The 115,343-nt window shown below is 63.6% G+C and carries 87 protein-coding genes, 1 tRNA gene and 2 pseudogenes (1 of these 90 running past the window's edge); 36 read left to right on the plus strand and 54 right to left on the minus strand.

Going from position 1 to position 115,343, the window contains the following annotated elements; all coding sequences use genetic code 11:
* Window positions 1–4,496, minus strand: a 4,496-nt coding sequence (locus ACFX5Q_RS20735; protein ID WP_404281070.1) for a beta strand repeat-containing protein, incomplete at its 3' end; no start/stop codon positions are given.
* 423 nt (window positions 4,497–4,919) lie between these two features.
* Between ACFX5Q_RS20735 and ACFX5Q_RS20740 the strand changes: the two genes are divergently transcribed.
* The gene (locus ACFX5Q_RS20740) at window positions 4,920–5,810 is read left to right on the plus strand and encodes a transglutaminase-like cysteine peptidase (RefSeq protein ID WP_404281072.1); all 891 of its coding nucleotides are present in this window, start codon (window positions 4,920–4,922) and stop codon (window positions 5,808–5,810) included.
* Window positions 5,811–5,835: 25 nt separating this feature from the next.
* Here the strand turns inward: ACFX5Q_RS20740 and ACFX5Q_RS20745 are convergent, their stop codons facing one another.
* From ACFX5Q_RS20745 to ACFX5Q_RS20765, 5 genes are all read right to left on the minus strand, one after another.
* Entirely contained in the window at window positions 5,836–6,432 is a 597-nt protein-coding gene (locus ACFX5Q_RS20745) for a ribbon-helix-helix domain-containing protein (RefSeq protein ID WP_404281248.1), read from the minus strand.
* Window positions 6,433–6,466: 34 nt separating this feature from the next.
* On the minus strand, window positions 6,467–7,756 hold the full coding sequence (locus ACFX5Q_RS20750) for an HlyD family type I secretion periplasmic adaptor subunit (protein ID WP_404281075.1): 1,290 nt from the start codon (window positions 7,754–7,756) through the stop codon (window positions 6,467–6,469).
* A gap of 46 nt (window positions 7,757–7,802) precedes the next feature.
* Window positions 7,803–9,935, minus strand: a complete 2,133-nt coding sequence (locus ACFX5Q_RS20755; RefSeq protein ID WP_404281078.1) for a type I secretion system permease/ATPase — start codon at window positions 9,933–9,935, stop codon at window positions 7,803–7,805.
* Between the two features lie 30 nt (window positions 9,936–9,965).
* Window positions 9,966–11,423 (minus strand): TolC family protein, encoded by a 1,458-nt coding sequence (locus tag ACFX5Q_RS20760; RefSeq protein ID WP_404281080.1) that lies wholly within the window; start codon window positions 11,421–11,423, stop codon window positions 9,966–9,968.
* Window positions 11,424–11,832: 409 nt separating this feature from the next.
* A complete protein-coding gene (locus tag ACFX5Q_RS20765) occupies window positions 11,833–12,606 on the minus strand; it encodes an SDR family NAD(P)-dependent oxidoreductase (protein WP_192181805.1) in 774 nt (257 codons plus the stop codon).
* A gap of 199 nt (window positions 12,607–12,805) precedes the next feature.
* Here ACFX5Q_RS20765 and ACFX5Q_RS20770 point away from each other — a divergent pair, with 199 nt between their 5' ends.
* Window positions 12,806–14,122, plus strand: coding sequence for an NAD(P)H-dependent oxidoreductase (locus ACFX5Q_RS20770; RefSeq protein ID WP_404281083.1), 1,317 nt, complete (start codon window positions 12,806–12,808; stop codon window positions 14,120–14,122).
* 3 nt (window positions 14,123–14,125) lie between these two features.
* Here the strand turns inward: ACFX5Q_RS20770 and proC are convergent, their stop codons facing one another.
* The 3 genes from proC to ACFX5Q_RS20785 all read right to left on the minus strand — a co-directional run bounded on the left by proC (window position 14,126) and on the right by ACFX5Q_RS20785 (window position 17,298).
* The gene (proC, locus tag ACFX5Q_RS20775; RefSeq protein ID WP_404281085.1) at window positions 14,126–14,941 is read right to left on the minus strand and encodes a pyrroline-5-carboxylate reductase; all 816 of its coding nucleotides are present in this window, start codon (window positions 14,939–14,941) and stop codon (window positions 14,126–14,128) included.
* A gap of 73 nt (window positions 14,942–15,014) precedes the next feature.
* Window positions 15,015–16,331 carry an O-antigen ligase family protein gene (locus tag ACFX5Q_RS20780; protein WP_404281086.1) on the minus strand — a complete coding sequence of 439 codons (1,317 nt, stop codon included), beginning with the start codon at window positions 16,329–16,331 and terminating at the stop codon, window positions 15,015–15,017.
* Window positions 16,300–17,298 carry a glycosyltransferase family 2 protein gene (locus tag ACFX5Q_RS20785; protein WP_404281088.1) on the minus strand — a complete coding sequence of 333 codons (999 nt, stop codon included), beginning with the start codon at window positions 17,296–17,298 and terminating at the stop codon, window positions 16,300–16,302. Before ACFX5Q_RS20785 ends, ACFX5Q_RS20780 begins: the two co-directional genes overlap by 32 nt.
* 170 nt (window positions 17,299–17,468) lie before the next feature.
* Here ACFX5Q_RS20785 and ACFX5Q_RS20790 point away from each other — a divergent pair, with 170 nt between their 5' ends.
* The 3 genes from ACFX5Q_RS20790 to ACFX5Q_RS20800 are packed head-to-tail and all read left to right on the plus strand — an operon-like array spanning window position 17,469 to window position 20,358.
* Window positions 17,469–18,641, plus strand: a complete 1,173-nt coding sequence (locus ACFX5Q_RS20790; RefSeq protein WP_404281089.1) for a glycosyltransferase family 4 protein — start codon at window positions 17,469–17,471, stop codon at window positions 18,639–18,641.
* A complete protein-coding gene (locus ACFX5Q_RS20795) occupies window positions 18,638–19,432 on the plus strand; it encodes a WecB/TagA/CpsF family glycosyltransferase (RefSeq protein WP_404281091.1) in 795 nt (264 codons plus the stop codon). The genes ACFX5Q_RS20790 and ACFX5Q_RS20795 overlap by 4 nt, the downstream gene beginning before the upstream one ends.
* Window positions 19,429–20,358 carry a DUF6492 family protein gene (locus ACFX5Q_RS20800; protein WP_404281092.1) on the plus strand — a complete coding sequence of 310 codons (930 nt, stop codon included), beginning with the start codon at window positions 19,429–19,431 and terminating at the stop codon, window positions 20,356–20,358. The genes ACFX5Q_RS20795 and ACFX5Q_RS20800 overlap by 4 nt, the downstream gene beginning before the upstream one ends.
* On the opposite strand, the gene ACFX5Q_RS20805 is transcribed toward ACFX5Q_RS20800, so the two are convergent.
* A complete protein-coding gene (locus ACFX5Q_RS20805; RefSeq protein WP_404281094.1) occupies window positions 20,355–21,650 on the minus strand; it encodes a lipopolysaccharide biosynthesis protein in 1,296 nt (431 codons plus the stop codon). The genes ACFX5Q_RS20800 and ACFX5Q_RS20805 overlap by 4 nt on opposite strands.
* A gap of 200 nt (window positions 21,651–21,850) precedes the next feature.
* Between ACFX5Q_RS20805 and ACFX5Q_RS20810 the strand changes: the two genes are divergently transcribed.
* The 4 genes from ACFX5Q_RS20810 to ACFX5Q_RS20825 all read left to right on the plus strand — a co-directional run bounded on the left by ACFX5Q_RS20810 (window position 21,851) and on the right by ACFX5Q_RS20825 (window position 28,117).
* Window positions 21,851–24,238, plus strand: a complete 2,388-nt coding sequence (locus ACFX5Q_RS20810) for a Wzz/FepE/Etk N-terminal domain-containing protein (RefSeq protein ID WP_404281096.1) — start codon at window positions 21,851–21,853, stop codon at window positions 24,236–24,238.
* Between the two features lie 208 nt (window positions 24,239–24,446).
* Window positions 24,447–25,346, plus strand: a complete 900-nt coding sequence (gene folD, locus ACFX5Q_RS20815; protein WP_404281098.1) for a bifunctional methylenetetrahydrofolate dehydrogenase/methenyltetrahydrofolate cyclohydrolase FolD — start codon at window positions 24,447–24,449, stop codon at window positions 25,344–25,346.
* 17 nt (window positions 25,347–25,363) lie between these two features.
* Entirely contained in the window at window positions 25,364–26,362 is a 999-nt protein-coding gene (locus ACFX5Q_RS20820; RefSeq protein ID WP_404281100.1) for a GlxA family transcriptional regulator, read from the plus strand.
* A gap of 90 nt (window positions 26,363–26,452) precedes the next feature.
* The gene (locus ACFX5Q_RS20825; RefSeq protein ID WP_404281101.1) at window positions 26,453–28,117 is read left to right on the plus strand and encodes a VWA domain-containing protein; all 1,665 of its coding nucleotides are present in this window, start codon (window positions 26,453–26,455) and stop codon (window positions 28,115–28,117) included.
* Between the two features lie 68 nt (window positions 28,118–28,185).
* On the opposite strand, the gene edd is transcribed toward ACFX5Q_RS20825, so the two are convergent.
* From edd to zwf, 3 genes are all read right to left on the minus strand, one after another.
* Entirely contained in the window at window positions 28,186–30,009 is a 1,824-nt protein-coding gene (edd, locus tag ACFX5Q_RS20830) for a phosphogluconate dehydratase (protein WP_404281103.1), read from the minus strand.
* A gap of 70 nt (window positions 30,010–30,079) precedes the next feature.
* On the minus strand, window positions 30,080–30,796 hold the full coding sequence (gene pgl, locus ACFX5Q_RS20835) for a 6-phosphogluconolactonase (RefSeq protein ID WP_404281105.1): 717 nt from the start codon (window positions 30,794–30,796) through the stop codon (window positions 30,080–30,082).
* Entirely contained in the window at window positions 30,778–32,247 is a 1,470-nt protein-coding gene (gene zwf / locus ACFX5Q_RS20840) for a glucose-6-phosphate dehydrogenase (RefSeq protein ID WP_006202754.1), read from the minus strand. Before zwf ends, pgl begins: the two co-directional genes overlap by 19 nt.
* A gap of 279 nt (window positions 32,248–32,526) precedes the next feature.
* On the opposite strand from zwf, the gene ACFX5Q_RS20845 reads away from it, so the two are divergent.
* Complete coding sequence (locus ACFX5Q_RS20845) at window positions 32,527–33,273, plus strand: SDR family oxidoreductase (RefSeq protein WP_404281107.1); 747 nt, start codon at window positions 32,527–32,529, stop codon at window positions 33,271–33,273.
* 72 nt (window positions 33,274–33,345) lie between these two features.
* On the opposite strand, the gene ACFX5Q_RS20850 is transcribed toward ACFX5Q_RS20845, so the two are convergent.
* From ACFX5Q_RS20850 to ACFX5Q_RS20860, 3 genes are all read right to left on the minus strand, one after another.
* A complete protein-coding gene (locus ACFX5Q_RS20850; protein WP_404281109.1) occupies window positions 33,346–34,209 on the minus strand; it encodes an SH3 domain-containing protein in 864 nt (287 codons plus the stop codon).
* 264 nt (window positions 34,210–34,473) lie between these two features.
* Window positions 34,474–35,760: an NAD(P)/FAD-dependent oxidoreductase gene (locus ACFX5Q_RS20855; protein WP_404281111.1), complete on the minus strand. Its 1,287-nt coding sequence runs from the start codon at window positions 35,758–35,760 to the stop codon at window positions 34,474–34,476.
* Window positions 35,761–35,766: 6 nt separating this feature from the next.
* A complete protein-coding gene (locus ACFX5Q_RS20860) occupies window positions 35,767–37,203 on the minus strand; it encodes a glutamine synthetase family protein (protein ID WP_404281113.1) in 1,437 nt (478 codons plus the stop codon).
* A gap of 157 nt (window positions 37,204–37,360) precedes the next feature.
* Between ACFX5Q_RS20860 and ACFX5Q_RS20865 the strand changes: the two genes are divergently transcribed.
* On the plus strand, window positions 37,361–38,077 hold the full coding sequence (locus ACFX5Q_RS20865) for an HAD family hydrolase (RefSeq protein ID WP_404281114.1): 717 nt from the start codon (window positions 37,361–37,363) through the stop codon (window positions 38,075–38,077).
* 42 nt (window positions 38,078–38,119) lie between these two features.
* Here ACFX5Q_RS20865 and ACFX5Q_RS20870 read toward each other — a convergent pair whose 3' ends face one another.
* The 3 genes from ACFX5Q_RS20870 to aceA all read right to left on the minus strand — a co-directional run bounded on the left by ACFX5Q_RS20870 (window position 38,120) and on the right by aceA (window position 40,413).
* Window positions 38,120–38,581: a response regulator gene (locus ACFX5Q_RS20870; protein WP_404281250.1), complete on the minus strand. Its 462-nt coding sequence runs from the start codon at window positions 38,579–38,581 to the stop codon at window positions 38,120–38,122.
* A gap of 243 nt (window positions 38,582–38,824) precedes the next feature.
* Window positions 38,825–39,067: a hypothetical protein gene (locus ACFX5Q_RS20875; RefSeq protein WP_006202762.1), complete on the minus strand. Its 243-nt coding sequence runs from the start codon at window positions 39,065–39,067 to the stop codon at window positions 38,825–38,827.
* 56 nt (window positions 39,068–39,123) lie between these two features.
* On the minus strand, window positions 39,124–40,413 hold the full coding sequence (gene aceA, locus ACFX5Q_RS20880) for an isocitrate lyase (protein ID WP_404281115.1): 1,290 nt from the start codon (window positions 40,411–40,413) through the stop codon (window positions 39,124–39,126).
* A 248-nt stretch (window positions 40,414–40,661) separates the two neighbouring features.
* Here aceA and ACFX5Q_RS20885 point away from each other — a divergent pair, with 248 nt between their 5' ends.
* The 6 genes from ACFX5Q_RS20885 to ACFX5Q_RS20910 all read left to right on the plus strand — a co-directional run bounded on the left by ACFX5Q_RS20885 (window position 40,662) and on the right by ACFX5Q_RS20910 (window position 47,676).
* Window positions 40,662–42,110, plus strand: a complete 1,449-nt coding sequence (locus ACFX5Q_RS20885; RefSeq protein ID WP_404281116.1) for a short-chain fatty acyl-CoA regulator family protein — start codon at window positions 40,662–40,664, stop codon at window positions 42,108–42,110.
* A 145-nt stretch (window positions 42,111–42,255) separates the two neighbouring features.
* Complete coding sequence (locus ACFX5Q_RS20890) at window positions 42,256–43,206, plus strand: DMT family transporter (protein ID WP_404281251.1); 951 nt, start codon at window positions 42,256–42,258, stop codon at window positions 43,204–43,206.
* Between the two features lie 360 nt (window positions 43,207–43,566).
* The gene (locus ACFX5Q_RS20895; protein ID WP_404281117.1) at window positions 43,567–44,664 is read left to right on the plus strand and encodes a polyamine ABC transporter substrate-binding protein; all 1,098 of its coding nucleotides are present in this window, start codon (window positions 43,567–43,569) and stop codon (window positions 44,662–44,664) included.
* Window positions 44,665–44,740: 76 nt separating this feature from the next.
* Window positions 44,741–45,880 (plus strand): ABC transporter ATP-binding protein, encoded by a 1,140-nt coding sequence (locus tag ACFX5Q_RS20900; RefSeq protein WP_404281118.1) that lies wholly within the window; start codon window positions 44,741–44,743, stop codon window positions 45,878–45,880.
* A gap of 9 nt (window positions 45,881–45,889) precedes the next feature.
* Window positions 45,890–46,861, plus strand: coding sequence for an ABC transporter permease subunit (locus ACFX5Q_RS20905; RefSeq protein ID WP_404281119.1), 972 nt, complete (start codon window positions 45,890–45,892; stop codon window positions 46,859–46,861).
* A complete protein-coding gene (locus ACFX5Q_RS20910; protein WP_192181830.1) occupies window positions 46,858–47,676 on the plus strand; it encodes an ABC transporter permease in 819 nt (272 codons plus the stop codon). Before ACFX5Q_RS20905 ends, ACFX5Q_RS20910 begins: the two co-directional genes overlap by 4 nt.
* Before the next feature lie 45 nt (window positions 47,677–47,721).
* On the opposite strand, the gene ACFX5Q_RS20915 is transcribed toward ACFX5Q_RS20910, so the two are convergent.
* Entirely contained in the window at window positions 47,722–49,575 is a 1,854-nt protein-coding gene (locus tag ACFX5Q_RS20915; protein ID WP_404281120.1) for an AsmA-like C-terminal region-containing protein, read from the minus strand.
* 223 nt (window positions 49,576–49,798) lie between these two features.
* Between ACFX5Q_RS20915 and ACFX5Q_RS20920 the strand changes: the two genes are divergently transcribed.
* Complete coding sequence (locus tag ACFX5Q_RS20920) at window positions 49,799–51,757, plus strand: acetoacetate--CoA ligase (RefSeq protein WP_404281122.1); 1,959 nt, start codon at window positions 49,799–49,801, stop codon at window positions 51,755–51,757.
* A gap of 314 nt (window positions 51,758–52,071) precedes the next feature.
* Here ACFX5Q_RS20920 and ACFX5Q_RS20925 read toward each other — a convergent pair whose 3' ends face one another.
* Window positions 52,072–55,959, minus strand: coding sequence for a PAS domain S-box protein (locus ACFX5Q_RS20925; RefSeq protein WP_404281124.1), 3,888 nt, complete (start codon window positions 55,957–55,959; stop codon window positions 52,072–52,074).
* Between the two features lie 246 nt (window positions 55,960–56,205).
* On the opposite strand from ACFX5Q_RS20925, the gene ACFX5Q_RS20930 reads away from it, so the two are divergent.
* From ACFX5Q_RS20930 to ACFX5Q_RS20940, 3 genes are all read left to right on the plus strand, one after another.
* Window positions 56,206–56,664: a phasin gene (locus tag ACFX5Q_RS20930; RefSeq protein ID WP_404281126.1), complete on the plus strand. Its 459-nt coding sequence runs from the start codon at window positions 56,206–56,208 to the stop codon at window positions 56,662–56,664.
* A gap of 343 nt (window positions 56,665–57,007) precedes the next feature.
* A tRNA-His gene (locus tag ACFX5Q_RS20935) sits at window positions 57,008–57,084 on the plus strand.
* A gap of 728 nt (window positions 57,085–57,812) precedes the next feature.
* Window positions 57,813–58,853, plus strand: a complete 1,041-nt coding sequence (locus ACFX5Q_RS20940) for a proline racemase family protein (protein ID WP_404281128.1) — start codon at window positions 57,813–57,815, stop codon at window positions 58,851–58,853.
* A gap of 213 nt (window positions 58,854–59,066) precedes the next feature.
* Here the strand turns inward: ACFX5Q_RS20940 and nadC are convergent, their stop codons facing one another.
* From nadC to ACFX5Q_RS20965, 5 genes are all read right to left on the minus strand, one after another.
* Window positions 59,067–59,921, minus strand: coding sequence for a carboxylating nicotinate-nucleotide diphosphorylase (gene nadC, locus ACFX5Q_RS20945; RefSeq protein WP_404281130.1), 855 nt, complete (start codon window positions 59,919–59,921; stop codon window positions 59,067–59,069).
* The gene (locus tag ACFX5Q_RS20950; RefSeq protein ID WP_404281132.1) at window positions 59,921–61,462 is read right to left on the minus strand and encodes an L-aspartate oxidase; all 1,542 of its coding nucleotides are present in this window, start codon (window positions 61,460–61,462) and stop codon (window positions 59,921–59,923) included. Before ACFX5Q_RS20950 ends, nadC begins: the two co-directional genes overlap by 1 nt.
* On the minus strand, window positions 61,459–62,433 hold the full coding sequence (nadA, locus tag ACFX5Q_RS20955) for a quinolinate synthase NadA (RefSeq protein ID WP_404281134.1): 975 nt from the start codon (window positions 62,431–62,433) through the stop codon (window positions 61,459–61,461). The genes ACFX5Q_RS20950 and nadA overlap by 4 nt, the downstream gene beginning before the upstream one ends.
* A 59-nt stretch (window positions 62,434–62,492) precedes the next feature.
* A complete protein-coding gene (locus ACFX5Q_RS20960; protein ID WP_404281135.1) occupies window positions 62,493–63,458 on the minus strand; it encodes an NrtR DNA-binding winged helix domain-containing protein in 966 nt (321 codons plus the stop codon).
* A 204-nt stretch (window positions 63,459–63,662) separates the two neighbouring features.
* Window positions 63,663–64,598 (minus strand): LysR substrate-binding domain-containing protein, encoded by a 936-nt coding sequence (locus tag ACFX5Q_RS20965; protein ID WP_006206220.1) that lies wholly within the window; start codon window positions 64,596–64,598, stop codon window positions 63,663–63,665.
* A 92-nt stretch (window positions 64,599–64,690) separates the two neighbouring features.
* Between ACFX5Q_RS20965 and ACFX5Q_RS20970 the strand changes: the two genes are divergently transcribed.
* Window positions 64,691–67,129 (plus strand): FAD-dependent oxidoreductase, encoded by a 2,439-nt coding sequence (locus ACFX5Q_RS20970; protein WP_404281136.1) that lies wholly within the window; start codon window positions 64,691–64,693, stop codon window positions 67,127–67,129.
* A gap of 438 nt (window positions 67,130–67,567) precedes the next feature.
* Window positions 67,568–67,711 (plus strand): annotated as a pseudogene (locus ACFX5Q_RS20975) (SDR family NAD(P)-dependent oxidoreductase); the annotation flags it as partial.
* A gap of 56 nt (window positions 67,712–67,767) precedes the next feature.
* Here ACFX5Q_RS20975 and ACFX5Q_RS20980 read toward each other — a convergent pair.
* Window positions 67,768–69,015, minus strand: a complete 1,248-nt coding sequence (locus tag ACFX5Q_RS20980) for a diguanylate cyclase (RefSeq protein WP_404281252.1) — start codon at window positions 69,013–69,015, stop codon at window positions 67,768–67,770.
* A 412-nt stretch (window positions 69,016–69,427) separates the two neighbouring features.
* Between ACFX5Q_RS20980 and ACFX5Q_RS20985 the strand changes: the two genes are divergently transcribed.
* Window positions 69,428–70,102 carry a protein-L-isoaspartate(D-aspartate) O-methyltransferase gene (locus ACFX5Q_RS20985; RefSeq protein WP_404281137.1) on the plus strand — a complete coding sequence of 225 codons (675 nt, stop codon included), beginning with the start codon at window positions 69,428–69,430 and terminating at the stop codon, window positions 70,100–70,102.
* Between the two features lie 123 nt (window positions 70,103–70,225).
* Here the strand turns inward: ACFX5Q_RS20985 and ACFX5Q_RS20990 are convergent, their stop codons facing one another.
* The 7 genes from ACFX5Q_RS20990 to oiaX form a co-directional block, all read right to left on the minus strand.
* Window positions 70,226–70,603 (minus strand): VOC family protein, encoded by a 378-nt coding sequence (locus tag ACFX5Q_RS20990; protein ID WP_404281138.1) that lies wholly within the window; start codon window positions 70,601–70,603, stop codon window positions 70,226–70,228.
* Window positions 70,604–70,921: 318 nt separating this feature from the next.
* Window positions 70,922–71,167, minus strand: a complete 246-nt coding sequence (locus tag ACFX5Q_RS20995; RefSeq protein WP_404281139.1) for a MoaD/ThiS family protein — start codon at window positions 71,165–71,167, stop codon at window positions 70,922–70,924.
* Window positions 71,167–73,425 (minus strand): xanthine dehydrogenase family protein molybdopterin-binding subunit, encoded by a 2,259-nt coding sequence (locus ACFX5Q_RS21000; protein WP_404281140.1) that lies wholly within the window; start codon window positions 73,423–73,425, stop codon window positions 71,167–71,169. Before ACFX5Q_RS21000 ends, ACFX5Q_RS20995 begins: the two co-directional genes overlap by 1 nt.
* Before the next feature lies 1 nt (window position 73,426).
* Window positions 73,427–73,903 carry a (2Fe-2S)-binding protein gene (locus ACFX5Q_RS21005; RefSeq protein ID WP_404281141.1) on the minus strand — a complete coding sequence of 159 codons (477 nt, stop codon included), beginning with the start codon at window positions 73,901–73,903 and terminating at the stop codon, window positions 73,427–73,429.
* Window positions 73,903–74,763, minus strand: a complete 861-nt coding sequence (locus ACFX5Q_RS21010; RefSeq protein WP_404281142.1) for an FAD binding domain-containing protein — start codon at window positions 74,761–74,763, stop codon at window positions 73,903–73,905. The genes ACFX5Q_RS21005 and ACFX5Q_RS21010 overlap by 1 nt, the downstream gene beginning before the upstream one ends.
* A 759-nt stretch (window positions 74,764–75,522) precedes the next feature.
* Complete coding sequence (locus ACFX5Q_RS21015; protein WP_404281144.1) at window positions 75,523–76,857, minus strand: four-carbon acid sugar kinase family protein; 1,335 nt, start codon at window positions 76,855–76,857, stop codon at window positions 75,523–75,525.
* 3 nt (window positions 76,858–76,860) lie between these two features.
* Window positions 76,861–78,111: a 3-oxo-isoapionate-4-phosphate decarboxylase OiaX gene (gene oiaX, locus ACFX5Q_RS21020; RefSeq protein ID WP_404281146.1), complete on the minus strand. Its 1,251-nt coding sequence runs from the start codon at window positions 78,109–78,111 to the stop codon at window positions 76,861–76,863.
* A gap of 185 nt (window positions 78,112–78,296) precedes the next feature.
* On the opposite strand from oiaX, the gene ACFX5Q_RS21025 reads away from it, so the two are divergent.
* Window positions 78,297–79,010, plus strand: coding sequence for a transcriptional regulator NanR (locus ACFX5Q_RS21025; protein ID WP_404281148.1), 714 nt, complete (start codon window positions 78,297–78,299; stop codon window positions 79,008–79,010).
* Here the strand turns inward: ACFX5Q_RS21025 and ACFX5Q_RS21030 are convergent.
* From ACFX5Q_RS21030 to ACFX5Q_RS21075, 10 genes are all read right to left on the minus strand, one after another.
* Complete coding sequence (locus ACFX5Q_RS21030) at window positions 79,007–80,845, minus strand: hypothetical protein (protein ID WP_404281150.1); 1,839 nt, start codon at window positions 80,843–80,845, stop codon at window positions 79,007–79,009. The two genes, ACFX5Q_RS21025 and ACFX5Q_RS21030, sit on opposite strands and share 4 nt — an antisense overlap.
* On the minus strand, window positions 80,842–81,876 hold the full coding sequence (locus tag ACFX5Q_RS21035) for a Gfo/Idh/MocA family protein (protein WP_404281152.1): 1,035 nt from the start codon (window positions 81,874–81,876) through the stop codon (window positions 80,842–80,844). The genes ACFX5Q_RS21030 and ACFX5Q_RS21035 overlap by 4 nt, the downstream gene beginning before the upstream one ends.
* A 2-nt stretch (window positions 81,877–81,878) precedes the next feature.
* Window positions 81,879–82,943 (minus strand): ABC transporter permease, encoded by a 1,065-nt coding sequence (locus ACFX5Q_RS21040; protein WP_404281154.1) that lies wholly within the window; start codon window positions 82,941–82,943, stop codon window positions 81,879–81,881.
* Window positions 82,936–84,492 (minus strand): sugar ABC transporter ATP-binding protein, encoded by a 1,557-nt coding sequence (locus ACFX5Q_RS21045; RefSeq protein ID WP_404281156.1) that lies wholly within the window; start codon window positions 84,490–84,492, stop codon window positions 82,936–82,938. Before ACFX5Q_RS21045 ends, ACFX5Q_RS21040 begins: the two co-directional genes overlap by 8 nt.
* A complete protein-coding gene (locus tag ACFX5Q_RS21050; RefSeq protein WP_404281158.1) occupies window positions 84,489–85,148 on the minus strand; it encodes a DUF2291 family protein in 660 nt (219 codons plus the stop codon). Before ACFX5Q_RS21050 ends, ACFX5Q_RS21045 begins: the two co-directional genes overlap by 4 nt.
* Before the next feature lie 79 nt (window positions 85,149–85,227).
* A complete protein-coding gene (locus ACFX5Q_RS21055) occupies window positions 85,228–86,169 on the minus strand; it encodes a D-ribose ABC transporter substrate-binding protein (protein WP_404281160.1) in 942 nt (313 codons plus the stop codon).
* Between the two features lie 308 nt (window positions 86,170–86,477).
* Window positions 86,478–87,305: a phosphogluconate dehydrogenase C-terminal domain-containing protein gene (locus ACFX5Q_RS21060; RefSeq protein WP_404281162.1), complete on the minus strand. Its 828-nt coding sequence runs from the start codon at window positions 87,303–87,305 to the stop codon at window positions 86,478–86,480.
* A gap of 115 nt (window positions 87,306–87,420) precedes the next feature.
* On the minus strand, window positions 87,421–88,446 hold the full coding sequence (locus ACFX5Q_RS21065; RefSeq protein ID WP_404281164.1) for an ABC transporter permease: 1,026 nt from the start codon (window positions 88,444–88,446) through the stop codon (window positions 87,421–87,423).
* On the minus strand, window positions 88,443–90,926 hold the full coding sequence (locus ACFX5Q_RS21070) for an ATP-binding cassette domain-containing protein (protein ID WP_404281165.1): 2,484 nt from the start codon (window positions 90,924–90,926) through the stop codon (window positions 88,443–88,445). The genes ACFX5Q_RS21065 and ACFX5Q_RS21070 overlap by 4 nt, the downstream gene beginning before the upstream one ends.
* A 168-nt stretch (window positions 90,927–91,094) precedes the next feature.
* On the minus strand, window positions 91,095–92,117 hold the full coding sequence (locus tag ACFX5Q_RS21075; RefSeq protein ID WP_404281167.1) for an ABC transporter substrate-binding protein: 1,023 nt from the start codon (window positions 92,115–92,117) through the stop codon (window positions 91,095–91,097).
* Between the two features lie 376 nt (window positions 92,118–92,493).
* On the opposite strand from ACFX5Q_RS21075, the gene nanR reads away from it, so the two are divergent.
* The 3 genes from nanR (at window position 92,494) to ACFX5Q_RS21090 (ending at window position 95,065) form a co-directional block, all read left to right on the plus strand.
* Window positions 92,494–93,204: a transcriptional regulator NanR gene (nanR, locus tag ACFX5Q_RS21080; protein ID WP_404281169.1), complete on the plus strand. Its 711-nt coding sequence runs from the start codon at window positions 92,494–92,496 to the stop codon at window positions 93,202–93,204.
* Between the two features lie 154 nt (window positions 93,205–93,358).
* Window positions 93,359–94,204: a phosphogluconate dehydrogenase C-terminal domain-containing protein gene (locus ACFX5Q_RS21085; RefSeq protein ID WP_404281171.1), complete on the plus strand. Its 846-nt coding sequence runs from the start codon at window positions 93,359–93,361 to the stop codon at window positions 94,202–94,204.
* A gap of 60 nt (window positions 94,205–94,264) precedes the next feature.
* Window positions 94,265–95,065 (plus strand): sugar phosphate isomerase/epimerase family protein, encoded by an 801-nt coding sequence (locus ACFX5Q_RS21090; RefSeq protein WP_404281173.1) that lies wholly within the window; start codon window positions 94,265–94,267, stop codon window positions 95,063–95,065.
* Between the two features lie 318 nt (window positions 95,066–95,383).
* Here the strand turns inward: ACFX5Q_RS21090 and ACFX5Q_RS21095 are convergent, their stop codons facing one another.
* From ACFX5Q_RS21095 to ACFX5Q_RS21105, 3 genes are all read right to left on the minus strand, one after another.
* Window positions 95,384–95,917: a response regulator transcription factor gene (locus ACFX5Q_RS21095; protein ID WP_404281175.1), complete on the minus strand. Its 534-nt coding sequence runs from the start codon at window positions 95,915–95,917 to the stop codon at window positions 95,384–95,386.
* Entirely contained in the window at window positions 95,907–97,187 is a 1,281-nt protein-coding gene (locus ACFX5Q_RS21100; RefSeq protein WP_404281177.1) for an ATP-binding protein, read from the minus strand. The genes ACFX5Q_RS21095 and ACFX5Q_RS21100 overlap by 11 nt, the downstream gene beginning before the upstream one ends.
* Window positions 97,188–97,319: 132 nt before the next feature.
* Window positions 97,320–98,633 carry an MFS transporter gene (locus tag ACFX5Q_RS21105; RefSeq protein WP_404281179.1) on the minus strand — a complete coding sequence of 438 codons (1,314 nt, stop codon included), beginning with the start codon at window positions 98,631–98,633 and terminating at the stop codon, window positions 97,320–97,322.
* Between the two features lie 181 nt (window positions 98,634–98,814).
* Between ACFX5Q_RS21105 and cyoA the strand changes: the two genes are divergently transcribed.
* The 6 genes from cyoA to ACFX5Q_RS21135 all read left to right on the plus strand — a co-directional run bounded on the left by cyoA (window position 98,815) and on the right by ACFX5Q_RS21135 (window position 104,787).
* Window positions 98,815–99,987, plus strand: a complete 1,173-nt coding sequence (cyoA, locus tag ACFX5Q_RS21110; RefSeq protein ID WP_404281181.1) for a ubiquinol oxidase subunit II — start codon at window positions 98,815–98,817, stop codon at window positions 99,985–99,987.
* A gap of 15 nt (window positions 99,988–100,002) precedes the next feature.
* On the plus strand, window positions 100,003–102,015 hold the full coding sequence (gene cyoB, locus ACFX5Q_RS21115; RefSeq protein WP_404281183.1) for a cytochrome o ubiquinol oxidase subunit I: 2,013 nt from the start codon (window positions 100,003–100,005) through the stop codon (window positions 102,013–102,015).
* 5 nt (window positions 102,016–102,020) lie between these two features.
* On the plus strand, window positions 102,021–102,647 hold the full coding sequence (gene cyoC / locus ACFX5Q_RS21120; RefSeq protein ID WP_404281185.1) for a cytochrome o ubiquinol oxidase subunit III: 627 nt from the start codon (window positions 102,021–102,023) through the stop codon (window positions 102,645–102,647).
* Window positions 102,644–103,024 (plus strand): cytochrome o ubiquinol oxidase subunit IV, encoded by a 381-nt coding sequence (gene cyoD, locus ACFX5Q_RS21125; RefSeq protein WP_404281186.1) that lies wholly within the window; start codon window positions 102,644–102,646, stop codon window positions 103,022–103,024. The genes cyoC and cyoD overlap by 4 nt, the downstream gene beginning before the upstream one ends.
* Before the next feature lie 116 nt (window positions 103,025–103,140).
* Window positions 103,141–103,806 carry an SURF1 family protein gene (locus tag ACFX5Q_RS21130; RefSeq protein ID WP_404281188.1) on the plus strand — a complete coding sequence of 222 codons (666 nt, stop codon included), beginning with the start codon at window positions 103,141–103,143 and terminating at the stop codon, window positions 103,804–103,806.
* Between the two features lie 732 nt (window positions 103,807–104,538).
* Entirely contained in the window at window positions 104,539–104,787 is a 249-nt protein-coding gene (locus ACFX5Q_RS21135; RefSeq protein ID WP_192179824.1) for a DUF768 domain-containing protein, read from the plus strand.
* A 46-nt stretch (window positions 104,788–104,833) separates the two neighbouring features.
* Here ACFX5Q_RS21135 and ACFX5Q_RS21140 read toward each other — a convergent pair.
* Window positions 104,834–105,938: pseudogene (locus ACFX5Q_RS21140) on the minus strand (P1 family peptidase).
* An 8-nt stretch (window positions 105,939–105,946) separates the two neighbouring features.
* The gene (gene xseA, locus ACFX5Q_RS21145; protein WP_404281191.1) at window positions 105,947–107,524 is read right to left on the minus strand and encodes an exodeoxyribonuclease VII large subunit; all 1,578 of its coding nucleotides are present in this window, start codon (window positions 107,522–107,524) and stop codon (window positions 105,947–105,949) included.
* A gap of 122 nt (window positions 107,525–107,646) precedes the next feature.
* Between xseA and ACFX5Q_RS21150 the strand changes: the two genes are divergently transcribed.
* Window positions 107,647–109,860, plus strand: a complete 2,214-nt coding sequence (locus tag ACFX5Q_RS21150) for an EAL domain-containing protein (protein WP_404281192.1) — start codon at window positions 107,647–107,649, stop codon at window positions 109,858–109,860.
* 6 nt (window positions 109,861–109,866) lie between these two features.
* Here the strand turns inward: ACFX5Q_RS21150 and ACFX5Q_RS21155 are convergent, their stop codons facing one another.
* A complete protein-coding gene (locus ACFX5Q_RS21155; RefSeq protein ID WP_065518175.1) occupies window positions 109,867–110,823 on the minus strand; it encodes a LysR substrate-binding domain-containing protein in 957 nt (318 codons plus the stop codon).
* 177 nt (window positions 110,824–111,000) lie between these two features.
* Between ACFX5Q_RS21155 and ACFX5Q_RS21160 the strand changes: the two genes are divergently transcribed.
* Window positions 111,001–111,291, plus strand: a complete 291-nt coding sequence (locus ACFX5Q_RS21160; RefSeq protein WP_404281194.1) for a DUF1127 domain-containing protein — start codon at window positions 111,001–111,003, stop codon at window positions 111,289–111,291.
* A 216-nt stretch (window positions 111,292–111,507) separates the two neighbouring features.
* Here ACFX5Q_RS21160 and ACFX5Q_RS21165 read toward each other — a convergent pair whose 3' ends face one another.
* From ACFX5Q_RS21165 to ACFX5Q_RS21180, 4 genes are all read right to left on the minus strand, one after another.
* Window positions 111,508–112,431 (minus strand): DUF937 domain-containing protein, encoded by a 924-nt coding sequence (locus ACFX5Q_RS21165; protein ID WP_404281196.1) that lies wholly within the window; start codon window positions 112,429–112,431, stop codon window positions 111,508–111,510.
* A 195-nt stretch (window positions 112,432–112,626) separates the two neighbouring features.
* The gene (locus ACFX5Q_RS21170) at window positions 112,627–114,000 is read right to left on the minus strand and encodes a glutamate--cysteine ligase (RefSeq protein WP_404281198.1); all 1,374 of its coding nucleotides are present in this window, start codon (window positions 113,998–114,000) and stop codon (window positions 112,627–112,629) included.
* A gap of 105 nt (window positions 114,001–114,105) precedes the next feature.
* The gene (locus tag ACFX5Q_RS21175; RefSeq protein ID WP_404281200.1) at window positions 114,106–114,840 is read right to left on the minus strand and encodes a 16S rRNA (uracil(1498)-N(3))-methyltransferase; all 735 of its coding nucleotides are present in this window, start codon (window positions 114,838–114,840) and stop codon (window positions 114,106–114,108) included.
* Window positions 114,841–114,871: 31 nt separating this feature from the next.
* Window positions 114,872–115,343: the 3' portion of a hypothetical protein gene (locus tag ACFX5Q_RS21180; protein WP_404281202.1), read on the minus strand. It continues 176 nt past the right edge of the window; the window shows 472 of its 648 coding nt (coding positions 177–648); the start codon falls outside the window, past its right edge; its stop codon occupies window positions 114,872–114,874.

Below are 115,343 nucleotides of genomic sequence, written 5' to 3' on the forward strand. Positions count from 1 at the left end.
TTGCCGCCGAGATCGGCACTCACGGTGCTGGTCGCCGTGTCGTGGTCGCCGTCCGTCACCGTCGCTGTCGCCGACAGCGTCACCTTGCCGGCGGCAAGGTCGATATGGGCGTTGTCGTTGGTCGCATCGACGTCCTCGGGCAGATGGTCGATCTGCTGGGACTGCGTCAGCGTCACCGTGCCGGCCGCATCGACGGCGATCCTGAAGATCTCGCCATGCGACACCGTCGAGCCGACCACGTCATTGCCCACCTTGGTCAGCGTGATCGCCTCACCCTGGCTGGTCAGGCCCGAAGCCGCATCGGCGACCGTCAGCGTGTAGCCGCTGATCACCGTCGTGCCGGCGCCGTCAGCGCCATAGCTCGGCGTCACCGCCGCCAGGAAGGCGGCCGCGAAGCTCGCATTCGCCGTGTCGGAGGCGGCCCCGATCGTCTGGGCATCCTGCGTCACCAGCGTCAGGCCACCATCCGCAACCGTGCCGACCGTCAGCGACGGAATGTGGTCGTCGAAGCCGATGTTGCCGCCGAGATCGGCACTCACGGTGCTGGTCGCCGTGTCGTGGTCGCCGTCCGTCACCGTCGCTGTCGCCGACAGCGTCACCTTGCCGGCGGCAAGGTCGATATGGGCGTTGTCGTTGGTCGCATCGACGTCCTCGGGCAGATGGTCGATCTGCTGGGACTGCGTCAGCGTCACCGTGCCGGCCGCATCGACGGCGATCCTGAAGATCTCGCCATGCGACACCGTCGAGCCGACCACGTCATTGCCCACCTTGGTCAGCGTGATCGCCTCACCCTGGCTGGTCAGGCCCGAAGCCGCATCGGCGACCGTCAGCGTGTAGCCGCTGATCACCGTCGTGCCGGCGCCGTCAGCGCCATAGCTCGGCGTCACCGCCGCCAGGAAGGCGGCCGCGAAGCTCGCATTCGCCGTGTCGGAGGCGGCCCCGATCGTCTGGGCATCCTGCGTCACCAGCGTCAGGCCACCATCCGCAACCGTGCCGACCGTCAGCGACGGCGCATCGTCATTGAAAGTGATCGTCAGTGTGCCCGGTGCCGTCGAGCCGTCGGCGTCGGTGATCACATAGCCGAGATCGACCGTTGCATTGTCTTCATTGTTCGGACCGCCCGTATGCAACACGTTGTCGATCAGCGTCACCGTGTAGGCGCCGGTCGCCGGATCGGTGACATGGACCGAGAACAGGTCACCGCGTGGGCCAGTCGCAGTCAATGTGTTGGTGCCCGCGTTCCAGCTGTAGGTGACGTTCTCCTGGCCGACCGTGCCGCCGGTGCCGTTGAGCGTCGCGAACGAGAAGCCGTTGGCGCCGGCGCCGTCGCCGCCGAGGCTGCCGCCGAGCGTACCCGAGAACGTCGCTTCGTTGTTGTCGCCATCTGTGTTTGGAACCGCGATATCGCCCGTCGTGCTCGCCGGATTGCCGCCGGTAAGCGCGTCATCGTCGACAGAGGCGGCCGCTGAGCCGCTCGTTGGCGTATTGGCGTCGGTCACCACAAAGCTGATGCCGGCCGTCGCGATATCGCCGTCGCCGTCCGTCACCGTGTAGGTCGCCGATGCCGCGCCCGTGCCGGCAACCGGACTGTTAGCCGTGAACGAGTAGCTGCCGTCGGCCTTGACCTTGATGAAGCCATCGCCGATGTCGATCGCCTGGGAGTAGTTGCTGTCAGCCGGATTGAACACCAGCGCCGTGCCGTCGATATGCGTCACCGTGGCGCCGTCGGCGCCGGCGACGAAATCCAGCGTGCCGGTCAGCGTCGTGCCTTCGGCAACGTTCTGCGAAGCTTCCGCGCTTGCGGTGGGAGCATCGTCATTGAAGGTAACCGTCAACGTGCCCGATGCGGTCGAGCCGTCGGCATCGGTGATGACGTAGCCCAGGTCGGCCGTCGCGTTGTTTTCGTCATTGGGACCCTGTGCCTGCAGCACGTCGTCAAGCAGCGTCACCGTGTAGGCGCCGGTCGCCGGATCGGTCACATGAACCGAGAACAGGTCGCCGCGCGGGCCTGTCGCCGTCAGCGTATTGTTGAGGGAGTTCCAGCTGTAGGTGACGTTCTCCTGGCCAACCGTGCCATTGGTGCCGTCCAGCGCTGCAAATGAGAAGCCGCCGGCGCCGTCGCCGCCGAGACTGCCGCCGAGCGTGCCGGAGAAAGTTGCTTCGCTGTTGTCGCCATCGGTGTTCGGAACCGCGATGTCGCCCGTCGTGCTTGCCGCATTGCCGCCGGCAAGCGCGTCGTCGTCGACAGAGGCCGCCGCCGTCCCGGTTGTCGGATGGTTGGCATCCGTCACCGCAAAGCTGATGCCAGCCGTCGCCGTGTCGCCGTCGCCGTCGGTCACCGTGTAGGTCGCCGATGCGGCACCCGTGCCGATGACCGGATTGTCGGCGGTGAACGAGTAGCTGCCGTCGGCCTTGACCTTGATCGAACCATCGCCGATGTCGATCACCTGGGAGTAGCCGTCGCCCCCGAAGATAAGTGCCGTGCCGTCGATATGCGTCACCGTGGCGCCGTCGGCGCCGGCGACGAAGTCCAGTGTGCCGGTGATCGTCGCGCCCTCGGCGACGTTCTGCGAGGCTTCCGCACTTGCCGTCGGCACATCGTCGACGATGTTGACGACGAGCGTGCCGTTGACGCTCTGGCCGTCCTGGTCGGTCAGCGTTACGGTTAAGTTTTCGAACAGGCTGTTCTGGTCGAGGGCGTGGGCATGCGCCTCATTGTCGTTGAGCGTGTAGGTGTAGCTCACTTCGCCTGTAGCTTGATTGTAGGCCGTCACCGACAGCGTGTTGCCGAGCGCGGTCGTGAACGAGCCGGCGGTGAACGCCCCATTGGTGATGAAGTTGTGGCCCTCGATTGCCAGCGCGGCGATGCCGTCCGGCGAGGAGATCGTGAAGGTGCCCGCACCGGTCTCGGCCGTGCTTGCCGGATTGGAGCCGGGTCCGCCCGGCGTGCCGACATTCAATGCCTCTTCATCCACCGTCACGTCGCCGCCACCGGCTTCCGGCGTCAGGTCGGTGATCACAGGCGGTGAGTTGCCGATCGAGATGGTCAGCGTGGTGTGCGAGGTGTCGCCGTCGCCGTCCTTGATCGTATAGGTGAAGACGTCATTGACGCCGCCGGCGGTGCCGGCGTCGCGGACATAGGAGTAGGTGCCGTCGGCATTGAGCGTCAGCTTGCCGTAAGTGCCCTGGATCTGCACGCCGAGCGTGGCGGCATTGTCGACATCGGTATCGGTGTTGCCGGCGGCAACGCCAACCACGGCCGCGCCATCGGCGCCCTCGGTATCGGCATTGCCGTCCGTTGCGTTGGCGTCGGCGCCATCGGTTCCGCCGGCCAGCACATTGCCGGTCGCCGGGCCGAACTGGCCGGCCGCGATGCTGTCGATGTCGGCGACCGCTGTCGGCACGTCGTCGATGATGGCGACGGCAAAAGTGGTGCTGGCCGAATCGCCGTCGACATCCGTAACCGTGATGCTGAAATTGTCCGGAACCGTATCGTTCGGATCGAATCCGTTTGTCTGCTCGGGATGGGTGACTGACTCGGTGACCGTGTAATTGTATTCGATGGCACCGGTGCCCGGATTGAAGGAGACGATCGTGATGTAGCCGAACTGCCCCTGGATCTGCTGCCCGACGCCGCTCACGGTGACGCCGTTGATGACGATCGAGCCGATACCGTCCGGTGCGTCGATGTTGATCGTTCCGATGCTGGAGGTTTCCGCGTCGCTCGGCGCGTCGCTACCTGGCGATTGGGCCGGGCCTCCGTCCAGGCCGGTTTCGCTGGCCGCCTCGTCCGGGGCGAGCAATGACGTGGCCACCACGGAAACTTGCCTGTCCACAATAGACGGGAAGAGCTCGCGCCGGTCCAATTGCCCAAACTGCAAGGCAGTCGGAGGCAGCAATGCCGAGAGGTCGAACCCGTCGCCGATGCCGCCCGGAGGAACCGCGAAGTTTCCACCGGCGCTGTCCGGGCCGTTGCCAGGTCCCGCCGAGATCGAGCCATCGGCGCCGAAGGCGACATCGACATGGCTTGCTTCCAGCGCTGCTATCAAGGCAACGCGCGGCACCTCGACGTCGCCGAGGATGAAGGTAGGCACGTTCAGGGCGCCGTCCTTGATGACGATCACCGAACCGTCAGGCTGTTCGAGCACCAGATTGTGGCCGTCGACACGGATGTTGTCGATCGAGACATTGGCCGGAAGCCTCACGACGTTGCTGGCGTCGGCGACATAGTCATGCGGCGCTGGCGCGTTTGCCGCAGCTGCAGGTGCGCCCGCCGCTGGTGGGTTTGCCGCCGCTGCCGCGGGCACTTGCGGCTGCACTGGTGCGCCGCTGCCAACATCGACGGGAACCGGATCGGCCGCTGCCGGGGCTGGCTCCCCCGTCGCAACCTGGGCGACCTGCATCTCTGCCGGTGCCGTCGCGGCGTTGTGTTCGCTGGAAGCCGAATGCTCGTTCCAAGAACCCGAAAAATTGCCCAACTCGATATTGGTGGTCATCTCTGAAACCCCTCCGGTATTTCCCGGAAAGAGACAGGGACGGCCTCTGCTTTGCAACAGTCCTTCAATCTATTTCATATATTAGAATATACAGGCATGAGCATTTTTTACGCATGGTAAACCGCTGCCATATAGCCATCTATATCTGACCTCTCGCAGGCCCTTTTCCGCGGCCGGCGGGCTACGGCCGCCTGTTCAATACAAGTATAAATTAAATTTGAATTTTAGATAAAGTAGACAAAACCAATTGCTGGAAACTTATCCACCTTCTTTTCCAATAATTTGAGACGAGGCTGGTAGCGTCCACAGTCAAAGGTGGGCACTATGACAATAAAAAAAGCTTCTCCGGCATCAACCACGTTCCGGATTCTCCTGCTGGCAATCGGCCTTGCGGGCGTGCCGCATTCGTCGTTGGCGAGCGCGATGTCGGGTGATTCGGTGCCCGCCGGTGCGCTGCTCGAAAGGCTCCAGGCGCCGTCCAGCCTGGGCGGCGTTTCGTTGGCGAGGCCTCAGCCCTGGCAGCCTGCCGCGCCCTACCGCGTCGGCTCCGTCTCCGGCAGTTACGCTCCTGCCGAGGCGGATGGCGCAAACACCTCTTCGATGGCGGAAGCCAATACCGGCATCGACCCGATGCAGACGGCGGCGATCATCCCGGGCGTGTTCGGGTCGGTTGCCCTTTCGATGCGCAACTTCCCGGTCGCGGCCCGCTGGGCGCCCGTCTACAAGGCGATCGTCGGCTGTTCGGCGGGCAGTGCGTGCGAGCGGAAGAACGCAGCTTTCGTCGCGATGGTCGACGCGGCCAAGGCCAAAGGGTTCAGCGACAAGCTGGCCTTCGTCAACACCAGCATCAACCGCCTGATCGCTTACCGGAAAGACAGCGCCGTCTACGGCAAGCTGGACTATTGGGCGAAACCTTCGGAAATCCTCGAGCGGCGCGCCGGCGACTGCGAGGATTTCGCCATCCTCAAGATGACGGCGCTGCTGCAGGCGGGCATTCCGGCGCAGAGCATGTCGCTCGTTGTCCTTCAGGATCGCAAGAGGAAGTTCTTTCACGCTGTGCTGTCGGTGAGCACGGCCAGCGGCGCCTTCATTCTCGACAGTCTTGGCAATGCCGTCCGGCGCGACAGCGATCTCCCCGACTATGTTCCGCTCTATTCCTTCAGCATGGATCGGGCCTGGATCCATGGCTCCAGAACCGGTGGCGCCGAGATGGCCGACATCAAGGGTGGTTTCACGACGATCGCCCCTGGCGAAGGCTTGCAGCCGGACATGGTTCTTGCGGACACGATTTCGGACCGCCTCGGCCCGCAGTGAGCGGCGCACTTTTCCTGGAATTGCTTTAGCCGTTGAAGACGAACGCCATCAGCAATTCAGGTTCGGCCACCGGCGCGCGCACCGCGCTCAGCTGACCCCGGTAGCGGCGCTCGCCGGCGCCGATGACGAAGCCGGTCGCGACCGGCGTCTCGCCATTGGTATCGAGCCGCGCGAATATGTCGGCAACATTGAGGTCGAGCGCCAGCTTGAGGTCGTGGCGCGCATCGTCGTTTGGTGCTGTCGGCAGCTGCCGCTTGACCAACTGCTGGAACGGCGCGTTGAACGTCAGGATCTTCTTCGACGATGACAGCGCGAAGGCAGGCGACGGACAGGCGACCAGAATGGCGTTGATCGTCCTGATCGAGGCGAGCTTTCGCAGCATCAGATTTTCTTCCGCCATGCCGCGCATGCAGGCGACCCGGATCGCCGACGTCAGGTTCCCCTGATCGGCATGGCTTTCGGCGATCTCGTCGACCAGCATGCCGATCGTGCATTTCCGCGCTTCGGCCATCTGCTTGAGCGACGCCCAGAACGCGCGTTCCAGGCGAATGCCGCGGCGTATGCCACCTCGTGCGACGACCCGGAACTCCGGGCCGAAATCATCGGCCGCAAGCGGCAGCATCAGCCGCTCGCCTTGGGTGGCGGGAAGGGCGGAGCTATCGTTCACTCATGGCCTCCTGGCGCGCTTTGTTGATCGGCTTCAGCAGGTAGTTCAGGATCGTCTTGCGCCCGGTCTTGATGTCGACCGAGCAGATCATGCCCGGGATGATCGAATAGGCCTTGCCGTCCCTTTCCAGCGTCGACGTGTCCGTCGCGACGCGCACCTGGTAGTAGGGTTCGCCCGTTTTCTGGTCGACCAGGCTGTCGGCGGTGATGTTCGAGACCTTGCCTTCGATGCCGCCGAAGATCGAGAAATCGTAGGCGGTGACCTTGATCAGCGCATCCTGGTTCTCACGAATGAAGGCGACATCGCGTGGCGAAACCCGCGCTTCGACCAAAAGGGTCTCGGAGGTGGGCACGATGCCGGCCACGACGGCGCCGGGCTGCACGAAGGCGCCGACCGTGTTCAGCTCCATCGTGTTGACGATGCCGTCCACCGGCGAACGGATGTCGGTGCGCGCGACCTTGTCGGTGGCACCGCGAATGGTCTCGTCCACCACCGAAAGCTCGGCCAGCGCCTGGGTCAGGTCGTCCAGCGCTTCCTGCTGAAGCTGGAGACCGAGCTCGTCGACCTGCAGCTGCGCTTCGGTGATGGCACCCTTGGCCTTCTTTATGGTCTCGCCGGCCAGGTTCAGCTGGCCATTGAGCTCAGCCTGCTGCCCATCGACGCGGATCTGCTCGGTCCTGGCCATCAGGCCTTTTTTGACCATCGCTTCGACCAGCTTTGCCTCCTGGTCGCTGATCACCAGGTTCTTGGTCAGGCGGTCGGCATTGGCGGTTGCTTCGTCCAGTTCCTTCTCGCGCTGGTCGAGACGCGATTTGAGCACCGACAGCTTGATGTCGAAATTCTGGCGCCGGGCGATGAGCAGTTTCTGCTCGTTGTCGCAGATCTCCGGTGCGACCGACTGGATTTCCTCCGGGCACGGAAAGGGGCCGGAAAGGCTGCCGGCCTGCTCGAATTTGAGCCTCGCGATGCGCACCTGCAATGCGCGCGCCTTGGCCTGCTGTTCGCCGAGGCTGGAGGTGTTGACCGTGTTGTCGAGCCGGATGATGAGGTCGTTCTTCTTGACCACCTGGCCGATCCTCACCGCGATTTCCTGAACCACGCCGGCCTCGCTGGCCTGGATGATCTGGGTCTTGGATGCGGGTATGACCTTGCCGTCGCCGCGCGCGATTTCATCGACTTCGGCGAACGACGCCCAGCCTACGAACGAGACGAACAGCGCCCCGATGATGAATATGGACGCCGACGCAAACAGCGGTGGGCGGTCTTCCCTTGCAAGCATTTCCCACGTCCCATTATATTGAAATGGTTCAATATAATCCGTTTTGTCAGGCGCTGTTCTTCTGCAGCGCCTGTATGACTTGTTCCTTCGGCCCGTCGGCGACGATCCGGCCTTGATCGATGACGATGAGGCGATCGGCGAGTTCGAGCATGCTGAAGCGGTGGGTCGAGACGATCAGCGTCGTGTTCCGCTCGAAAGCCACCTTGAGCTGCCTGATCAACTGCCGTTCCGAGGCAAGGTCCATCGACCCCGACGGCTCATCCAGAAAAACGATCTTCGGCTTGGTCAAAAGCAGCCGCGCGATCGCCACCGCCTGTCTCTGGCCGCCCGAGAGATTGGTGCCGCGCTCGCCGACATTCATGTCGTAGCCACGTGGGTGACGGGAGACGAATTCGTCGACGCCGGCAGCCTTCGCGGCGTCGATGATCTCCTCGTCGGAGGCTTCCGGGGCCGCCATCAGGAGGTTCTCCTTGATGGTGCCTGAAAACAGATCGCCGGCCTGGGCAACGATCCCGACTGCGGCGCGAACCTCCGAAGGGTGATATTGGCGAATGTCGATGCCGTCGAGCAGCAGTTCTCCCGAGGTCGGCAGGAAAAGCCTGCCGATCAGCCGCCCCATCGTTGTCTTGCCGGATCCGATGCGACCGATGATGCCCACCCGCTCGCCCGGTTTGACGGAGATGTTCAGCCCGCTCAGAACCTCGTTCTCCGAACCCGGATAGACAAAGCCGACATTCTTGAAGACCATCGCGCCGTTGCGGATCGGACGGTTGACGAAGCCGACCGTATCCGGCCGGTCCTCCGGTTGAGACATGATCGCGTTGACTATTCGCAGCGACAGCATGGCCTGGCGGAACCTGGACAGCGTGATGGCGATCTGGCCAAGCGGCGCCACCGCCCGGCTGGCCAGCATGACAGTGCCGATGATCGCGCCCGTCGACACATAGCCCGCGGAAAAGGCGTAGGCGCCGGCCACGACCAGCGCGACGGTCACCAACTGCTGGATGGATCCGGTGATGTTGCCGGCGGCGGCCGAAAGCTGCTTGATCTTTTCCGACGTGTTGGCAGCATTCTTGGAGTGCTCGCCCCATTTGCGCAGCAGATAGGCCTCGGCGCGCAGCGACTTGATCGTCTCGAGGGTCGAAATGGATTCGACCAACAGGGCTTGGCGCTGCGCGGCTTCGTTCATCGAGGCGGCGACACGCTTGCCGATACGGCGCTGCGTGATCAGGCCGACGATGACTGAAATCACAAAGGCCAGCGCCGGTATGATCACCAGCCAGCCACCTATCGCATAGATGACCAGCAGGAAGACGAAGACGAAGACCGTATCGATGAAGACGCTGATGGTGTTGGAGGTGAAGAACTCTCGCACGAACTCATATTGGGTCACCCGGTTTGCGTATTCACCAGTCGAACTGGGCCGCGCCGACAGTGACGAATTGAGCACTTTTTCAAACAGCAGATACGAAATCCGCAGATCCGCCTTGCGCCCGGCATAGTCGATGAGCGAGGCGCGGGCCGTCTTCAAAAGCAGATCGAACACAATGACGGCGCCGATCCCGAGCGCCAGGACCCAGAGCGTCGCGACCGCTTTGTTCGGCAGGATCCGGTCATAGACGTTCATGGTGAAGATCGGCGAGGCGATGGCGAGCAGGTTGATGAAGACCGCCGACAGCACGACCTTCGAATAGGTGCGCCAGAACGCGCCCATGGTTCCGGTCAGCCAGTGCCGTCTTTCGATCTTCGCCGCCGAGCCGACCTTCATTGCCTCGGTGGTGTTGCCATAGGTGATCGAGAAAGAGGCGCCGCCGCTGATGTAGCTTTCGACCAGCTCGGATTTACCGATAGTGGTGCGGCCGTTTTCCTGCGGAGCGGTCAGATAGTCGCCGCCTTCGATTTCCGCGAGCAGGGCGACTGGCAGCTGGCTGGCGCGAAAGACGATGGCCGGAAGGTCGAAGCGACCGCGCACGAAATCGCGGTGGTTGAATTCCGCGACCTCCAGTCCGATGCGCTCGGCCAGATGCCTGATGTCGCCGGCCTCGATGCGCGTCTCCGCGATCGGAACGCCGGCGAACAGCACGGTCTCCGCGCTCGGCCTGCCGAGATAGGCGGCAACGGCCGAAAAGCAGGCCTTGAAGGCCTCTTTGGGCGACAGGATATTGGGCTGCTGGTTCACGATCCGCTCCCGAAGGACCCGCGATCGATCTTACATCGGCTGCTTTTTCCGGACTGGAGCGAGGATGTCGAAGGGCAGATCGTTCTTCTGTTCCGACGGCGTCCGCGCATAGGTTTCAGTGTCGGCGGTTGCTGGCACGGCGAATTCGGACCGCGCATAGGCCGCGGCCTGTTTGGCCGGCTGGATGTTCATCGTCTTCAGCAACTGTCCCGTTGCCGCCAGCAGCCGATACTGGGCGAAAAGCGACGCGTAGGATGCGGTATCCGCCAGCGTCGCCGTGTTGAACCGCGTGTTCTGCGCGTCCAGCACGTCGAGCAGCGATCGCTGGCCAACCTTGAACTGTTCGCGATAGGACGCGACCAGCCGTTCGTTGGCGGCAGCCTGTTGCCGCAGCGTCTTGGCCAAGTCGGCTTGCCGGAAGCGGCGATCCCATGAGATGCGGACAGCTTCCTCGATCTCGCGCAGGACCTGATGCAGCGCTAGGCGTTGTTCGCTGGAGCGGCGGATCTGTTCCTGTTCGTTGGCCTTGTCGATGCCGCCGCGGTAGAGGTTCCAGCGCAGCACCAGCCGCGCTTGCAGGTCGTTGGTGTCGCCATCGTCGCCATCGATGTCAGTCCCCGCCCGGGCGCGACCTTCGGCGATGATGGAGGGTCCGAATTTCGCCCGTGCTGCGTCCACAAGGGAGGCCGCCGCGTCGATATCGCTGTTGGCCATGTGCACGCGCGGATTGCTTTCCCGCGCCAGCCCGATTGCTTCATCGAGCGACCTTGGCAGTGCTGCGGAGACATCGCCCGGCCTTGAAGCGTTGGTCAGCGGCTTTCCGACGGTCTTGAAGAAGCGTATCTTGGCTGCTTCCAGTTCCTCGGTGGCTTCCTGCATGCGCGCCTTGGCGGCGAACAGCCGCTCCTCGGCCTGTTGCCGGTCGGCGTCGTTCAGCGCCCCGCCGTCGATGCCCTGCCGGATGTCGCCGAGTATAGCCTGGTGGAAGCCGAGGTTTTTCTTGGCCTCGGCAACGATCGACGCCTGCAGCATGTATTCCAGATAGTCCTGGACAACGGAGAGCCCGATGAATTCGGACCGTTCCAGAACCCGGAACGAAGCGCCGTCGACGCGCGACGCCTGGCGGGTCAATTCGGCCCGTCTTGCGCCGCTGTCATAGAGCGTCTGCGAAATCGTAAGATCGGTTTCAACGGGATAGAGCGCGTCGTCCTCGATGGAAAGCGCGCGCCGGGATGGATTGTCGAGGCGCCGGGCGCTCGCCGACCCTTCCAGATCGACGCTGGGAAGGTAAAGACCTTTCGCCTGGCGCAGCTCGAATTCGATTGCTTCGCGGTTTTCAATCGCCTGGCCGATTTCCGGATTGGATTCGACGGCGACTGCCATTGCTTCTTTGAGAGTGAGTGCGCCGGCGCTTCCGCAAGCCAGCATCGACACCGTCACGGCAAGCGCAATGCGCCAGCCGACGGTCACTTTACCCGTCCTGTTCATGTCTACCCCGTGACTTTCCCCGCGCCTTGTTATTTTTTTGGCGCTTAATTGCCCAAGCCTGCCACCGGAGCTTGCGGCGAGTATCTATCAGATTTTCAAAGGATGTGAGTACTTAATGATTTAGAGGCCTCTAAAACCGGGCGTTCGCGCCATTAGACCCAATAGATGTAGCAAAAATGGCACATAGGCCTTGCGTCGCCGCACTGCTATTCAGCGCGAATCGGGCCAGAAGCACGAGTCTCCTGGAAAACTGCAGGCCCGCACCCGCGAAGCCGCCCGGTCGCCGTTACTGACCCTGCTGCAGCATTTCAGCAGTAATGCGCCCCGTTGGTAAATAAGTCGGGAGTGCAATGATTTCTCTCAGCGTCAGCTCAATCCTTTGAGACGATTGGCCTGCAAGCCTGGTCGCTCACGCCACCGACCACCCGCCATCGACCAATATATTGGCGCCGGTGATCATCGACGCCGCGGGCGAGGCCAGGAACACCACTGTTCCCGCGACATCGATCGGGTCGCCGATGCGGCCAAGCGGAATGTGCCCCAGCACATGCGCGTGAAAGTCGGGCTCGGCCAGCGATGGCCGTGTTCCGTCAGTCCAGATGAAGGTTGGCGCGACGCTGTTGACGTTGATCCGGTGTTGCGCCCATTCGGCGGCTAGGCAGCGCGTCAGGTGGTTGATCGCGGCCTTGCTCATGCAATAGATCGCCTCGCCCTTCAGCGTCACGGTGCCGGCCTGCGAGCTGATGTTGATGATGCGCCCGGATTTCTGCGCGATCATCAGTTTTGCAACTGCTTGCGTGGTGAAGAACGTGCCCTTGAGGTTGACGTTGACGGTGAGGTCGAAATCTTCCTCGGTGACGTTCTCGGCCAGGTTTTCCGGCCCGAGCCCGACATTGTTGACCAGCACATCGATGCGGCCGAAGGCGGCGTGCGCCTCGGCGACAGATTTTCGCACCGTAGCGAGATCGGTGAGATCCATCCGCACGGCCAGCGCCCGGCGGCCGATGCGCTCGATTTCGGCGACAAGCTCCGCGCCGTCGGCAGCGCTGCGCACACCGACGATCATGTCGGCGCCGGAGCCGGCGCAGGCCAGCGCGCAGGCGCGCCCGATGCCGCGCGAGGCGCCGGTGACCAGCACCACCTTGCCGGCCAGATCGAATTTCGGCGTGAATTCCGCTGTCATCTCGTCCTCCCTGGAAGTCTCCCTTCCCGAACATTAGCCGGTCGCGCTACGAAAGCCAGAAGCCTGCAAATCGCTGCGCAAAATCTATTCGGGTTCTGCACAGCGTGCGCAACAAATTGCCACGAGCGGCTGGTTTTGTTGGCAAACGGGGATCGTTCCCTGTATTGCGGGCCAAAGGCAAAAGCGTGGACGTTCTTGTATGACAAATGTCGCCCTGACCGGGCTTGCCCGCGACCTCGCCAGGCGCGCCACCGAGGGTAAGCCGGTGCGCATCGGCGTCATCGGCTCCGGCGAGATGGGCACCGATCTGGTGACACAGGGCATGCTGATGCCGGGCATTTCGGTCTGCGCGGTGTCGACCAGGCGTCCGCATACCGCCCGTGACGCCATCCGCATCGCCTATGGCGACGAGGCGATGGCGGTGGAAGCGGACACGGCCTCGAAAGTCACCGCCGCGATCGAGAATGGAAAAATCGCCATCACCTCGAACGAGATGCTGGTGACCAGTCCACTGATCGACGTCGTCATCGACGCCACCGGCAAGCCCGGTGTCGCCGCCGATTTCGACCTGAAGGCGATGGAGCACGGCAAGCACCTGGTGATGATGAATGTCGAGGCCGACGTCACCATCGGCTGCTACCTCAAGCAGCAGGCCGACCGGCTCGGCGTCGTCTATTCGGTCGGCGCGGGTGACGAGCCGTCGAGCTGCATGGAACTGATCGAGTTCGCCGCCGCTCTCGGCTACACCATCGTCTCGGCCGGCAAGGGCAAGAACAACCCGCTCAACCACGACGCCGTGCCTGACGACTATCGCGAGGAAGCGATCCGCCGCAACATGAACCCGCGCATGCTGGTCGAGTTCGTCGACGGCTCGAAGACCATGGTCGAGATGTGCGCCATCGCCAACGCCACCGGCCTGGTGCCCGATGTTCCGGGCATGCACGGCCCGAAGGCCGACCGCGATGAACTGGCCAAGGTGCTGATCCCGAAGGCTGATGGCGGCATTCTCTCCAAAAAGGGTGTCGTCGACTACACGGTCGGCAAGGGCGTCGCGCCCGGTGTCTTCGTCATCGTCGAGGCGACGCATCCGCGCGTCATCGAGCGCATGGACGATCTCCATGTCGGCCACGGCCCCTATTACAGCTTCTTCCGACCCTATCACCTGACCTCGCTGGAGGTGCCGCTGACCGCCGCCCGCATCGTGCTCTACGGCCGGCCCGATATGGTGCCGCTGCCGAAGCCGGTGGCCGAGGTCTGCGCGGTCGCCAAGCGCGATCTTGCCGCCGGCGAGAGTTTCGACGCCATCGGCGAGACCTGCTACCGATCCTGGACCATGACCGTCGGCGAGGCCCGCGCCAATCGCGCCGTGCCCGTCGGACTGCTCGAGGGCGGCAAGGTGCTGAAGCCTGTCAAAAAGGGCGAGTTGCTCACCGCCGACAACGCCGCTCCCGACCAGACGACCAGGCTGTTCGCCCTGCGCCGGCTGCAGGACGAAATGTTGTACGGGTCAAATTAAGGGTTACTTCCCCAACTCTATCGACCTCAGCCGCGCCGCTTCCACCGCCTCGGTGAGGAGTTTGGTCAACCGCTCCTCGCCCATCAGCACGGCAAGGGCGGCGGCCGTGGTGCCGTTGGGGCTGGTCACCTGCTGGCGCAGCAGGCCCGGTTCCTCACCGCTTTCGGCGGCCAGCGATGCGGCGCCATAGACGGTCTGCATGGCGAGCAGCTTGGCGGTTTGGGTCGGCAGCCCGGCCTTCACTGCCGCCACGGTCAGCGCCTCGATGAAATGGAAGATATAGGCCGGCCCTGAGCCGGACACTGCCGTCACCGCGTCCATCAGGCTCTCGTCGTCGATGGTGGCCACTTCCCCGCTCGCCGACAGCAGGTCGGCGACGAAACGCCTGGCGTCGTCGGAAACCAGCGGGTTGGAAAACACCACCATCATGCCCTTGCCGATGGCCGCCGGCGTGTTCGGCATGCAGCGCACGATCGGCGCGCGATGGCCGAGGATCGCCTCGAAGGTGGCGACAGGTGTGCCGGCGGCGATGCTGACGAAGGTGGTGCGGCCGTCGCCAAAGCGCTTGTAGGCGGCGGTCACGTCGCGGATCACCTGCGGCTTGACGGCGATGACGACAAGCGCTGGCACCGCATCCGCCGGAATTGCAGCGGCATCGGTCGCCGCGCCGCATCCCAGTGCTTCGGCACGCTTGCGCAGATCGTCATTGGGCTCGACAACGAAGACTGCTGCCGGGGGAAGCTTGCCGGATTTCAGCCAGCCCCAAAGCATGGCGTAACCCATATTGCCGCAGCCGGCGAGAACGAGCCTGATCGTCATTGAAGAACCTCCGCGAAGATGGCTCTCAATAGACGCTCGCGGCGGGACGGGAAAGCCCTCGCCGGAGGAGCAATCAGGAAGGCCGCACCGCAATCGGCCGCAGCGACACTTGCCTCAAACCAAGAACGCCGAGCACGAAGAACAGCCAGACCGGGTCGCCGCGGTGGAAGAAGAAGCTTTCCAGGAAGGCGTTCAGTGCCGCGAACAGCACTACCATCATGAAGAAGTCGCCGAGGTAGATGTTCTCCTTGCGCAGCGGGATGCGCATGTAGTCGCGCAGCGGCGCAATGAGGAAGGTGTAGACCGCAACGCAGAGCGCCGGGATGCCCATCAGCACGGCAATGTCGAGATAGCCGTCATGGCCGTGCACAATGGTTCTGATATCCCAGGGCCGGTCGAAAGGCTGGTCCTGGTTGAGCAGCAGCGGCGTGCCCCAGAAGCTCTCATAGCCGTAGCCGGTCCAGGGCTTCTTCGCCAGCATGTCGCCGGCGAACTCCCACAGCGTGGTGCGCCCGGTATAGGTCAGGTCGGGAAAATAGATCGCCGCCAGATGCTTCACCGGCGGCAGGAAGACGATGCCCAGCGTGCCGACCGCCGTGGCGATGATTGCCGCCGCAAACAGGATCGGCGTGCCGAGCCGCATGCCGATCAAGCTCGGCAGCACCACGATCAGGATCGAGAACGGCACCAGGCCCGCCGTCGTCTTGGAGCCGGTATGCAGCATGAAGATCATCGCCGCGCAGAAGATTATCGCGCCCCACCAGCGTTGCTCGCGCCGATAGAGATAGAGGCCGGCAAAGCTGAAGCAGGCCATGATCGGCCCGGCGATGTTCTTGTGGGTGAACACACCGCGCCACAGGCCGGCATGCTCCGGCTCCTGCGAGTCGGCCGTGTGCATGGCCTCGTGCGGAAAGACGATGAGGCCGAGGTAGGAGAGGCCCATGACGACGATGGCGGTGAAGATAATGACTTTCGAGAAAGCCTCGCCGTCGCGCGGCAGCACCAGGATCGTCGCCATCGTCAGGATGCCGATCAGCGTGAAGGATGCCGCGCGCATCGCCGACGGCGGATCGGTCGCCAGTATGACCGACAGCATGAAGCAGCCCAGCATCAGCATCCAGGACGGGCTGAGCAGCGAGCGCACTACACGCGGGTCGGCGAAGGCCATCAGCGAGAAGATCGAGATTGCGCCGAGCGACGAGAAGCCGAGCTGGTTGACGATGTCGCCGCCTTCGCCGGTGAGCTGGGCGCCGGCCGGCTGAAAGGGGCGGAAGGACACCAGGATCATGGTGAACAGCAGCGCCGCGATCGCCGTCGCCACGCCCTCGCGCGTGAACGCCGCGCTGAGCGGTGCCCGCTCAGTTCTTCTCAGGCTGCCGGTATTGCTCATTGGCATATCCGAATTCGGCGAGCACGCGGCCGAGCGCGACATGGATGGGGTAAAGTGCCGTCGCCAGCGATCCGGTCCGCACCAGCCGGACCGCGCCGCGCAGCGGCGAGGCGGCAAGCAGTGCCAGGCTCTTCGCAAACACTTTGGCGCCGGCAAGCGGCGTGCCGGCACGTTTCTTCTTTTCGACCAGGGTCGAGATCACGCCGTTGCGCAGGCTGCGGGCGCGGATCCAGTCGACCGCGACACGACGGGCCGGAACGGTCTCCTGTACCTTCGCCTCGGCGCACCAGCCGAGCACGAAGCCCCTCTGCGCCGCCCGGCTGAGGAAATCGGAATCGCCGCCGCCCATGAAATTGAATCTGAGATCGAGGAAGGGCGGCCCCATGGCGGTCAGCACGTTGCGCCCGACCAGCAAATTGCCGGAGGAATAGAGCGCCGCAACAAGCCCGGTTTTCCGGTAGGGTGGCGCGAAGACCGGGTGTTCCGCCCATCTCGCATGCGCCGGTTCGGCAAACACGGGCACTTGCGGGCCGCCGACAATGTCGGCGCCGAGCGTCTCGGCCGCCTTGCACATGTTCTCCAGCCAGAACGGGTCGGCGATCTCGTCGTCGTCGATGACCAGCAGATGCCTGAAGTCGGGGAAATGCACGATCGCGGTCTGCCAGCCGGCATTGTAGGCGCTGCAATTGCCGCGCTCATGCGCGATGATCACCATACCGGCGATCTCGCCGCGCGAGAACAGCGGCAGCGCCGCCTTGGCGCCGTCGCGCGCCTCAGCCTCGTTTTCCATGACGATGACGGCGAAGCGCCTGGCGGTCTGTTGCGCCTTGAGCGACGCCAGCGTCGCGAGCACCTGTTCGGGCCGTTTGAAAGTCGGCAGCGTGACGACGGCTTCGATGGTCTCGGCGGCGAGCCCCGGAGACCGTCCCGCGATCGATACCGAACCGTCCGATGGCAATGGGATCATCCGTGTCCAGCCGCCTGGTGATTTTGGTTTTCGATAGCACCCCGGTGATAACGTTTCGTTAATCACCTTTCGCGGCGAAGCCCGCAAAACCGAGACTCCCGGCCTCGATTGCGTTCACTTAATCAAGGGTTCACCCCGCTTTGCTATCTGGGCTGCACTGGATAGGTGAGATGCATCTGCTGTTCGCCACATCGATCGTACCCGACGGCGCTCTCGCTTCGGGTTACGAAATCGCCAACGCTGCGATCATCGCTGCTTTGCGGCGCGCCGGCGCGCGAGTCACCGTGATCGGCTTCACCTGGCCGGGAAAGCCTGCCGCCGATCCGGAAAACACAATCGTGCTTGGCGCCGTCGACGTGCGCACCGAGAGCGCCTCGCCGCTGCAGAAGCTCGCCTGGGTTGCCAGGGCGGTGCTGTCAGGTCTCACCTTCGCATCGGTCAAGCTGCGCGTGGTCTCCGACGCGGAAGTCCGCGCCGCCGTCGAGCGCGCCGGGCCTTTCGACGGCTATGTACTCAATTCCGTGCAGTTCGCCGGCGCCTTCGAAAAGCTGTTCGGCGACCGTCCCTCGATCTTCGTCGCCCACAATGTCGAACATCGCTCGGCGCAAGAAAATGCGGCCGCCGCGGGCAGCATTCTCCAGCGCCTGCTGTTTCGCCGCGAGGCACGGCTGCTCAAGAGCGTGGAAGAGCGGCTTTGCCGCCGGGCTCGCTTCGTTTTCACTCTGGCCGATGAAGACCGCGTAGCGCTCGGCGTCGCCTCAGATGATCGCTCGGTGGTGCTGCCCTTGGTGACCCGCGCCGATGCGCCGGCAAGAACGGGCCAGCGCCGCATCGAATGCGACGCAGCACTGATCGGCACCTGGACCTGGCAGCCGAACCGCATCGGGCTCGACTGGTTCCTGGGCAAGGTGGTGCCGCATCTGAGGCCTGGCTTCCGCATCAGGATCGCCGGCGGTATGCCGTCCGGCATCACGTCCACGCATCCCGGTGTCCAATTCGTCGGCCGCGTGCCTGACGCGCAAGCCTTCGTGCGCGCTGCGGCCGTCATTCCGCTGATCAGCACGGCCGGCAGCGGCGTGCAGTTGAAGACCATCGAGACCTTCGAGCTCGGCCTGCCTTCAGTCGCCACCAGCCGCTCGTTGCGCGGCATCGATCACCGGCCGGACAATTGCGTCGTCACCGACGATCCCGTTGCCTTCGCCGCGGCACTCGAAACTGCTGCTTCCGCTGTCAGGGATGTCGATGGCGGCGCTTTCCATCGCCGCCAGGTGAGGGCGCTCGACGCCGCGATCAGGCTCGGCCTGAACAAGCTTGGTCCGGTCAGGCAGGAGGTGTTTGCATGAATATGCACACCGCCCGCGCCGCCATCGGGCGCGACACGTTGAAGACGATCCTCGGCATTCCGGTTCTCGCCATCCGTTGGGACGACGCCATCACCATGCTTGCCCGGCTGATCGCCGAGCGTCGCTTCACCAAGGTCAGCTTCCTCAACGCGCACAACGCCAACATCGCCTATACCGACCCGACCTTTGCCGAAGCGCTCGATGACTTTCTCATCCTGCCTGACGGCGTCGGTGTCGACATGGCGGCAAAACTTCTCTACGGCGCGCCGTTCCCGGACAATCTCAACGGCACCGATTTCATCCCGGCCTTCCTGAAGGCGTCGTCCCGGCCATTAACCGTCGGCTTGCTCGGCGCGACGCGCGTCAACGCCGAGGCGGCGTCGTCGAAGCTTTCGGCGCTCGCCGTGCAGCACAAATTCGTCGTCATCCATGACGGCTATTTCTCCGCCGCCGAGGAGCCGACGATCGTCGACAAGATCGAAATGCTGCGGCCCGACGTGCTGCTCGTCGCCATGGGCGTGCCGCGCCAGGAACTGTGGATCGCGCGCCACATCGACCAGCGCCATTGCACGCTGCCGATCGCCGTCGGAGCGCTGCTCGATTTCCTCAGCGGCACCGTACCGCGGGCGCCGCTGTGGATGCGTCGTCTGCGGCTCGAATGGCTGTTTCGCCTGTGGATCGAGCCCGGCCGCCTCTGGCGTCGCTACGTGGTCGGCAACCCGTTGTTCCTGTGGCGCGTCGTCGGGCAGAAATTCTCGGGCGCCGGAGCAGGCCCCGGAGCAAACCATTGAACAGGCGGTTCGTGCCTGACGCCGCCGCAGGGTCCGATCCGCTGCGGCAGGCGCCGACGGCCGCGGTCGTGACCGCCAGCTATGCGCCGGATTTCGAGCGCTGCCGTCTGTTGTGCGAAACGATGGACCGCCAGGTCTCGCGTGTCGCGCATCACTACGTCCTGGTCGAGCACCGCGACGTGGCGCTGTTTCGCCAATTGGAGACCGGCAGCCGCACCGTCGTCGACGAGCGGGACCTCTTGCCGCGTTGGCTGCGTGTCGTCGACGATCCGGCGAGCCTGTTTCGCCGCCGCGTCTGGCTCAGCCTGAAGACCCAGCCGCTGCGCGGCTGGCATGTGCAGCAGCTTCGCCGCATCGCCATCGCGGCGCATGCGAAGGAGGACGTGCTGGTCTTCTGCGATTCCGATGTTGCCTTCGTCAGGCCGTTCGACCTGAGCGCCTTCTGTCGCGACGGCAAGGTGCGGCTGTTCCGGCGTGACGGCGTCTTGTCCGGCGAAGGGCATGAGGAGCATCGCATCTGGTCGCGCAACGCCGGTTCGGCGCTAGGCATCGATAGATCCAAGGTTTCGACGCACGACTACATCTCGACGCTGATCGCCTGGCGCCGGCAAACCGTGACGGCGATGTGCGCCCGGATCGAGAAAGCCCATGGCCGCAGTTGGGTCGAGGTCGTTGGCTCGAAAAGAAAATTCTCCGAATGCATGATCTACGGCCGCTATGTCGACGAGGTGCTGGAGCGCGCCGGCCATTTCCACGGTTCGGAAGAGTTCTGCCGCGTCCACTGGACCGGCGAGGCGCTGTCGGACGACGAGTTCCGCCGCTTCGTCGCCGCCATGGCGCCGCAACAGGTGGCGATCGGCATGCAGTCCTTCATCGGCACCGATATCGGCCGTATCCGCCGCCTGATCGGGCTGGGCAAGTCTTAGATTGCCTTCGCCGGCCTGCGCATCGCCGAATAGGTGAGCAGCGCCGACGCGAGATAGAGCAGCAGGAACACGATGTTGAGCGACAGCACCAGATTGGGCGTGTCGGCGATCGCGGTCAGCACATAGGTCAAAAGCACCGCCTTCAGCCCGGCCAGCAGGCCGAGGTTGAGCGCCCTGACCGCCGTCTGGCCGCGCGCGAACAAGAGCTCGGCCTGGTATTCGACCAGGTTGCGCAGTCCTGGAACGCAGATCGCCAGCGCCACCAGCGGCGCCGCCTCCGCGACATTCCTGCCCAGCGCATTGGGGAAGAAATGCAGCACGATGCCGAGCGCTGCGAGCGCCAGCGTCGAGACCAGGAACACGCCGCCTTCGATGCCGCTCTTGACCGCCAGCCGCGACAGCAGTTCCGGCGCCCGCATGATCCGCTGCACCAGCATCATCGAGAAGGTGCGGATCGGGATCGCCGTCAGGTCGACCAGCCGCATGATGATGGCGTAGATGCCGGCAAGATGCGGCCCGCCGATCGCCAGCACCAGGAGCTTGTCGAACTCCATCTGCAAATAGAACAGCACCTCGGCGCCGGCGACGTAGATCGAATCGGCAAGCCGCCTGAGATAAAGCTCGGTGCGCAGTCTCAGCCGCTGGCGCGGATAGAAGAAGCCGAAGGCAATGATCAGCGAAACGGCATTGGCGCCGATGTAGTACCAAGACCAGACACCGACCGTGTGCTTCGCCGCAAACATCAACAGCACGGCGCCGGCGGCCCGCAACGCTGTCGCCAGGATCGTCAGCACGGCGGCGCGGCCGAATTTGCCGAGGCCGTTGTTGACGATCAGCACTACCTCGACCGGCCGCCACAAAAGCGCCTCGGCAAAGACGATGGCCGCGAAGACCGAAAGCGGCACGGTGCTGGCAAAGAAGACCATGTAGACGCCGTATGAGGCGGCGGCCAGCAACGGCAGCGACACGACGCCAAGCAGCAGGAAGCCGGCGGTGAAGGTGCCGATCAGATTGGGGCGGATGGTGGCGGTGCGGTACAGCGCCGAGATGAAGCCGAAGGCGAGGATGCGCGACAGCATGACGCCAGCCGCCGATGCGGTGGCGAACATGCCGAACTCGGCGATGGACAGCGTGTTGGCCAAGGCGATGAAATAGGCGAGCGAGAACACCAGCCGCCCGCCGGCGCCGCTGATGGCGGAGAAATAGTCGATGACAAGCTTCCGCCGTGCGGCCACGAAGGTGCCGATCCGGGCGAAGGTCCGCCTTTGCGGTATGTCACTGGCTTGGGTCATGTGTCCGGCAGAACATAGGCCGGAAAGCTTAACGTGCGGTTCTGGACGCCTCGATCGCACCTGAAAACGATGCAATCAAAGCGCGAAAACTCTCCCTTCCTCATCCGAAAATTAACCATTTGTTTCCTATGCCTGTTTAGCGTGGCTTAACGATTGGCCGACGCCTTTCCCAAGCCGCCGAACAGTAAAGTTCCAAGAAAATGGTCGACAGGGAAAACCGAGACGACTGGAGGCGTGAGCGCTCTCTGCTGGCGCTCGGTCAGGCCATGCGTGGCGAGGACGAGGCCGACGCGTCGCTGGTGTCGATCGGCGACCGGGCAGACCCGGCATGGCGCGAGGATGCCGCCGCACGCCACCGTCTCGCCCGCTCACAACGCGAGGCGCGGTCGAACCCGCCTGCGGCCACGGCAGAGCCCGACCAGTATCAGCCCGGTGGCGGCCCCGTTTTGGAAGAGGCCTCGCCCGAGGACGGTTGGGCGGCTCGAAACAGCTACGCGCAGGCCGGGCCGCGCGAAGAGCCAGTTGTCCGCCCCTCCCAGGACTACCGCGCCAAAGCCGCCTTCGAGCCTCGATACGCCAGCGAAGAGCGGCGGCCCGCAGGGGCTGATGACGACGGGCAGGAATGGAAGCCGCTGATCGATCCGGCGCATGTCGTTCGCGGCATTGCCCGTTCGAAGCTGCTGATCCTGTCGACGACAATACTGGGTGCGGCGCTCGGCATCGCCATCGCCCTGTCGACGCCGAAGAAATACGAAGCCACCACCCAAGTGGTCATCGAGCCGGGCGACCTGAAGCTTTCCGACAACGATCTCACTCAACCGGTCGGGCAGCCCGATGCCGCGCTGGCCGTCGTCGAAACCCGGATCAAGATGGTGTCGTCCGGCAAGGTCCTCGACCAGGTCGTCAAGGATCTCAATCTTGTCAACGATCCGGAGTTCAACGGGCAAGGTTCCGGCGGCCTTGGCGTCATATCGCTCATCCGCTCGATACTGTCACGCCAGGATGGACCTGGCGGCGCCGATGACATTCGCCGCCAGGCGCTGGCGGTTGGCAATCTGGCCGAGAGCCTGTCGGTCGAGCGCAGCGGCAAGACTTTTGTCGTTTCCATCAGCGCCACCACCCAAAGTGCCGAGAAGTCGGCGAACATCGCCAACACGACGAGAACCGTCTTCCAGGAGGAGGCGGCCAACTACCAGTTCGACATGGCCGGACGCGCGACGAACCAACTGACGTCCAAGCTCGATGACTTGCGCAAGGGTGTCGAGGCGGCCGAGCGCAAAGTCGAGGATTTCAGGGCCACGCATGGTCTTATCGACGCGCAGGGCCATTTGATCAGCGACGATCAGATGCTGAAGCTCAACGAGCAACTCTCCGTTGCCCGCGCCCGCACGCTGGAGCTCAATGCGCGAGCGGCGTCGACGCGTTCGATCAACGTGAATTCGGTTCTCAACGGCACCTTGCCAGAAGAAATCAACTCCAACATGATGAGCGAACTGCGCTCGCAATATGCGACGCTGAAGCAGGAGGCCGACCGCGCCGCGGTACGGCTTGGGCCGCGCCATCCCGAATTCCAGGCGCTCAGTGCCCAGCTCGATGGCGCGCGCGAGCGCATCGCCGGCGAACTGCGTCGTATCTCCTCTTCACTGCAGGTCGACCTCAAGCGCGCGGTCCAGGTCGAGCAGGACCTGGCTTCGCGCCTGGCGCAGGCAAAGGTCCAAAGCGGCGACGTCAACAACGACCTGGTCAGCTTGCGCGAACTGGAGCGTGACGCCGCGGCCAAGCGTTCCGTCTATGAGCGCTATCTTCTGCGCGCCAAGGAGACCGGCGAACAGGAAAACATCAACACCACCAACATCAATCTGATGACCGAGGCTCGACCCCCACTCGAACCAAACGGGCCGTCGCGCGCCGTGATTGCGCTTGCCGGACTGCTGCTCGGGCTGGCCGCCGGCATCGGCCTCGGCGGCATGCGCGGCGCCTATGAGAGCGTGCGCGAAACTGCGGCGTTCCGGTCCCGGAGCAAGACCGACAAAAGCAGGCCGGCTTTCGACGACAAGGCCTATCGCGCTGCACCGCCGCCGGCCGCACCGGCCGCGCGGCCACCGGCTGCACCGCAAGTTTCGAGGCCCCAGGCCGTCGACGTTGGGACCGAACAGTCCGGACCGATTGGCGCAGTGCTTTCAGCCATAGGCGGGCTTCTTCCAGGCAAACAGCAGAAGCCTGCCACGATGCGCGCCGACAAGCCCGTCTCGCCCCCCGTCGCCCAGGCGACAAAGCCGGTACGGAACGCAGATCCGCAACTGAAGTACCAGCAGGAGACTCCGCGCCAGTCGATGTATCCGGCTCCTCGGGCGGAGGCCTACTCCCATGCCAGCCAGCCCGAATACCCTCAGGATCGGTATGCACAGACACCGCCGAGCCCCACTCAACAGCCAGTGATGCCTCCGCTTGGGCAGGGACCGAATCCTCCTCAGGAACCGGACGCCGATCAGCAGACCCAGATCGATGAAATCCGCGACAGCCTGCGCGAGTTCCGCGATGCGGTGCGCGAACTGACCGAAAGCCGTTCAAACCGCCGCTATTTCTAGAACTCCCGGCAACCGATAAAAGCGGCCGGTTTCGAGTTTACGGCATGTGACGGCGTTTTGACGGGATTGCCCGCTGGAATTTTCGTGAAAATGCCGCGCTGCATGGTGCCCGAAACCGCAAGGCGTTTTCGGGTGCATCGATGTGCAACCAGAGATCGAGCGTGCACGGACAGGCGCGCTCCAGGCAGAACAGTGTTGAAGGTGGTCCATGGCCGAATTGATTGACGGAAAAAGCGTCGCCGAAGACGTGGTTCAGAAGGTCAAGGCCCTGACCGCGGAACTGGTGGGCAAGGGTGCGGAGAAGCCCGGCCTGGCGGTGGTGATCGTCGGCGAGGATCCGGCAAGCCAGGTCTATGTCGCCTCCAAATCCCGCACCGCAAAGGAATGCGGCTTTCATTCGCTCCAGCACACGCTACCGGCCGACACCTCCGAACAGGCGCTGCTCAAGATCATCGGCGATCTCAATGCCGATCCGGCCGTCAACGGCATTTTGGTGCAGCTGCCGCTTCCCGCCCATATCGATTCCGGCAAGATCATCCAGGCCATCGCACCGGAAAAGGACGTCGACGGTTTCCATTTCATCAATGTCGGCAAGCTCGGCACCGGCGAACTCGATACGGCCTTCGTACCGTGCACGCCGGCCGGCTCGATGCTTTTGATCGAGCGCGTGCGCGGCAAGGACCTGTCCGGCCTCAACGCGGTCGTCGTCGGCCGCTCCAACATCGTCGGCAAGCCGATGGCCAACCTTCTGCTTGCCGCCAACTGCACGGTCACCATCGCGCACAGCCGCACCAGGGACCTGCCGGCGCTCGCCCGCACCGCCGACATTCTGGTGGCTGCCGTCGGCCGACCCGAAATGGTCAAGGGCGACTGGGTCAAGCCGGGCGCTACCGTCATCGATGTCGGCATCAATCGCATCGCCGCGCCCGAAAAGGGCGAAGGCAAGACCCGACTCGTCGGCGACGTCGCCTATGCTGAGGCGGCGCAAGCGGCCGGCGCCATCACCCCGGTTCCCGGCGGTGTCGGACCGATGACCATTGCCATGCTGATGGCCAACACTGTAGCTTCCGCCTACCTCGCGGCCGGGATGAAGCGGCCGTCCTTCTGACCCGGAAAGCTTGAGCGTTGCCAAACCTTACTGCTTCCGTCGAACGGCCGCTCACGAACGATCCCGTTCAAGGCGGCCGGCAGTTCGCCTTCCTGCTGGTCGACAAGTTTTCGATGTTTTCGCTGGCTGCGGCGATCGACACCTTCCGTTCGGCCAACCGCCTGCTTGGCCGCGATTTCTATGGCTGGACGACGGTCTCGGCCGACGGCGACGCCGTCATGGCCTCCAACGGCTTGCCGCTCAAGATCGACTATTCTGTCGCCGACTTGCCTCCTGTCGACATCCTGTTCGTCTCGGTCGGGCTTACCACCGAATTCCCCGGCAAGAGCAAGGTGCTGGCGGCGCTGCGCAACTGGGGCCGGCGCGGCAACGCGCTCGGCGCGCTCTCGGTCGGCTCCTATCTGCTCGCCGAAGCAGGGCAACTCGAAGGCTATCGCTGCACTATCCATTGGGAGAACCGCGCCGGCTTCATGGAGCGCTTCCCCGACATCAACTGCACCGGCAACGTCTTCGAAATCGACCGCAAGCGCTATACCTGCGCCGGCGGCACCACCTCGATCGACCTGATGCTGGAGATCGTGCGCGGCGATTTCGGCTCCAACCTCGCCAACGGCGTCGCCAATCAGTTCCAGCACGAGCGCATCCGCTCCGCCGGCGACCGCCAGCGGGTCGGGCCGGAGCGCGACCTGACCGGCAAGTCGGAGAAGCTCAGGCGCATCGTCGAACTGATGGCCGATCACCTCGACGAGCCGCTGTCGGCGGTGCAGCTCGCCAAATCGGCGGGCCTGTCGGTACGCCAGGTCGAGCGCCTGTTCCTGCGCCATCTCAGCGTCACGCCCGGCCGCTACTATATGCGGCTGCGGCTCGAGCGGGCGCGCGAATTGCTGCGCCAGACCAATATGCCGATCCTCGACGTGGCGATCGCCACCGGCTTCACCTCGCACTCCTATTTTGCCCAGAGCTATCGGCTGCAATTCGGTCGCCCGCCTTCCGAAGAGCGCCGCACGACCTATTGACCTGCGGTTCTCGCAGTCTCGGACTTGTGTCCTGACGCCGGGTCAAATACCTTTCCGGCGCGGACCAGAGGGCGATCTCGGGAGATTTTGATGGCGGGACTTTTGCGGAGCGTCGCTGCGGCGATCCTCCTTTTGTTAATGACTTCGGTTGGCTTTGCCGCCGGCAAGGTCGTCATCGTTCTCGATGCGTCAGGCTCCATGTGGGCTCAGATCGACGGCAGGCCGAAGCTCGAAATCGCGCGTGAATCGCTGCGCAACGTGCTGCAGTCGGTGCCGGCCGACGCGGAAATCGGCTTCATGGCCTATGGCCATCGCCAGAAGGGCAGCTGCGACGACATCGAACTCATCGTGCCGCCGCAGGCCGGCTCGGCCAGCGCGATCTCGGCCGCCGCCGACAGCATGAAATTCCTCGGCAAGACGCCGCTCACCGCCGCCGTCAAGCAGGCGGCCGAGGCGCTGAAATACACCGAGGACAAGGCAACAGTCGTTCTCATCACCGACGGGCTTGAAACCTGCGGCGGCGACCCTTGCGCGCTCGGCAAGGAACTGGAAGCGTCCGGCATCGACTTCACCGCCGACGTCGTCGGCTTCGGGCTGACCGCCGATGAGGGCAAGCAGATCGCCTGCCTCGCGGAAAACACCGGCGGCAAATACATCCAGGCTTCGGACGAGAAAGCGCTGCAGGACGCGCTGGTCGAGACTGTGGCGGCGCCGGCACCGGCGCCCGAACCCGCACCGGCTCCCGAACCGGCCCCGGCGCCGGAGCCCGCCAAGCCGGAGTTCAATTTCATCCCGAGCGTCGTTATGGCCGAAGGCGGCGAGCCGCTCACCGACGGCAATGCCTGGGAGATCTACAAGGCTGGGTCCGACGGCACGCGCGGCGAATCCGTCTCCACCCAATATGGCGCCTACAAGGGCAATCTGGAGGCGGGCGACTACGTCGTCGTCGCCCAGGACGGCGAGGCCAGGGTCGAGCAGAAGATCAAGATCGAGGCGGGCCAGGTCTACACGCCGCTCTTCACCTTGAATGCCGGCACGCTCATAATTCATCCGCGGCCGAGCCCGGGGGCGGACGTCGTCGATGGCGCGGCCGTCGTCATCGACTATCCGGGCGCCGATCATCCTGCGACCTACTATGGGACAACGAAAGTCGTGTTGCCGGCCGGTGACGAGAAAGTGACCGTCACGATCGGGCAGGGCGAGGTCACAGAGACGATTGCGCTGGCTGCCGGCAAGACCGTGGAAAAGGACATGATCGCCGGTGTCGGCCATGTCGTCGCCAATGCCTATTATACCGCCGGCGGCGACAAGGCCGACGCCTCAGGCATCGGCTTCAAGGTGCTCAAGGCAAAAAAGAAGATCGACGGAACCAGGGACGAGGTCACCTATTCCTACGGGCCCGACAGCAAGTTCGATCTGCCGCCGAATGACTACGTGCTGATTGCGACGGTCGATCTCGCCGTGGTCGAGCAGCCGTTCACCGTCAAGGTCGGCGAGTTTCAGGACGTAAAGGTTGCGTTGGATGCCGGCGTGCTGGCGATCACCGCGCCCGGAGCCTCGAAGATCGAGATTTTCGAGATGGAGAAGGACATCAACGGCAACCGCAAGTCGCTCGGCTATGCCTACGACCAGAAGTATCAGGCGGCGATACCGGCGGGCGACTACACCGTCGTGTCGGAGAAATCGGACAACAGCTCGAAGGAAGGCACCGTAACGGTCAAGGCCGGCGAGCGATCCGAACTGACGGTGCAATAGGATCCTATGGGCGAACGCAAAAGGGCGGCCGCAAGCCGCCCTTTTTCATGAGGAGGACAAGGCGTCCTTCAAGCTGCTCCGAAGGCGCTGGCGCCGTGGTCGGCGCGGCCGACCAGTTGCCGGAACCCGGCGAACAGCTCGCGGCCGAAACCGAATTCATTGCCGATGAGGTCGGCATCCGCCGTGCGGCGCAAGGCAAATTCCGTCCCCGGCACCAGCACTTCCAGCGTTCCGGCATCGGCATCGAGCCGGATGATGTCGCCCTCGTGGATCCTGGCGATAGGGCCGTCCTCGACCGCTTCCGGCGTCACATGGATGGCCGCCGGCACCTTGCCGGAAGCCCCCGACATGCGACCGTCGGTCACCAGCGCCACGCGCTGGCCGCGATCCTGCAGGATGCCGAGCACGGTGGTCAATTTGTGCAGTTCCGGCATGCCGTTGGCCTTCGGCCCCTGGAAGCGGATGACGGCGATGAAGTCGCCGGTCAAAGTCCCGGCCTTGAACGCCTCGTTCAACCCTTGCTGGCTATCGAAAACCTTGGCCGGCGCCTCGATGACGCGCCGTTCCGGCTTCACGGCGGACGTCTTGATGACGGCGTGGCCGAGATTGCCTGAAAGCACTTTCAGCCCGCCGGTCGGCTGGAATGCCTTTGCGAACGGCGCCAGCACCTTCTCGTCGCCGCTCTCCAGCGGCGAGGCCTCGCGCACCACGCTGCCGTCTTCGCCGAGCCTGGCCTCGACCGCATAGGGCCTCAAGCCTTCGCCCCACACCGTCTGCACGTCCTCGTGCAGTATGCCTTCGTCGAGCAGCTCGCGGATCAGGAAGCCTAACCCGCCGGCGGCGTGGAAATGGTTCACGTCGGCAAGGCCGTTCGGATAGACCCGTGCCAAGAGCGGCACGGCTTCCGACAGGTCGGAAATATCCTGCCAGGTAATGGCGATGCCGGCCGCGGCAGCCATGGCGATCAAATGGATGGTGTGGTTGGTCGAACCGCCGGTGGCGTGCAGGCCGACGACGCCGTTGACGATCGAGCGCTCGTCGATCATGCGGCCGACCGGCGTATAGGCATTGCCGAGCGCGGTGATCGCCAGCGCCCGCTTCGTCGCCTCGCGAGTCAGCGCATCGCGCAGCGGCGTGCCGGGATTGACGAACGAGGCGCCCGGCGTATGCAGGCCCATGATCTCCATCAGCATCTGGTTGGAGTTGGCGGTGCCGTAGAAGGTGCAGGTGCCCGGCCCGTGATAGGATTTGGACTCGGCCTCGAGCAGTTCGGCCCGCCCGGCCTTGCCCTCGGCATAGAGCTGGCGGACCTTGGCCTTTTCGTCGTTGGGCAGACCTGTCGTCATCGGTCCGGCCGGCACGAACACCGCCGGCAGGTGGCCGAAGGTCAGTGCGGCGATTACCAGCCCCGGCACGATCTTGTCGCAGACGCCGAGATAGACGGCGGCGTCGAACATGTTGTGCGACAAGCCGACCGCGGCGGCCATGGCGATCACGTCGCGCGAAAACAGCGACAGCTCCATGCCGGGCTGTCCCTGGGTGACGCCGTCGCACATCGCCGGCACGCCGCCGGCCACCTGGGCGATACCGCCGGCCTCGCGCGCCGCTTCCTTGATCAGCGCCGGAAACGTCTCGAACGGCTGATGCGCCGACAGCATGTCGTTGTAGGAGGTGATGATGCCGAGGTTCGGTACCTGGTCGCCGCCAAGCGCCACCTTTTCCGATGGGCTGCAGACGGCAAAGCCATGCGCGAGGTTGCCGCAGGACAGCACCGCCCGGTTGGCGGTGCGGTTCGACGCCTCGGCGATGCGGCCGAGATAGCGTTCGCGGCCTGGCTTGGAGCGCTGGCGGATCCGTTCGGTGATGGCTTCGATGTCGCGTCTGGCTGTCATGGCGGTCGGTCCTTTCAAGTCCCGGAAAACATCCTCCCACCGTCTGCCGGGACCATTGGCGAGTTGAAAATCAGGGTGCCCAGAAAACCTCAACGGCCCTGGGCGCCGCCTCGAGCACGGCACGGATCGGCTTTTGCGGTCCCGGCGCCATGGCGTTCTCGAAGGCGCTGCGTTTTTCCTGGCCTTCTATATGGAGCGCGATGAAGCCGGCGGCGACGATACGCGCCAGCGACAGCGTCAGCCGCGGCTCGCCGGCGCTGGCCGCGTGGACCGGCAGAACGATCCTTGGCGAGGATGGGTCGAGCAATGTCGCCAGGTCGTCCGCGTCGGGAAAGAACGAGGCGGTGTGGCCGTCGCCTCCCATGCCGAGCACGACGACGTCGAGCGGCCAGGGCAGCGACTGCAATGCCGCATCGTCGGACGCCGCGGCGGTCTCGATGCTTGTCGCCTCATGGTAGAGCGGCACGAAACGTGCGGCCGCGGCCGCGTTCTGCAGCAGGTTGGCGGCCACCAGTCCCGCATTCGAGCGCGGCGAGGAGGCCGGCACGAAGCGCTCGTCGACCAGCGTCACCGTGACCTTGTCCCAGGCGATCGGAATATGAGAGAGCGCGGCGAAGAACTTCGCCGGCGTCGTGCCGCCGGAGACGGCGAGCAACCCGGTGCCGCGCTCGGCGATCGCCTTGGTCAGGCGGCCCGCGACATGGCCGGCGAGTGCGGCCGCCAGCTCCGGGCGATCGGCAAAGCCGTTCCAGCTAAAGCCGGCGTTGCTCAATTGCTCTCGTGCCATGTCCGTCCGTCGCGTTCGATCAGCGCAATCGAGGCCGATGGCCCCCATGTGCCGGCCGTATAGCCTTGCGCTTCCTGCCTGGCGCTCTCCCAGGCATTTTGGATCGGGTCGATCCACTTCCACGCCGCCTCGACCTCGTCGCGGCGCATGAACAGCGTCTGGTTGCCGCGCACGACATCCATGATCAGCCGCTCATAGGCGTCCGGCGCCCGGCCGTCGAAGGATTGCGCGAAGCTCATGTCGAGCGGAATCTGGCGCAGCCGCATGCCGCCCGGACCGGGATCCTTGATCATGATGAACTGCTTGACGCCTTCGTCGGGCTGCAGCCTGATGACCAGCTGGTTGGCGAAGATCGGCCCGGCGCTATCGCCGAAGATCGAGTGCGGGATCGGCTTGAACTCGATGACGATTTCCGAAACCCGGGTCGCCAGCCTTTTGCCGGTCCTGAGGTAGAACGGAACGCCCGACCAGCGCCAGTTGCCGATCTCGGCCTTGATGGCGACGAAGGTCTCGGTGTTGCTGTCCTTGCCGAGTTCCTCGACATAGCCTTTCACCGGCCCGCCGGCCGAGGCACCGGCGCGATACTGGCCGCGCACCGTGTGCTTCGGCGCCTCGTTGCCATTGACGCGCTTCAGTGCCCTGAGCACCTTCAGCTTTTCGTCGCGCACCGCGTCGGCGTCCATCGACGACGGCGCCTCCATGGCGACGAGGCAGAGCAGCTGCAGCATGTGGTTCTGCACCATGTCGCGCAGCGCGCCAGCCTTGTCGTAATAGGTGACGCGGTCTTCCAGGCCGACCGTTTCGGCGACCGTGATCTGCACATGGTCGACATTGGCCGAGTTCCACAGCGGCTCGTAGAGCGCGTTGGCGAAACGCAGCGCCATCAGGTTCTGCACCGTCTCCTTGCCGAGATAGTGGTCGATGCGGAAGATCTGGCTTTCGTGGAAGTCGTCGCCGACCAAATCGTTGAGCGCCCGTGCCGAGGCGAGATCGCGCCCGATCGGCTTCTCCAGCACGATGCGCGAATTCGGCGTGATCAGATTGTGCTCTTTGAGCTTGTGCGAGATGTCGCCGAACAGTGCCGGCGCCACCGCCAGGTAGAAGGCGCGGATGCGGTCGCTGTCGCCGATCGCCTTCTTCAACTTGTCGAAGCCGGCGCCCGTGGTCGCGTCGGCCGAGACATAGGAGAGCCGCGCCAGAAAGGTTTTCAGCTCCTTGGCGTCGATATCGGCTGGTTTCACATGATCCGATATCGCTTGCTTGGCGAAGGCCTGGAATTCCTCGTCGGTCATCTTCGAGCGCGAGGTGCCGATGATCCGCGTCGGTTCGGAAAACTGGTGGTCGCGCTGGCGATGGTAGAGCGAGGGCAGGAGCTTGCGTTCCGACAGGTCGCCGGTGCCGCCGAAAATGATGAAGTCGAAAGGATCGACGGGTATGATCTGGCTGGTCATGGTCTGTCCGCTTTGACGCCGGTCGCATTGACGGGGCTGATATAATCTAATCGATTTAAATTTTCCAGTGCCATGGTGTCACATCTAAGTCTGGAGTGTGCCCCTTGACACTGGCACAAGCCGGAGGTCTGTCGACGGACGATGGTTCCGGGAAGCCTTCGCACCTGCAACATAGAGCGGGATTGTGACGAAAGCCAAAGGAGAAATTGGCGTTTGCCGCACAACTTTCGAGGGTTGTGGCCGGCGCAATGGGTTGTCTTCATCATGGGTGAGAAAAGCATGCGCCTGGAAAACAAGGTCGCCATCATCACAGGTGCGGCGTCGGGCTTCGGCGAAGGCATGGCCAGGCGCTTTGCCGAGGAGGGCGCCAAAATCGTTGTCGCCGACCTCAATGCCAGGGGCGCGGAACGCGTCGCCGCCGAGATCGGCAAGGCCGCGATCTGGACCCAGACCGACGTTTCGCTACGTTCCGAGTTCGATGAGATGGTCTATGCCGCAAAGAGCGCCTTCGGCCGCATCGACATCATGGTCAACAATGCCGGCTACACCCACTGCAACGGCGACATGCTCGATGTCAGCGAAGAGACTTTCGACCTGATCACCGCCGTCAACATGAAGGCGATCTACCACGCGGCGCTTGCCGTGGTGCCGATCATGGAGCGGCAAGGCGGTGGCGTCATCCTGACCACCGCCTCCACGGCCGGTCTCAGGCCCCGGCCCGGCCTCACCTGGTACAACGCCTCGAAAGGCTGGGCGATCACAGCGACCAAATCGATGGCGGTCGAACTGGCGCCGAAGAACATCCGCGTCAACTGCCTCTGTCCCGTCGCCGGCGAGACCGGCATGCTGGAGAAATTCATGGGCGCCGACACGCCCGAGATCCGCGAGAAGTTCCGCGCCTCGATCCCGCTCGGCCGGCTCTCAACGCCGCTCGATATCGCCAACGCTGCACTCTGGCTTGCCTCGGACGAGGCTGCCTTCATCACCGGCGTGGCGCTGGAGGTCGATGGCGGGCGCTGCATCTGAGCTGCGACCGCCGGGAGACTGATCGCCCGGCTGTCCGGCTGCTATCCGGCGCTTAACCGCCACTGCCGATCGTCAGGCGCCAGTCTTGATGTAGGTCTTGTAGACCCAGCCGCGCTTGCCGTTATAGACGATCTGGCACCATTTCTTGCAGCTTATGACTTGCACCGAAGTCTTGGCTGGCACGGTGAGCATCGCGGCCGCTTTCTGTTTCGGGCCGGCCCGCATCGTGACGGCCTTGAGGATGCGTCCGGTAGCGGCGCTCGCTTTCTGTGGCTTGGCCTGGCTGTCGTCAGCTTGGCTCGCGGCCGCTGCCGCAACCTGCGGCTTTGGCGTGGGAATTGCGGCGGTCTGTGCGCCGTCCATGCTGTCGTCGGTCGCTCCATCCTCTGGTGCGGCGACGTTGGACAGCGCAGTCGTTGCGTCGTTTTTCGCTGCCGGCTCGGCGAAGGCCGCTGCCGACGGTTTGGCGTTATCGTCAGCAGGCTTGCTTGCCGCCCGCTCGGAGGTGGCGGTCGCCGTGCTGGCGGACGCGGCTTCCGTGTCCGCACCGGACCAGCGCGGGTCATTGGCCGCCAGCGCCGGGATGCTGGCCTCCTTGGCCGCCACCGCGGGTGAAACCGCGTCGGCCTTGCGCGCTGCCTGCGGTGCAGCCGCAGCCACCGTCGCGTTCGCGGTCGGGGGCGCAATCTTCGTTGTTTTCACCGGAACGGCTGGAACGGTCTGCGCGGGGCTCGCGATTGCTTGCCGGTCGTTGGCCGGCAATGCCAGCCACAGCGCCACACCCGCGACGCCAAGCAGCGCGGCAGTGCCGACCGCTGCAATCACCAGATGTGCGTTCGAGCGGACTCCCTGCCAGAACGAGGGCCGCATCTCATAACCGAACTGCATGGCGAAGCGCCGCCGTTCCGGCGCACCGAAACTGAAGGGCTCGTTCACTCCACTACCTCCAACATACGGGCCGACGTTCTTTCGATCGGCGCCAGAAATACGGCTTTCGATCGGCATCGGTCCCAAAACCTAAGCGGGCAAGCCCGCGGAAGTCCCCGTTTGATAGCCCAGAACCGCTACCTTTTGCCGGCGATTGTGGCATCAGTGCGCCCTAACCGGGAATTTTGCACACTTGTTAAGGATTCTGCAACGTGTCGCTGGGGCAAGCCAACAGCAGACTTAACAGTCTGATTCCGCGCGGAGATGCCTTTTCTAGATCCTGTCCCGCAGCGCAAACCAGTTGAGCGCCAGGAACAGCAGCGGCGTGCGAAAACGTCGACCGCCGGGGAAGGGCGGTATCTTCAGGTCCTCGATCAGCTTCAGCCGGTCGCGATTGCCGGCGATCGTCTCGGCATAGAGCTTGCCGAAGAAGTTGGACAGCATGACGCCGTGGCCGGAATAGCCACCGGCCGAGATGACGTTCGGCATCACCTCGCGCACGAACGGTTTGCGCGGCACCGTGATGCCGACATAGCCGCCCCAGCCATGGGTGATCTCGACATCCTTCAACTCGGGATAGAGCTCCGATATCTGCCGGCGGATGTGGATATGGATGTCCCTCGGATCGTTGACGGCATAGATCTCGCGCCCGCCGAACAGCAGACGGCCGTCCCTGGTCTTGCGGAAATAGCGCACGACGAAGCGGGAATCGTCGACGGCTTCGCCGCCCGGCAGCACTTGTGTGTCAGTCCCGAGCGGCACTGTAGCGCCGATGAAGGAGCCGATTGGCATGATGTGCGCGGCGCTCACTGGCTCGAGCGTGCCGCCATAGGCGTTGACGCCGATCAGGCATTTTTCGGCAGTGATCGTGCCTTTCGGTGTCGTGACCCTTACCTTGCCGCCACTGGAGCTGATGCCGGTTGACGGCGTTTGCTCGAACAGCTGGGCGCCCGCTTCCGCCGCCACCATTGCCGTGCCGATCACCAGCTTCAGCGGGTGGATATGCCCCGTGCCGGTGTCGCGCGTGCCGCCGAAATAGGCGGTCGAACCCAGCCGCTCCGCCGTCTCACGGGCGTCCATGAACGTCATGTGCGGATAATTGAAGCGGTTCGCCATGATCTCGGCATGCGCCTTGTAGTCGTCGACGTAACGCTGCTTGTGCGCCACCGACATCTGGCCCGGCATGTAGTCGATTTCGATCTTGTTGACGGCAGCGAATTCAAGGAGGTGCGCCTTGGCCTCTTCGGCAAGGTCGAACAGCGCCTTGGCGCGGGCAAAGCCGTATTCGGCCTCCAGTTCCTCGGCCCAGGCGCGCTGGCCGGTACCAAGCTGGCCGCCATTGCGGCCGGATGCGCCGTCGCCAAAGCGGTGCGCTTCGATGAGCACGACATTGCTGCCTGCCTTGGCCAGATGCGCCGCCGCCGACAGCCCGGTGAAGCCGCCACCGATAATGACGACGTCGCATGTCCGGTCGCCGTCCAGCGCCGGATATTCCGGCCGCGGTCCAGCCGTATCCTCGTACCAGGATCGCCCTGGCGAAATCGGAGATTGATAATTCATGATCGGTCAGACGTTGAGGAGCAAATACTCCCGCTCCCACGGGCTGATCACTTCCATGAAGGTCTCGAATTCTGCCCGCTTGATCGCCGCATAGGTTGCGGTGAACGACTTGCCGAGGAGCGCGCCGAGCTCTTCGTCCGCCTCGAACAGGTCGACGGCTTCGAGCAGGCCGCGTGGCAGGTCGATCTCGTCTTCATTGGCGGTCGTCAGCACCGGCGGCTCGGCCTTGATCTTGTTGGTCATGCCGATCAGCCCGCAGGCCAGCGACGCGGCCATCGCCAGATAGGGATTGGCGTCCGAGGAGGGGATGCGGTTTTCGACGCGCCGCGCCGCCGGATCGGAGCGCGGTACACGGAAAGCCGTGGTGCGGTTGTCATAGCCCCATTTGTTGTTGACCGGCGCCGAGGCCGCCTGCGTCAGCCGGCGGTAGGAATTGACATAGGGCGCGAACATCACCAGCGCGTTCGGCACATGCTTCTGCATGCCGCCGATGAAGTGGAAGAAGGCGTCCGTTTCCGAACCGTCCTCGGCCGAGAAGACGTTGCGGCCGGTCTTCTTGTCGATGATCGACTGGTGGATGTGCATGGCCGAGCCGGGCTGGCCCTGGATCGGCTTGGCCATGAAGGTGGCATAAATCTCATGCTTCAGCGCCGCCTCGCGGATGGTGCGCTTGAACATGAACACCTGGTCGGCGAGTTCGATCGGGTCGCCATGGCGCAAATTGATCTCGAGCTGACCGGCGCCCTCCTCATGGATCAGCGTGTCGATCTCCAGGCCCTGGCTCTCAGAGAAATGGTAGATGTCGTCGATCAGCTCGTCGAACTCGTTGACGCCTGCGATCGAATAGCCAGCGCCACCGCCGATAGGCCGCCCTGAGCGCCCGACCGGCGGCGTCAGTGGATAATCCGGATCGGGGTTCTTGCGCACCAGGTAGAATTCGATCTCGGGCGCCACCACCGGCTTCAGGCCGCGTTTGTCATAGGCTGCAAGCACGCGCTTCAGCACATTGCGCGGTGTGAACTCGACCGAGCGGCCGTCCTGGTGGACGAGGTCGCAGATCACCGCGGCCGTCGGATCCTCTTCCCACGGCACCACGGTCAGTGTCGAAAGGTCGGGCATCAGCTTGAGGTCGCCGTCGTCCTCCGGATAGTGGAAGCCGTTGCCGTCCTCCGGGTAACCGCCGGAAATCGTCGTCATGAACACCGCCGAAGGCAGCGCCAGCGAGGTGTTGGAGGTAAACTTCTTCGACGGCATCATCTTGCCGCGGGCGACGCCGGCCTGGTCCGGGGTGATGCATTCGATGTCTTCGATGCCGCGCCATTCCAGCCAGGCGCTGACTTCCTTCCAGTTCTTGACGCCACGTTGGTTTTTCACAAAGGCAGGCGTACGGACACGTCCTCCGCGGCTCGACGGACGGACTTCCTTTTTCGCAGGCGGCATCATTCACCAGATTGGGTTGCGGATTGCCGAGTATAGCCGTGGCCGGCGATGGAAGGGAAGGGGAGCCGGTTGCCGTACGCCCCGCCAGTTGAAAATCGCTGCAGGCAGCTTAGGTTTTGGCCACCCGCAGACTCGGGCGGTCCCAGGTGGAAGGCGTCGAATGCAAGACAGGCCAAAACTGACGACAATCGGCTTCGATGCCGACGACACGCTGTGGCAGAACGAGCAGTTCTTCCGCATGACCGAGAAGCGCTTCGCCGGGCTGCTCTCCGATCATGGCGAGCCGGAACACATTTCGGCAAGATTGCTGGAGGCCGAGAGGCGCAACCTTGGCGTCTACGGTTTCGGCATCAAGGGGTTCACCCTGTCGATGATCGAGACGGCGATCGAAATTACCGAGGGTCGCGTGCCGGCGCCCGTCATCGCTGAAATCCTCGCCGCCGGCCGTGAGATGCTAAGCCACCCGATCGAGCCGCTTCCCCATGCGCGCGAGACGGTAGAGAGGCTCGCCGGCGCCTATCGCCTGGTGCTGATCACCAAGGGCGATCTCTTCGACCAGGAGCGCAAGCTGGCGCAATCGGGCCTCGGCGATCTGTTCGACGCCGTCGAGATCGTCAGCGACAAGAGCGCGGCCACCTACACCAGGATCTTCGGCCGTCATGGCGACGGGCCTGAGAAGAGCATGATGGTCGGCAACTCGCTCAAGTCCGATGTGGTGCCGGCCATCGAGGCCGGCAGCTGGGGCATCCACGTGCCGCATGAACTGACCTGGGTGCTCGAACATATTGAGCCGCCGTCGGCCGCGCCGCGCTTTCGCCAGATCGCCGATCTCGGCGAACTGCCCGCTCTGGTGGAGAGCATCACGACACTAGGCTGATGACATCGCGGCCATTGAACCGGCCGCCGAAAATTCAAACCGTCAGCTACGGCACAATCCGATCAACCGGTCGATCACCGGTTGTAGCCTTTCGGGTGTGATCGGCTTGGCGACCACGACATCGATCACGCTCGACAGGCCGAGGCTCTCGGGCGTGCCATTCTTGGTTGAAAGCAGGACCACCGAGGGTAGGGCCCTGCGCGAGGTCCGCCGCAGCGCGTCGATGCCGGACAGCAGCGTGTCGCAGTCCTTGTTGTCGGCTCCCCCGTCCAGCACGATCGCGCCGGGGATGAGGGAACGCAGCGCCTTCGCCGCCGTCTCGGGCGTCTCCGAGATCGGCTTGAGCCCGGATTTCTCGACGATTTTCGAAACCACGACCCTGTTGATCGGTGATTTCCCAACGACGAGCACCTGTGAGAAGTCCGTTACCATCTCGATGCTCGCGCCGCGTTCCGACAGATCGAGGTGTTTTACAGTCCTGGTCTCGCGATTCAAAGGGGACATGGGCGGGCGGGCACTCATCTCTGTTTCAATGCAGGGTTGAAACCTGCGACACAAATGGCGTGAGATCAATACCGGTGTCAAGCTGAAACGGCAGGCATCTACAATATTGCAAGAAAAGCTAAAATTTAGTGCAAGTTCTATTCCTGGTAGTAGTGCCAGAACGAAAGTCGCCCGCGCGTAACCGCGCGGGCGAGACTGCATCCGCCGAAGCACGCCCGCGAAGCGAGCGCGCTGAGGATTTGGTCAGCCGTGGCTCTGCTGGGTGACGATCACCGGTATCAGCAGGTCACCCCAATTGCCGTCGCCGCCATGGTGGCGCGCCGAGCGCACGAGCTCGACGGAGACGCCGGCTTCGACCGCCTTCATGACCGACTGATTGAGCCTGTGCAAATCATTGGCCAGCATGCGGATGGTCGCCTGCTGGTCGACGCTCATCGTGGTCGACTGTTCTTCAGCTCGCTCCTTGACGCGGCTTATCGATGCCATTGGTCTTCTCCTTGTTCCTTGCCCTCTCGGGCGTTTCCTCTGGTTGTTTTGCCTTGTTATTCCGCTGCCGGCTTGAACTGGGCGTGCTCGGTCGATTCATGCATGGCCGTGGTCGACGACTGGCCACCGGTGATCGCCATCGACACAGCGTCGAAATAGCCGGTGCCGACCTCGCGCTGGTGCTTGGTCGCGGTGTAGCCATGGACCTCCGCCGCGAACTCGGCCTCCTGCAATTCCGAATAGGCCGCCATCTGCCGCGCCTTGTAGCCGCGGGCCAGCTCGAACATACCGAAATTGAGCTGGTGGAAACCGGCCAGCGTGATGAACTGGAACTTGTAGCCCATGGCGCCGAGTTCCCGCTGGAACTTGGCGATGGTCGCGTCGTCGAGGTTCTTCTTCCAGTTGAATGACGGCGAGCAATTATAGGCGAGCAGCTTGCCCGGATGATGTTTGCGCACGCCCTCGGCGAACTTCTTGGCCTGGGCCAGGTCGGGCTTCGAGGTCTCGCACCAGATCAGGTCCGCGTAAGGCGCGTAGGCGATGGCGCGGGCGATGCAGGGCTCGATGCCGTTCCTGACGTGATAGAAGCCTTCCACCGTGCGGCCGGCATCATAGTCGACGAAGGGCTGGTCGCGCTCGTCGATGTCCGAGGTCAAAAGCTTTGCCGCTTCGGCGTCGGTGCGCGCGACGACCAGCGTCGGCGTGCCCATGACGTCGGCCGCCAGGCGTGCCGCATTGAGGTTGCGGATATGCGCCGCGGTCGGGATCAGCACCTTGCCGCCGAGATGGCCGCACTTCTTTTCCGACGCCAGCTGGTCCTCATAGTGGACGCCCGCGGCGCCCGCCTCGATGAAGGCCTTCATGATCTCGAAGGCGTTGAGCGGTCCGCCGAAGCCGGCCTCCGCGTCGGCGACGATCGGCGCGAACCAGGTGTCGACCGAAAGCCCCTTGCCTTCGGAGGTCTCGATCTGGTCGGCGCGCTGAAGAGTGCGGTTGATGCGCTTGACGAGTTCGGGTGCTGCATTGGCCGGATAGAGCGACTGGTCCGGATACATCGCCGACGCGGTGTTGGCGTCGGCCGCCACCTGCCAGCCCGAAAGATAGATCGCCTTCAGCCCGGCGCGCACCTGCTGCATGGCCTGGTTGCCCGACATGGCGCCGAGTGCGTTGACGAAATCCTCCTCGTGGATGAGCTTCCACAGCCGGTTGGCGCCCATTTCGGCAAGGCTCTGGCGGATCTGGACCGAACCGCGCAACCGCTTCACATCCTCCGGCGAAAAGGGCCGTTCGATGCCGTCGAACCGGCCTTCGGGCGCGGATGGGACGAGATTGTAAAAATCGGTCATTGGTCACTCCAAATCGTCAGATGCTGGTTTTGAAACGCCGCGTCATGATAGGTCTGCGTCGTCAGTGTGTGTGACATCATTTACATTGCGGCGCGAAACAAGCGAGAAAAACTGCCATTTTGGTCGGAAAATAACGGAAAATCTGTGTTGTGTTTGACTGGTGAGCACTGTAAATCGTCACGATTGTAAAAATCTGACGCGGGCGCCTCTTGCGCTGAACTTGTGTAAATTCCTGTCAAGGACAGTCGATGGCTGACCAGAAAATCTTCGCAGGGCCGCGCATCCGCCGCATCCGCAACGCCAAGGGCCTGACCCAGACGGCGATGGCAGAAGGGCTTGGCATCTCGCCGTCCTATCTCAACCTCATTGAGCGCAACCAGCGGCCGCTGACGGTCCAGCTGATCCTGAGGCTGGCATCCGTCTACAAGGTCGATCCGCATGAATTGCAGGGCGAGGCGAGGGGATCGATATCGGCCTTGAAGGAAGTGTTCGGCGATCCGCTGCTTTCAGGCGAACTGCCGGGTGACCAGGAATTGATCGAGCTGGCCGAGGCCGCCCCCAACGCCTCGGCCGCGATGATCAAGCTTTTCCGTGCCTATCGCGAACAGGCCGAGCGGCTTTCCGATCTCAGCGAACTTCTGGCGCGCGAGGGCCGGGCCACCGCGCTCTCCGGCGCCCGTCTTCCGGTCGACGAGGTGCACGAGATTTTCGAACGCCGGCCGAACCACTTTTCCGCGCTCGAGGAAGAAGCCGAGGCCTTCACCGCGCTGCTCGATCCGGGCGACGACCTGTTCGGCGCGCTGAAGGCTTGGCTGAGGCGCGAATACGGCATCGTGGTCAGGGTGCTGCCGGTCGCCACCATGCCGAACTGGCGCCGCCGCTACGACCGCCACTCGCAGCGCCTGTTCCTGTCCGAGCGGCTGTCGCCATTCGACCAGTTGCGCGAGGTGGCGATGGAGGCTTGCCTGATCCGCATGACGGTCGCGGTCGCCGGCGAGATTCAAGGCTTGAAGCTGACCACCGACGAGGCCCGAAGGCTCGCTCGTTTCGAACTCGGCCGCTATGCCGCCCACGCCTTGATGATGCCCTATCAGGCCTTCCATTCGGCGGCGGTGCGCGCCCGCTACGACGTCGACGTTTTGCGCTCGCGCTTCGGCGTGTCCTTCGAACAGGCGGCGAACCGGTTGACCATGCTGCAGCGGCCGGGTGCGCAGGGCGTCCCGTTCTTCATGCTCGAGGTCGACAACGCCGGCAACCGCTTCCGCAAGGCGGGCAGCCAGGGCTTTCCGCAAAGCCGTTTCGGCGGCGGCTGCCCAAAGCTTCCCGTCCACGCCGCCTTCACGCTGCCGGGCCAAATCCTTGTCGAGGCGGTGGAGATGCCCGATGGCGCCGAATTCCTCTGCATCGCCCGCACGCTGGAAGGCCCGCAAGGCTCGTTCTCGGAACGCCCGCGACGCACCGCCCTGCTCCTGGCCTGCGACATCGGCTTTCGCGACGAGATCGTCTATGGCGCGGCCCTTCCGGGGCCGGCCGCAAGCGGCAAGGCCGGACAGGGCCCCGCCCCGGCCACGCCGGTCGGCCCTGCCTGCCGGCTCTGCGAACGCATCGGCTGCCTCGCCCGCGCCGAGCCGCCGGTGACACGCCCGCTCGGCCTCGACGAGATGGTGACCGGATTGAGCGCTTTCGATTTTCAGTGAGGCGGTTCGCGACGGCAACCCGTTGTCACAACCGCCGCCATTCGGTGGACCTCGTCCGACCTTCGTCTTTGCCCTACACAATTGAAGCACGTTTCTGTCGTCCATCGCGCATCGTGCCGTCCTGGAAATCGCGACAGTGGCAACCATGACCGATACCGCATCGCCAAGTGCTTCTTCGTCGGTCGTCTCGCCACGCGAGGAACGTATAGGCATGCTTCTGGTGTTCCTGTCGGCGCTGGTGTGGAGTTTTGGCGGCACCATCGCCCGGTTCCTCGACATCACCGACAACTGGACGATTGTGTTCTGGCGCTCGGCCTGGGCCGCCGCCTTTCTCATCGCGTTCATGGCCTGGCGCGACGGCTGGCGCGGCATGCTGAAATTGTTTCGCGACATGGGCCTGCCTGGCTTGGCCGTGGCCTTCTGCTTCGCCATCGCATCGACCTCGTTCATCGTCGCGTTGGCCCACACCACAGTCGCCAACATCCTGTTGATGCAGGCCGGCGTGCCGCTGCTGGCCGCGCTGCTTGCCTGGCTGCTGTTTCGCGAGCGGGTGACCAGGGCGACCTGGCTGGCAATCGCCGCCGTCATTGCCGGCGTCGCCATCATGGTGTCGGAATCGCTTGGCGGCACCGTGTCTCCCATCGGCGACGGTCTGGCGCTGCTCATCGCCTGCGTATTCTCGATCGCCACCGTCATCACCCGGCGCTTCGCCTATGTGCGCATGACGCCGGCGACCTGCCTTGGCACGATGCTGGCCGGCGCCTTCGCCGCGTCTCAGGCATCGGCATTCGCCGTTTCCAGCCACGACATGGGTTTTCTGTTTGTCTTTGGCGTCATCAATCTCGGCGTCGGCCTTGTCTTCTTCGCCACCGGTGCCCGGTTGGTCCCGGCCGCGATCGCGGCACTCCTCGGCACCTTCGAGCCGATCCTCGGTCCGATCTGGGTCTGGCTTGTCCATTCCGAGGTGCCGTCGGCGCGCACCATCATCGGCGGCGCGGTCGTCGTCACCGCGCTGCTCGTTCATATCGGACTCGAGTTCAAGCGTCAGGCGCGACCCGAGCGGCCGGGCGTCACTGGCCTGCCTTCGCCTAATTGATGCGGCATCGATGCGGCGCGCGCGTTTGCCATTGACAATGGTGTTGCGGCGCGGGCAGGTTGCGGCCACGGCAACAACAAGACAGGCGTATCTTGCCAAGTGTCTCCGCCGGTCCGATCGAGACCGGACAACATCGTCGTATCCCTGCCCGCGCCGTGGCGAAAGCTTCTGACGGCGGCCAAACGCCCACAAGATCCTGGCATGGGTACGCGAGCTCTCCATCCGATCGGACATCGAGCCAGGCCTGCTGCACCAACTCTGGCTTGCCGCTCTCCGGCAAGCCCAACAATCTGAACAAAAGCCCGGCCGCGCGGATGTCGCGACGGACCGGCGATGGAACACTCACCAAAGGAGAATAGCATGATCCGCAAAGCGCTCTGGCTTTCGGCGACTTCGGCATTTTTGACACTTTTCACCATAGGCGGTCATGCCGAGGACCGCGTCGTTAACGTCTTCAACTGGTCCGACTATATCGACAGCTCGATCATCGACGACTTCACCAAGGAGACCGGTATCAAGGTCGTCTACGACACCTTCGATTCCAACGAGATCCTCGAAACCAAGCTCCTGGCCGGCGGCAGCGGCTACGACGTCGTCGTGCCGAGCGGCAATTTCCTAGCCCGCCAGATCCAGGCTGGCGTGTTCCAGAAGCTCGACAAGTCGAAGCTGCCGAACATCTCCAACATGTGGGACACTGTTCTGGAACGGACCGCCAAATACGACCCCGGCAACGAATATTCGATCAACTACATGTGGGGCACCGTCGGCATCGGCTACAACATCAAGAAGGTGCAAGCCGCGCTCGGTACCGACAAGATCGACAGCTGGGACGCGTTCTTCAATCCGGAAAGCCTGGCTAAGCTGAAGGATTGCGGCGTCTACGTGCTGGATTCGCCGGCCGACATCATTCCGGCGGCGCTGAAATATCTCGGCCTCGATCCGAACAGCACCTCGCCCGACGACATTGCCAAGGCCGAAGAGACACTGCTGAAGATCCGGCCCTACATCAGAAAATTCCATTCGTCCGAATACATCAACGCGCTCGCCAACGGCGACATCTGCCTGGCGGTCGGCTGGTCGGGCGACGTCTTCCAGGCCCGCAACCGCGCCGTCGAGGCCAAGCAAGGCGTCGAGATCGGCTATGCCGTGCCGAAGGAAGGCGCCCAGATGTGGTTCGACCAGATGGCGATACCGGCCGATGCGCCGCATGTCGCCGAGGCGCTCGAGTTCCTCAACTACATGATGAAGCCCGAAGTGATCGCCAAATCATCGAACTATGTGCTGTACGCCAACGGCAACAAAGCCTCGCAGCAGTTCATCGACAAGGCGGTGCTCGAAGATCCGGCGATCTATCCGGATGCGGCGACCTTGCAGAAACTGTATACCGTCCAGCCCTACGATCCGAAGACCCAGCGCCTCATCACGCGCACCTGGACCAAGATCGTCACCGGTCAGTAGGCGATCAGACACGACCCCGGCAGCCAGCTGCCGGGGTCAAATCTTTTTCGGGGAACGCAGCAGACGGAGTGGGGATATGAAATCGCTTGGCAGCATCCGCAGGGATTTCGCGCCATGGAATGATCCGAACGCCAAGCCGTATATCCAGTTCGACAATGTCACCAAGAAGTTCGGCGACTTCACCGCCGTCAACAATCTGTCGCTGACCATCTTCGAGCGCGAGTTCTTCGCGCTGCTCGGCGCGTCGGGCTGCGGAAAGTCGACGCTGCTCAGGATGCTTGCCGGTTTCGAGGAGCCGACCGCCGGCCGCATCCTGCTCGACGGCCAGGATCTGCGCGGCATCCCGCCCTACCGCCGGCCGGTCAACATGATGTTCCAGTCCTATGCGTTGTTCCCGCACATGACGGTCGAGAACAACATCGCCTTCGGCCTCAAGCAGGACGGCATGCCGAAGCCCGAGATCGCCGCGCGCGTCGCCGAGATGCTGAAGCTGGTCAAGCTCGAGCAGTTCGCCAAGCGCAAGCCGCACCAATTGTCGGGCGGCCAGCGCCAGCGAGTGGCGCTCGCCCGCTCGGTCGCCAAGCGACCGAAGGTGCTGCTGCTCGACGAGCCGCTCGGTGCGCTGGACAAGAAGCTGCGCGAGGAAACGCAGTTCGAGCTGATGGACCTGCAGCAGAAGCTTGGTCTGACCTTCGTCGTCGTCACCCACGACCAGGAAGAGGCGATGACCATGGCCGATCGCATCGCCATCCTCGACAAGGGCGAGGTGATGCAGGTGGCGACGCCGCCCGAAGTCTACGAGGCGCCTGCCTCGCGCTTTGTCGCCCACTTCGTCGGCAACGTGAACATGTTCGAAGGCAAGGTTGCCGAGCGGACGGCAAAGACAACCCGCATCGCGGGCGCCACCGGAGCCCAGATCGTCGTCGAGAACGCCGGCGCTGCCGCGGCCGGCGCCGACATCGTCTTCGCCATCAGGCCGGAGAAGATCAGGATTTCGTCGAAGAAGCCCGCCGACGCGGTCAATGCGCTCGAAGGCGAAGTCTACGACATCGCCTATCTCGGCGACATGACCGTCTATCACGTCAGGCTGGACGACGGACAGATGGTGCGGGCGAGCACGATGAACGCGGCGCGCGTGACCGAAGATCCGCTGAGCTGGAACGACCGCGCCTGGGTTTCTTTCCGGTCCGATGCCGGCGTCGTGCTGACACGGTAGGGGGCGACCATGTCGAACGCCACCGCCGCTGCAGCAACGTCCCCATCGGCAGATGCCGCCCAGTCCCCACTGGCCAGACTGGGAGCGGCTTTCGTCGGCCGTCTGGTCATCATCATCCCCTATCTCTGGCTGCTGTTCTTCTTTCTCATTCCCTTCATCATCGTCTTCAAGATATCGCTGTCGCAGACCGCGATCGCGATGCCGCCCTACACGCCGGTGCTCGATTTCAGCGGCGGCATTTCCGGCTTTTTTGATCAGCTCAAGCAGCTCAGCATCGACAACTACACCTGGCTGACCGAGGACGCGCTCTACTTCAACGCCTATGTGACCAGCGTCATCATCGCCGCGATCTCGACGCTGCTGACCCTGCTCGTCGGCTATCCGATCGCCTATGGCATGTCGCGTGCCCCGGCAACGATCCGCCCGACGCTGCTGATGCTGGTGATCCTGCCCTTCTGGACCTCGTTCCTGATCCGCGTCTACGCCTGGATCGGCATCCTCAAGCCCGAGGGGCTGCTCAATCAGCTGCTGCTCGCCACCGGCATCATCAGCCAGCCGCTGATCATCCTCAACACCTACACGGCGATCTTCATCGGCATCGTTTATTCCTATCTGCCGTTCATGGTGCTACCGCTTTATTCGTCGCTGGAGAAGATGGATTACTCGCTGATCGAGGCGGCCAAGGATCTCGGTTGCCCGCCGACCAGCGCCTTCTGGAAGATCACCTTTCCGCTGTCGCTGCCCGGCGTCATCGCCGGCTGCCTTCTGGTGTTCATCCCGGCCGTCGGTGAGTTCGTCATACCCGACCTGCTTGGCGGCTCGCAGACGCTGATGATCGGCAAGACGCTGTGGAACGAGTTCTTCGCCAACCGCGACTGGCCGGTGTCGTCGGCCGTCGCCGTCATCTTGCTGTTGCTGCTGATCGTGCCGATCATGCTCTTCCAGCAGGCCCAGGCGCGCGCCCAGGAGCAAGGCAAATGAACGCCACCTGGAGCCGCTTCAACATCACCTCGATCGTGCTGGGCTTTGCCTTTCTTTACCTGCCGATTGTCCTGCTCATCGTCTTCTCGTTCAACGAGTCGAAACTGGTCACCGTCTGGGGCGGCTTCTCGACCAAATGGTACGTCTCGCTGTTCCACAACCAGGGCCTGATGGACGCCGCCTGGGTAACGGCCCGCGTCGGCGTCATCTCGGCCACGGTGGCCACCGTGCTCGGCACTTTGGCGGCGCTCACCTTGACCCGCTACACGCGCTTTAGGGGCCGGGTGCTGTTTTCCGGCATGGTCTTTGCCCCGCTGGTCATGCCGGAGGTCATCACCGGCCTGTCGCTGCTGCTGCTCTTCGTCGCTGTCGGCCTCGACCGAGGCTTTTTCACCGTAACCCTTGCCCACATCACCCTGACCATGTGCTTTGTCGCCGTCGTCGTGCAGTCGCGCCTCATCAGCTTCGACCGTTCGCTGGAAGAAGCTGCGATGGATCTTGGCGCGACACCGGTGAAGACCTTCTTCCAGATCACGCTGCCGGTCATCATGCCGGCCATCGTCTCCGGCTGGATGCTGGCCTTCACGCTGTCGCTCGACGACCTGGTGATCGCCAGCTTCACCTCGGGCCCTGGCGCCACAACCTTGCCGATGAAGATCTACAGCCAGGTTCGCCTCGGCGTGACGCCGGAAATCAACGCCGCCTGCACCATTCTGATCGCCGTCGTCGCCATCGGCGTCATCATCGCCTCGCTCGCCAACAAGCGGCGTGAAGTGCAGCGCCAGCTCGACGAGCAGGCGGCGCAGCGCGGCTGATCAGGCAGCCGCAAGTGCTGGCTGCCTGACGGGAGAAGGGGCGGTCTATTCGCCCGAAATGCCGCGGCTGATCGGCGAGATGAACGGCGTGCTCCAGGTGCCGCCGACGAAGAAGGACGACTGGTTGGGTCCTTGCTGCCCATCCGGCTGCTTGGCGGCCTGCTCAGGTTGGATGACGCCGCCCGACAGCGCCAGCCCCCGTCCGGCATAGGAGGCGATGCCGGAAAGCCAGATCTTGGACTTGGCCGAATTGGCCTCGGCCTTGTCCAGCCGCGCCACGCCCTTCGAGATGCTGGCCTTGATCTCGGCGCCGTCGATCGGCAGCGTCCCGTTGGAGACGTCGTCGAGCGCGAAGAACCCGCCCTGTTCGGTGCGCTTGAGGAAGGCCGGCAGGTTGAGCCCGGTGAGCGCGCCCGGCCCGAACGTCGCCGTGACCGAGCCGTCGGCGTTTTCGAAGATCGAATCCCAGGATTTGCCCGGCCCTTTCAGGATGACCGAGACGGTTGCGGTTCCGACCGGCACCAGCCGCGTCATGCCGGCCGCGGTGGCGAAGGCGCCGCCGTCGACGTCGGATGCGAGAAGCCGGATCTCGACCTGCGTGCCTTCGGGTTTGCGGTCGAAACGCAGGCTGCTCTGGATGTTGCCGCCGAACGCCGAGGCATCCGAAATGTCGAAGACGGCAAGCCCGTTCTTGACCTGCGCCGTGGCGGCGACGTCGGCAAGCTGGACGGGTCCGGCCGTGGCGTGCGCCGCCGACAGCCTGAGGTCGAGATTGACCTTGTCGGCGAAGCTGGTGTCGATCTCGCCGGGGCCGGACTCTCCGGTTGGTGCCAGCGGCGTGAAAGCGGACAGAAACGACCGGAGGTCGAGCGTGTCGAAGGCGAGCGTGCCGGAGATGACCGGCAGGGTCTCGCCGAAGGAGAAGTCCAGTGCCCCCATGCCCGGATTGTTGTCGAGCGCCACCGTGGTGTTTTCGAATTTCACCCGGCCGGCCGACGCCGTCACCTTGCTGGCGACCGAGACCGAGCCGATCGCTGCACTTGGCGCGATGCCGGCCTGCGACCACTCGAGCACGCGCCGCAGCGAGGGCGCTGCAAACTTCGCCTGGCCATCGAAATAGCCGTTCTCCGACATCGAGGCCATGCCGTCGAAGGAAAAGGTGGCCGGTGCGGCCTTGAAGGATAGCGTGATTGGAGCGGCACCGCCGGCAAACAACACCAGCGGGTTTGGCGACGCGAAATCGACGGCTACGCTTTCGCCGCGCCAGATGCCGGTCGCCGTCATCGTCGCATTGCTGTTCATCGCCGCCCAGTTCGCCTGGCCGGTAAGGCTGCTCAGGATCTCGGTCTCCTTGCCGCCGACCAGGGCCACCATGCGGCCGTCCCTGAACTCCACCGTGCCGAACGGATCGGCCGGCAGCTTGCTGAGATCGGGCTTGGCCGGATCGGCACTGACTACACCGCGCGCCGTGTCGATCGAGCGCGTGATGCGGCCGCCGGTCGGAATGGCCGGCAGGTAGAAACCGTTTGTCGCACGCTGGACCCTGATCGTCGGCCGCACCAGCCGCGCGGTGGAAAACACCACATCGCCGCGCAATGCCGCCATGGCGGAGAGGTCGACCTCGACGCGCTCGGCTTCGATCACCGGCGGGGCGTCGGTCTCGGTCCACTGCGAAAGCGTCACGTCGCTCAGGATGGCGCGGAATTTCGGCCAGACCTCGATGCGCGGCGAGCCCTGGATGGTGACCCTGAAGCCGCTCCAGGCGCTCATCTCCCAGGCGATGCGGTCGCGCACGATGCGGGTCGAGGCAAACAGCGGCAGGGCGGCGACGACCAGCGCGATCACGAGCACGGCAACGCCGATCGCCCATATTCCGCGCCGGATCAAAGATGATCGCATATCGCCCCGGTTGCTTCCATTGCCGACAAATCGCCCGACGGGTGTAACCCAGCGCTGACGCATTTCAAGTCTTTATGGCCCGGCGATGGCATTTGCGCACACCAACAGCCATGGACATCTGCTTTGCCGGCGGTTTTCCCGATGCGTCATCGCTTGTCGGAACAAAATCTTGCCCTGCTGCAACGCAATATGCATAAGCGGTGCAGCCCGTGGAGGAACGATCATGGCTGCCGACGCACCACTCTGGACCCCGACGCAAGACCAGATCGACGCTGCGCCGATGACCGCCTTCATGAAGGCCGCGGCGGCGAAAACCGGTCTCTCCTTCGCTGCCTATGCAGAGCTTCACCGCTGGTCGATCGACGATCGCGAGGCGTTCTGGGACCTGGTCTGGGATTTTTGCGGTATCGTCGGCGACAAGGGCGATCGCGCATTGGTCGATGGCGAAAAGATGCCGGGGGCAGCCTTCTTTCCCGACGCGACGCTGAACTTCGCCGAGAACCTTTTGAAGAAAACCGGGTCAGGCGAGGCGATCGTTTTTCGCGGCGAGGACAAGGTCGAGCGGCGGCTGTCCTGGAACGAACTCAATGCGCTGACTTCGCGCCTGCAGCAGCTTTTCCTGTCGCTGAAGGTGAAGAAAGGCGACCGTATCGCCGCCATGATGCCCAACATGCCGGAGACCGTCGCAGCTATGCTGGCGGCGGCCTCGATCGGCGCCGTCTGGTCGTCCTGCTCTCCCGATTTCGGCGAGCAGGGCGTGCTCGACCGTTTCGGCCAGATCGAGCCCGTCGTGTTCATCGCGCCCGACGGCTACTGGTACAATGGCAAGGCGATCGAGGTCGCCGACAAGATCGCGACGGTGGCGGCAAAGCTGCCTTCCGTCCGCAAGATCCTGATCGTCGACTATCTCGGCACATCGGCGGATGTGGCAGCGACCATCGACAGGGCGGATAGCCTTGAGGAGGCGCTGTCTCCCTTTGCCGCCAAGCCGGTCAGCTTCGAGAGGCTGCCGTTCGCGCACGCGCTCTACATCCTGTTTTCCTCAGGCACGACCGGTATTCCGAAATGTATCGTCCATTCGGCCGGCGGCACGCTGATCCAGCACATCAAGGAACAGCGCCTGCATGCCGGCCTGCTCGACGGCGACCGCCTCTTCTACTTCACCACCTGCGGCTGGATGATGTGGAACTGGCTGGTCTCGGGCCTGGCCTCCGGCGCGACCTTGCTGCTCTATGACGGCTCGCCCTTCTATCCCGATGGCAACGCGCTGTTCGACTTCGCCGACGCCGAGAAGATGACCTATTTCGGCACCTCGGCGAAGTTCATCGATTCCGTGCGCAAGGCCGGCCTCGAGCCGATCCGCAGCCACGATCTTTCCACGGTGCGCACCATCTCCTCGACCGGTTCGCCGCTGTCGCCGGAGGATTTCCGCTTCGTCTATGACGGCATCAAGAAGGACGTGCATCTGGCCTCGATCTCCGGCGGCACCGACATCGTCTCCTGCTTCGTGCTCGGCGTGCCGACTGAGCCGGTATGGACCGGCGAGATCCAGGGACCCGGCCTCGGCCTTGCCGTCGACGTCTGGGACGACGACGGCAGGCCGGTCCGGCAGGAGAAGGGCGAACTGGTCTGCGCGAAAGCCTTTCCGGCAATGCCGATCGGCTTCTGGAACGACCCCGAAGGCAAGAAATACAAGGCCGCCTATTTCGAGTGCTTCGACAATGTCTGGTGCCACGGCGACTTCGCCGAATGGACCGCCCATGGCGGCCTGATCATTCATGGCCGCTCCGACGCGACGCTCAACCCGGGCGGTGTGCGCATCGGCACGGCGGAGATCTACAACCAGGTCGAACAGATGCCGGAGATCCTCGAGGCGCTGTGCATCGGCCAGGATTTCGACAATGACGTGCGCATCGTGCTGTTCGTGCGGCTGGCCGCCGGCGTGGTGCTGGACGCCGATCTGGAAAAACGCATCCGCGCGAAAATCCGTACCGGGGCGAGCCCCCGCCATGTGCCGGCAAAGATCGTCGCCGTCACCGACATTCCGCGCACCAAATCGGGCAAGATCACCGAACTTGCGGTGCGCGACGTGGTGCATGGCCGCGCCATCAAGAACAAGGAGGCGCTCGCCAATCCCGAGGCGCTGGAGTTGTTCAAAAATCTGCCGCAGCTTGCCGACTGATGCATGCCGCCCAAAAGTGTGTGGCGGTTTTGGGAGAACGGCATGCATGGCTAAAAGGCCATCACGATGGTTAACGAATTATCTCGGTCGAATTTACCTAGATTTCATGAGTGGTACACATTCGTAAATTTTCCGCCCGGCCGGTAAGGATTTGTTAAGGGCCGGCGCCGATAGTCGCATGTAACTTGAGGGAGAAATCCCGTCCTCGTCCCCTGAGGATCAGTTTCGCTCAAGCCCCGTTGTGACAGCAATCTCATTACCTAAGGCGTCCCATTGGACGCCTTTTCTTTTGCTGCAAAAGCAATGGATCGGGCCTACTCGGCCAGCACGCGGGTCGAGGGGAAGGCGACTTCGACGAGCGTGCCTTCGCCGGGCGTCGAGTTGATGCTGAAGCGAGCCCGATTGGCCTCCACCATCGCCTTGGTCAGCGGCAGTCCGAGACCGGTACCGTCGCCGCGTCCGCGCTTCAGCGCGTTGATCTGCTTGAACGGCTTCAGCGCCTGCTCGATCTCGGCCTGGCTCATGCCGATGCCGGTATCGCGCACGCGCATGACGACATCGCCCGAGGTCTCGTAGGCGGTCGAGACAATGACCTGGCCGCCCGCCTGTGTGTAGCGGATGGCGTTGGACAGGATGTTGAGCGCGATCTGGCGCACGCTGCGCAAATCGGCAACCACTTCCGGCAGCCGCGAAGCGAAGCTGGAGCGGATGATGACGCGTTCGCGATTGGCCTGCGGCTGCATCATCGCCACGGTTTCGGCCAGCGTGTCGTTGAGCGACACCGCCTCGTAGTCCATCTCCTGCTGGCCGGCCTCGATCTTCGAAATGTCGAGCAGGTCGTTGACGAGGTCGAGCACGTGGTTGCCCGATCGGTTGATGTCGCGCAGATAGTCGCGGTAGCGGTCGTTCGCCACCGGCCCGAATTTCTCGTCCACCATCAGTTCGGAAAAGCCTATGATGGCATTGAGCGGCGTGCGGATCTCATGGCTGATGCGGGCCAGGAAATCCGTCTTCTGCGAGGAGGCGCGCTCGGCCACCGCGCGCGCCTGGGTGAGATCTTCCTCCGCCCGCTTCCATTGTGTGATGTCGCGCACCACGGCGCAGAAGCCGCTGTCGCTGGGCAGCCTGCCGATGGTCATGAACAGCGGAATGAAGCGCCCCTGCGCCTCGCGCCCGATCACCTCGCGGCCGTCATTCATCACGCTCGCCACGCCGGGCTCGGAAAGCCCGTTGAGATAGTCGCGCGCCGCGCGCTGGCTCTCAATGGCGAACAGCGAGGCGAACGGCTTGCCGGCCACCTCGTCGCTGTCGAAGCCGAACAATGCTTCTGCCGGACGGCTGATCGAGCGGATCGCGCCGTCGCGGCCGATCAGCACCACGCCGTCGGTGGCGGTGTCGATGATGGTGCGCATTTCGGCAATGCGGCTTTTGAGCTCGGAAACATCAGGCTGGGTCGGCTCGTCCGACTGGCCATGCAGGGCCGCGGCCGGCGCTTCGTCCTCGCCTGAACGGCGCACCACCAGCATCAACGCCTTGCCGCCACGCCACGGAACCGAGCGCAGGATGGCGTCGATCGGGAATTCCTGCCCGTCGCGTGCCTTCAGCCTGAGCGCCCGATCGCTTTCGTCGGCAGCGCCGTCGTCGGAATAGGGATCGGCAAACAGGGCGCCGAGGCCGCCGGCGTCGGCCAAATCGTCGAGCGCGTCATAGCCGGTCAAACGGAGGAATTCGTCATTGGCGTAATGAAGCTCGTCGCCGGAATGGATGAGCAGCGGCACCGGCAGCTTGCCGAGGATCGATGTATCGGGGGCTTTGGTCTCATCCCCGGTTGAGAAAGCCGAGGGCAGGAACCCGCCGAGCTGGAGCTGTGGCGCCTTGAGCAGCGGCCGCTCCGGCGGAGCAGCACTCGTCTCAGGAGGCTTGTCCCCGGTGGAAACAGCGGTGTCCTCATCGGCCGGCGCCCAGTCCTCGCTGTCCTCGGCGTCGCGGAAATCGTCTGATGTCATGCGGTCGTCTTCGCCGGCGCCCATAGCCGGCGCCTCGGCAACAGCCGGCTCGGTATCCTCAGCCTTGGCGGCTTCCGGTGCTACTGTCGCCTGGTCCGGCTCGGAAACCGGCGCGTCGCTACTGTCCGCAACCTGGCCCGGCTCGTCCGTATGGTCGGCATAGTCGAGCAGCGAGCCCGAGACGGCAGGCGCCGCGGTCTGGTCCGTGGGGGCCTCTTCGCTATTTTCCTCCGGCTGGACGCCGTCGAGCCGCGCCAGATCCTTCTCGTCTTCGGCGTCGCTCTCGGGTTGTTCAGCCGCTTCCGTTTCGCTTTCCGGCGGCTGGCCGACGGTTGCTGCGACTTTCGCCTGCTCACCGACTTCGGCGGACGGCTCCGGCTGTGCGACGCCGGATTGCCCGGGCGAAGTCGCGTCGACTGCCTCGATCGGGGCATCCCTGTCGGCGGTTGCTTTTGTGTCCTCGGCGCTGGTCTCCGCAGCCGGCGGCTGTTCGACCGGGGTCGTGCTGTCTTTCTTCAGCCGCTCGCCGATCTCGCGGAAGGCGCTGCGCTCCAGGGTCGACAGGCCCCTTTCACTTGCCGGCTGCTTATCGTTGGCCGGTTGCCGATGCTCGGCCAGCCGGATCACCTTGTCGGCGAAGCGGCGTTCTGGCTTCGGCACGATGGTCAGCGCCGGCACTTCGCCCTTGAACGGGTCGGCCGGCTCGGCTGTTCCCGTCTCGGGCGCCTCAACTGCGGGTTCGCTGGTCCGGTGCATCTCGCCATTGGGGACAAGCGCCATGCCGATCGCTTCCGGATCGACCACCGCGTCGCCGCTGCGGGCAACGCCGAAACCGCGAAAACCTTCGAAGGCGCGGCTGCGGCCATAGACCGGCAGCGCGGCCAGATCGACTGGTATCTTGAGATCGGTGCCGGCCACCGGCCACAGCACCGAACGGCCGGACCACGTGTCGCGCCGCTCCAGCAGGCCGGCAATCTCGCCCGAGGCATCAAGACCGAAAGTGGCCGCCACATCCTTGAAGCGGCGGCCGATCACATCGGCGGCGGGCTTGCCGACGATCCCGGCGAATTCCGCCGACAGCGCGCTGAACCTGCCTTCGGCATCGGTGCGCCAGACGAAGCGCAGCGGCGGTGCCGAACGGTCGATTGTCGCCGCGACGGGGCGTTCGGCGGCAGAGGCGGCCCTGGCAAGCTCCTGTTGCCTGCTTTCGGCCGGGGCGTCGACCTGCACCGGAGTGCCTGACCGGTTCGGCTGTCTCGCCTCATCCCCGCCGGCATTGAAATACCAGTGGTCGTGTTGCGCCGGCGCTCCGCCCGTTGTTTGCCGTTCACCGTCGTCCGGGCTTTGCGTCGCCGAAGCGGCAGGCTGCTTGTCGGTCGGCCGTGCGACGCTGCCGGCGTCCGGCGCCACGTCCGCTGCCGCAGCCGTCGGAGCTGTTGTCGTGGGCTCATTATCCTGACCGGCTTCCGCCCGGCCGGCCTTGTTGTCTTCTGCCGATGCGGCGTAGGGCTCGCCAACGGCCCCTTCATCGTCGAGCTGGTCTTCGTCGATGACCACCAGCAGGTGGCGCGTGTCGGTCAGCCGGGCGAGGCCGGCCGGATAGGAACTGGCGCCGCCCGGAACCAGGCGCTTGACGATACGCTCGTCGCCGTTTGCCACATCGCCAACAAGGGCTGCCAGCGTCTCGGGCTGGATGCCGAGCGCCGCAAAGCCGTCCGAGGCGGCCTCGACACCGCCCGCGGCGTTGATGAAGGCGATGAAATGGCCATCTTCGGTGAAACCGCCAATGGCGCGGCTGGCGATCTCGGCCGGGCTGCGCGAGCCGGTCTGCGCCGCCGGCAACACCAGCATGATCGCATGCTCGCCATCCGGCATCCTGACCGCGCTGGCCAGGAAGCCGACGGCGCGGCTGCTGAGGCCGGTCGCCAGCCTGACCGTGATGGCGCGGTCGTTGCCGATCTCCGGAAAGCCGCTGGTCGCCATGATCTGGCGCCGGGCGATCAGCGGCAGCCGTGCCGAGGCGCCGATAATGGCCTCGATAAACGGGTAGCCGAACACCGCGGCCCCGGGCCCATTGGCCCAGATCACCTGTTCGAGGTCCGCCGACAATATGGCGATCGCGTCGCCGGCGGCGAAGCGCTGGCGAACCGCGTCGAGCACGGCGACGTCGAGGAAGGAGTAGTTTTCAGGCGGCATGCGCTTGGCGAATCCCTCGGCGGGCAATTTCAGTTAACGCTTTGTTAATAAAAGCCGGCGGGGCGAAGGTCCACAAGCTATGACGTGCAGCGGTCGGAATCTCTGGGCTCTTGGTTAACGGTAGGGAAGAATTTTATGGTGCACCGCAACAAAGATGTTGCATCGCACAAAAAAACCTCTATATTGCCATTATACATGAACGAGACGGCTTTCTGTCAAAGCCGCTACCACTGAAAAGGATGGAAAATGACCAAGACCAAGACCGGCGAGACGATCGAGAACGTTGAATTCCCGACCTTCGATGCTTCCAAGACCACCGACCAGATTCGCGCTTTCGCCGAAAAGGGCGTCGAGCAGTCGAAAGAGGCCTACACCAAGCTGAAGACCGGCGCCGAGGAGACCCAGAAGGTCCTGGAATCGACCTTCGAGACCGCCAAGACCGTTTCCAGCGACCTGTCGCTCAAGACCATTGCCACTCTGCGCGCCAATGCCGAAGCCGGCTTCTCGCATCTCGAAGCCCTGATCGGCGCCAAGTCGCTGTCGGAAGTCGTCGAGCTGCAGACCTCCTTCCTGCGCAAGCGTGTCGAAACGACCGTCGAGCAGGCCAAGGAATTCCAGGCCGTTGCTTCCAAGGCTGCCGAGGACGTCTCCAAGCCGGTTAAGACCGCTTTCGAGAAGGCCCTGAAGGACATCAAGGCCGCCTAATATTTGCGCTCATCCTGGCGATGCATCAAAACGTCGCATTTCGTCAGACAAATAGATGTGCGATAAAGTGACCAAGTGAATACCCGGCGAGTGGAACCTCCTCCCTCTGCTCCCCGGGGTGACCAGCCAGCACCTCCTCCCGCTGGCTCGTAACAGGAAAGGCCGGCACCTCCTCCCGCCGGCCTTTTCTTTTGTCCGGCGGAATCCGCCGCGGTTTGTAGAACCGTACCTTTGCTTCTCAAAGGCCTTGAATTAAGATCCGATAGCCCGTATTGGACGCATCGCCGAACGACAGTGCGGATCCCGGAGAACAAGCTTCATCTGGATCCTGCCAGTCACACGTGCCGTTGTAGCTCAGATGGTTAGAGCGCCGGATTGTGGATCCGGAGGTCGCTGGTTCGATCCCAGCCAACGGTACCATCTGCTTGCAGCCGTTGGTCTGGGATACCTCAACATTTTGGGCCTTTGCGCTGCAACTCCCCTTCTCATCGAAGACACGCGTCACACCTAATCGTCTTTCTGATATCGGCACTTATGTTCTTCAAGGTGGGCGAGTTCACAGCCCTCATCGCCATCATGTTCTACGCCATCGTGCCACCTATTCGCTATGTCGAGCATGGGGCTCCGCCATATGCGCGCAGACGTGGCCGAGGCAGTTGAGCAGATGGCGCGACCCCAGCTCAAATTCAGGCGAAACTTCCGCTTGCCGTTCCGGTGATCATGCTGGGGGTCAACCAGACCGTCATGGCTGCTCTGTCGATGCTGGCGATTGCAGCCCTTGTCGGCACACGCGACCTCGGCCTGCAGGTCTATATCGCACTCGGCAAGGCCGACGCTGGACTGGGTATCGTCGCGGGCCTCTCCATTGCGTTCCTGGCGATCCTTGCCGACCGACTTACCCCAGACCGGCATTCGCGACAGCGGCGTCGAAACCGGTTCGCTCTAGCTAGACGCAGAAGGCCACGGCATTCGGTTTCCGCTAGCAGCACACCCTATTTCGTCGGTAGGACTACCTTGATGGCGTCATAAAGAGCTGAACGCAAAATCACTTGCTGACAATGAAGTGCAGGCTGTTGCCTGATGGCCCGCAAGTGCAACTTGGCGACTGCCTGCCAGGTAAGATAGTCATTTGGAGGAAGGAAATATCAATGCGCACGAAAACCAGCATTCGTGTCGTCGGCTGTCATGCCGAAGGCGAAGTCGGCGACGTCATCGTGGGCGGCGTCCTGCCGCCGGCGGGCCGCACCATGATGGAAAAGATGATCACGATGGAACGTGATCACGACCATATCAGGCGGATGCTGATCTGCGAGCCGCGCGGCAGTGTTGCGCGGCACGTCAACCTGCTCGTCCCATCGACGCGTGACGATTGCGCCGCGGGCGCCATCATCATGGAGCCGACGGAATACCCTCCGATGTCCGGGTCCAATACGATCTGCGTCTCCACGGTGCTGCTTGAGACCGGCATGGTGCCGATGCAGGAGCCCGAGACACGCTTCAAGCTCGACATGCCGGGTGGCGTCATCGAGGTGCGCGCCGAATGCCGCGACGGCAAATGCCTGTCGATCACCTTCCGCAACGCGCCTGCCTTTGTCGATCGCCTCGATGCCAACATCGAGGTTGAAGGGCTCGGCACGCTCACGGTCGATATCGCCTATGGCGGCATGTTCTATGCGATCGTAGATGCCAAGGCGCTCGGCTTTTCGGTCGCCCCCGACGAGGCTCGCGAACTGGCGATGGCCGGCGAGAAGGTCCGACGGGCCGCGCGCGAACAGCTCGATGTCGTCCATCCGGAATTCGACCATGTGCGCGGCGTGTCGATCGTGCAGTTCGCTATGCCGTTCCAGGGTCCGGGCAACGTCACTCGCAACACCTGCATCGTCTCGCCCGGACGCTCGGATCGCAGTCCGACAGGAACCGGCACATCGGCCCGCATGGCTGTGCTGCAGGCACGCGGCCTGATGGGAGTGGGCGATGTGTTGATCCATGAATCGATCATCGGCTCGCGCTTCACAGGCAGGATTGTTGAGCTGACGGAGGTCGGCGGCCGCAGGGCGATCGTTCCGGAGATCACCGGCCGGGCCTGGATCACAGGTGAGCACAATTACTATCTCGATCCGACAGATCCGTATCCCCAAGGTTACGTGCTGTCCGACACCTGGGGCACCTCCACCTCGGTCAAGCAATAGGCGTCGGTGGTCGGTTCAGGGCGCGCCTCTCGCGTAGGGGCTCACAATTTGGCCGCAGCGCCCAGTGCAGGAGTGCTCACGTGGCACCGCCATGCCCGTGCCGATAGTAGGAAACCTGCGCCTGCCGCTTGCTGGCGACTATCTTTCGCATTGATCCGTTGCCCTGTTCGTGTCGAGAAAAGTCATTCGGCCGCCGATGGTCAGGCCCGACGGTCAAAGCTCACGGTAGTCGAGCCCGATGTCGAGGATCGGCGCGCTATGAGTCAGCCAGCCAATCGAAATCAGATCGACGCCGGTCGCGGCGAAGACGGGCGCTGTCGCCGCGGTGATCCCGCCGGACGCCTCTGTGACCGACCGGCCGGCAACCATGGCCACCGCCTGGCGAAGCTCATCGACCGACATATTGTCGAGCAGCACGGCATCGGGGGCGAGGGCCAGGACCTCATCCAACTGGGCTAGCGTATCGACCTCGACTTCGATCTTGACGAGATGCCCGACATTGCCTCGCGCGCGCTCGATGGCCGCGCGAATTCCGCCGGCGATGGCGATGTGGTTGTCCTTGATGAGGATGGCGTCGTCGAGGCCGAAGCGGTGGTTGGAGCCGCCGCCGGCGCGCACCGCATATTTTTCGACCGTCCGCAATCCGGGCGTCGTCTTGCGGGTGCAGACGACCTTTGCTTTGTGCCCGCGAACCGCTGAGACTACCGATGCCGTCGCGGTGGCGATGCCGCTCAGATGGCAGAGAAAATTGAGCGCCGTCCGTTCCGCCATGAGTATTGCGCGAGCCGAACCGCTCACCACTGCAATGACCTCTCCGGGCACCACCTCGCTGCCGTCCGCGCGATGCACCTCGATGTCAACGTTCTGATCAATGAGCTGGAAGGCGAGCATTGCCAGGTCGAGCCCGGCGACAGTTCCGGCCTGGCGCGCCGAAAGCACGGTTGTGGCATGACTGTCCTTCGGTATGACGGCGTCCGAGGTCAGGTCGCCGGCCCTGCCAAGGTCTTCGAGAAGGGCTGCGCGCACCAGGGGCTCGATCATGATTGCGGGAAGTGGTGGGAGGCTCATCAAAAGACGCTTTCAAGCGTTGGGGAGGATGCGAGTTCCCGCGCTGCGGCAACGGCCGCGTCGAGCGTGATTTGGGAACGGCGGGCGACGGCCGCATGATGCGGAAAGTCCGTCCGGAAATGAGCCCCACGGCTTTCCCGGCGCTGCAAGGCGGCAACCGCGAACACCAGCCCGACGGCGGCGGGATCGGACGCCGCACCGTGCCGTTGCAACAACGGCAGCAAGGCCCGCGCGGTCTCTTTCAACCCTTCGCCATCCCGCATGACGCCGAGGCCACGCGACAGGAGAGGGCGCACAAGCTTTGGATCTTGCGCGGGCAGGTCATGCGCCACTGCTGGTTTTCCGCCGTCGTAGGGCGAAGCGGCTACACTCTCGGCAACCCAGCGCGCGCAGACGACGGCCTCGGTCAAGGAGTTGCTGGCAAGCCGGTTGGCGCCGTGCAGCCCGGTCGAGGCGATCTCTCCGCAAGCCCAAAGTCCCGGAACCGACGTGCGCCCGCCCAGATCCACGGCGACGCCACCCATGTGGTAGTGCTGCGCCGGCCGGATGGGAATGAGGTCACGCGCCGGATCGATGCCGACCTTGCTGCAAGCTGAAGCGATCGTTGGAAAATGCTGCGCGAATGCCGCGCCCGGCCTTTCGCGCACGTCGAGGAAGACGCGATGGCCGTCCGCGAGATGCTTCCAGACAGCGCGCGCGACGATGTCGCGCGGTGCGAGTTCCGCGCCGCGCACGCTGTCGAGGAAGCGCCGCCCTGTCTCGTCGACGAGCGCCGCACCTTCGCCGCGAACCGCCTCGCTGATGAGCGGCATTGGACGGCAGGGCCCGTCAAGGGCTGTCGGGTGGAACTGGATGAACTCCAGGTCGGCAAGGACGGCACCCGCGCGCGCTGCGAGCGCCAGGCCCTGTCCGCAACTGCCCATCGGGTTGGTTGAGTCGAGAAACAACCCGCCAATCCCGCCAGTGGCGAGAACGACCCGTCCCGTGGCGAGGAACACTGGACCCGTCGAACAACTCGCCAGCACGCCGGCGACCCTGCCATCCTCCACGACCAGCCGGCGTGCTTCGACGCCCTCGATGACCTCTATTGTCGGCGTGGAGCGCACGGCGGCGACCAGGGCGCGCATGACCTCCCGTCCGCTGCCGTCACCCCCGGCATGAACGATGCGCCGCCGGCTGTGCGCGGCCTCCAGCCCGAGACGAAGAGCGCCTGCCGGTGTCCGATCGAAGCGAACCCCAAGGCGTGCCAGATCCTCGATCGCGGCAGGCGCAGCGTATACGATGCGCCTTGCCGCTTGCGCATCGCAAAGACCGTCGCCTGCTGCGAGCGTGTCGGCAAGATGGAGCGCCAGGTCATCGTCCTCGCCCAGGCTGGCCGCAAGCCCGCCTTGCGCCCACGCGCTGGACGCGTCCGCGCCAAGCGGAGATCTCGACAGGAGAAGCACCGGCTCGGGCGCCAGGTGCAGCGCGGTCGTCAGACCGGCTATGCCGCCGCCGATGATGACCGGCCGGCCGGCGAGATCGCGGACGTCCATGCTCATACTGCCAGCATCCGCTCGACGGCCAGCCGCGCGCGCCCGGCGATCTCCGGCTCGATGGTGACGATATGGCGGTTCTGCTCGAGTGCCGTACGGATATTGGCGAGCGTTGTCCGCTTCATATGCGGGCACAAATTGCAGGGCCGGATGAACTCGACCTCGGGATGCTCGACTGCGACGTTGTCGCTCATCGAGCACTCCGTCATCAACACGACGCGGGGCGGTTTCTGCCTTCCGACATAATCGGACATGGCAGCGGTCGAGCCGGAAAAATCGGCTACGGCCACCACTTCGGGCGGACATTCGGGATGCGCGAGCACCGTCACGCCTGGATGACTTTCGCGCAATTCTCTGATGTCGGCTGGCGTGAAGCGCTCATGCACCTCGCAATGCCCCGTCCAGGCGATGATCTGCACGTCGGTCTGGGCGGCTATGTTCCGGGCGAGATATTCGTCCGGCAACATGATCACCCGGGGAACACCCAAGGACTCAACCACGGCTTTTGCATTGCCGGACGTACAGCAGATATCGGACCCGGCTTTCACTTCGGCCGATGTGTTGACATAGGTGACGACCGGCACGCCCGGATAGCGTTGCCGCAGCAGCCGGATGTCCTCGGCGGTAATCGAGTCCGCCAGCGAACAGCCTGCGCGCAAATCAGGAATGAGCACGGTCTTTTGCGGATTGAGCAGCTTCGCCGTTTCGGCCATGAAATGCACGCCGGCCAGCACGATGACATCCGCTTCGACCGACATCGCCTTGCGGGCAAGTGCCAGGCTGTCGCCGACGATGTCGGCAACACAGTGGAAGATCTCCGGCGTCTGGTAGTTGTGCGCCAGGATGACGGCATTGCGCTGCTGTTTCAGATCGAGAATGGCCTCGATATCATCGATGAATGCCGGCCATTCGATTGACGGAATGACTTGCCGCACGCGGTCGTACAGCGCGGCCATGCGCGCGGAGGTGATAGGCATAGCCAATTATTCTCCAAATGAGTATAGCCGACATATACTTATCTTGAGTATAAGAAAAGTCAACCGCGTGAGAGTGGCAATTTCGTTCCTGCGGCGGTTCGCTCCACCAAGACCGTTTGGCGAAAGCGGAAGCGCTTCGCCGGGCGCCCCCCGGTGTCGGACATCGTCTCGCCTGTCTCCTCGACCAGATCCTGCTCTTCGATCAGACGCCGAAAGTTTGGCTTGTGAACGAGCCGGCCGGCGAGCGCCTCCACGGTTCGCTGCAACTGCAGCAATGTGAACGTTGCTGGCATTAACTCGAAGACGACGGGGCGGTACTTGATCTTGGTTCGCAGCCTGGCCATTCCCGTTGCCAGAATACGCCGATGATCTGCGATCATCGGACGGCCAGGGATGGACGGCGGATTGCCGTTGTCCCGACCGCGTGTGGCCTCGGCCACCAGCGCGGCTTCGTAAAGCAGCTCGTACCTCTGCAGAACGAGTTCTTCATTCCAGTCGCGATCATCCAGACCGAAGGCGTATGCAACACGCTGCCGGCGGTCGCGGCGTATGCTTGGATCTTCCGCGTCGTCGGACCAGGCCGAAAGACGGGGCACGACGATGTCAGGCAGAATAGAAGGTACGCCGGCGCGGTGATCTTCCCACGGAAAATAGTCGTACCATCCGTGCCAACCATGTGTTTGCGAACGTTCTGCCTGCTCTTCCCGCGTCAGGCCAAGATAGCTGATCGAGATCTGCACGCGCTCGTCACCGGTCCGGTCGCGGTCGGCAAAGGTGTAGAGCTGTTCAATATAGCCCAGCTGATGACCGGTCTGCCGCTCCACCCACGCCCGCAGACCCGACTGCAAGGAGCGATGGCCGAGCTCAAAAGGACCGGACGGCAAAGCCTGAGCCTGCTCGATGGTGAGAACTCTCGGTTCGCCAGTGGTCACGGCAATCACAACGGCGATCAGGTCCGCATTGACGGCCTGGCTGCGGTCATTTCTTGCGGGCTGCTTCGTCGCCCGTGCTGTCTTGTCTTGCATAAGGATTTGATGAAATTCCGAGTATCAGCCGCCGTCGAAAGGAGCAATCTAGCGAAGGTGAACTGCTGGCTGCCGCCCGTCAACGTTCGCCCAGGTTCGACCAGGTCTCGGTCTTTGCCCGTACGCTGGTGCATTTCTATACTAAATGCGACAACCAGGTGGCTGAGGCATCGAAGTTGCCTGCACGATGCTCTGGGGACCTTTTCACTCCTTACCAACCCGCAGCATATCGGCGTCGACATTCTGTTCGATCAGCCAGTTGCGAAAGAGTTCGGTTCCGCGCTTGGGCGCGCGTTGCACCGGCATGATGATGTGGATCGCCTGTCCCGAGCGATAGGACTCCGCCAGCGGGAAGACCAGTCGTCCGGCCCGGACATGGTCATGGACAAGATGCTTCCAGCCGAGCGCGATACCCTGGCCGAGCACCGCCGCCTCAATCGAGCCGAGCGCATCGGTGAAGACGAAATCCTGCTTCAGCCGCGCCGCCGGAACCGAGTGCCGCTCCAGCCATTCGCGCCAGCCGAGACGCAACCGGTGCCGTTCCTCGAAAATCAGGAGCGTATGCTGCAAAAGGTCGGCGGGCTCGCGGATCGGTCCATGTTCCTTCAAATAGTCCGGGCTGCACACCGGCAGCACTTCTTCCGTCACGAAGCGCCAGGCATGGATGCCTGGCCACTTGCCGTTGCCGAGGCGCGCAGACAGGTCGATGTCCTCTTCGAGCAGGTCCTGATGGTCGCGGCTGCTTTCCTCGATGCGAAGCGAAACGTCCGGGTGCTTCGCCTTGAAGTCCTTGAGCCGCGGCAGCAGCCAGAGCTGCACGAAGGCGGCGGAGAAAGAAACGCGAACCACGTCGTTCGAATGCTTCTTCTGCAGCGAGGAGATGACCATGTGCAGATGGTCGAACGCTTCCTGCGTTTCCTTGTAAAGCCGCTGCCCCTCTGCGGTCAGCTCCAGCCGGGTATGGTCGCGGCGGAAGAGCTTCAGCCCCGTCGCGTGCTCAAGCAGCCGGATCGTCTTGCTGACGGCGGGCTGGCTGACATTCAGTTCTTGTGCGGCAGCCGTGAAACTGCGGCGTCGGGCGGCTGCCTCGAAGCAGAAGAGATAATTCGCGGACGGGACCAGAGAGCGGAGCCTGTGCATAATTTCAAGTTATGCCGCTCGACAATTTTTATCAACATTACAGGTCGGTAAGGCGTTTGTAGGTTGCAAAACCAATTCGAGGGAGCCTCTCAATGCAAACTCATGCTCGCGCTGTCGTCATCGGCGGTGGTTGTGTCGGCGCCGCCATCCTCTACGGTCTTACGAAACGCGGTTGGACCGACGTCGCTCTTCTGGAACGCACACAGCTTACGGCCGGATCGACCTGGCATGCCGCCGGCCTCATTCCCTCCTACATGCGCAGCATCAATATCGGCCGCATGATCGCCAAGACGATAGAAATCTACGAAGGTCTCGAAGCGGAAACCGGTCAGCATGTGGGCTGGCACAAGTGCGGCCAGCTGCGCATCGCCAACACGCAAGACCGCCTGGATGAATACAAGAGCTACATGAGTGTCGCAGCGGTGCAGGGCATTCGCGCGGAACTGGTGACACCGCAGGAGGCGCGTGAGCTCTGGCCACTGCTCGAAAACAAGGAGATGCGGGCCGCTCTCTACCATCCCGATGACGGGCACATCGCACCGGCGGACGTGACGCAGGCCATGGCCAGGGGCGCCCGCGACCGGGGCGCGAAGATCTACCTCAACACCGAAGTGCGCGGCTTCGAGCGCATGCCGGGCGGAGAATGGAAGATCCTCACCAATCAAGGCGAAATCACCTGCGAACACATCATTTCGGCGACCGGCAACTATGCACGCCAGACGGGCGCCATGCTTGGCCTGGAAATCCCGGCAATCCCTATCGTCCACCAGTACTGGATCACCAATGCGGTTCCCGAAGTGGTGGAGCGCAAGCGCCAGGGCCTGCCGGAAATGCCGATCCTGCGCGACGAAGGTTACGAAGGCTACCTGCGCGAAGAAGGCGACGGGCTGATGTTCGGACCCTACGAGAAGACGGAACGCCTGAAGCTCTTCGCCGAAAACGGCGTTCCTGAATCGTTCGGCGCGGACCTGCTCGAAGAGGATTTCGACGCGGTCGCCTGGAACTGGGAGCGTGCCTTGGACCTCGTGCCGGCGCTCGGTCGCGTCGGCATCAAGGCGAACGTTCGAGGCCCGTTCCAGATGACGGCCGACGAACTGCCGCTGGTCGGTCCGGCCTGGGGGCTGGAGAATGTCTGGCTCGCGGAAGGCGTTGCGGGAGGCATCCTCTGGGGCGGTGCAATCGGCTACTATCTCTCGGAACGCATCGTCGAGGGTGCGAACAGCCTCGACACGTCCGAAATCGATCCGCGCCGCTTCGGTGACTACGCCAACAAGGAGTGGACGCGGCAGAAGGTGCGCGAATGCTGGGGTACGCACGCCGAACTGCACTATCCCTACCAGGACATGCCGGCAGCCCGTCCGCAGAAGACCGCACCCTCCTATGATATTCTGACCAGGCGCGGTGCGGTCTGGGGCGTGCTCAACGGCTGGGAAATGCCGAACTGGTTCGCGCCGGAAGGCGTGGAGGCGAAGGATCAGTATAGCTGGCGGTGGACCCAGAAAGGTCACTATGTCGGCGAGGAGGTGAGGGCCGTGCGCACCGCCGTCGGTCTCGTCGAAATGACACCAATGACGAAGTTCGAGGTCTCCGGTCCGGGCGCCGAAGCGTGGCTGGATGGCATCCTCGCAAACCGACTGCCGAAGATCGGCCGCGTCAATCTCAGCCATCACCTTACGAAGAACGGCGGCGTGCAAGCGGAATATACGATTTCACGCCTGCAGGACGGCACCTTCTACCTCATCTCCACGCCGCGCGCCGAACGCTGGAATTTCGACGATCTGTCGAAGCTGTTGCCCACGGACGGTAGCGTGCAGCTCCGCAATGTCACGAACGAGCGCGGCTGCTTCACGATCGTTGGCCCGAAGGCACGCGAGGTTCTGCAGGGGCTGACCGAGATCGATCTGTCCAACGGGGCGTTTCCGTGGTTCGGCGTGAAGTCCGGCACGGTGGGGTTGGCCACGGATGTCCGTCTGCTGCGCATCAACTATGAAGGTGAGCTCGGCTGGGAACTCTACCATCCGCTGTGCTACCAGCGTCACCTTCTCGAGGCACTGCTGGCGGCCGGAGAACCCCACGGCCTGCGGCTCATCGGCTTGCATGCGCTGGAATCGCTGCGGCTCGAAAAATCCTATCGCGCCATGTACCGCGACATGAACCCGGAGTTGAGCGCCTGGGAAAGCAACCTCGATCGCTTCATCCGGCTGGACAAGGGCGATTTCATTGGCAAGGCGGCACTCGTGCGCCAGCAGCAGGAAGGTGTGAGGCAGCGATCGGTGACGATCGCCATCGACACGGATGGCGCGAGCTCACTCATCCACGAAGGCGTCCATCACGAGGGCAAGCTTGTCGGCCGCATCACCTCCGGCAGCTATGCCTATACGCTCGGCCACGACGTCGCCTTTGCGCTGCTGCCGGTGGAAATCGGTAAGCTGGGTACGGAACTGGAGGTGCCGATCCTCGGCGAGATGCGCAAGGCGCGGGTGATCGCGGAATCGCCCTACGACCCCGAAGCTCTGCGCTGCCGCATGTGACGACGACGACTTGACGAGACAACGAAGAGTGCAGCCATGAAGCTACGGGTCCCTGTGGAGGACCTCGGCATTGTCAGGCGCAGCGGTAGTGCCGACGTAGAAGCACTACCGCCGCAGCACGACGCTTGCCTCAGTCAGACATGACAGCCCATCTTTTTATCAATGAAGCATTCTCCGTCCACCAGGCATCGACGCCCTGCTCCATGGTTCCCCCATTTTTTAGGCTCGTGCTGATGCGTCTGACGTCATCGATCCCACAGGCTGATGATTGCAGCATGATCTGCGCCTGGCACTCGCATCCGGCGCCGCCTATCCCCTGGGGAAGTCAAACGCCACAAATTGACCTGGCAGATCCGGGGATTTGGCCGGCTGTGCACTGCATTTCGAAAATCAACATGGAGCTGAGGTCGCAGTGTCCTTGCAGCTCAAGGAGGGTCAATGTCGGACACACATATCGAGAGCCCAGTGGCGGTGATCACCGGCGCGGGTCGAGGCATGGGAGCCGCGATAGCCAAAGAGCTCAACAAGCGCGGATACAGGCTGGCGCTCATGTCGCCGTCGGACACCGCGAAGACTCTCGCTCAAGGACGGCGCAGCGAAGCGACAATTCTACTATCGCGTCGCGGCCTACCACGGCATCACCGTGTCGACTGAATATGTTTGCGCCCGAATGACTCCTGTCTGTGGAGCAGCACTCGGTTCCGGCCGGTTTGCTTGGCAAGATAGAGTGCCGCATCCGCCTGACGCTGTAACTGCTCCGGTGAGATGGCCTCGTCAGCCGTCTGAACTGCAACTCCAATGCTGAGGGTGACGCGGCGCGACACGCGGGATGCCGGGTTAGGAAAAGCGGTGGCCTCAACGCTCTTACGAATTCGCTCAGCCACAGAGATGGCCTCTTCCTCGTCCACCCCGGGCAAGAGCACGAGGAATTCTTCGCCGCCGTAGCGGGCCACGTGATCGTGATCGCGCCTCACGTTTTCCTGGATAATGCTGGCGACCTCGACCAGACAGCGATCGCCCTCAGCATGGCCGAGATGATCGTTCAGCTTCTTGAAGTCGTCAATGTCGCACATCAGCATCGCGGCACCGTCGGGGCATTTTCTGCCACCGCCCCATAGGCGGTCGAGCGTTTCCGTCATCCAGCGCCGGTTGGCGATGCCGGTGAGCGGATCGGTACGCGCCAGAAGTTCCAGCCGATCGTTCGCTTCCGCCAGTTCGGCGACCCTGCGTCTGTCGCGAAGCTCAAATAGGAAAGTCTTCTGAGCGAGAATTGTCATGATGCGCCGCGCGGCGACCGTTGCGAAGATACCGCTGGCGAAAAACAGCGTCGCAGCCACGGCGCTCCCAAATTCGATGCCCGGGTTCTGCAGTTGAAAAACGAGATAAAGACCGAGCGCCAATGCGGCAATAGTTACCGTCCAGGCCAGCGGGATGCCGAAGATGATGATGGCTGTAATGGCCACGAACAGCATGATGTTCAAGTGCCGTTCGTAGAACTCGCCACCAGCGCTTACGCCGACCAAAGCAATCGACAACAAGATGAGGAACATGCCTGCGATCAGCGAAGCCCCTTGGAGCCAGGGCGCCTGCGGTTTTCGCCAGACAAGGACGATGGCCATAACGACGGGCGGAATGATGGCGCCAGGCAAGAGCATCGACAGCGCGATTGCCCTTGGAAGCATCAACATGTTGAGCGCCAGGGTCAGCACATCCAAAAAAGCCACCCAGATCATCCAGGCGCGGATGATCTTCGCCGTTTGCGACCAGACACGCGCTCGAAACAGGCGTTTGATCTCGCCTTTGAGGCGGATATCGCGCGTGCGGCGCGCCAGAAGTCGGTCAACTTCTGCAGCTATGGCAGGATCATCCTGCACTTCGAGGTGCATCCGATCTGACACAATCGATGGGCCCTTAAGCTGCTTTCTCCTGAACATCCATCCGAGCCATCCGGTCGTCGGCGATGGGCAAGGATGCCAAGCTATCCTGAAGATTTGATTTCTAGCAGGAGCTGATTTGCATATTCAGTTGTAACTACACGGTAAGCAACCGCGGAGGGCTCCATCCTTGATCGCGATCTGCTAGCAGGGCTGCACCATGTCAACGAGACCGTGCCGCGGATCCGTCGTCCACCGGGACATAGGCAGCCATCGCGCTGCAAGTGCTTGAATATCGGACGGCCCCAAGTCACTCGCGCTTGCCGCAGGCTCTCGCTGGAAATGATGGCGGGCGTTACAGTGACAAGACGAACAGGATATAAAGCTATCTGGCAGCAGACTGGTTGAGGAACGCCCCACCGTCATGAAGCCGATGAATGAAGAGCATCTGGCGGTTCTACGCAGGCACATGGTCGAGCTGATTGCGATCCATGCCGACCTTGCAAGTGAAGAACTCGGCAAGGCAACGCTCGATGAGCGGGTGATGGCATCGATGCGGCGGGTTCCGCGGCATCGCTTCGTGCCAGCCCCGCTGGCGCCCTATGCCTACCAGGACATGCCGCTGCCGATCGGTTTCGATAAGACCGTCTCGCAGCCCTTCATTGTCGCTCTGATGACCGATCTCCTCGCTCCTCAACCGCACGAGGCAGTGCTCGAGATTGGCACTGGCCTGGGCTACCAAACGGCAATCCTCGCGGAACTCGCCGGACAAGTTTGGAGCGTCGAGATCATCGAGGAATTCGCAAGCCATGCCGAAACTCTGCTGCGGGACATTGGCTTTTCCAATATCGCCATTCGTGTCGGAGACGGGTCTCGCGGCTGGTCCGAGCATGCCCCATTCGACAAGATCTTGCTTAGCGTGGCGGCTGAGCGGACGCCGCCGGCTTTGCTGGAGCAGCTCAAGCCAGCGGGACGTCTGGTTCTGCCTTTGGTGTCTGAAGGAGTACAGTTTCTGACTACCATCGACAAGGATGCGGCAGGGCAACTCGAGACTCGGAAACTCATCCCGGTTCGGTTCAGCCGGCTCGAAACCGTGTAATGAGGTACGCGCAACTGGCGCGACGGCGCTTTTCCGACCGTCAACCCAGATGCCAGCCTTACAAAGGAAGGACAGATATTTATCTGGAGTCGAACGGAAGGCCAGCCGCAGCCAAATGCTGTCCTAGAGTTGATTGCTCACCTCTATGAGGTTGCCGTCGGGGTCCTTGAAGTAGACCGAAAGGATTGCACCCAGCGCACCGGCCCGCTCGCCTGGCCCGTCCACAATCGTTATGCCATGACGCTCAAGATGTAGGATGACCGCATCCATCGGAGTATCGGTTAGTAAACAGAAGTTGCCGCTTCCCGGAACGGTGTCGCGTGCAATGGCTGGCGATGCGCGGGCATCCTGCAGGCTGATCTTGTTCATACCGAAGTACAGCGACCATTTGCCAGGACGTTCTTCCCGCGACTGCATGTTCAGCACGCGCTCGTAGAATCGGCATGTGGTTGCAATATCGCTAACACAGAGCACAATATGATCGAGCGCGCGCATTTGCATGCCGTCAGTTTATCCCTCTCGCCGATTGAACGCGAGCTGGTGCGCATACACTGGTGTCGACCCTAGACCGGTGCATCGTTTCGCGGAAACGCAGAGCCGCTCTATCTATTTGTTTTGACGCAATTCCGGACGGAAAACCGGTTCACACTTTTCCTGGAGTTGCTCTAAGCGGAAGGTCGCTTGCTCCGGGTCAATTCACGGCCACCCGAAGCAGTCGTGGATTGCTGCCTAACTCACCGGCGGGTTAAGAATTGTCGGTGACAGCCGGGCCTTGTCTCGAGCCTGCATCACAAACCAGGATTTGGTCGTCGATGGTAGTTACCCCCCGGCGAGACGCGGCAGCAGGAAAATTTCAGCGCCTTGTGGCAATTCCTTCGACCAGGTGTCGCGATAGATCACCCCGTCGATGGAGACAGCGATACCGCGATCGATCCAGGGCTCGAGGCCGGGATACTGCTCAGCCAGTTTTCTGAACAGCTCCCTTATGTCCTTGGCCTCGACGTCGACCTTGTTCTTGCCTCCGGCGGCCGTGCCAAGCGACCCCCAAAGCGTCACTTCGACCATCAGCCTTCCGCCTCGAGCGCCGCCAGGATGCGCGGCGGTGACATCGGGATATGCGTCATCCGTACGCCCACGGCATTCGACACCGCATTGGCGATTGCTGCCAGCGGCGGCACAATCGACGTCTCGCCGACGCCACGCACCCCATAAGGATGGTTGGGATTGGGGATCTCGAGGATCTGCGTGTCGATCATCGGCAGGTCCGAGCAGACCGGGATGCGATAATCGAGGAAACCGGGGTTCTGCAGCCGCCCGTCCTTGCCGTAGATATACTCCTCGTTGAGCGCCCAGCCGATGCCTTGGGCGGCACCGCCCTGGTACTGCCCTTCGACATAGGTCGGGTGCACCGCCTTGCCGGCGTCCTGCACCACCGTGTAGCGGATCACCCTGGTCGAGCCCGTCTCGGGATCGACCTCGATATCGCAGATATGGGTGGCGAAGGAGACGCCGGCGCCGTCGGCGACGAGCTCGCTGTGGCCGGCGATCGGTCCGCCGGTCTTGCCCGACGCGAGCGCGATCTCCTTCAGTGACAGCTTGCCGAGATTGCCATGCTTCTCGCCCTTGGCGATCGCTTGGCCCTTTTCCCAGACCACGTCGTCGACGGAAATGTCCCACATCTGCGCGGCGCGTTCCCGCAGGATCTTGATCGCGTTGCGGGCGGCCGAGATGGTCGCCATGGAGGACGAGAAGGTGCCGCGACTGCCGTCCGTCATGTCGTTGTAGCCGAGGCTGGAGGTGTCGGCGACCACCGCCTTGACTTGGGAATAGTCGATGCCGAGCTCCTCCGCCGCCACGAGCGACAGCGACGCGCGGGAACCACCCACATCGACCGTGCCGACGGCCAGCGAGACCGAGCCGTCCATGCCGATGTTGAGGTCGGTGCAGGTCTGGCCGCCGAAGTTGAACCAGAAGCCGCAGGCCATGCCACGGCCCTGGTTCTTGCCGAGCGGCGCTTTCATGTGCGGATGGTTCTTCACCGCCTCGAGCGTCGGGCCGATGCCGATCGGGCCATAGACCGGGCCGTAGGAGGAGCGGGTGCCTTCCTGCGCGGCGTTTTTGATGCGGAAGTCGACCGGATCCATGTCGATCTCCTTGGCCAGCTCGTCGATCGCGCTTTCCACCGCGAAGGCCGCCATCGGTGCCGAGGGCGCGCGGTAGGCCGCGGTCTTCGGCCGGTTGACCAGCACTTCGTAGCCCACCGTCTTGACGTTATCGAGCCTGTAGCAGGCAAACGCCGTCATGGCGCCGATCTCGGCCCAGGAGCCGGCATACGGGCCGCATGAATAGCGCAGCGTCGCTTCGGCGGCGGTGATGGTGCCGTCCTTGCGGGCGCCGATCTTGACGTCGATCGAAGTCGCACTGGTCGGGCCCGAGGCGCGAAAGACCTCGTCGCGGGTCATCACCAGCTTGACCGGCCGGCCCGCCTTGCGCGATAGCGCCAGCGCCACCGGCTCGGCCCAGACATGGGTCTTGCCGCCGAAGCCGCCGCCGATCTCCGACGAGGTGACGCGCAGCTTCGAGGCCTCCATGCCAAGCAGCTGCGCGCAGTGCTGGCGATAGACGAAATGGCCTTGCGTGCACACCCAGAGATCAGCGGTGCCGTCGGAACTGACGCTCGCCACGCAGGCATGCGGCTCGATATAGCCCTGGTGCGTCTGCTCGGTCTTGAAGGAGCGCTCGACGATGAAATCGGCGTGGCCGAAACCCTGATGGACATCGCCGTGGCCAAACTGGCTGCGCTTGGTGACGTTGGACGGCTTTACCGGCTTTTCCTCGAGGCCCTCGGTAAAGATGGCGTCGTTGATGAGAGGCGCGGCGTGCTTCATCGCCTCGTCCACATCGGTGACATGCGGCAGTATCTCGTAGTCGACCTCGATCAGCTTCAGCGCTTGCCTCGCCGTGCGGGCGTCGACGGCCGCCACCGCTGCCACCGCGTGGCCGTCATAGAGCGCCTTGCCGCGCGCCATGCAATTGTCGAGGACGTCATACATGGCCGCATCGCCATCGGTGAGGTCCGGCAAATCGGCCGCGGTGATTACCGCCTTCACGCCGGGCAGCTTCTCCGCCTTCGAGGTGTCGATCTTCTTGATTCTCGCATGCGCGTGCGGGCTTCTGAGAACGCGCCCGACCAGCTGGCCGGCCATGTTGAAGTCGGCGCCGTAGCGGGCGCGGCCCGTCACCTTGTCGACGCCATCGGGACGGATCGGGCGCGTGCCGACGGATGTGAATTTACGCCCCGAAAAACGCGGATCGAAATTCATCTTAGGCTCCCTTCATCACGGTGGCCGCGTCCTGGACGGCGCGCACGATCTTGTCGTAGCCGGTGCAGCGGCACAGGTTCCCGGCGAGACCGAAGCGGATTTCCTCCTCGGTCGGGTCGGGGTTCTTGGCCAAAAGGTCCTTGGCCGCGATCAGGAAGCCCGGCGTGCAGATGCCGCATTGCAGCGCTGCGTGCTCGAGGAACTTCTGCTGCAGCGGATGCAACTGATCGCCATGCGCCATGCCCTCGATGGTCTCGACGCGCCGGCCCTCAGCCTCCGCGCCGAGCACCAGGCACGAGCACACCAGCCGGTCGTCGAGGATGATGCTGCAGGCGCCGCAGTCGCCGGTGCCGCAGCCTTCCTTGGCGCCCGTCAGCCCCAGGCGATCGCGCAGGACGTCGAGCAGCGTCTCGTCCGGCTGGCAAAGGTACTCGACGCTGTCGCCGTTGATTGTCGTTGAGACTGCAACTCCAGACATCATTTGCCTCCTGCACGCGCGTAGGCGGCCGCGGCGGCCCGCTTGGTCAGCACACCCGCAACCTTCCTTCTGAATTCGACGGTGCCGCGCTTGTCGTCGATGGGGCGGCAGGCCCCAGAGCAGATTTTGGCGAGCCTCTCGAGTGTCGCTTCGTCCAGCCTGGAGCCAATGAGGACCTCGGCTGCCTCGTCCACCAGAAGCACCGTCGGCGCGGCAGCGCCCACTGCCACGCGGGCCGTCTTGACGACACCTTGCTCATCGAGCGTCAGGTTCACGCCGGCGCTGACCACCGCGATATCCATCTCCGTGCGCGGAATGAACCGCAGATAGGCATCGCCCGAACGCGGCGGGCGCCTGTCGAGCAGGATCGCCTCGATGATCTCGCCCTTGGCGAGCGAGGTCTTGCCCGGCGCGGTCGGCACGGTCTCAACGGGAATGGTGCGCCTGCCCGCCGGCCCGGCAACCAATGCCTTGGCGCCGGCGGCCACCAGCGCCGGCACACTGTCGGCCGCAGGTGAGGCATTGCAGAGATTGCCGACGATGGTGCAGCGCCCCTGCACCTGCTTCGAGCCAATCAGCTTGGCCGCTTCGACGACGCCCGGCCATGCCTTCTCCAGCGCCGCGCTCTCTCCCACTACGGCGCAGGGGACCGCCGCACCGATGCTGAAACCGTCGGCCGTTTCTCTGATTTCGCTCAAGCCCTCGATCGCCTTGATGTCGACGATCAGGTCGGGTTCGACAAAACCGCCTTTCATCCTCACCAGGAGGTCGCTGCCCCCGGCGAGAATGGCGGCCGTGCCGTCTGAGGCGGCCAGCAGGCCAACGGCGTCGTCTATTGAATGAGGACGTATGTAACGCATCGTCTCCCCTTGATTATCGCAATTTCAGCGACCGTTATAAAGGGTCTCATCATAATCACCATCCAGTTCATCATGTGCGGATAGGCCAGGCGCAGTAAAATGCAGTCCCAAACAGCCCAGCACCACGGTGCCCACGCGACGGTTCTCAATGAGCGGGCAGCCGACTGAGAATATATGAGCTTAAGATGCCAGTGCTCGTGCAAACACCCGGCCTAGGATGGATATCTTATCGGTGCCGGTCGAGCAGGGGCCCTGAGGCCCGGCGATTAAATGGCGGGAAGGGGCTGGCCCGAAAGCCAAGCCACCACCAGGACACCCGACGTGCGTTGATCCATCCGACTTATGACGATTAGCCAATGTTGCTCGCGAACCGTGGTCTGCCTCAGTCAGGTCTCTTCTTTGGGTCGCCAGGCCATACGAGGACATACGAAGGAAATGGCTGGGCGAACCATCTGCTAACTGATTGATTTTGTTTAAAAGACCCACGTCCCTCAGGGCGCATTCTTGCCGCAGTAGCAGGCCGATCGTCTGAGCAATGCGTATGGCCTGGCCTCCTTCCTGAACCGACAATGTTGCAGATGTTCGATATCCGTGAAGGGAGCGATGACGAAGAGCTGGACGCGCGAGGCGTCGGCGAGCAGCCCGCTGGCGAAGGCACGCGCCTCCGCGAGAAACTTGTACCGATCCAGACTTAAGGCTTCTGTGTCATTGATCAGTTCCCCCTACTGACAGCGAGCGGGTGAGTGCGCAACGCCGCTGTCAACCGCCAAGGCCGTCGCGAATGGCCGAGAAATAGCGGTCGGTTCCGACCTGCCCGCCCTTCAGCGCGACCTCCAACCCGTCGATCGCCGCGATGCTGGAATGAGCAACGCAGAGCGGCGAGCCGGGGGAGGCGGGCAGCGGCATCCTGACCGTCAGCGCATCGACGCCCATCTGGCCGAGCGCATGGCTCGACGTGTCGCCGCCGGCGATGACCACTCGCTTCAATTTCTGTTCGATCGTCAGTTCGCGAAGCAGCGCGCCGAGGCCGCGGCCGAGCTTGTGGCGGGCGCCTTCCTGGCGGTCGATCTCGGCGCCTCGGTCGGCGGTAGGCCCAAGCGCGGTGTAGAAGATGACGCTGCGCCCGGCCTGCAGGCTGGCGCGGCCGCATGCCGCCGCACGCGCGATAGCATGTTCGGAACTCTCCGAGACCAGCTCGACCGGGTCGACCTCGATGCCGTCGAAGCCGTCGGTCAAAGCATGCCGGATTTGCCGTTCAGTCGTCGGCGAGCAACTGCCCGACACCACCGCGATCCGGTCGGCCACGCCCGGTGGCGAAAAGCGAGGCTCGGCGTGCACGGTCGCGGTCTCTGCCCATGCAGCGAGCAGCGCATATTCGATGCCCGAGGAGCCGACGACGAAGGTGCCGCCCGGCCTGCGCGTGCGCCATAGCTCCTTTCCGGCAAGCGTCTGGGTCTCCCGGCTGTCGACGTCGACGAGCACGATGGCCGCGCCATTCTCTACAAGGCGATCGAACGCTTGCGACCGCGACGCGGACTGCAGCGTCGCCAGATCGAGCAGTCCCGAGGCAAGCCCCGTCTGCCGCGACAGATGGATCAGAAGATCCGCTTCATCCATTGGTGTCATGGGGTGGCGGCTCATCACCGGATGGCGGTCGATGCGGAAATATCGGTCGCGATAGGCCGCGAACAGATGGCCGAAGGCGGTGTAGCGCTTGAGCTGCGGCGCACCGACCACCAGCGGCACGCTGTCCTGCCCGAACACCGAGCGGCCAATCTCGATCGCCCGGCCGATGCTGCCGATCTTCGAGCTGGAATCGAAGGTCGAGCAGACCTTATAGTGGCAGATTTCGGCCTTCAGCGTTTTCAGCCAGATGAAGGCGTCTCGCAAATGCGTGTCCATCCATTGCGGCGTCTCGCTGCGGCTGGTGCCCGCCAGCCCAACGGCGCGGCAATCCGCGAAGCGTGACAGCAACGCCTCGTCTGGGTGGCGCATGAACAGCACGGTCGCCACGCCGCCGAGCTCGAGCGCTTCCATCACATCGGTTGAGCCGGTGAGGTCGTCGCCATAATAGCTGAGGAGAAGGTCCTGCATGGTTCAGGCCGCCTTGCCGTTGCCGAACTTTTCGATCGACCGTGCCAGTTCGACATGGCTCCTGGCGAAATCCGCCAGCGGAATGCCATCGACCGCCGCCTTCCAGGCCTGCTGCACGGCGCGCACGCCAGCGCCCGGCCCGTCCGGATGGCTGACGATGCCGCCGCCGCAAAGATAGAGGAGATCGACCGTGCGGCCGGTGCGCTGATAGGTTTCCGGCGCCTGCCCGCCCCACTGGCCGGAGCCCGCTACCGGGAGCGCACAATCATCAGGCGAAAACAGCGGCGTCGTCACCGCCTCGAAGGAGCGGATGAAGGAGTCGTCCGGCTCCCAGTATTTCGAGGCGATGCCGTTGATCTGGAACTGGTCGACGCCGAGCAGCCGCCAGAACTGCTGCCAGACCTTGAAATCCATGCCGAGACCGGGATGGCGGGTGAGGATGTCCCAGCCGTTGCGGTGGGCGTGCAGTACCAGGCCAGAGCGCTTCCTCAAGAAAGCCATGCCGCCGAAGCCGATGGAGTTGATGTTGATCACCGCGCAATTGCCGCCGGCCTTCGCCACCAGGTCGTGATTGCGCATCATCTCGTCGGGGTCGGCATGCGAGATGCCGAACGCATACATCACCTTCTTGCCGGTCTTCTGCTCATGGTCGAGGATGAGCGGCATGATCGCCTTCGCCCGCTGCGCCAGCGGCGAGTAGGCGGGGCTCATCAGCTTCTCGTCGTCCTTGATGAAATCGACGCCGGCCTCGATCAGTTCGCCCACCATCGCGGCCGTCTCATGCGGCCTCAGCCCCAGCGCCGGCTTGACGATGGTGCCGATGATCGGGCGGTCCGTTACCCCGGTCAGCCTGCGGCTGCCGGCGACGCCGAATTGCGGGCCGGGATGGGCGCCGCGATATTGCTCGGGCAGCTTCATGTCGACGATGCGGATGCCGGACAGGCCCTTGATCGAATAAGTGCCGCCAATGGCGATGGTCATCAGCGCCGCGAGGTCGGTGCCGATGGCATCGAAGGGGAAGGCGATGTCGACATCGGCGCGCTTGAACGGCCCGTTGCCCGCTTCAGGAATGGATGGCCGCTTGGCGTCGGGTAGGGGCCGTATCGCCAGCACGCGCGCCGCCACCCGCGCCTTCAACTCCTCGGTCTCCCCGGGCAGCGAAACGAAGGTGCCGGTCGACTGGTCGCTGGCGATTTTGGCCGCCAGCGCCTCGATGCTGCCTGATGTCTCTATGCGATAGGTGAGGGTTATCATGGTCCGCAGTCTCAGGCCGAGGCGTTCGAAAAAAGTTCACCGCTGCTCGAAATCTGGTATAATGAGTACATAAGTATTGCAAGCAATATCCGGCTGGACGTTTCAGCTCGGGTCGAGCGACAGCAATTCCGGGAATTGCGTCGGCGGTGTTAGATAGGGCCGGGTCAAGGGAGTGATTCGCGACGATGAACCGTTCGGAACCGATCGTCCGGCGCAAGCTTTCCGACGAAGTCTTCTTGCGGCTGAAGCGGCTGATCACCAGCGGCGAACTGATGCCGGGCGACGACATGCCCTCCGAGCGCGAGCTGATGGAGCGCTTCGAGGTCGGCCGTCCGGCGATCCGCGAGGCGATGCAGGCGCTGAGCAATATGGGGCTGGTGGCGATCTCGCATGGCGAGCGTGCCAAGGTGCTGCAGCTGACCGCCAAGTCGATCATCAAGCAGGTCGATGGCGCGGCCAAGATCATCCTGTCGTCGTCGAAGGACACGCTTGAGCACCTCAAGACTGCGCGCATCTTTTTCGAGCGTGGCATGGTCAGGGAAGCTGCCGAAAAGGCCACCGCCGAAGACGTGCAACGGCTGCGCGCCACCGTTGCCGAACAGCGGAGTTTTCGCGGCGATTCCGAAGCTTTCATATCCGCCGACATGAAGTTCCACACCCAGATCGCGGCGATTTCGGGCAACCCGATCTATGTCGCGGTCAGCGAAGCCATGCTGGGCTGGCTGAAGGAATACCACACCGAAATGCTGATCTGGACCGGCAAGGAACAGTTCACGCTGACCGAGCACGAAGAGATCATCGGCCGCATCGAGAAGAAGGATGCCGATGGCGCCGAAAAGGCGATGATCAAGCACCTCGAACGTTCGCGCGCCCTCTATGTGATGAATTCCGGCAACTAGCCGATTCGGGCGATCGCGTAAGGCGTCAGCATCAGCTGGCTTCGGCCAAGTGCTGAAATGTCGACCGGCGCGTCGTCTGCCGTCAGGTTGGCCAGCCATAGAATGGTCTCGCCCGAAGCGGTGCGGCCGGCCAGCGCCAGCACCTTGGTCTCGTCGCTTGTCCTTGCCGCCACATATGCAAGGCCAGCCAGTTCACAGAGCCCCTCGATGGCCTGGAAGATCGGCCGCGGCGATCCTTCGGCGACCGGTTCTCCGGATGCCGCGAGCACGCCGAACGGCCCGGTGAAGCTGGAAAGTGTCAGCACCCCCAGCCCGGCCGGCGCGACACGCGCTGCATAACCGATCGTCCATGCCGCCGCGAACTGGGCGGCATGGCGCGGGTCGCGATTGGCCATGGCGATGCGCTGGCCCCCGGGATTGGGCTTGGTCGCGCCGCCATAAGGGTTCTGGCGCATGGCGATCGTCGACGGCCCGATCCGGTAGGGTCTTTCTCCGAAGATCGCCCGCGCCGATTGGGTAATGAAGGGCAGCGCCTCCAGCGACTGCATGACGCTGAGATCGTCGGCGGCATGCACGATGGGGCAGGTGCAATGGGTGATGAAATCGAGCTCGTTGGCGGGAACACGCTTGCGGTTCAGCTCGGTGAAATAGCTGAACATGCCGCCCCCAAGGCGCATGTCAGGGAAGGCACGGCGCGCGGCGGCATAGACGTCTTCGAGCGGCGGGCACTCAGGCCACGCGCTGCCCGGCGGCGTCGACCGCCGGTCGACCGAGGGCGAGACGGCAATGGCATTGAGCCGCAAACCTGCCCGACGCACCATGTCGGCGACATCGGCGAGTTCGGCGTCGAGGTCGCCCGCGCAGGCGACCACGCATTCGAGCGTTGCCCGGGCCGGATAGGCGGCGGCAAGCCGAGCATGGGCATGCAAGGCTTCCAGGCCATGGCCGCGTGTTGGATCGTAGTGGAGAAGGAGTTCTTGCGGGCCGAGCTTCGACAGCATCGGCAATTGCGCGAGCGCCGACTCTACGTCCTCGGGATAGATGACCACGCCGACATCAGGGAGCCTTGGTCCGGCTTCGCCAAGCTCGACGCGGACCGGTCCGGCGTTCGCTGTCGCGGCAGCCACCTTGGTGTCGCCGGCGATGCGCAGGCTGATCGTCTGGTGCATCGGCTCGCCAGCAGGCAACACATATGGCCATGGCAATGCGAGCGGCCGCACATAGGTCTTGTAGGAGGCGTCGGACCAGTTGCGCTGATCCTCCATCTCGAACACGTCGCCTTCCATCCGGCACTCGGCGCTGACGCCCGGACGAACTTGATGCGTGATGGCGCGCATATCCTTGAAGGGCTGCCAGGGATCGATCAGCAGCGGCAGCTTCGTATCCACAACGCTGCCGTCCGTATGTTCGACCGTCACAAAACTGCCGGCGAGGCCGACGATCGGATGCAGGATGCAGAAGCCGCAGCGATTGGTCTCGAAGTCACTGTCAGGGAGGGCGTCGACGTCGAACACCAGCTCGCCGTTGGCAGAGCCTTTGATGGTGGCGCGGAAGGCGAGCCGGCTTCCGCCCGGTCCTGCGCAGCTTGCTGAATAGCTCACGGAGAAGGCGTCGGGCCGCTGGTCGATGACAAGGCCGGTCAGTTCGGGCTCATAAGTACCCCAGTCGCGATCGCGCACGATATAGGCGATGGCGCGCAGCACTTCGGTGCCGTCATGGCGGATCGTGCGCAGATTGCCGTTGACGAAGTCGGCGCTGAGCGCGCCGGCACTGAGCCGGACCGGTTCGGCTTCCACCGCTTGCGTGCCGTAGAGGTGGAACGGATCGGCAGTCATTTGAGCAAAGTGTCGAGATGGACAGATTCGCGGCTCGCGGCGCCCATATAGGCCGCCTCGACAAGTGCGAACGTCTTGAGATTGTCGGCGCCGGAGGTCGCGGGTTCGATGCCTGTCGCCAGGCAGTCGACCCAGTGCTTCTGGATCGCGACGACGCTTTCCTGGATGTTGCGCCAGGGACGCGATGCCCAGGGGAGAAGCGGCGGCGAGACGTCGCTCACCACAGTTCCGGTCTTGCCCGTGACGGTGAGCCGGTAGCCCTGCGCCAGCCGGATGGTGCCGTCGCTGCCGTCGATCTCGATCAGCGTCTCCGGGAACGGCTCGGTGGCAAGTTTCGTCGCGTAGCTGCAATCGACAACCGAAGTGGCGCCGCTGTCGTGATCCATCAGCATTGTCGCGACGTCCTCGCCCGCAATTTTTGGATTGATGCGTGCGGTTCGCGTGATGATCGCCGAGACGTCGCCCAGCAGGAAGCGGGCGATGTCGATTATGTGGATGCCGAGATCCTCGATGATGAAGCGTTTTCCGGTCGCCAGATATGGCTGCCCGGAAAACACGTCATAGGCCGAGCGGAAGGAGATCCGGCCGAAGAACGGCGTGCCGATCTCGCCGCAGTCGAGCACGGTGCGTACCGCCTGGATCGGCGACTGCCAGCGAAAATTCTCATGCACCATCAGCGGCACGCCGGCCTCCGTACAGGCCGTGACCATCGCCTTGGCGTCGGCCAGCGTCGGCGCGAACGGCTTCTGGCAGATCGCCGGAACGCGGTTGGCGGCCGCCAACTCGACCAGCGGCCGGTGGCTGCCGACGGTCGTGGCGATGTCGACGAAGTCGAGCTTTTCGATCGCAAACATCGTAGCCGCATCGGTGTAGCGCTTCGCAATGCCGAACTGGTCGCCGACGATCCTGAGCCGCTCCGGATCGCGGTCGCAGATGGCAACGATCGAAGCACCGTCGATGTCGCGCCAGCCATGCATCTGGTTGACGGCGAAGAAGCCGCAACCGATCAGCGCTCCGCGCAGTTCACCCATGCTCAGCTCACTTTCGCCATCTGCATCAGCGTCACGCGGCTTTGCAGCCGGCGCTGCGCTTGGTCGACGACAACGGCAACGATGATGACGAGGCCCTTGATCACCATCTGCCAGAACGAGCTGACCCCCATCATCACCAGTCCGTCGGACAGGATGCCGATGACGAAGGCGCCGACAATGGTACCGCCGATCGTGCCGCGCCCGCCGGACATCGAAGTGCCGCCGAGCACTGCCGCCGCAATCGCATTGAGCTCGAAGCTTTCGCCTGTCGCCGGATGCGAGGCCATCAGTTCGGACGAGATGATCAGGCCGACGATCGCCGCGCAGAAGCCGGAAAACATGTAGACGAACATCTTCACCATGTTGACGCGCACGCCCGAAATCCGCGCCGCCCGCTCATTACCGCCGACGGCGAAGATGTGCCGGCCAAGTGGCGTGTACTTTGCGAGATAGGCGGCCCCCAGGGCAACGACGATCAGGATCCAGATCGAGACCGGCAGACCGAGCAGCTTGCCGGCGCCGAGATAGCCGAAGCCGGTGGTGCCGAGCTCCGGCTTGCCGACGAGGTTGGGGAAGGTGCGACCGTCGGATGACAGCAGTGCCAGGCCGCGCGAGACATAGAGCACGCCGAGCGTGGCAATGAAGGGCGCGACGTTGAGCCTGGTGATCAGCAGCCCGTTGACCGCCCCGATCAATATGCCGACGGCAAGCGTGATCAGCGCGATCTCGACGACGTTGAAATAGATCGTGTAGCCAATCTGCAGGTCGATGCCGTTCAGCACCAGGTAGCCGGCGACCATGCCGCACAGGCCGACGATCGAGCCGACCGAGAGGTCGATGCCGCCGGTGATGATGACGAAGGTCATACCCATCGCCAGGAAGGCATTCAGCGCTACGTGCTTCGCCATCAGGATCAGGTTTGCCGCCGACAGAAAGTTCGGCGCCGCGATCGAAAAGAACACCAGCACGGCGATCAGCGCGATGAAGGTCCTGAGCTTCATCAGCGTCAAAAGCACGGAGCCGCTGGACGCGGAAGGGGCAGCCGCCTTGGCCGGAATGTCAGTCATTGGCGTTCATCTCCCTATGCCCCGCGGGTCCGTGGCCGAGCGCCGATGCGGCGACGATCGCCGCTTCCGTCGCCTCGGCGCGATCGAACATGCCGGTCAGTTTTCCGTTGCTCATCACCGCGATCCGGTCGGACAGAGCCATCACCTCGTCGAGGTCGGAGGTGGCGAAGAGGATGCCGAGCCCATCGCGCGAAAGCTTGCGCATGGTGCGGAAGACATCGGCCTTGGCGCCGACATCGATGCCGCGGCTGGGCTCGTCCATCAAAAGCACTTTCGGTCCGGTGAGCAGCGCCTTGCCTATCACCACCTTCTGCTGGTTGCCGCCCGACAGCGAGGAGACCTCCTGCGCCGGGTCGGCGACCTTGATCGCCAGTTCGCGCACCATGCCGGTCACCGCCTGTCTTTCCTCGGTGCCACGGATATGGAACAGGCGGGCGAAGCGCGACAGGCTGGCCAGCGTCAGGTTGCTGGCGACCGAAAGGATCGACACCAGCCCTTCACGCTGGCGGTCTTCAGGGATCAGCGCCAGGCCGCGCCGGATGCGCCGCGTCGTGTCGCGCTCGCGCACCTTCTTGCCGGCGATGAAGATCGAACCGGTGGAATGCGCATGACGGCCCATGATGCAGTCGAACAGTTCACTGCGTCCGGCGCCCATCAGGCCGTAGATGCCCAAGATCTCGCCGGCGCGCAGCGACAGCGAGACATGGTCGACGGCAAGTCCACCGGTCGCGCGCGGCAGGCAGATCTCTTCGGCACGGAATATTTCCTCGCCCGGCAGATGGCCGTCGGCCTTGGCGAAATCCTTGGCGTCGGAGCCGATCATCTGCCGCACGATCCACTGCGTATCGACATTCTTCATCTGCTCCTGGCCGGTGATGCGGCCGTCGCGCAGCACGGTGATGTAGTCGCCGATGCGGATCAACTCTTCCAGCCGGTGCGAGATGTAGACGATGGCGACGCCGCGCGCCTTGAGGTCGGCGATCACCTTGAACAGGATCTCGACTTCCGCCGCGCTAAGCGCCGAAGTCGGCTCGTCCATGATCAGGATGCGCGCATCGAGCGAGACCGCCTTGGCGATTTCGACCAGTTGCTGCTGGCCGATGCGCAGATCCTCGACCAGCATGTCCGGGCGGATGCCGGCCTGCAGCCGTTCGAGGAACTCTGCGGCGCGACGCTCCTGCTCCTTGCGGTCGATCTTGCGGAACCGATTGGTGATTTCGCGGGTGGCGAAAATGTTCTCGGCGACGCTCAAATTGCCGAACAGGTTCAGCTCCTGGAACACCATGCCTATGCCACGGTTCACCGCGTCGCCGGATGACGAAAACGAGACCTCTTCGCCCTCCAGTAGAATTCGCCCGGCAGTCGGCTTCTCGACGCCGGCGATCATCTTCATCAGCGTCGACTTGCCGGCACCGTTCTCGCCAACCAGCACGTTGACCGCGCCCTTGCGCACCTCGAAATTCGCATGCTTGACTGCGACGGTGCCCGAATAGACCTTTGACACAACCTCCAGCTTCAGGATGACATCGTGTTCGCCGGCCGCGCTCATGGCTTCGGCCCGATCTCTGCCTCCGCCGGCGTCACCAGCGGCAGGTCTTGGCCGCTGCCCAGCGTGTAGGCGCCGAGCACCTTGGCGCTGCGGCCTTCGAGGGACTCGCGCGGCAGCTTGGACAGCACAGTCTTGTCGGCATAGCTGTTGAACGCCTTGCCGAACTGGGCGAAGTCGATCTGGTTGGTGAAGTCGTTGAACTGGATGAAGTCGAGGCTGTCGCGCAGCGCGGTCCCCCGCACCGCCGGCCCGATCTGCACCCGCGCATCCGCCTTGCCGTCGCCATCGACGTCGACATCGATGGTCGCCGCGCGTGACTGGGTATTTGCCGCAACGGTCTTGCCCTCCAGGCGCACCGCGAAGGTCCAGGGTGAGTTTGCCTGCTTCTTCGGGTTGCCGTATTTGGCGCCAGCGGCGGCCGGATCGGCGGTGGCCAGAGCGTGCACTTCGGAGAACGGTCCGCTCTTCTGCTGCAGGTAAGGAATGACCTTCGCCGTCCAGATATCCTCAACCATCTTGTCGGGATTGAAGGCCGGTGCTGTGCCGCCGTTTTGCGCCGACGGCGTCGGCAGGATCTTGCAGGCGGTGAGCCCGAGGCCGGCCAGTCCGGCAAGAATTGGCACGGCGAAGCTCAACCAGGTCAGCTTGTTCGGCATGGCGGTCAGGAAGCACCCACGAAAATGGAGGCAAGGGACGAACCGGAGGTCCGTCCCTTGCGATTGATGTGACGCCGGCTCAGTTGGTGAGCGCGAAGGTCTCCAGCTTCTTGGCATTGTCGCCATTGACCAGCACGCAGTCCATCAACTGCTTTTCCTGGGCGGGAGATTTCTTGTTCTTGATGTAGTCGTCGGCCTGCACGACCGCCATCTGCGCCTGCGCGAAGGCGGGCTGCAGCACCGTTGCCTTGATGCCGCCGGAGGTGATGGAGTCGCGCACGTCGTTCGACCCGTCGAAGCCGACGACGATGACGTCCTTGCGGCCGGCGGCGGCAAGTGCCGCATAAGCGCCCATCGCCATCGTATCGTTGCCGGAGATCACGCCCTTGATGTCGGGGTTGGCCTGCAGGATCGATTCCATCTTGGAATAGGCTTCCGTCTGGCTCCAGTTGGCCGACTGCTGGGCAACCATTTTCAGGTCCGGATAGTCGTCGATGACATCGTGATAGCCCTTCGAGCGGATGCCGGCATTGGTGTCGGATTCCTTGCCGACCAGCTCGACGAAATTGCCCTTCTCGCCCATCAGCTTGACGAATTCCTGTGCGCCGAGCTGGGCGCCCTGGTAGTTGTTGGAGACGATCTGCGCCACGGCAACGCCGGTGGCGTTGATCTCGCGGTCGATCAGGAAGGAGGGGATACCGGCGTCCTTGGCCTTCTGCACGGCAGCGACGGTGGCGTCGGCGCCGGCATTGTCGAGGATGATCGCCTTGGCGCCGCGGCCGATCGCCGTGTCGATCAGCTCCGACTGCTTGTTGGCGTCGTCGTCATGGACCAGCACCAGTGCCTCGTAGCCGAGCTCCTTGGCCTTGGCTTCGGCGCCGACGGCTTCCGCCTTGAAGAATGGATTGTCGTGCGAGGGCGTGATGATGGCGATGAGATCCGCCGCATAGGCAGGCATAGCCGTGCCGAGCGCCAGCACGCCGGCAAAAGCCGCAAGCGTCATTCTGCGAGTGAGTTTCATGAAGTCCTCCCGTTGAAAAAACCGTGCCTTGATCGACCAAGGCCTCTGTCTGCATCGAATTTCGTCAGGCAGTGCAGGCAGCGCGTTGCTCGGGTTTGAAAAGCCGTTCGCCGGCTTTCATCCGAGCCGATCCACGCTCCCGTTCCCCGCCATCCTCCACTCGTCCCGGCTTCGATTTTCCAGCGAGGGATGATCGATCCGAGCCAGTCATTAGCTAAAGCCAACTGGTATGATGAGTCAACCACTAATTCAGATGATGTGTACTTGAGTTCATCCCTTCTCCCACAGGGGAGAAGGCAAGACGCGCCTCAGGTAATCCGCTGGATGCTCGCCGCAATCTCTTCCGGTTCGAAGACGCGCTTCCAGTCGTCGCGCATCAGCACCGGCTTGCCGAACTCGATCGCCTTGTTGCAGGCGTCCGAGAACACCCCCTTGGTCTCGCCGAAGATGACCGCGCCGAGCACGTTCATGTGGCCGAGCAGGAAGTCGAGCGCGGTTTGCCGGTCGACGCCACGCGCGACCACTTCGTCGACGGCTTCCTTCATGACGACCAGCAACGAGGCACAGACGGTCTCCGAAAGGCCGGGCTCGAGCAGAGCCATCTGTTCGACCGTCACGCGGTGCGAGCGCATCACCGGCGCCCAGATGATCCTGGCGATTTCCTCGCCCTTGGCATAGTCCTCCTCGGGCCCTTGCATCAGCGCGCTGACGAAATGCTGCTTGGCCTTGACGCCCCCGAAAAAGTCCTTCTTCGCTGCCATGTCGGTCTCGTCGTTGAAGATCGGCGGATGGCAGGGATGGGTGACGAAATAGGTCAGGTCGGGCCGCTTCGGCAGATGGCCGGCGAAGGGTGCGGCGGCATCGAGAACCACCACCATCGTGCCCGGCGCAAGCTTGCTTTCGATACTCTGCGCCACCTTGCCGATATGCGTGTCTGGAACGGCCAGGATCACGACATCGGCACCGTTCAGCGCCTCGTCGGCGCTGACCGCATCGAAGCCCAGTCCGGTCTTCAGCCGTTCGCGGCCGGCCTCGCTCACCTCGACATGGCGTATCGTGTAGGGCGATCCGCGAAAATTGGTCGACAGGCGGTAGCCCATTTTCCCGCCGGCACCGAACAGCGCAATCGTTGTCATCTGGTCCACTACTCCTGATCTCTGCGGCGACGGGTCTCGCCTGTCGTCAACTTATCAACTGGTATAATCACACTACCAGATTTTGGCAATCGGGTAGCGGTAAATGCGGTGCCTGTCATGACTGCCGCGCTGCTGTCTGGGCGGTGGCAGCGTCGTTGTTGCCGGTGGGATCGGCAGCTGATCGCCGCACCATCGCCTGCCGGCCCGCCAACGCCAGCACGAAGATGACGACGATGCCTTGCACGATGTCCTGCGCGCCGGGCGGCAGGCCGATGATCTGCATGGTGGTGACGATCAGGATGAGCAGGATGCTGGCGAACAAGGTGCCGACGGCCGTCGCCGAACCGCCGAAGATCAGCGTTCCGCCGAGCACCACCGCGGCGATCGACTGCAGGAGATAGGGCTGACCCATCTCCAGGAAGGCGCCACCAATATAGGCGCCGAGCAGCAGCCCGTTGAGCGAGGCCAGCACCGAGGAGATGATGAAGGCCGCCGCGATCACCCTTCCATTCCTGATCGCGGCGAGCCGGGCGGCGGCGCGGTTCTGGCCGACCGCCGACAGCAACTGCCCGAACACCGTGTAGCGCAGCACCAAGGAGGTCGCCGCCACGCCGAGGATCGCGATGATGGCCATGATCGGCACGCCGGAGACGCGGCCGCTCGCCAGCGTCTTCAGCGCCGGGCTGACGGCGAAGCCCGGTATCGCCCGGTTCGACAGCAGCGTCGCCGTCGCCAGCACATAGCCGGTCGCCAGCGTGGCGATGATCGCCGGAATGCCGAGCCCGACGACCAGCAGCGAATTCAGCACACCGACGGCAAGGCCGAGCAGGATGGCGGCGGCGACGCCGATAGCGAGATTGGCATCCTGCCCCTTGATGGTCAGCAGCGCCACGAAGGCGCTGAGCGTGATCACCGAGGCGACGGAGAGGTCGATATTGCCGCGCCCGGTCGTCACCACGAACATCTGGCCGATGCCGACGATGGTCAGGAAGGACGCCGACAGCATGATGCCGGACAGGCTGGACAGGCTGAAGCGGTTGGTGACGACCGACAGAACGAGCCACAGAAGCAGCACGCCGATCGCCGCCCAGATCCAACGGTTCCTCTGCGCCCAGATACTGAAGGTGGTCAGAGCGTTCATTGTTCGCTCCTGCGGTCGGCGGTCAGGCTGCGCAGCGTCAAGAGCGCGATCAGGATCAGGCCTTGCGTGGCGGCGTTGTAGTCGCTGCTGACGTTGAGCGTGCCGAGCAGCGCGCCGATCAGCGACAACGTCATCGCGCCGGCGATGGCCCCGACCGGCGAGATGATGCCGCCGAGCAGCGAGCAGCCGCCCATCACCACGGCGGCGACGCTGAGCAGCGTGAACGAATTGCCGGAGTTGATGTCGCTCGCGGTGTTGATCGCCGTCAGCGACAGGCCGGCGGCACCCGCGAACAGCCCGGCGATGAGATAGCGTACCAGCGCGTAGCGCGTCGGCGACCAGCCCGAGCGGATCATCGCCGTCGGGTTGTTGCCGAAGCCGCGCAGCACCACGCCGAGCGGCAGCCGGTCGATGACCAACACGATCAGCGCGACGGCGGCGATGAGGATGATCGAGGTCGGCATGAAGCCGACCGACCAGCCGAACAGCGTCGTCAGCCAGTCGGGGCTGGCGCCGCCCGGCGTCGGCTGCAGCGCATAGCCGATCCCAACCCATATGAAGGAAGCGCCGAGCGTGACAACGATGGCTGGGATCTTGCGCGCCTGGATCAGGCCGCCGAGCCCGGCATAGGCGGCGAGCGCGGCCGCCAGCGCCAGCGCGCCGAGCCATGGCTGGTCGTAGAGCAGCGTGGCGCTGAGCACGCTGACCAGCCCGGCAAAGGCGCCGACGCCAAGGTCGATCTCGCTGCCGCCGACGATGAACATCTGCGCCGCCGTCACCAGCACCAGCGACAGCGCCGGCATCAGGAGCAGGTCGAGGCCGAAGATCGAGGCGACCGCCGGATTGGCCGAGATCATGATGCCCAGCACCGCGGCAAGCCCGATGAAGGGTGCCGCGTTCACCAGCCACCGGGCAAGTCCGGCAGCCGTCGGCACCTTTGGCCCGGCGTCGGCGAGCTTGTCCGTCGGTTGGGTGAAGGAGGCGCCGACGATCGCCGATTCCGTGATCGCTTCGCCCGAAAGTTCCCGCACGATGCGTCCGCCGGCAAAGACCAGCACCCGGTCGCAGGCGAGCAGTTCGGCGTCCTCGGTCGTGTGCCAGACCAGTGTGCGGCCGCCGCGCGCGATCTCGTTGCAGAGCCGATAAAAGTCCTGCTTGGTGGCGATGTCGACGCCGCGCGTCGGATCGTCGAGCAGGACGATCGGCGCATCGGCGACCAGCGCCCTCGCGACCAGCGCCTTCTGCTGATTGCCGCCGCTGAGTTCGGTGATGTTGGACTGGAAGCGCTTGTCGTCTAGCCGCAGCTTGCTGGCGGCGCCGCTCGCCGTATCGCGGTTGGCGCGCTCCGAAACCAGGCCGAGTGCCGGGCGGCGGGCAAGCGCGCCGATGCTGATGTTTGAAAGCACACTCCACAGCGGGAAGACGCCTTCCTTCTGCCGGTCGCCGGCGATGAAGCTCGCCTCGGCGCGCCTCACGACCGCTGCATCGTGCTTGCGGCCGGTGCCGAAGATCGCGTGCAGCAATTCCTTCTGGCCGCTGCCCTCGAGCCCGGCCAGGCCGACGATCTCGCCGCGCACGATGTCGATGTCGTGGCCGAGTTCCGCCGTCAGCGGGCCGGAGAGCCGCACCAGCACATCCTGGGAGGATGCGGCGGAGACGCTATGCTGGTGAACCGGATTGGCGTCGCCGCCCATCAGCTGCACCAGCCCGGCGATCGAAGCGTCCGCGACCTTGCCCTGCCAGGCGGTGCGGCCGTTGCGCAGCACCACGATTTCGGTGGCGATGTCGATGATCTCCTGCAACTTGTGGCTGATGAAGATGAAGGCGAGCCCGGCCTTCGCCCGCTCGCGGACGAAGGCGCGCAACTGCTTCGAGCGGTCGAGGTCGAGCGAGGAGGTCGGCTCGTCGAGCACGATCAGCTTGACGCCGGGCGTTGCCGCGGCGCGCGCGATCTCAACCATCTGCCGTTCGGCGATGGAGAGGTGGTCGACCTCGGCGTCGGCATCGATGCCGTTGCCGGGAAAGACCGCGTCGAGCGCCGCGCGGGCACGGGTGCGATAGAGCGCCCGCCAGCCGGGCCGGCTGGCCGCTTCGCCCGGTGTTTCGAGGAAGAAATTCTCGGCGACCGAGAGGTTGGCGCAGAGCGACAGTTCCTGGTGCACCATGCGGATGCCGCGCCGCTGCGCCTCGTTGGTGTCGTAGCCGGTGAAATCCAGCTCCTCGCCGGCGAACGAAATTGACCCAAGCGTCGGCCACATCGCGCCGCACAGGATGCGCATCAGCGTGGATTTGCCGGCGCCGTTGCCGCCGACCAATCCGATCACGTCACCGGCGCTGACGGAAAGATCGATGCCCGCATTGGCGAGCGTCGGCCCGAAACTCTTGGTGATCCGGCTGAGCGAGACGACGCTTGGCCGGGCAGGAGCGGCAGGCACCGTGGAGGCGGCATCATCCTGATCGGCAACGGCAAGCTGGGACATTCGTCCTCCGTTTTCTTCGACGGCAAGATCGGGCGCGGCCTAGAGCAATTCCAGGAAAAGTGCGTAGCGGTTTTCCGTCCGGAATGGCGTAAAACCAAATACCTGGAGCGGGCCAGCGATAAAAGCTGAACCGCTCCAGGCCAGCGCCCGATCCGTGGTCTGGTCGCGTTACTTGCTGAGCAGGTTCTGCTTCACCCAGTCCAGCGAATAGCTCGGGCTGATGATCTGGCCGCCCGGCAGCTTCGCATACTCCTTGAGGTTGCTGGCATCGACCGTGGCCACCGGCATGATCATCAGCTTCGGCGCCTGCGCGCCTTTCAGCAGCGACAGGCCGAGCCAGAAGGCGGCGCCGCCGATGCCGGGCGTCGTGTTCATCGATACGGTCTGGTAGCCATTTTTGGCGTTCTCGTCGGCCCACCATTTGACGAAATCGGTGCCGCCGCCGCCTTCGATGATCGGCATCTTGCCCGTATAGTCGCCGCCATACTGAACGAAGGCCTGGGCGATGCCGACATCGTCGCTGCCGCCCTGGCCGAGCACGGCATCGACATGCGGCAGCGAGGGCAGCACGTTGGCGATTGCCGCCTGCGCCACCGAAGCGGTCGCCTGGCCATAGACGGTGGCCACCACCTTGATATCAGGGTATTTCGCCAGCACCGACTGCTGCGCGTTGAACATGTCGTTGTCGGGCGCCGAGCCCTTCACGCCGCGCACCTGGATGACGTTGCCCTTGCCGCCGAGCATCTTGAACACGGCTTCGGCCTGGGTCGCCTTGTAGCCCTTGAAGTCGAAATTGAGCTGGTAGTTGCAGGGCGCAGAGGCGACCGAATCGAAGGAGACGACGATGATGCCGGTCTTACAGGCCTTTTCGATGATGCCGTTGACCGCGGTCTCCGAGGCGGCGTCGACGGCGAGCACGTCGACCTTCTTCAGGATCAATTCGGCGATCTGGCTGTTCTGCTGCGCGACCGAGCCGTCGCCGTTCATGACGATGTAGTCGGCGATCTGCCCGGCGGCCTTGGCTTCCTTGGCCGAGGCTTCGAACGCTTCCACCATCTGGTGACGCCAGGTGTTGCCGTAATAGGCATTGGTCAGCGCGATGACCGGCTTGTCCGACGATGCCATTGCCGGCAGCACGCACACACTCGCCAGCGCGGCGCTGGCAAGCGCCGCCACGATTGTAGACTTCATGATATTTCCTCCCAAAAACACCGGCCAGCATGGCCGGCTCGCCTGCCATTCCGTTGTAGCGTCCCTTCCGGAGGACGCCATACCAGCTACATGTTATACCAGCATACCAAATAGGCAAGCGGGTACCGGAACTTCATTCGACGCGGTGTCGAGAGCGAAGCGGCCTGTCAGTTTCCGTGTTTGCCCATAACCAGTCGGGAGGATCGCTTCCCGTTCCGGCTCCTCCTCCGGCAACCACATTCGCGGGCGCATGGCATCTCGGCGCGCGATCATATATGGACGTTAGGTCATCATATATGTAATGTCAATCGGTGAAGGGACCTTGTCTATCGAGGCGACTCGGGATCGATATGCCGAGTGATCACGGAGGTGGCTGATGGAGCCGGTCCAGAAGAAGAAGCTGTATGTCGAAGTGCTGGACCGACTGATGGCGGCAATCTCGACCTCCGAGTTCCCGCCCGGCTCTCAATTGCCGTCGGAAAAGGAGCTGATGACGATGATCGGCGTAGGGCGGCCGTCGATCCGGGAGGCGATGCTGACGCTGCAGCAGATGGGGCTCATCAGGATTTCGCACGGAGAACGTGCCCGGGTGATCAACCCGACGCCCGAGGTGATCGTCGATCAGGTCTCGGCGGCGATGGTCATGATGCTGGCGACGAACTCTCGTGGCCTCGAAGAACTCAAGGAAGTCAGGCTCTTGCTGGAAACCGGCCTTGTCCGCATAGCCACGCGACGCGCCACGGCCAGGAGCCTGGAACGGCTTGCCGAGACGCTGCGACATTTGCGGGACGCGAAGGGCGACCAGGCGCGATTTGTGGCCGCCGACATGGAGTTCCACGCGGTCATCGCCGAGATGAGCGGCAATTCGATGATCGCGGCGGTGGTGAAGGGAATGCTCGAGTGGTTGTCCCGGTTCAAGCGCGACCTTGTGGCGGTGAAGGGTGAGCGTCTGACGGTCGAGGAGCACGAGCGGATCTACAAGGCGATCGCCGGCGGCGATGCCGAAGGCGCCAGCGTCGCCATGGCCGAGCACATTGGCCGCGCCAATGAGCTGTATTCGAAGCTGGCCGGCGGCGGAGCCGGCTGAATAGCCGGGTCGCAAAAAATTCTGTCCGCAAAAAGTCATATGATGACATGATGTCTTTTTGGTGCTAACCCTCGCCTATGATCGAGGCCGTGTTGCAAGCGTTCGGTGAACCTGCGCCATCGTCGCACCGTCAAGGCAAATGGGAGAGAAGCAAATGACAACATCCGTGGCGTTGCTTGGGGCGGGAGGCAAGATGGGCTTCCGCGTGACGCGCAAGCTGATCGAAGCGGGCTACGATGTCCGTGCCGTCGAAGTCGGCGATGCGGGCCGCAAGCGTCTGGCGGAGGCCGACATCAAAGCCATCGCCATGGAGAATGGCATTCCCGGCGCCAAGGTCGTGGTGATGGCCCTGCCGGACAACATCATCGGCCAGGTGGCGCGGCAGATCTCGCCGATGCTGGCCAAAGGCACCATGCTGCTCATCCTTGATGCCGCAGCACCTTACGCCGGCGACCTGCCGAGGGATCGTCCGGATCTGACCTATTTTGTCGGCCATCCCTGCCATCCGCCTTTGTTCGGCGACGAGACGGAGTGGGCGGCCCGCCGCGACTATCATGGCGGCATTGCCAGGCAGTCGATCGTCTGCGCCCTGATGCAAGGCCCGGAAGAGCACTACGCGCTTGGCGAGGAGGTGTGCAAGGCGATGTGGTCGCCGATCATCGACAGCCACCGCGTCACCATCGAGCAGCTGGCGATCCTCGAGCCCGGCCTGTCCGAAATGGTGGCCATGCCCTTCGTCGACACCATGGTCGAGGCTGTCGAGGAGTGCGAGCGCAAGTACGGCATTCCCAGAAAGGCCGCCCTCGACTTTCTGATCGGCCATCTCAATGTCGAGATCGCCATGTGGTTCGGCTTCTCTCCGAAAGTGCCATCCGATGCCGCACTGCGCCTGATGCGGTTCGCCAAGGGCGTCGTGGTCCGTGACGACTGGCGCGAGGCGCTGTCGCCGGCCAAGGTCAAGGAAGCATCGGAACTGATCGTCTATGGCAAGGGAGCCTGAGCGCTGCCTTCGACGCCACGCACCATATCGGTCTCGACCGTACTCTTCGATGGCTATTCCATGGAACTGGCCGTCGAGGAAATTGCGGCGGCCGGTGCCACCCACGTCGAACCGGCCTTCATTCGCGGCTATGTCGATTTCGATGAAAGCATATTTACCGACAGCAAGGCGTCGAGACTGCGTCAGACGGCGGAGAATGCCGGGCTTGGGATCAATGCCGTGTCTGCCCATCTCGACTTGTCGGGGCCCGATGCGGTGGATGCGTTGTCGCGGCGCGTCGCCTTTGCCACGGGTCTTGGTGCATCCTTCCTGATCACCAATGCCGGCCCGATGATGAACCGGGCGGCTATCCGTCGAGCAATCGATGCCGTTCTGCCGAGGCTGGAGCGAGCCGATATCGTTCTGGCGCTCGAAAACCCCGGACATGGTAGTGGCGATTTGCTCGGCAGCGCTGCATCGGGGGCAGGCTTCATCCGCGAAATCGGTTCGCCGCATGTCCGGCTGAACCACGACGCCGGCAACGTCTTCACCTATAGCGGCGAGATCCTGCAGCCGGCGCAGGATATAGCGGCGGCCATCGACATTGTCGGTCATGCCCATCTGAAGGATGTTGTCAGCACCGGGGCAGGGTGGACATTCTGTGCCGTCGGCGACGGCTCCGTCGGCTACAAACCTTACTGGGCAATCCTGCCGGCGACGCTCCCGGTCAGCATCGAACTGCCGCTGCGACTGGAGCGCCCGCGGCGCCACGATCCCCAGCGCCTGAAGACACCTGTCGACATCGCGAGCATTCGCGGCGCCCTGCGACGATCGCTGGATTTCGTCAACGCACTGGAGACCGCGAAGTGCCGCGATGTCTGAATCCCGAATGTTCGGAGCCCCGGAAAGGTCCTTCTTCGCCGCCATGTCGGCCTCGTCGTTGAAGATCGGCGGATGGCAGGGATGGGTGGGGCCGCCCTGCCGTTGAGGCGGTGGCATCGTCGTTGCCGGCTGGATCGGCAGCCGAGCGCCGCACAATCGCCTGCCGGCCGGCGAGGGCGAGCACGAAGATGACCAAAATCAGACGGATCGCGGCACGAGACCGCTGCTGGCCATGTGCCGGCGTAGAGATCGGGCGTTGCGGACTGACGGTATTTTTTCCGAAGCGCGCGGCCGTTGGTGTTTCCTAATTTCGCTCTTTCACGTCACGCGTCTCTTTTCTAGCTTCCGCGCTAGCGTTCGTCGATGCATGCCGAGGCGCCGCGCCGTCTCCGAAATGTTGAAGTCGGTGTCGACAAGGGTCTCGTGGATGCGCTCCCATTCGAGGTTCTTTATGGAGGTGTGCCGTTCGGTGAGCGGGACTGATGCGTCCCCGTCGACCTTGCCGAAAGCAGCCTCTATGTCGTCCGTATTGGCGGGCTTCGCGAGATACTGGCAGGCGCCGAGCTTTATCGCCTCGACAGCCGTGGCGATGCTGGCGAAACCCGTCAGGACTACGATCCTCATCTCCGGGTCGTGTTCATGCAACGCCTTGACGCATTCGAGGCCGGAGCCGCCGGCAAGCTTGAGATCCACGACAGCATATCGAAACACAACCGTGCCGATGAGCGCCAGCACACCGTCGACACTCTGGCAGATATGCGTATCGTAGTCGCGCCGTTCGAAAGACCGGCGCAGCGCGTTTGCAAAGGCGATGTCGTCCTCGACGATCAACAGCGCGCGTCTAGTCGGCATTGTGGCCTCCTGGGGACAGAGCAGCCAGCGGCAGATGCAACGTGACCGAAGCTCCCCCCTCCGATCTGTTCCTGACGGCGACGCTGCCCCCCAGCTTGCGGATGACGTTGACGACAAGAAACAGGCCAAGCCCACTGCCGGGCCGATTCTTGGTCGAACTATAAGGCTTGCCGAATTCCGCAAGCATGGCTTTTTCAAATCCCGGGCCTGTGTCGACAACTTCGGCGACAAGACTGTCCTCGTGACGGCTGACGTTCAGCCCGACCCAATGAGGCGACGCTTCGAGTGCATTGTCCAGGACATTGAAGATCACCTGCTTGAGCGCCGGGTCGGACACGATCTGTTGGTTGGACCCGAAACTGTTCGTGTATTCGAAGCCTTGCGGCTGCCGCGTCGACCTCCACTCGGCCACCAGCTCCGCCAGGAAGGCATCCACGGAGGTGCGAACGGTTCCTTCGCCACGCAGTTCACCCGACGACATCAGGATTCCCGAAACGATCTTCTTGCAGCGATCCAGTTGGCCCTGCATCTCACGGATTTCCTGCGTCAGCTCCGGATCGGCCTTGAGGGTCGGCATGCGCTGCCAATCGTTGAGGATGACGGAAAGCGTGGCGAGCGGCGTGCCGAGTTCATGCGCGGCGCCCGAGGCGAGAAGGCCCATCCTGACGATATGATCCTCCTCCGCCGATTGTTGGCGCAAATCGGCCAGATGCGCGTCGCGGGTGCGAAGGTTGTGCTGGACCCTGGTGATGAAGAGCACCAGAAGCGTGGCCGCCAGGACGAAGCAGATGAACATGCCCTGGATGTGCAGGCTGAACAGCCCGGTACCGTGCGCATGCGGCAGGCTGATCTCCCGGTAGAAGCTGGTCAGCGCGACGAAGCACGCGCTGGTGATCAGAACCAGCGCCCATACCGACCAGGTCTCGAGCAGCACAGCGCCCAGAATGACCTGGAGCAAATAGAGGGAAATGAATGGGTTGGACGCGCCGCCGCTCAAATACAGCTGAACAGTCAATGCGGCGACATCGAGCAAGAGTCCGAGAAAGAGCTCCATGTTGGTGATGGCGTCCTGGCTGCTGTGCCGAAGCAGGCTGGCGATGTTGAGCGCGGTCAATAGCAGGATCACCACCGCCATAGGGGTTAGCGGCAGGCCAATGCCGAGCCCGTAGCGAACGAAGAGAATCGTCACGACCTGACCGCCGACCGCAATCCAGCGCAATTGAATCAGAAGCAGGAAATTCTGCTTGTTGGTTTTATCATGCAGGGTCATGCAGGTCCGTTCCGGTAGCCGACTCCAATCTAATGGCCAATCGGTCGATATGCTTGTCGGGATAACTCCAAGCTTCCGATCCGCCTTTGATCGAGCAGGGCGAGACAGCGCAAAGTCTTGGAACCCTCCGACTCAAGCAGCGGTCCGGTCCAGACGCTGGCTCAGCCTGAGGGCCAGCAGGGTACAGGCTGCCCCTGAGAGCAAATAGGCGCCCGATGAGATCAGTCCGAAATGGCTTGAGAGGAACAGGGCGACGATGGGCGCGAAGCCGGCGCCGAATAGCCAGGCGAGATCGGAGGTCAGCGCCGCGCCGGTATAACGGTAGGTCCTGGAAAAGTTCGATGCCACCGCGCCGGAAGACTGACCAAACGACAGGCCAAGCAGGATGAAGCCCAGCACCATGAAGACGGACTCTCCCACGAAGCCACCGTCGAGAAGCTGCGGGGCAAAGCCGCTGAACGCAGCGATGGCAATGGCCGATCCGCCCAGCAGGGGCCAGCGTCCAACCCGGTCGGCGACGAAGCCGGAGATCACGATTGCCGCAAGACCGAAGACGGCTCCGATCGTCTCGATGACCAGGAACCGTGCCGGCCCTTCGCGCGTGAACAGGAATATCCAGGACAGCGGGAATACCGTGACCATGTGGAACAGGGCAAAGCTAGCCAGCGGCGCGAAGGCGCCGAGCACGACGGTGCGGCCTTCCGCGCGCAGCGTCTCGGTCACCGAGGTCGGCTGCAGTTCGCGGCTCTCGAACAGCCTGGTGTATTCGGGCGTCACGACGATCCGCAATCGCGCGAACAGGGCGACGACATTTATGGCGAAAGCGACGAAGAACGGGTAGCGCCAGCCCCAGCTGAAAAAGTCTTCCGCCGACAGATTGCCAACGAAGAATGCAAACAGCGCGCTTGCGACGATCAGTCCGAGCGGAGCGCCGAGCTGCGGGATCATCGCGTACCAGCCGCGACGATTTCCCGGTGCGTTCAGCGCCAGCAGAGAGGCAAGCCCGTCCCAGGTGCCGCCAAGCGCCAGCCCTTGGCCGATGCGGAACAGCGCCAGCAGCCAGGCCGAAGCCGAGCCGATCTGCTCATGGCCCGGAAGAAAGGCGATTGCCACCGTCGAGGTGCCCAGCAGGAACAGAGCGATGGTCAGTTTGGCGCTGCGTCCATAGGCCCGGTCGACTGCCGTGAAGATGGTCGTGCCGAACGGCCGCGCGATGAAGGCGAGCGCGAAGATGGCAAACGAGTAAAGCGTGCCCGTTAGCGGATCCAGGTAGGGAAACACGAGTTTTGGAAAGACGATGACGGAAGCGATCGCATAGACGAAGAAATCGAAGAACTCCGATGTCCGTCCGATGATGACGCCGACCGCAATTTCGCCGGGGTTCACCTCATGATGGCGCGCGGTGATGCGTCTCGCGTCGGCCTCGATCTTCGAAGTTGGACTCACAGCGTTCTCCGTTGCCCGGGAGACGCGTCTGGCACCACATTCAGATGCGATCGCGTGCCATGTGCGCGGGCCAGATGCCTTGATGCCGGTTGGCGCATGATTGCGGCATTGGACAAATTGTCCAATGCCTTCATTGCGGCAGTGCAGCTAGCACTTGGGGGAACAACCGACAGGTCATCCATTGAGCCGTCTTCGCACCCTCGTCCTGCTGCCCCTGCTGGCATCGCTCGGTTCCTGCAGCATGGTGGTCATGAACCCGTCTGGCGACGTGGCCGCGCAGCAGCGCGACCTGTTGGTGGTATCTACGGCATTGATGCTGATCGTCATCATACCGGTGATGGCGCTCACCATATTCTTCGCCTGGCGCTATCGCCAGTCGAACCGCGAGGCGCGCTATGAGCCGGACTGGGACCATTCGACCCATCTCGAACTCGTCATATGGGCAGTGCCGCTGCTGATCATCATCTGTCTTGGCGCGGTAACCTGGATGGGTACGCATCTTCTGGACCCGTATCGGCCGATCGGCCGTGTCGCTGCCGGCCAGTCGCTCACGCTGGGCGCGCGTCCGCTTGAGGTCGAGGTCGTCGCCCTCGACTGGAAATGGCTGTTCATCTACCCGGAATACGGCGTCGCCACGATCAATGAACTCGCCGCACCGGTCGATCGACCGATCACCTTCCGCATCACCTCAGCATCGGTGATGAACTCCTTCTACGTCCCCGCTCTCGCCGGACAGATCTATGCGATGCCGGGCATGGAAACGAAGCTGCACGCCGTCATAAACAAATCCGGCGACTATGAGGGTTTCTCCGCCAACTACAGTGGCGCCGGCTTTTCCGGGATGCGCTTCGCGTTCCACGGGCTGAACGACGCTGACTTCCAGGCATGGGTTGCGAAGGCGAAAGACGGCGGCGGCAAGCTCGACCGAAGCAGCTATCTGGAGCTCGAGCGGCCCAGCGAGAACGAGCCGGCACGCCGCTACGCCTCCGTCCAGTCAGACCTGTACAAGGCGATCCTCAACATGTGCGTCGAGCCCGGCAAGATGTGCATGAGTGAGATGACGCAGATCGACGCCAAGGGCGGCCTTGGCCTGGCCGGCATCTACAACACCGTTCCGCTGCTGTACGACAAGTTCACTCGGCGCGGCACGGTCTTCGGCCCCGCACCATCCTATGTCGCCAGCATATGCACGACAGAGCAAGCGCTGGCGGCAGCCACGAACGCGGCGCAACCCGCCTTGCCGACAACCTTCACGCCAATCCTCGGCGCAGGTCTGCAACGGCCAACCCCCATGTCGATCCGACTGCCATCACGCTCCGCAACGGGCGCATTTCGGTCGCCATTCAACTCCTGAGGCGCCACGCAAGACATGTTCGACAATCCCGCACTTCTCAAGGCGATCTTCGGCCGCCTGACTCTCGAGTCGCTTCCGCTCCATGAGCCCATCGTCGTGGCAACCTTCGTTGTCGTCGCGCTGGGCGGCATCACCCTTGTCGGCGCGCTGAGCTTTTTCCGGCTCTGGGGCTATCTGTGGCGTGAATGGTTCACCAGTGTCGACCACAAGCGCATCGGCGTCATGTACATGGTGCTCGGTATCGTCATGCTGCTGCGCGGCTTCAGCGACGCCATCATGATGCGGCTTCAGCAGGCGATGGCCTTCGGCGGCTCCGAGGGCTACCTCAATTCCCATCACTACGACCAAATCTTCACCGCGCATGGCGTGATCATGATCTTCTTTGTGGCGATGCCGCTCGTCACCGGTCTGATGAATTTCGTCGTCCCGCTGCAGATCGGCGCGCGCGACGTGTCATTCCCTTTCCTCAACAATTTCAGCTTCTGGATGACCGCCGGCGGCGCGGTCATCGTCATGATGTCGCTGTTCGTCGGCGAGTTCGCGCGCACAGGCTGGCTGGCCTACCCGCCGCTTTCGGGCATCGGCTACAGCCCGGATGTCGGCGTCGACTACTATATATGGGCGCTGCAGGTGGCTGGTGTGGGAACGCTGCTATCGGGCGTCAATCTCGTCTGCACCATCGTCAAGATGCGCGCTCCCGGCATGACCATGATGCGGATGCCGATCTTCACCTGGACCGCGCTGTGCACCAACGTGCTCATCGTCGCCGCCTTTCCGGTGCTGACGGCGGTGCTGGCGCTGCTCTCCCTCGACCGCTATGTCGGCACCAACTTCTTCACGAACGATTTCGGCGGCAACCCGATGATGTACGTGAACCTGATCTGGATCTGGGGCCACCCGGAGGTCTACATCCTCATCCTGCCGGCATTCGGCATATTCTCCGAAGTGACCTCGACCTTCTGCGGCAAGCGCCTCTTCGGCTACACCTCGATGGTCTATGCGACCATCGTCATCACCATCCTGTCCTATCTCGTCTGGCTGCATCATTTCTTCACCATGGGGTCGGGCGCGAGCGTCAACTCGTTCTTCGGCATCACCACGATGATCATCTCGATCCCGACGGGCGCCAAGATATTCAACTGGCTGTTCACCATGTACCGCGGCCGTATCCGCTTCGAGCTGCCGATGATGTGGACGGTGGCCTTCATGCTGACCTTCACAGTCGGCGGCATGACCGGGGTGCTGCTGGCGGTGCCGCCGGCCGACTTCGTGCTCCACAACAGCCTGTTCCTGGTCGCGCATTTCCATAACGTCATCATCGGCGGCGTGCTGTTCGGCCTATTCGCCGGCATCAGCTACTGGTTCCCCAAGGCGTTCGGTTTCCGGCTGGATCCGTTCTGGGGGAAGATGTCGTTCTGGTTCTGGGTCGTCGGCTTCTGGTTCGCCTTCATGCCGCTCTACGTTCTCGGGCTGATGGGCGTGACGCGTCGGCTGCGTGTCTTCGACGATCCGTCGCTGCAGATCTGGTTCATCATCGCCGCATTCGGCGCCTTCCTGATCCTGCTCGGCATCGTGTCCTTCCTGATCCAGATATTCGTCAGCGTGCGGCGGCGCGAGCAACTGCGCGATGACACCGGCGATCCGTGGGACGGGCGCACGCTCGAATGGGCAACCTCATCGCCGCCGCCGGCGTATAATTTCGCCTTCACGCCCGTGATCCATGACGGCGACGCCTGGGCGGACATGAAGAAGCGCGGCTACCAGCGTCCCCTGACGGGCTTCCGCGACATTCACATGCCGCGAAACACCGGCGCCGGCGTCATCCTGGCGGGGTTGAGTGTGGTGCTTGCCGTGGCGCTCATCTGGTACATCTGGTGGCTGGCGATCGTCAGCTTCGTTGCCCTGATCGGCTACGCCATAGCGCACACCTTCAACTACGACCGCGACTTGCACATTGCGTCCGGCGACGTCACGCGCGTCGAGGACGAGCGGACGCGGCTGCTCGCGGCCAACACGCTGGCGGGGTGAACACGATGGACCTTGCGCATGATGTGAGCGACGACACGAACTTCCACCTGGAAGACGACCACGGGCATGCCGAGAGCGGCAGCAGCACCATGCTCGGCTTCTGGATCTATCTGATGAGCGACTGCCTCATCTTCGCGATGCTGTTCGCGGTCTACGGCGTTCTCGGCGGCAACTACGCGGCCGGGCCGGCGCCCAAGGACCTATTCGACCTGACGCTCGTGGCGCTCAACACCACCATGCTGCTCCTGTCTTCCATCACCTATGGCTTCGCCATGCTTGAGATGGTGAAAGGGCGCGTCGGGTCCATGCAGGCCTGGCTGGCTGTCACCGGCCTGTTCGGCCTCGCGTTTCTCGGCATCGAGCTCTACGAATTCGCGCATCTGATCCATGAAGGCGCGACGCCGCAGCGCAGCGGCTTCCTGTCGTCGTTCTTCACGCTGGTCGGGACGCACGGCCTGCACGTTACCTTCGGCCTGGTCTGGCTGGTGGTGCTGATGGTCCAGGTTTCCAGGCACGGGCTCATCGCTGCGAACCAACGGCGGCTGATGTGCCTGAGCATGTTCTGGCACTTCCTCGACGTCATCTGGATCGGCGTCTTCACCTTCGTCTATCTGATGGGAATGTTGCGATGAGCGCCGGACACCACGCCGACACCAAGGAACACGGGCATGCGGATCACGGCATCGATCATGGCACGCTGCGCGGCTATCTGACAGGCTTTGCCCTGTCGGTCGTGCTGACCGCTATCCCCTTCTGGCTGGTCATGAGCAACGCACTGGGCAATCAAATGGCGTCGGCGATCGCCATCATGGCTTTTGCCGTGGTGCAGATCGTCGTCCACATGGTGTTCTTCCTGCATATGAACACCCGCTCGGAGAGCGGTTGGACCATGATGGCGCTGATCTTCACCCTCATTCTGGTGGTCATCGCGCTGACCGGCTCGCTCTGGGTCATGTACCATTTGAACATCAACATGATGCCTGGCCACGACATGAGCCAGATGCCCTGAGAGCGTAGCCGGCTTTGCACGAAGAGGCGCAGACGCGGCCGCATTCCGGTCCCGGCGAGGGCCGGCGCGCACCGCGTTCGAAATGGGCACTGCTGTCGCTTTGCTTCGCCATCGGCGTGGCCGGGTTTTCAGCGCTTGGGATCTGGCAGCTGGAGCGCCGGGTCTGGAAGCTCGACCTGATCAACCGTGTCGACCAGCGTCTCAAGGCAGCACCCGTGGCCGCCCCGTGGCCTTCGGCCTGGCCGGCGATCAACGCCGGGGATGACGAGTATCGCCAGCTTGCCGTCTCGGGCAGGTTCGTCGATGGCCGAGAAACGCTGGTTCAGGCGGTGACCGACCTCGGCGGCGGCTTCTGGGTGATGGCGCCGTTCCGGACGGATGATGGCTTCACCGTGTTGGTGAACAGGGGTTTCGTGCCGCCGGACAAGCGTGATCCGGCAACGCGTCAGCGAGCCCGACCGTCAGGCGATCGCACCGTGGTTCACGGCCTGCTGCGTATGACTGAGCCAAAGGGCGGCTTCCTGCGTGCCAACGATGCGGCAGCCAACCGATGGTATTCGCAAGATGTCAAGGCGATCGCCGCAGCACTGGGCATCCCTCAGGCCGCCCCCTACTTCATTGATGCCGACGCCACACCCAATCCGGGCGGATGGCCTGTGGGCGGTCTGACAGTGATCGCATTCCACAACAACCATTTGGTCTATGCCGTGACGTGGTTTGGGCTGGCTTTGATTGTGCTGGGCGCCGCCGTTGTCTTTGTGCTGTTTCACGAAAAGGTCTGACAGGCGGCGCTAGCGCCTGTTGATCAAGATCGGCTTGGGTTGGCGCGCCTCTGAACCTGGATCGTCGCCTATCACAGCGGCGTTTCTTGACGCAGTATCATTCCGCGGCCGCGGCATTCATGGGGCAAGTGCGTACAGGACATTACGGGGTGCTAATGATTTCATGGCCCGAAGGGGCGAGGGTTCCCCTTCGGCTTTAAGGCGGTTGCGGGACCATACGGAACAATGCGGGAAGCCTTCTGATTCTGGCCCACGAAAAACCTAGTGAAATCAATATCCATAGGGCATCCTCCGGGCCTACCAATTTCATTTTTGGATAAGAGGGCGTTCAGCCCGACGCGGCGGAAAGAAGCAGGATGGGGCGTAGAGTCGACATTGCAAGAGGATGTCACTATATGGCGGTAGCTTCGACGGCGTGCCTATGGTTGCGCCCGCGGAGCAGCAGTAAATGTGCTACGTATTGTGATGCTATTGTGATATAAATCGGTTGTTGAAACCGGGAAAAAGCAAATAGAAACAATCACGTAGGGTCGCAAGCGATCCCAGCCAACGGTACCATTACCCTCAACAGTCAGAACGTGCTCCTTGAACCTTCCTTCTTCGCCTCTGTGGACCTTGGGCACGACCGGCTTGCCGGGCGGGGCCGACTCGGTTGGAATGGGAACATGCATCCTTTGCGAGATGCGGACGTTTATGATTACCAACCGGCATAGCCGCTAGGGAAGCAGCAGTATGAGTGAACATGCGATCGAGTTTTTGCAGGGGTGGATTGGCGAGAAGGTCCATTGCCAGCCCGTGCCGGCAGAGATCGACAAGCAGGCCGAGACCCTTGCCAGGGAATGTGCGGCCAAGGCTGCTGAGGCCGGCATACCCCTGGAGGATATCCAGGAAGAGGTCGGCGACATCCAGGAACTGATTGCGTCGCGTCTCGAAGAGGCGGCCGAGGCCGAAGAGCGCGAAGCGAATTCGAACAAACCCTGACGAGCCGCCCGGCCGCAGGGCGGGCAAGGCACCCATTTGCGGGCGCCTATCCCTTTGGGAATTTGGCCTGAAGCCAGGCCTTCGGGAGCGCCGGCACGAAATTTCCGTCGTGGCCGGTCATATCCTCATTGGCGACCAGCGCATTGAGGATCGCTTCCTCCACCCCCTGCACCACCGCGTCGAAGAATGGGTCGATATCGACGTCCGGTATGAAATCGGCGCGCGCGATCCGGCCTGACGGCGCCAGCGCGGCCTCCGGATTGGCGGTCGAGAAGGCGAGAAAAATGTCGCCCGAGCTGTGGTAACCGAAGCAGCGGCACCCGCCGCGCCAGCCGCTTCATCTGATGCGGCAGGAACGGCGCGTCGGTGGCGACGAGGGCGATGATCGAACCCTTCTCAGTGCGCGGCGTGCCTTCGCGGATCGCCGGGTCCGCGAGATCGAGCCCGGCCCGCAGGCCGCGAAGGGTGAAATTGCGCCGCTTGCCGAAATTCGCCTGCACGAACACGCCGACCGTGTAGCGGCTGTCCTACCATGCGACGACACGCGACGCCGTGCCGGACCCGGCCTTGAAGCCGAATGAGATCATGCCGGTGCCACCGCCGACGCTGCCTTCCTCGATCGCCCCGCCGGCAGCGGCATCGAGCGCGACTTCGACATGTTCGAAGCACAGATGATGGCCGTTGATGTCGTTGAGGAAGCCGTCATAGGTCTCGGCCGCCACCGGCAGGCCCCAGCCGCTGTCGAGTGCCGCCGGCAGCACTTGGCTCATCCAGCGCAGCGTGCCGTCGCGCGTAACACCGCAGGAATGGGTGTTGGTGATGGTTACAGGCAGGTTGAAAGCGCCGGTTTCCTCGATGATGTGCGACCCCGTCAGTTCGCCATTGCCGTTCTGGCTGAAGACGCCGGCGAACACCGGTGTGGCGAGTTCGCCGAGCGGCCGCGGCAGGATTGCGGTCACCCCCGTGCGCACTGGCCCCGTGCCGATTCTAAGCGGCCCGTCGCCTGAGATCAGCGTCGCGTAGCCAACCGAAACGCCTGATACGTCGGTGATGGCGTTGAAGGTGCCCGGCGCCCCATCGAACGGGATGCCGAAGGCGCGGGCGCGCGGCTTGCCTGATGGCGTCCGAAGATGCGGATCGTATCCGGTCATGCCGTCCTCTAAAAAAGCGATCCCTGATTGCCCGGTTCCTTCGGTTTGGCAGCGGCGGATTTGGCGGCCGGCTTGTCGATTGTCTTCGGCCGCGCCGTGCCGCTGGTCGCGATCGCATCCGCGTTGCCGTCGGCAAATTCCAGTGAGAGCGCTGCCCCCGGCGCCACCTCCGCTGCCAGCTTTATCACCGCGCCGTCGGCGCCCTTGACCAGCGCGAAGCCGCGCGCCAGCACCGCCTTGTGCGACAGCGTCGCCAGCAGCCGATCGGCTTGTGTCAATTTTCCACGGAGGCGGTCCAACTGTCTGGCAACCGCCTGATCCTGCCGCCGCGCCAGTCCGGCGAGCGCATCCACCTGCAATTTCTGCCGCCTGGCGATCGGCGCCGGCGACAGCCTCGTCACTGTCCGCGCAAAGCGCGCTCTGCGTTCGCGCACGATGGCGAAGAACGCCGCTTGCGCGCGGGCAAGGTCGCGGCCGGTCAGCGTGCGGGCCTCGTTCATGCGTCGGGACAACGTGGCCGGCGTCAGCCGCTGCCCGGCGAGCCTCGCGCGCTTGCGCTCGATGCTGACCGACAGCGCCCGGCCAAGCCGGCTCGTCGCCTCGTCGAAGCGCCGGCGCGGTAGCGCCAAAAGCTGGTCGGGCGAGGGGAGCGCCCGCGCCGCCGCACGCACCGCATGGCGCTTGCGCTCGAAATTGCGCGAGGCCGCCGCCTTGAGCCGCGCGCCGAGGCTGGCAAGCGTCGCCTCGAGATCGGCCTTGACCGGCACGGCGATCTCGGCGGCGCCCGTCGGAGTCGGCGCCCGCACATCCGCGGCGAGATCGATCAGCGTCCAGTCCGTCTCGTGGCCGACGGCGGAAATCACCGGAATGCGCGAGGCGGCAACGGCCCGCGCCAGGCCCTCGTCGTTGAAGCCCCAGAGGTCCTCGAGGCTGCCGCCGCCGCGCGCCACGATCAACAGGTCAGGCTGCGCAATCGTGCCATCCCATGCCAGCGCGTTGAAACCGTTGACGGCGGCGGTCACTTCCGCGCCGGCCGTCTCGCCCTGCACCCTGACCGGCCAGACCAGCACATGCAGCGGAAAGCGGTCCTTGATCCGGTGGATGATGTCGCGGATCACCGATCCCGTCGGCGAGGTGACGACGCCGATGGTGCGCGGCATGAACGGCAGCCGCCGTTTGCGGCTGGCATCGAACAGGCCTTCGGCCTGCAGCCGGCGCTTGCGTTCTTCCAGCAATGCCATCAGCGCGCCGGCGCCGGCGGGCTCGAGATTGTCGATGACGATCTGGTAGTTGGACTTGCCGGGATAGGTGGTCAGCTTGCCGGTGGCTATCACCTCCATCCCTTCCTCGGGACGGAATTTCAGCCGGCTCATTGTGCCCTTCCACACCACCGCGTCGAGCCGGGCGCGGTCGTCTTTCAGCGCGAAATAGGCATGGCCGGAAGAGTGCGGACCGCGATAGCCCGATATCTCGCCGCGCACCCGCACATTGCCGAAGACGTCCTCGACCGTACGCTTCAGCGCGCCTGAGATTTCGCTCACCGTGTACTCGGTGGCGTTGGTGCGTGATTCGGATGCGTCGCTCATGGCTCGATTGGGGAGCGGTTGTTGGCCTGCGTCAAGGCAGGGCATCAATCCTCGCTAATATTATAACGCGATCTTAAGGCCAATTTGCTTTGACTGGAGGCCACTGAAACGGCCAGGGACGCATGAGCGCACGCCCGAACAGCAGCCCATTGACGCACCAGGTCACGCTGACCGTGCTGATGCTCGCCGCCTTTGCGCTGGCGATGGTCGTCGGCTTTGGCATCTACGCCACCGCCCAAGCCGATCATGTCTCGCTCGAACGGCAGAAGATCTTCTTCGCCAATGGGCTGAAGGATCAGATCGCGGCGGTCGTGCGCGAACAGGAAAGCGTTACCATCTGGGACGATTCCGTGATCAACACCAAGGCCGGCAACCAGAGCTGGATAGAAGAGAATCTCAGTGTCTGGATGTATTCCTACTACGGTCACGATCGGGTCTACCTACTCGATGCCGCCAACCGTCCCGTCCATGTCATGCGGGAGGGCAAGGTGCTCGCCCCGTCCGTCTATAGCGAGGACGAGCCCGCCATCCAGCCCACCATCGAAAAGCTGCGCGCGATGATCGCCCAGCCGCCGAAGGACGATACGTCCGACGGGCCGGTCAAGCTGGCCGTCGAAGACCTTGTGTCGCTTGGGGGCAAGCCCGCCATCCTCAGCGTCATGCCGCTGGTGCCGAGCACGGACCGGCTCACCCAAGAGCCGGGCAGCGAGTATCTGCACGTGTCGGTGGAATTCATCAACGACGCGGTCATCGGCAGGATTGCCGAAAAGTACCTGCTGGCCAGCGCCCATCTGTTGCCCCTGTCGCAGCCGGCCGCCTCGGCAACCATTCCTCTGGTGGATTCGCGGGGTGTCATCCTTGGTTATATCGGCTGGGACCAGGAGCGCCCCGGTCTGACGCTGGTGCGCAAGACGGCTCCCGCTTTGATCGTTGGGCTGCTGCTCGCGGCAAGCGTGCTGGCATTTCTGCTGCGCCGCTTGCGCCGCGCCTCGTCTGCGCTGCAGACCAGCCAGGATGAGGCACAGTACCTCGCCTTCCACGATACGCTTACAGGCCTGCCCAACCGGGCCCTGTTCGAGGACCGGCTGCGGCGCGCCCTGCTCACGACCGGTCATGACATGGGAAGGGTGGCGCTGCTCTATATCGATCTCGACCGGTTCAAGCACATCAACGATACGCTCGGTCATCCGGCGGGCGACGAACTCGTACGCCAGACCGCGGCCAGGCTTCAGCACACGGTCCGTGAAGTCGACACCGTGGCGCGGCTGGGCGGTGACGAGTTCGCCCTGATCCTCATCGACATCCGCGATATCAGGGCTGCCGAGGACATCGCCGAGCGGCTGCAGCAGAAACTGCAGGAGCCGTTCAAGCTGATGGACGACCAGGTCTTCGTCAGCGCTAGCATCGGCATTTCGCTCTCGTCGGGTGCCGATGCCGATGCCGACGATCTGCTGCGCAAGGCCGACATCGCGCTTTACGAAGCCAAGAAGAACGGCCGCGGCCGGCATCAGGTGTTTGCCGGCGACATGGACGACCTCCTGCTGCGCAAGCGCAAGGTCGAGAGCGAGCTTCGCAAGGCGCTGAATGGCGGAACCGGCATCAAGCTGGCCTACCAGCCGGTCTTCGCGACCAACGGCAAGGCCATCCTCGGCGCGGAAGCGCTGATCCGCTGGGGGCATGAGGTCCACGGCGCATTGCCGGCCGCGCAATTCATCGCCATCGCCGAAGAACGCGGCATGATCGGCCAGCTCGGCGCATGGGTGCTGCTCGAAGCCTGCCGCTTTGCCGTGCGCACCGAACTGCCATGGCTCGCCGTCAACGTGTCGCCGCTGCAATTGCGCGACGCCGGCTTTCCCGAACAGGTTGCGTCGATCCTCGCCGAAACCGGCTTGGCGCCGACGCGCCTGCAACTCGAGATCACCGAAAGCGTGCTTTTGGAGAACAGCGACACGTCGAGGGCGACCCTTGCTGCCTTGCGGCAGTCGGGCGTCGGCATCGTGCTCGACGATTTCGGCACCGGCTATTCTTCGCTCGGCTACCTGCGCCGTCATGCCATCGACAAGCTCAAGATCGACCGCTCCTTCGTGCGGCTCCTCGACGGCGATGGGAATTCCGCGGCGATAGTCAAGGCGCTGATCGATCTCGCCATCGCGCTTGACGTCGAGGTCACCGCCGAGGGCGTCGAGACCGAGGCGCAAAAGACGCTGCTGGTCGCCATGGGCTGCCGGCAACTGCAAGGCTTTCTACTCTCGCCGCCGCTGGAGCCGGCCCAGTTGCTCGCCCTTTCGGGCCTGCCCTCAGAGGAAGACGACAGGCCGGCTGCCGCACGCGCTTGAAACCACCTACCAGCCTGGCAGGATCTGGTTGGGCTTGGTCCGCTTGATCTTGGTGAAGGCAAGCGCCGCGAAATCGAAGCTTCCCGTCTCTTCGCCGAGCGGCACGGAAATGTTGTCGAGGCTTTCCGAGATGTGGCGGGCAAGCGCATCGACGATTTCCGGCTGCGAGGTCTGGCCGCGCATGATGCCAATCCGGCAGTCGGGCAGGGTGCCGAAGCCATCGGCTTCGCCGAGCACGCGCATGCCCGGCCTCAGCGCGCATTCCGGCAGCACCGAAATCGCCAGCCCCGACAGCACCGCGGCGGTGATGACGGTGGCCGAGAAGCTGGTGAACAGGATGCGGTATTCGCGGGCCTGCCGGTCGAGCACATCGACGGCGGCGCGCCGCCAGATGCAATTCGGCCGGCCGAATGCCATCGGCAGGATCTCCTGCTCATGCGTCGCGTGGTTGGCCGACGTGACCCACAAAAGCGGCTCGCGCCGCACCACTTCCGATTGGCCACGCGTGTCATTGTGCGTCACCAGCGCCAGATCGAGATTGCCGCGCTTGATATGCTCGACCAGGCCCGGCGTTGGTTCGCAGATGACGGTCAGTTCGACGCGCGGGTTGGAGCGCGTGAAGCGCGCCATGATCTCGGGCAGGAAGCGGTCGGCATAGTCGTCCGGCGTGCCGATGCGGATGGTGCCTTCGAGCCGCCGGTCGTCGAAGGCGGCCAATGTTTCGCGGTTCAGATAAAGCAGCCGCCGCGCGTAGGAGAGCAGCTTGTCGCCTTCCTCCGTCAGTTTGTTGGTGCGCCCGTCCTTCTCGAACAGCGGCTTGCCGATCCGCTCCTCCAGCCGGCGCATCTGCATGGACACCGCCGACTGGGTCCGATGCACTTCTTCCGCCGCGCGGGTGAAGCTGCCGGTGTCGGCAATCGAGATGAAGGTCTGCAACTGATCGAGATCGAGCGGCGCTTTCATCGGGTCAATCCATCATTGATGTTGATGCTAAAGATTAGAAACATTCGTTGGATTAATCAATCGGGCCGTGGCAAATTCGCATTGTCCACATGAAGGCATGTGAATCGAGACCGGAACGGCGCTGTGCTCCAGCGCCGATCGGCCGGCTTCGTCTGTTCGAATCTGAAGGAGATCGACATGACCACGTATGATTTCGCCACCGAGACCTCGCGCATCACCACGCGTCCGGCCGTTGCGACGCGTGTGATCAATGCGGTCGCCAACGCCTACCAAGCCTGGAAAAACCGCCGCGCCTTCTATCGCCTCGGCGAGATGTCGGACGCCGAGCTTGCCGATATCGGCCTGACGCGCGGCGACCTGCACGTCGCCATCGACTTGCCGTTCGGCCGCGATCCGACCGCGAAGCTGCGTTCGATCGTGAGCGACCGGGCCGATACGATCGAGGATATCGCCCGCAAGGTGGCTTGATCGCGGTTGCTTGCTGTTTCGGTTGCCGGTGAACCTACTTGAGGTTCGGCGCGACCAACGTTTATCGCAGGCTTCCCACTCCCTGCCGGTTTCCCGCCGGCCTGCCTGCATCCTGCCCGGTCCGTCCAAGGACCGGGCTTTTCTTTAAGGAGTGCTGGTGGTCGAGTGATGCTGGCCTGACCTGAATCTCAACGCAGCTTAGGTTGGCGAGAGACCTTACCGCCGGTCCATGCCGCGCTTGAACTGGTCGAAGATCGATTCCATGCCCTTCTGATAGTCGTCGCGCTGCTGGGCGCCGGTCTCGAACATCTTGCCGAACAGATCGTCGAACGGGTTCCTCGGCCTGCCGCTCGGATTGGCCTGCGGCGGCTGTGCCTGGCGCGGTTGCGGCGCCTGTGGCGCGGGCTGGCCGCCCGGCATGCCGAAACCGCCGCCACCGCCTTGCCGCAGCATCTCCTCGAACATCTTGCCCAGCGGGTTGTCGCCGTACGGGCTCTCAGTCTGCTGCGGTTGCGATTGCCGATCCTGAGGCTGTTGCGCGGCGCCACCGAACATGTCCTGCAGCACTTTGCCGAGCGGGTTGTCCATCGGGCTCTGAGGTTGCGGCGCCTGGCGTTGCTGCGGCGCCTGCGCACCGCCGCCAGCCTGCCGCATCATCTGCTCGATGATCTCGCCGAGCGGATTGCCGCCGCCGCCAAAACCGCCTGCCGCTTGCATCTGGTTGGTGGTCTGCTTGAACAGTCCGCCCATCATCATCGAAGCCATCGCCGGCAGCATCTGCTGCAGCACCTGCTGGCTGAGGCCGGTCGCCTGCGCCGCCTGGCTGGCCACGGCGCGCGACAGGTCCTTGGAGCCGAACAGATGCCCCAGAATGCCGTTGCCTTCGTCAAGACCCTGCGGCGAGAAGGCCCTGGTGGCGTCCTCGAAATATTTGGCGTGCTGGCCGCTGGCCATCGCCGTCATGAAGTCGCCGAGCCCATAGGGGTCGGCGGTGTTGCGCCGCAGCCCTTGCGAAAAGGCCGGCAGCAGCGCCTCGACCGCCGACTGCGTCTGCTGCATTGAAAGCCCGAACTGCTGGGCAAGCGCCTGCATGCCGTTGCCGTTCTGGGCTTGCGCCAATATGTCGAACAAGGAAGGCATAGGTCTCTCCTCCGGAAATCCTCTTGGGAGAAACCTAACGCATCGGCCCGAAAATCGGAATCGATTTTCGGAAAGCACGATGCGTAGATTCAAAGTGCTAGAGCGTCCTTTGTGCGTCCGAGAGGACGCGCGGCGCTCTAGTTGTTTCCACCGCCGATTGAAGCGGCTTTTACGGCCGGGCCATGCCCCGCCGGCTCAATATGCGTATTCCATGAACACCGGCTCGATCGAGCCGCCCCAGCGCGTGTGGTAGGCCGAAAGCATTTCCTCGGCGCTGGTGGTGCCGCGCGCCACGACCTCGTCGAGGGTGTTGAGGAACGAGGTCTCGTCATAGCCGTCGCGGTTCTTCTTGCCGCGGTTCTTCAGTCCCATGCGCGAAATGACCAGCACGTCGCGGGCGATCTCGCGCAGCGTCGTGTTGCGGAAGGGCGCGGCAATGCCGTGCTCGGGCACCACATTGCGCATCGCCAGGACCTCCTTGTAGGTCCAGCTCGAGGTCAATGCCTCGGCCGCGTCGAGCGCCGCCTCGTCATAGAGTAGCCCGACCCAGAAGGCAGGCAGGGCGCAGATACGTCGCCACGGTCCGCCGTCGGCGCCGCGCATTTCGAGGAAGCGCTTCAGCCGGACGTCCGGGAACAGCGTCGACAGATGGTTCGCCCAGTCGCCCATCGTCGGCAGCCCGTCGGGCACCTCGTTGCGCGCCGCGCCTGCCATGAACTGGCGGAAGGTGACGTGCGTCATGTCGTGATAGTGGCCGTCGCGGATGACGAAATACATCGGTACGTCGAGCGCCCATTCGACATAGTCGGCGAAGCCGAAGTCGGGCGAGAAACAGAATTCGAGCAGGCCCGAGCGCTGGTTGTCGGTGTCGCGCCAGATGTCGCCGCGCCAGCTCTGCAATCCGTTCGGCCGGCTCTCGGTGAAGGGCGAGTTGGCGAACAGCGCCGTCGACAGCGGCTGCAGCTTGAGCGACACTTGCATCTTGCGGCGCATGTCGGCTTCGCTCTCGAAGTCGAGATTCACCTGGATCGTGCAGGTGCGGTACATCATGTCGAGGCCCTTCGAGCCGACCTTCGGCATGTAGCGCGTCATGATCTCGTAGCGCGACTTCGGCATTTTCGGCGTGTCGGGCAGCGACCATTTCGGGCTGCCACCAAGGCCGAGGAAGCGGATGCCCATGGGCTCGGCGATCTCGCGCACCTGCGCCAGATGCGCGTTGCCCTCGCGGCAGGTCTGGTGGATCGACTCCAGCGGCGCGCCGGACAGTTCGAACTGGCCGCCGGGCTCCAGCGAGATCGCGCCCTGACCGGTCGGTTCGACCAGACCAATGATACGGCCGTCATCGATGATCGGATCCCAGCCGAGCTTTTCCTGCATGCCTTCGAGGATGGCGCGGATACCGTGCTCGCCGCCATAAGGCACCGGCGCGTTGCCGTCGACATAGAAGGGGAATTTCTCGTGCTCGGTGCCGATGCGCCATTTGTCGCGTGGCTTGTTGCCTTCGGCCAGGTGCTCGACAAGTTCGTCGACGCCTTCGATCGGCCGGAAATCGGTTGTGTCGCGCGCCATAAAAGGCCCCTCCGGAAGCGGCGGAACAACCGCCGGCGCTAAATGGACGAAATGTCAGCAGCCGATCAAGCGAAAAATCCTGAGCCACGCCTCAACAGGATTTGATCACCAATCCCCAATCGTCGCCTGCATCACCGCGAGTGCCGCCACCGCCGCCGTGTCGGCTCGCAGGATGCGAGGCCCGAGCGGAATGGCGGTGACGAATGGCAGTGCCCGCAGCATCTTGCGCTCGTCATCGGAAAAGCCGCCTTCCGGCCCGACAAGCAGCCCGAGCTTCCTTTCCCTCAACCCTTGCAGCGCCGGCAGCGGATTGTTGGTCGAGGCATCCTCGTCGCAGAAGATCAGCCGCCGCTCTCTGTCCCAGCCGCCGAGCAGGCGTTCGAATTTCTCGGCCTCCCGCACCTCCGGCACCGCCAGTATGCCGCATTGCTCGGCCGCCTCGACGACATTGGCACGCAGCCGATCAATGGAGGGCTTTGCTACCTGCGTGTGCTGGGTGATGACCGGCTGCAGGATGCCGGCGCCCATCTCGACCGCCTTCTGCACCAGATAGTCGAGCCGTCCCTGCTTCAGCGGGGCGAAGCAGTAGACGAGATCGGGCAGCGGCGGCTGCGGCCGCTGCAGGGCGAGCACCTTGAGCCGCACCGCCTTCTTCGACTTTGCTCCGACGACCGCCGACCACTCGCCATCGCGGCCATTGAACAGCAGGATCTCGGCGCCTTCGCCGAGCCGCAGCACATGCATCAGGTAATGGCTTTGCTGCTGCCCGGCATCGAATTCGATGTCTGCTCCGAGATCGTCGGCCACGAACAGCCGCTGCATCTTGTAATTGACGCGCATCGCCGAGGAATGGGCGAGGCGAGGGTTGCCGTCAAGTATCGGCGGAAGGGTGCCAGACAGGCAAATAGCCTTGCCGCAGCACCGAAATGGTGGTCGCCGGCGTGACGAGGCCAAGCGTTCGGCTGGCCATCTTGTCGAGGTCCTTCGCATCGCCATAGCCCGCGAACGACCAGCGAAGCCCCTTGCCGCCGCGCAGGGCATAGGCAGAGGCGCCATCCGCGACCATCGTCCCGTCCGGAAGGCCGATAAGGTCCTCCAACTCGATGGACAGCGGCTTGCCGCCCGAGGCTAGCCGCTCATTGTGCAGCCGCTTGTCGACCTGAGGCGCGCGCGGCTCGGCGATACCGAAAGCGTCGCCGAAGCGTTCGACGAAATCCTTTGCCCTCTCGCGCTGGCAGAAGAAGCAGGGCCGATGCCCGGCGGCGAGCGCCGTCACCTCGTCGAGGAAGAACAGTTCGGTCCAGCCTAGCTTGCCACCCGGCCGGTTGCGGCCCATCGGTTCG

Source organism: Mesorhizobium sp. IMUNJ 23033 (genome assembly GCF_044778005.1).
GTDB classification, from domain to species: domain Bacteria; phylum Pseudomonadota; class Alphaproteobacteria; order Rhizobiales; family Rhizobiaceae; genus Mesorhizobium; species Mesorhizobium amorphae_A.

Coding starts and splice junctions, on each gene's coding strand:
- ACFX5Q_RS20740 (WP_404281072.1), top strand. CDS start 4,920: ATGTCGGGTGATTCGGTGCCCGCCGGTGCGCTGCTCGAAAGGCTCCAG.
- ACFX5Q_RS20745 (WP_404281248.1), bottom strand. CDS start 6,432: ATGCTGCCGCTTGCGGCCGATGATTTCGGCCCGGAGTTCCGGGTCGTC.
- ACFX5Q_RS20750 (WP_404281075.1), bottom strand. CDS start 7,756: ATGCTTGCAAGGGAAGACCGCCCACCGCTGTTTGCGTCGGCGTCCATA.
- ACFX5Q_RS20760 (WP_404281080.1), bottom strand. CDS start 11,423: ATGAACAGGACGGGTAAAGTGACCGTCGGCTGGCGCATTGCGCTTGCC.
- ACFX5Q_RS20765 (WP_192181805.1), bottom strand. CDS start 12,606: ATGACAGCGGAATTCACGCCGAAATTCGATCTGGCCGGCAAGGTGGTG.
- ACFX5Q_RS20770 (WP_404281083.1), top strand. CDS start 12,806: ATGACAAATGTCGCCCTGACCGGGCTTGCCCGCGACCTCGCCAGGCGC.
- proC (WP_404281085.1), bottom strand. CDS start 14,941: ATGACGATCAGGCTCGTTCTCGCCGGCTGCGGCAATATGGGTTACGCC.
- ACFX5Q_RS20780 (WP_404281086.1), bottom strand. CDS start 16,331: ATGAGCAATACCGGCAGCCTGAGAAGAACTGAGCGGGCACCGCTCAGC.
- ACFX5Q_RS20785 (WP_404281088.1), bottom strand. CDS start 17,298: ATGATCCCATTGCCATCGGACGGTTCGGTATCGATCGCGGGACGGTCT.
- ACFX5Q_RS20790 (WP_404281089.1), top strand. CDS start 17,469: ATGCATCTGCTGTTCGCCACATCGATCGTACCCGACGGCGCTCTCGCT.
- ACFX5Q_RS20795 (WP_404281091.1), top strand. CDS start 18,638: ATGAATATGCACACCGCCCGCGCCGCCATCGGGCGCGACACGTTGAAG.
- ACFX5Q_RS20805 (WP_404281094.1), bottom strand. CDS start 21,650: ATGACCCAAGCCAGTGACATACCGCAAAGGCGGACCTTCGCCCGGATC.
- ACFX5Q_RS20810 (WP_404281096.1), top strand. CDS start 21,851: ATGGTCGACAGGGAAAACCGAGACGACTGGAGGCGTGAGCGCTCTCTG.
- folD (WP_404281098.1), top strand. CDS start 24,447: ATGGCCGAATTGATTGACGGAAAAAGCGTCGCCGAAGACGTGGTTCAG.
- ACFX5Q_RS20825 (WP_404281101.1), top strand. CDS start 26,453: ATGGCGGGACTTTTGCGGAGCGTCGCTGCGGCGATCCTCCTTTTGTTA.
- edd (WP_404281103.1), bottom strand. CDS start 30,009: ATGACAGCCAGACGCGACATCGAAGCCATCACCGAACGGATCCGCCAG.
- pgl (WP_404281105.1), bottom strand. CDS start 30,796: ATGGCACGAGAGCAATTGAGCAACGCCGGCTTTAGCTGGAACGGCTTT.
- zwf (WP_006202754.1), bottom strand. CDS start 32,247: ATGACCAGCCAGATCATACCCGTCGATCCTTTCGACTTCATCATTTTC.
- ACFX5Q_RS20845 (WP_404281107.1), top strand. CDS start 32,527: ATGCGCCTGGAAAACAAGGTCGCCATCATCACAGGTGCGGCGTCGGGC.
- ACFX5Q_RS20855 (WP_404281111.1), bottom strand. CDS start 35,760: ATGAATTATCAATCTCCGATTTCGCCAGGGCGATCCTGGTACGAGGAT.
- ACFX5Q_RS20860 (WP_404281113.1), bottom strand. CDS start 37,203: ATGATGCCGCCTGCGAAAAAGGAAGTCCGTCCGTCGAGCCGCGGAGGA.
- ACFX5Q_RS20865 (WP_404281114.1), top strand. CDS start 37,361: ATGCAAGACAGGCCAAAACTGACGACAATCGGCTTCGATGCCGACGAC.
- ACFX5Q_RS20870 (WP_404281250.1), bottom strand. CDS start 38,581: ATGTCCCCTTTGAATCGCGAGACCAGGACTGTAAAACACCTCGATCTG.
- ACFX5Q_RS20875 (WP_006202762.1), bottom strand. CDS start 39,067: ATGGCATCGATAAGCCGCGTCAAGGAGCGAGCTGAAGAACAGTCGACC.
- aceA (WP_404281115.1), bottom strand. CDS start 40,413: ATGACCGATTTTTACAATCTCGTCCCATCCGCGCCCGAAGGCCGGTTC.
- ACFX5Q_RS20885 (WP_404281116.1), top strand. CDS start 40,662: ATGGCTGACCAGAAAATCTTCGCAGGGCCGCGCATCCGCCGCATCCGC.
- ACFX5Q_RS20890 (WP_404281251.1), top strand. CDS start 42,256: ATGACCGATACCGCATCGCCAAGTGCTTCTTCGTCGGTCGTCTCGCCA.
- ACFX5Q_RS20895 (WP_404281117.1), top strand. CDS start 43,567: ATGATCCGCAAAGCGCTCTGGCTTTCGGCGACTTCGGCATTTTTGACA.
- ACFX5Q_RS20900 (WP_404281118.1), top strand. CDS start 44,741: ATGAAATCGCTTGGCAGCATCCGCAGGGATTTCGCGCCATGGAATGAT.
- ACFX5Q_RS20905 (WP_404281119.1), top strand. CDS start 45,890: ATGTCGAACGCCACCGCCGCTGCAGCAACGTCCCCATCGGCAGATGCC.
- ACFX5Q_RS20910 (WP_192181830.1), top strand. CDS start 46,858: ATGAACGCCACCTGGAGCCGCTTCAACATCACCTCGATCGTGCTGGGC.
- ACFX5Q_RS20915 (WP_404281120.1), bottom strand. CDS start 49,575: ATGCGATCATCTTTGATCCGGCGCGGAATATGGGCGATCGGCGTTGCC.
- ACFX5Q_RS20920 (WP_404281122.1), top strand. CDS start 49,799: ATGGCTGCCGACGCACCACTCTGGACCCCGACGCAAGACCAGATCGAC.
- ACFX5Q_RS20925 (WP_404281124.1), bottom strand. CDS start 55,959: ATGCCGCCTGAAAACTACTCCTTCCTCGACGTCGCCGTGCTCGACGCG.
- ACFX5Q_RS20930 (WP_404281126.1), top strand. CDS start 56,206: ATGACCAAGACCAAGACCGGCGAGACGATCGAGAACGTTGAATTCCCG.
- ACFX5Q_RS20940 (WP_404281128.1), top strand. CDS start 57,813: ATGCGCACGAAAACCAGCATTCGTGTCGTCGGCTGTCATGCCGAAGGC.
- nadC (WP_404281130.1), bottom strand. CDS start 59,921: ATGAGCCTCCCACCACTTCCCGCAATCATGATCGAGCCCCTGGTGCGC.
- ACFX5Q_RS20950 (WP_404281132.1), bottom strand. CDS start 61,462: ATGAGCATGGACGTCCGCGATCTCGCCGGCCGGCCGGTCATCATCGGC.
- nadA (WP_404281134.1), bottom strand. CDS start 62,433: ATGCCTATCACCTCCGCGCGCATGGCCGCGCTGTACGACCGCGTGCGG.
- ACFX5Q_RS20960 (WP_404281135.1), bottom strand. CDS start 63,458: ATGCAAGACAAGACAGCACGGGCGACGAAGCAGCCCGCAAGAAATGAC.
- ACFX5Q_RS20965 (WP_006206220.1), bottom strand. CDS start 64,598: ATGCACAGGCTCCGCTCTCTGGTCCCGTCCGCGAATTATCTCTTCTGC.
- ACFX5Q_RS20970 (WP_404281136.1), top strand. CDS start 64,691: ATGCAAACTCATGCTCGCGCTGTCGTCATCGGCGGTGGTTGTGTCGGC.
- ACFX5Q_RS20980 (WP_404281252.1), bottom strand. CDS start 69,015: ATGCACCTCGAAGTGCAGGATGATCCTGCCATAGCTGCAGAAGTTGAC.
- ACFX5Q_RS20985 (WP_404281137.1), top strand. CDS start 69,428: ATGAAGCCGATGAATGAAGAGCATCTGGCGGTTCTACGCAGGCACATG.
- ACFX5Q_RS20990 (WP_404281138.1), bottom strand. CDS start 70,603: ATGCAAATGCGCGCGCTCGATCATATTGTGCTCTGTGTTAGCGATATT.
- ACFX5Q_RS20995 (WP_404281139.1), bottom strand. CDS start 71,167: ATGGTCGAAGTGACGCTTTGGGGGTCGCTTGGCACGGCCGCCGGAGGC.
- ACFX5Q_RS21000 (WP_404281140.1), bottom strand. CDS start 73,425: ATGAATTTCGATCCGCGTTTTTCGGGGCGTAAATTCACATCCGTCGGC.
- ACFX5Q_RS21005 (WP_404281141.1), bottom strand. CDS start 73,903: ATGTCTGGAGTTGCAGTCTCAACGACAATCAACGGCGACAGCGTCGAG.
- ACFX5Q_RS21010 (WP_404281142.1), bottom strand. CDS start 74,763: ATGCGTTACATACGTCCTCATTCAATAGACGACGCCGTTGGCCTGCTG.
- ACFX5Q_RS21015 (WP_404281144.1), bottom strand. CDS start 76,857: ATGCAGGACCTTCTCCTCAGCTATTATGGCGACGACCTCACCGGCTCA.
- oiaX (WP_404281146.1), bottom strand. CDS start 78,111: ATGATAACCCTCACCTATCGCATAGAGACATCAGGCAGCATCGAGGCG.
- ACFX5Q_RS21025 (WP_404281148.1), top strand. CDS start 78,297: ATGAACCGTTCGGAACCGATCGTCCGGCGCAAGCTTTCCGACGAAGTC.
- ACFX5Q_RS21030 (WP_404281150.1), bottom strand. CDS start 80,845: ATGACTGCCGATCCGTTCCACCTCTACGGCACGCAAGCGGTGGAAGCC.
- ACFX5Q_RS21035 (WP_404281152.1), bottom strand. CDS start 81,876: ATGGGTGAACTGCGCGGAGCGCTGATCGGTTGCGGCTTCTTCGCCGTC.
- ACFX5Q_RS21040 (WP_404281154.1), bottom strand. CDS start 82,943: ATGACTGACATTCCGGCCAAGGCGGCTGCCCCTTCCGCGTCCAGCGGC.
- ACFX5Q_RS21045 (WP_404281156.1), bottom strand. CDS start 84,492: ATGAGCGCGGCCGGCGAACACGATGTCATCCTGAAGCTGGAGGTTGTG.
- ACFX5Q_RS21050 (WP_404281158.1), bottom strand. CDS start 85,148: ATGCCGAACAAGCTGACCTGGTTGAGCTTCGCCGTGCCAATTCTTGCC.
- ACFX5Q_RS21055 (WP_404281160.1), bottom strand. CDS start 86,169: ATGAAACTCACTCGCAGAATGACGCTTGCGGCTTTTGCCGGCGTGCTG.
- ACFX5Q_RS21060 (WP_404281162.1), bottom strand. CDS start 87,305: ATGACAACGATTGCGCTGTTCGGTGCCGGCGGGAAAATGGGCTACCGC.
- ACFX5Q_RS21065 (WP_404281164.1), bottom strand. CDS start 88,446: ATGAACGCTCTGACCACCTTCAGTATCTGGGCGCAGAGGAACCGTTGG.
- ACFX5Q_RS21070 (WP_404281165.1), bottom strand. CDS start 90,926: ATGTCCCAGCTTGCCGTTGCCGATCAGGATGATGCCGCCTCCACGGTG.
- ACFX5Q_RS21075 (WP_404281167.1), bottom strand. CDS start 92,117: ATGAAGTCTACAATCGTGGCGGCGCTTGCCAGCGCCGCGCTGGCGAGT.
- nanR (WP_404281169.1), top strand. CDS start 92,494: ATGGAGCCGGTCCAGAAGAAGAAGCTGTATGTCGAAGTGCTGGACCGA.
- ACFX5Q_RS21085 (WP_404281171.1), top strand. CDS start 93,359: ATGACAACATCCGTGGCGTTGCTTGGGGCGGGAGGCAAGATGGGCTTC.
- ACFX5Q_RS21090 (WP_404281173.1), top strand. CDS start 94,265: ATGGAACTGGCCGTCGAGGAAATTGCGGCGGCCGGTGCCACCCACGTC.
- ACFX5Q_RS21095 (WP_404281175.1), bottom strand. CDS start 95,917: ATGCCGACTAGACGCGCGCTGTTGATCGTCGAGGACGACATCGCCTTT.
- ACFX5Q_RS21100 (WP_404281177.1), bottom strand. CDS start 97,187: ATGACCCTGCATGATAAAACCAACAAGCAGAATTTCCTGCTTCTGATT.
- cyoB (WP_404281183.1), top strand. CDS start 100,003: ATGTTCGACAATCCCGCACTTCTCAAGGCGATCTTCGGCCGCCTGACT.
- cyoC (WP_404281185.1), top strand. CDS start 102,021: ATGGACCTTGCGCATGATGTGAGCGACGACACGAACTTCCACCTGGAA.
- cyoD (WP_404281186.1), top strand. CDS start 102,644: ATGAGCGCCGGACACCACGCCGACACCAAGGAACACGGGCATGCGGAT.
- ACFX5Q_RS21135 (WP_192179824.1), top strand. CDS start 104,539: ATGAGTGAACATGCGATCGAGTTTTTGCAGGGGTGGATTGGCGAGAAG.
- xseA (WP_404281191.1), bottom strand. CDS start 107,524: ATGAGCGACGCATCCGAATCACGCACCAACGCCACCGAGTACACGGTG.
- ACFX5Q_RS21150 (WP_404281192.1), top strand. CDS start 107,647: ATGAGCGCACGCCCGAACAGCAGCCCATTGACGCACCAGGTCACGCTG.
- ACFX5Q_RS21155 (WP_065518175.1), bottom strand. CDS start 110,823: ATGAAAGCGCCGCTCGATCTCGATCAGTTGCAGACCTTCATCTCGATT.
- ACFX5Q_RS21160 (WP_404281194.1), top strand. CDS start 111,001: ATGACCACGTATGATTTCGCCACCGAGACCTCGCGCATCACCACGCGT.
- ACFX5Q_RS21165 (WP_404281196.1), bottom strand. CDS start 112,431: ATGCCTTCCTTGTTCGACATATTGGCGCAAGCCCAGAACGGCAACGGC.
- ACFX5Q_RS21170 (WP_404281198.1), bottom strand. CDS start 114,000: ATGGCGCGCGACACAACCGATTTCCGGCCGATCGAAGGCGTCGACGAA.
- ACFX5Q_RS21175 (WP_404281200.1), bottom strand. CDS start 114,840: ATGCGCGTCAATTACAAGATGCAGCGGCTGTTCGTGGCCGACGATCTC.